Consider the following 115,343-nt stretch of genomic DNA (forward strand, 5'->3'; position numbering starts at 1 on the left):
TCGGTCCCAACCAGCATGCGCCAATCAATCAGTGATTTCTTCAGAACGAAAGTCGTCGTCGCCAGCAGCGCCGCCGCCCTCGTCAGTGAGCGGGGTTATAAATCCATGCCCACAAACAAGTCAACAGCGATGATTCAGAAAAATCGAAAAATCGAACAATTCATTGATACAATTACGTAATTTACAAAAATCTCGGGCTTTTCCGCGTTAACCATTGTTAACCAGTCGACCTGAGCCCTTCCACCCGGGTTTCCACATACCCCCGCCGCCCACAAGCACATTCTTGTGCTGCCGCAGCAAACCATGCGATAGCAGGGCCATTCCCCCAAACTCTGCAGAAAGCTATCCAGGTGCGCGTTCTTCCCGAAGCCTTCATTCCCGAACTGCCGAACTACTATCGCGGCAAGGTGCGCGAAAACTACGATCTGAGCGACGGTCGCCGCATCATCATCGCGACCGACCGGCTGAGCGCCTTCGACCGCATCCTGACCAGCATACCCGACAAGGGCCATGTGCTTACCCAGACCGCGCGCTACTGGTTCGAAGCGACCGGGGACATATGCCCCAATCACGTGCTGACCTATCCGGATCCGAATGTCGTGATCAGCAGGCGGCTTGATATATTGCCGGTCGAGATCGTCGTGCGGGGATATCTCGCAGGCACGACGGGGACCTCCCTCCTGACCCTTTATAAGAAGGGTGAGCGGAACGTATACGGGTTGAACCTTCCAGAGGGGCTGCGGGACAATGAAATCCTGCCGCAGCCGGTGATCACGCCAACCAGCAAGGCGTTCGACGGAGGCCACGACGAGCCGCTGACGCCGGCGGATATAGTCGGGAACGGGCTTCTGACGGCGGAACAGTGGGAAACCGTGTCCGGCTACGCGCTTGCTCTTTTTGCGCGCGGCCAGCAGCTGGCTCAAGCGCGTGGCCTGATCCTGGTCGATACCAAGTATGAGTTCGGCGCCGATCAGGACGGTAAGATCATACTGGCGGACGAAATCCATACGCCCGACAGCAGCCGCTACTGGATCACGGACACCTATGAGGATGCATTGCGCAACGGCACGAGGCCGCAGAGCTTCGACAAGGATTTCATCCGCGCCTGGGTGGTCGAACGCTGCGACCCGTATAAGGACGAAATCCCGTCCATTCCCCTGGAACTGGTCGAGGAAACGGCAAAGGTATACCGTGGTGCCTACGAGAGGATCACAGGCAAGACCTTCGTCGCCGATACGTCCGGCGCAAGCGTGCTGGACCGCATCCGCGAGAATCTGAAGCCCTATTTCACCCTGTAGAGAGAGAGCGTCCGGATTTGGCAAGGCTTGAAGAGGTGAGAGTGCGCAAACCGAGGCGCAGGGCTGAGGAAACCCGAGAGGATATTCTTAACATGGCCGAGACGCTCTTTCGGGAGCGCGGCATTGCCAAGTCTTCGATCGCCGACATCGCCCAGGCCCTGCACATGTCGCCCGCCAACATCTTCAAGCATTTCCAGTCCAAGGCGACCTTGGTCGACGCGATCTGCGATCGTCACATCACCCGGATGATCGGCAGGTTCAAGACGCTCGACCGGCCTGCGCCCGCCCCGGAAAGACTGGCTACCGTCGTCTGCAACCTTATGGAAGCGCATCTTGAGGATATCAGGAAGAACCCGTTCTTCCTTGAGATCATAGTTTTGATGTCGGAAACGGACCTGCCGAGCGGCCGGCACTACAAGGAACTCATCGACGCGCTGTTTTGCGATCTGGTTCGTCAAGGGGTGGAGGATGGCGTGTATTATTGTGCCGATTATCAAACGACCGGCCGGCATGTCGCGGCGGCATTCCTGAGCGTACTACACCCCGTTTTTCTGGCGGGTGAAGATGAGGCCGAACTTCAGGATCGTTGTGCAGGCCTCGTCAAACTTGTGAATGCTGCATTGCAAAATCCCCTTGCTAAGTGACGATTCTTCAATTACGTCACTTGGCAATTCGCAAGCCGCGGTATCACTCGGCCGTCGGCCTCTGTTCCGATTCGTAAAGACGAGTTACATTTTCGAGCCCTGCGCCCCCGGTCGTTTCTGCCGTGGGTCATCTCTGATGTTTGCCCTGGATGGACGCCATGACCGGACGTAAATTGATCCTTCCTCTGTTTCTCGCCATCACCCTGGCGGCCTGCAGCGATTCGAGTGAGCAGACGGCGAACGGGGCGGCAGGCGGAGCGCCTCAGCGTCCGCCTCAACCGGTGAGCATCGTCGCTCTGAAGAAATCGCAGCAGCCTATCACAACCGTCCTGCCGGGGCGGGCTGTTGCCTATCAGACGGCGGATATCCGCCCCCGCGTCACCGGGGCGATCAAGGAGATCGCGTTCAAGGAGGGCAACGAGGTCAAGGCCGGCGACGTCCTCTATCAGATCGAAGACAACACCTATTCGGCAACCGTTGCGCAGGCGCGTGCGACGCTCTCCAAGGCCGAGGTCAGCATTCCGGCCGCGCAGGCAAATCTCACCCGCTACGAACGGCTGGTCAACAGCGGCGCCACCCAGATCGAATTCGAGAATGCACGGGTCACGCTGCTGCAGGCACAGGCGGATGTCGAACAGGCCAAGGCGGCACTTCAGGCCGCCGAGATCGACCTCGACCTCACCAAGATCCGCGCGCCCTTCGATGGCGTCACGTCGATCTCCAACGTCAGCGTCGGCAACATCGTCACCGCCAACCAGACAACGGCGCTGACGACGCTGCGCCGTCTTAATCCCATCTATATCGATCTTATCGACTCGAGCACCAATCTTTTGGAATTGCGCGCCGCCATGGCGTCCGGCCGGCTGAGCGGCGATCCGCGCAAGGCGGACATACGCCTGAGGCTGGAGGACGGAACGGATTATGCTCGGACCGGCAAACTCGACATGTCTGACATGGCCGTGAGCGAAACGACGGGCACCTATCAGATCCGCGCCGTTTTCGAAAATCCCGACAATATCATCCTGCCTGGCATGTATGTCCGCGCAACCGTCACCATGGGCGAGGAAACCGGCTACCTGATCCCGCAACGCGCCGCCACCCGCAATGCCCGCGGCGAGCTGTCGGCCAAATTCGTCACCGCCGATAACAAGGTCGAGACCCGCATGTTCCCCATCAGCGTCGTTTCCGGCAGCAATTGGCTGGTTACGGAAGGGATTGCCGATGGAGACCGGCTGATCGTGGACGGCTTTCAATGGATTGCCGACGATGCGCCGGTTCAGCCGGTCGAGGCGCAGCTGGACGATCGCGGTCTCGTCATCGAGACCCCTAAAACCGAGGCTGCCAAGCCTTGACGGAACCAGCAGAGACAGCGCTTAACGCCGCAAGGATAATCTGAATGGCAAAGTTCTTCATCCGGCGACCGGTTTTCGCCTGGGTCATCGCGATCGTCATCATGCTTGGGGGCGCGCTTGCAATTGCAACGCTGTCGATCTCGCAATATCCGGAGATCGCTCCGACCACTGTTCAAATCACGGCGAGCTATAACGGCGCGAGTGCCGAAACGGTCGAGAAGTCGGTGACGACGATTATTGAAGACGGCATGACCGGCCTCGACGACCTTACATATATGAGTTCGGCCTCGAGCACGGGCAGAGCGACGATCACCCTCACCTTCGGCAACAGCGTCCTTCCCGACATCGCGCAGGTTCAGGTGCAGAACAAGCTGCAGCTTGTTCAATCGCAATTGCCCGATGTCGTGCAACAGGCCGGTATCGAGGTTGCGCGCTCTACATCCAGCATCCTCATGGTCGGCGCGCTCGTCTCCACGGATGGGAAACGTAATTCCGTCGACCTTGGCGACGTCTTCTCCACCCAGATCGAAGACTCCGTCAAGCGTCTGGAAGGCGTCGGCAGTATCAATATCTTCGGCTCCGGCTACGCCATGCGGATCTGGCTGGATCCGTTCAAGCTGCAGAAATACCAGTTGACGGCGGCCGATGTCACGGCGGCGATCCAGGCGCAGAATACCCAGGTTTCGGTCGGCGCACTTGGCGGCCTGCCTGCCGAGAAAGGCCAGCAGCTTACCGTCACCATGACGGCTCAAAGCCAGTTGACTACCGTCGACGAGTTCGAACGGATCATCCTCAAGGTCGAACAGGACGGCGCCACAGTTCGGTTGAGCGATGTCGCCCGCGCCGAAATCGGCCAGGAAAGCTATGGTGGCGAATCGCGCCAGAACGGTCTTCCCTCCACCGGTTTTGCCGTCAATCTTGCCACGGGAGCCAATGCGCTGGACACCGCCGATCGCGTGAAAGCTGAGCTGGCCAAGCTGGCGCCAACCCTTCCAGAAGGTGTCGAGATCACCTATCCCTACGACACTACGCCTTTTGTTGAGCTTTCAATCGAAAAGGTCGTCCATACTCTGATCGAGGCGATCATCCTCGTTTTCGTGGTGCTTCTGATATTCCTTCAGAACCTCAGGGCGACGTTCATTCCTATGATTGCAGTACCAGTGGTTCTGCTCGGTACCTTTGGGATTCTGGCGGTTGCCGGCTATTCGATCAATACGCTGACCATGTTCGCGATGGTACTGGCGATCGGTCTTCTGGTGGATGACGCGATCGTCGTGGTGGAAAACGTCGAGCGCATCATGGACGAAGAGGGGTTGGGGCCGCTGGAGGCAACGGAAAAATCCATGGGGGAGATCACTGGCGCCATCATCGGCATTGCGCTCGTGCTCACCGCCGTTTTCATTCCGATGGCCTTTTTCGGCGGATCAACGGGCATCATCTATCGCCAGTTCTCGGTTACCATCGTATCGGCCATGCTGCTTTCAGCGCTGGTGGCCATCGTGCTGACGCCGGCACTATGCGCCACGATGCTGAAGCCGATCGACCATCACAAGAAGCGTCGCGGCATCGGCGCCTGGTTCAACCGCGGTTTCGAGCGCACGACCTCCGGCTACGTCGGCACGATCGGCTATCTGCTGAAGAGACCGCTCAGGGTGCTTGTGGTTTTTGTTCTGGTCATTGGGGGCTGCACCTGGCTTTTCACCCGGTTGCCGAGCTCGTTTCTTCCGCAGGAAGATCAGGGCGTATTGCTGACGATTATCCAGACTCCGAACGGCGCGACGACCACGCGCACGGACGAGGTCGTGAAGAAGGTGGAGGCCTATTTCCAGGAAAAGGAAAAGGACAATGTGGACGCCGTATTTGGTGTCCTCGGCTTCAGCTTCAGCGGCAGCGGACAGAACAATGCCATCGTCTTTACCAAGCTGAAGGATTTTGCAGAACGCGCGAAGCCGGAACAATCCGCCGCGGCGATCGTGCAGCGCGCCAGCGGTTACTTCTTCACCCTGCGCGACGCCCAGGTGTTTGCACTGCTGCCGCCGGCGATCCAGGGGCTTGGAACGTCGAGCGGATTCTCCATGTATCTCGTGGACAGCGGCAACAACGGCAACGACGCCTTGACGCAAGCTTCGCAGCAACTCATCCAGACCGGCACCGGCAACCCCAATATCAGCTCGTTGCGCAGCAATAGCCAGCGTTCGGAAACCCAGATGAAGATCCTGCTCGACCAGGAAAAATTGGGAGCCATGGGCGTCGATCTCGCTTCGGTGAACTCGATGCTGGCGACGATCTTCGCCGGCCGCGACGTCAACGACTTCACCCTGAACAACGAGTTGAAGCCGGTCTATGTGCAGGGCGACTCGCCCTACCGCATGCAGCCGGACGACCTGAAGCACTGGTACGCACGCAACAATGCAGGCGAGATGGTTCCCTTCTCGTCGTTCAGCACCGTCGAATGGGTCACCGGTTCGCCGCAGCTTGCCCGCTTCAACGGCACGAGCGCCATTTCGCTCGATGGTGCGGCTGGCCCGGGTGTCAGCACCGGCCAGGCGATGGACGAGATGGAACGGCTGACGGCGGAACTGCCGGGCGGCTACACGGTGGCCTGGCAGGGCATCTCCTATCAGGAAAGGCTTTCGGGTTCGCAAGCGCCGATGCTTTACGCGCTCTCCGTATTGATCGTTTTCCTCTGCCTTGCAGCCCTTTATGAGAGCTGGTCGGTGCCGTTCTCGGTCATTCTGGCGGTTCCGGTCGGCGTCCTCGGGGCTCTGACGGCCGCCTATGTCTTTGGCCAATCCAACGACGTCTATTTCAAGGTCGGTCTCCTGACCACCATCGGCCTGGCGGCAAAGAACGCCATCCTGATCGTGGAATTTGCCAAGGAACGGCAAGGAGGCGGCATGAGCCTCCTGGATGCCACGCTCGAAGCGGCAAGGCTGCGCCTGAGGCCGATCGTCATGACCTCACTCGCTTTTATCCTTGGCGTCGTGCCGCTTGCAATCGCCACCGGAGCGGGTTCTGCAGCCCAGAATGCGATCGGTATCGGGGTGCTGGGTGGTATGCTTTCTGCAACACTTCTCGGAATTTTCTTCGTTCCGTCCTTCTTTGTTGCCGTTAGACGGTTATCAAACCGTGAAAAAAGGTAGGATAGAGATTACGTTCGTTAACATATTCGACGTGTAATGCCGCCAGGAATGATGAGATTCGTTTCTGGCGGATAAATCGGAAGCGGCTTAAAAAGCCGACTTTCGCCGTTGTAGGGCACTGGGACAGAAAAATGTTATCCATTCGTATTGTTGCTCCTCTCACTCTGCTGTTGCTCTCGGGCTGCGTTGTCGGTCCCGACCACACCGCGCCGGAGATTGCCCTGCCGGGTAAGTTCGCCGAAGCCAAGGCAGCCAGTAACGGGGATGTCTCTCAAGTCGCTTGGTGGAAGGCCTTCAACGACAGCCGTCTGAACGGTTATGTCCAGCAGGGTCTCAACCAGAACCTCGACATTCTGCAGGCGCTTGAACGCATCAACGCCGCACAGGCGAATGTCACCATTGCCGGCGCAGGCAGCCTTCCCTCGTTGGATCTCTCAGCCTCCAGCACCACGACCGGCGTGCACACCAAGGCCGGAACAACCTCGTTCGACAGAACCACGGTCAGCGGCGGCAGCGCCGATGCCTCCTGGTTCCTCGACCTGTTCGGCCTTTATCGCCGATCCAAGGAAAGTGCCCTCGCCAGCCTTGACGCGTCCTACGCTGCAGCCGACGTGGCCCGCCTCACCTATCTGTCGCAGGTCGCGGCAGCCTATATCGACGTTCGGTATTACCAGGAGCGGATCGCGATCGCCCGCCAGAACCTGGGCTCGCGGCGCGAAACGCTGGACCTTACGAAGCTTCAGCTGGAAGCGGGCGCCGCTTCCCGTCTGGATGTCGTTCAGTCGGAAGGCCTTGTGAACTCCACCCTGGCTGAAATTCCGGGCCTCGAGACCCAGTTCCGTACCGCAGCCCATCGCATTGCGACGCTTCTCGGCCAGCCGGCTTCGTCGCTGGTGCCGGAGCTGCAGAGAGGCGCACGCCAGCCGGTTCCCCGGTTCAACACCAAGGCCGGCATTCCGGCTGACCTGATCCGCAATCGTCCGGATATCCGTGCGGCGGAGCGTCAATTGGCATCCGCAGTGGCGGAAATCGGCGTTGCCGAAGCCCAGCTTTATCCGGCGATCACGCTCGGCGGTTCCATTTCGCCGCGTTACAATGCCATTGCCGGCGCCTTGGACACCCGCTCGCTGACGTGGTCCTTCGGGCCGCAGCTCAGCCTGCCGATCTTTGACGGCGGACGCCTCAAGGGCAACGTGAAGCTCGCGGAATCGACCGCCCGCGAAGCCTATCTCAACTGGAAGCAGAGCGTTCTCGACGCCGTCGAGGAAGTGGAAAATGCGCTTGCCGCCGTTGCCCGTGATCGCCGCACCGTGGATGCCCTGCAGGCGACGGTGAAGTCCTATCAGGAGGCGCTGCAGCTTGCGACCGCAAGCTACCGGGACGGCGCTTCGTCGCTGCTCGACGTTCTCGACGCACAGCGTCAGGTTTCCACCGCCCAGGCAAACCTTGCCCAGGCCGTGCAGCAAGTGGCGCAGGACTACGTCGCGCTCAACGTCGCGATCGGCGGCGGTTACGCCTTCGGCGCGGCCGACACCAAGGTGGCCTCTGTCGTCGTAACCAAATAAGCTCACTCGACAACCTGACAAAGAAAAACCTCCGAAGCCGGGCTTCTGAGGTTTTTTATTGTGACCCGGTAGGCCGGGGACGATCAGTTCTTGGCACGCTCGACGTAGGAATTGTCTTCCGTGGCAATAACGACGCGTGTGCCGGCATCGATATGCGGCGGGACCATCGTCCGAACCCCGTTCGAGAGAATTGCCGGCTTGTAGGACGAGGAGGCCGTCTGGCCCTTCACGACCGGTTCCGTTTCGACGATCTCAAGCGTGACGTGACGCGGCAGCTGCAGAGCCAGTGCAACGCCCTCATGCATGGAAAGAATGCAGGTCATGCCTTCCTGGAGATAGGCTTTCTGGTCGCCCATCGTCTCGACGTCGACCACCACCTGGTCGTAAGTTTCCGGGTTCATGAAGTGGAAACCTTCGCCGTCTTCGTAGAGATACTGGAAATTCACGTCCTCGACGAAGGCGCGCTCCACCTGCTCGGTGGTCCGCCAGCGCTCCGATACCTTAACGCCATCGACGATACGGCGCATATTGACCTGGGTGACCGGCGTGCCTTTGCCGGGGTGGAAGTTCTCGGCGGTGAGAACGACATAGAGTTTGCCGTCGACTTCGAGGACGTTGCCCTTGCGGACCGAAGAAGCGATGATCTTGACCATGATAATCCTTATATAGCCTGGCGGCTTGTCACTGCCGAAAATGCGTCGTAGAGGACCGGGCGATAACCGGCCTGAAGGACGGATCGTCTGTTTTCCGCGCGGGAACTACCCTAAAACCACGCGAAGTGGAAGCCTCGCCGCGGAGAACCGGCAAAGAAAGCCATAAATGAACGTGCTCCGACCCGCCACATCCCGGACGCCCTGGTGGACTCCGGAAAGCCACATCGACCGCCGGCCCTTCCTGATAGGGCGCAATGCGGTGCAGACTGCCCTGCGCGGCTTTTTCGGCAAGCACGACTTCATCGAGGTGGATACGGCCGCCTTGCAGGTCTCTCCCGGCAATGAGACCCATTTGCATGCCTTCGCAACGGAGGCCATTGCAATTGATGGCAAGAGGGCACCCCTCTACCTGCACACCTCCCCCGAATTTGCGGCAAAGAAGCTGTTGGCGGCCGGCGAGGAACGCATCTTCACCTTTGCGCATGTCTACCGAAACCGGGAACGCGGGCCGCTGCATCATCCCGAATTCACCATGCTCGAGTGGTATCGCGCCGGCGAAAGCTACGAACAGCTCATGGACGATTGCACGCATATGCTGGCGTTGGCAGCCGAAACGGCAAAGACCAAGCGTTTTGTTTTCCGTCAGATGGAAATTGATCCCTTTGCGGAGCCGGAACGCCTGACGCTCGCCGAAGCCTTCCACCGCTTTGCCAGCATCGATTTGCTTGCATCCGTTGCGACGAGCGGCGACACGAACCGCGATCTTCTTGCAACGGGTCTGAAACAAGCCGGCATACGGTTCTCGGAGGACGATACCTGGGCCGATCTTTTCAGCAAGGTGCTCGTGGAGAAGATCGAGCCCAATCTCGGGCAAGGCCGGGCAACCATCCTCTGCGAATATCCGGTTTCCGAGGCAGCGCTGGCACGGCCTTCCGCTCATGATCCTCGTGTGGCCGAGCGCTTTGAGCTTTATGCCTGCGGCGTCGAATTGGCGAACGCTTTCGGAGAATTGACGGATGCCGGCGAGCAGAGGCGCCGCTTCGAGCATGAGATGGCGGAAAAGGCGCGCATCTACGGCGAACGTTATCCGCTGGACGAGGATTTCCTCGCTGCGCTTTCTGTCATGCCGGCGGCAAGCGGCGCGGCGCTCGGCTTCGATCGGCTCGCCATGCTGGCGACGGGTGCGAGCCGCATCGAACAGGTGATGTGGGCGCCGGTTGCGGAGGTTTTTGAATGACCGCGGCACGTTCGTTAAAAACCGCCGATGAGCTGGCATCCGCCGGACTGATCGAACCGGGCAAACTCCCAGCCATTCGCGCCGTCGCGGACCGTTATGCCATAGCCCTGACCCCGGCCGTGATTTCGCTGATCGACCCCGCCGACCCGCAAGATCCTGTCGCCCGGCAGTTCGTGCCAGATCCGGCCGAGTTGCTGGCGACGCCGGAAGAACGCGCCGACCCCATCGGCGATCAGGCGCACAGTCCGGTAAAGGGCATCGTCCATCGTTATCCGGACCGCGTGCTGTTGAAGGCCGTGCATATCTGCCCGGTCTATTGCCGCTTCTGTTTTCGCCGCGAAATGGTCGGTCCGCAGGGCGACGGGACATTGGCACCTGAAGAGTTGGCCGCGGCGCTCGCCTATATCCGGGAGCACAGCGAAATCTGGGAAGTGATCCTGACTGGCGGCGATCCGCTGGTCCTGTCGCCGCGGCGGCTTTCAGCAATCATGCGGGGACTTGAAAAGATCCCGCATGTGAAGATCGTCCGCTTCCATACGCGGGTTCCGGTGGTCGAGCCGGACCGCGTGGACGAGGCGATGATCGCCGCCCTGAAGGAAAGCGGCAAGGTGATCTATGTGGCGCTTCACGCCAACCATCCCCGCGAACTGAGCGATACCGCCCGCGCCGCGTGCGCGCGGTTGATCGATGCAGGCATTCCCATGGTCAGCCAGACGGTGCTGCTCAAGGGCATCAACGATGATCCGGTCGTGCTCGGCGACCTGATGAAGGCTTTTGTCGAAACCCGGGTCAAACCCTATTATCTGCATCATCCGGATCTTGCGCCCGGCACCAGCCATTTCCGGCTGGATATCGCCGATGGGCAGAAGATCGTTGCGGCGCTGCGCGGAAATGTTTCCGGGCTGTGCCAGCCGACCTATGTCCTGGATATTCCGGGCGGTCATGGCAAGGCGATGATCGGCAAAAGTGCGGTACGCACGGAAGGCGGCTGCTATTCGGTCAGCGATTTCCGCGGCGAGGAGCACAGATATCCTCCGAAGTGACGCGCGTTCGCCTTCACGCGACAGCTCCTGCCCGTGTTTTGGAGAGCCCACACGAATGCGGAACCTCATTTGATTTTGTATGTGTGGCTCCGCATTCGCGTGGCCTTCGGCGTTCTTTCGGGGTGTCCTGCCCCTACAGGTGATCATCTCGCCTCGCTGCGTGGCTTCATTTGCGGTCTCCTTTCGGGAAACCTTGCCACTTGCACGGCTATACCGAACCGGACATGGCTGCCCGGGGGAGGCTTGATAGGAAGCGATCGGGTTGATGGCCCGCTCTCCTCCATGGCTTTCACCTCTTCCACCTTTCCCGCACGTTACGGGTCCAATGGAAGCGCCGGCTCCCGCCTGCCCGCGAACGTCTCGCGAAACACTCCGGCGACGGAAGCGGGAGGATTGTAGGCATGGATGCGGAGTGTGGGGATGATGACGCGGTCAAGTCATTGGAGATGCTGGCCGGAGGCAATGAATTGTCCCCGGGCAGAAAAGGAACGGCCTCGGAAGGCATACCCCCGCCATACCTCCCTCTTTCCTGCCGGACATCTCCCCCTCAAGGGGGGAGATCGGCCAGAAGCGAGGTCTCACCCGACCAAGAACCTTGAGATTGCCGAGAGATTGCCGAACTCTGCTCCCTGCCGGCTTCCTGCCTATCAATTACAGAGGGACGCTGAGCGAGCCTCCTTCGATCTCCCCCCTCGAGGGGGAGATGTCCGGCGGGACAGAGAGGGTGAACTGGCCTCGACCTAAGCTGCTCTCAACCTAAACTGGCCTCGATGTCGAAGGGCACGGGATCAGCCTACTCCTTCCCCACTGGCATATAAAGATCGCCGCCATCGCGATATTTCGCGGCCATGGCCTCCAGCCCCTCCTTCTGCGCCTCAGTCCGGATGTCGTGCGAAATCCGCATCGAGCAGAACTTCGGGCCGCACATGGAGCAGAAATGCGCCACCTTGTGCGCTTCCTTCGGCAAGGTCTCGTCATGGAAGGAGCGCGCCGTTTCCGGATCGAGCGACAGGTTGAACTGATCCTCCCAGCGGAACTCGAACCGGGCTCGGGAGAGCGCATCGTCACGCACCTGCGCGGCAGGATGACCCTTTGCGAGGTCGGCCGCATGCGCCGCGATCTTGTAGGTGATGACGCCGACCTTGACGTCGTTGCGGTCCGGCAGGCCGAGATGTTCCTTCGGCGTCACGTAGCAGAGCATCGCCGTGCCGAACCAGCCGATCATCGCCGCCCCGATCCCTGAGGTGATGTGGTCGTAGCCGGGAGCGATATCGGTCGTCAGCGGCCCGAGCGTGTAGAACGGCGCCTCGCCGCAAACTTTGAGCTGCTTGTCCATGTTCTCCTTGATCTTGTGCATCGGCACGTGGCCGGGGCCTTCGATCATCACCTGGCAGTCTTTCGCCCAGGCGATCTTGGTGAGTTCGCCAAGCGTTTCGAGTTCCGCAAACTGCGCCGCGTCGTTGGCATCCGCGATCGAACCGGGGCGCAGGCCGTCGCCGAGCGAAAAGGACACGTCATAGGCACGGCAGATATCGCAGATTTCCTCGAAATGCTCGTAGAGGAAGCTCTCCTTGTGGTGATGCAGACACCACTTTGCCATGATCGAGCCGCCGCGCGAGACGATGCCGGTGACGCGATTGACGGTGAGCGGGATATAGGCAAGCCGCACGCCCGCGTGGATGGTGAAATAATCGACGCCCTGTTCAGCCTGCTCGATCAACGTATCGCGGTAGACCTCCCAGGTCAGGTCTTCGGCAATGCCGTTGACCTTTTCGAGCGCCTGGTAGAGCGGAACGGTGCCGATCGGCACCGGAGAATTGCGGATGATCCATTCACGGATATTGTGGATGTTGCGCCCGGTCGAAAGATCCATGACCGTATCGGCGCCCCAGCGGATCGCCCAGACCATCTTCTCGACCTCTTCCGCCATGGACGAGGTGACCGCCGAATTGCCGATATTGGCGTTGATCTTCACCAGGAAATTCCGGCCGATGATCATCGGTTCGGATTCCGGATGGTTGATATTGGCGGGGATGATCGCCCGGCCTTCTGCGACTTCCCGACGAACAAATTCCGGCGTCACGAAGTCTGGCACGTGCGCGCCAAAACTTTCGCCATCGCGGATGAGCGCTTCCTTCGCCGCCTGTCGGCCAAGGTTCTCCCGGATGGCGATGAACTCCATTTCCGCTGTGACGATGCCGGCGCGCGCATAGGCAAGCTGGGTAACCGCCTTGCCGTCTTTCGCCTTCAGCGGCGTGTTGCGGACCGGGAATTCCGGCGTCAGGCGATCGCCGGTGACAAACCCGTTGTCCTCCGGTTTCACGACGCGGCCTTCATAGGATTCGACATCGCCGCGCGCCCTGATCCAGCTTTCGCGCAGCCGCGGCAGGCCGGCTTCGATCGAGACCGCATGGGCCGGATCGGTGTAGGGGCCGGAGGAATCGTAGACGGTGACCGGCGGCTCGCCGGAGGTCGGATGCAGCGCGATCTCACGCATCGGCACCCGGATATCTGCGTGGACGACACCGGATTTGAAAACTTTGGTGGAGGCGGGAAGCGGACCGGTCGTGACGACAGGCGTAAGCTTTGGTGTGGCGATATTCATAGGTGAGGCTCCAAGGTTTGCCGTTTGGAGACCCAGTTCCAGTGTTGGAATGATGGAAAAACGCCTGAGCCGATGGACGGGAATCCCGCCTGAAAGCCGTGAGCGCTCGCACCGTCCCTACGCCAGTATGAACTGGATCAGGTTCAACGGGTCACTGCGCCTCGGCGGCAAAGCCGTCCGACCAGCAGTATCTCAGCCCCTTGCCGGGACCCCCCTGGTGAATGCGAGCATCAAAAACCCGGCGGGCGCCCGTGTCAAGCCAAAGCTGGCCATGCGGATATCTCGGATTTTAGCGAATCCCGCAGCCCTAACTTCACGACGTTTCTTACCGGAATTTTATGCTTTCCGACGTAGACAGTGTTCCCGGCGATGAACGCAAATTCCAGTCATTGGAGATGTCGAGATGAACGAGACTATTCGCGAACTGCTGGCACGGGTCGGCGGGCTTCCGGTCGCAGTGACCGAACTTGAAGATGCGGCCGATCTTTATGCGGCCGGGCTTTCCTCCTTTGCCTCCGTGCAGCTGATGCTGGCCATCGAAGAGGCTTTCGACATCGAGTTTCCCGACAGCCTCCTGAATCGCAAGTCCTTTGCCAGCATCTCGGCGATCGAGCAGACGGTCGCCCAGATCGTGAAAGCCCGTGAGGCTGCGTGATGAGCCTCCCAGCCTTTGCCGCCGACATGACGCTCGGCGCACGCGCCCGCCGAGTGGCGGAGGTCGCGGCCGAAAATGCCGATAGCGTTGATCAGGAAGCCCGCTTTCCGCAGGAAGCGGTCGATGCCATGAGGGCCGAACGCCTGCTCGGCATTCAGGTCCCCATATCGCTTGGCGGCGAGGGGGCTTCGACACAGGAGATCGCGGAGGTCTGCTCCATACTGGGACAGGCATGCGCGGCAAGCGCCATGGTCTTCGCCATGCACCAGATCAAGGTGTCAAGCCTGGTCGAGCATGGCGGCGACAGCGAGTGGCATAGGGATTTCATGCGCGAGCTTTGCGCCCGCCAGCTTCTTGTCGCCTCCGCGACAACGGAAGGCGGCATCGGTGGCAATCTGCGCAATTCCATCTGCGCCATCGAGATCGACGGAGACATCTGCCGCCTGACGAAGGACGCGACCGTCATTTCTTACGGCGCTCATGCGGACGTCATCATGGTGACCTCCCGCGCCCACGCCGACGCGGCTCCGGGTGACCAGGTCATGACCGTTTTCAGGAAGAACCAGTATACGCTGGAAAAGACGGTGGACTGGGATACGCTCGGCATGCGGGGCACCTGCTCTGACGGCTTTATCTTCAAGGGCGAAGCCCCTGCGGCGCAGATCTTCCCGAAACCGTTCGCCGAGATAGCGGCGCAGAGCATGCTTGCCTCGTCGCACCTCCTCTGGAGCGCGGTATGGTATGGCATCGCAGCCGATGCGGTATTGCGTGCGCAGGCCTTCGTGCGCGCCGCCGCTCGCAAGGCGAATGGCACCACGCCGCCCGGCGCGTTGAGACTCGCGGAAACATCCAACCTGCTGCAGCTCCTGAAGTCGAACATTCTTTCGGGCCTGAAGGCCTACGAGGACGCCAAGGCTGAGCCGGACCAGCTTTCCTCGATGGCGTTTTCGATCGCCATGAACAACGTTAAGCTCGCCTCGTCGGAGACGATCCTGACCATCATCAACCAGGCGATGATCATCTGCGGCATCATGGGTTACAAGAACGGCACGCCCTACAGCCTCGGCCGGCATCTGCGCGATGCCCATTCGGCCCAGCTGATGATTTCCAACGACCGCATTCTGGGCAACACGTCGACCATGCTGCTCGTACAGAAACCGGACACCAGCCTTCTCGGCTGACGCCCACCCGTCAATGATTGCCCGTCAAATGAATTGAATGAGGTGAAGCCATGGATATGCAAGTTTCCTTTCTCGACCGCCTGTTCGACGCAGGCCTTCTGATCGACACCGGCGTCGACGGGCTTTATGGCCGCAGCGGCCAGTTCGAAGATGTGATTACGGCCTTCGAGCGGCTGATCGACAGGATCGGTGGTGCCGACGGCGCGGAAGCCATGCGCTTTCCGCCCGGCATGAACCGCGCCTTCTTCGAGCAGAGCGGCTACATGAAGAGCTTCCCGCAGCTCGCCGGCACGGTGCATTCCTTCTGCGGCAACGAGCTCGACCACATGAGCCTGTTGAAATGCATGGAAGTGGGCGAGGAAGACTGGACGAAGGGTCAGGAAGCGACCGATATCGTGCTGACGCCGGCCGCCTGCTATCCGCTCTACCCGACCGTTGCCCGCCGCGGCAATCTGCCGAAGTCCGGCGCTCTCTATGATCTGCAGAGCTACTGCTTCCGCCACGAGCCCTCCAAGGACCCGGCCCGCCAGCAGCTGTTCCGCATGCGTGAATATGTCTGCATGGGCACGGAACAACACGTCACCGATTTCCGCCAGCGCTGGATGGATCGCGGCGTCGAGATGATGAAGTCGGTCGGCCTCGAGGTGACGATCGACATCGCCAACGACCCCTTCTTCGGCCGCGCCGGCAAGATGCTGGTCAACAACCAGCGCGACCAGAACCTCAAGTTCGAGCTCCTGATTCCGATCACCTCGGTTGCCAAGCCGACCGCCTGCATGAGCTTCAACTATCATCAGGATAGTTTCGGTCTGAAATGGGGCCTGAACCTGGAAGACGGCAGCGTCGCACACACGGCCTGCGTCGGTTTCGGGCTGGAGCGGATCGCACTCGCTCTCTTCCACACCCACGGTCTCGACGTGAAAGAGTGGCCGGAATCCGTCCGCGCCACCCTGTGGGGCTAAGGCCATGGCTGGAGTTCTAGCCGGTCTTGATCCGGCCAGCTACAGGCCGCATGCGCTGCATTCGGCGGAGCGCATCTGGCCGGAGACCAATTGTTATGTGGATCTCTGGATCGAGGTACTTTCGGCGCAGGGCCTGCCGCCGGAAGCCATGCTCGGCTTCACACTGACCCAGGACTTCGAGGGCGACCAGTTCACCTTCTTCAAGGTGCCGCTGGAGGATCTCGAAGCGCTTTACGGCATCCGCGTCACGGAACTGGCGATCTTCGACAGGCCGGAGCGGCATGTGCTCGAGCAAATCGGCCGCGGCCGGTTGACGCTGCTGGAGCTCGACAGCTACTTCCTGCCGGATACGCGCGGAGTGACCTATCGCCAGGAGCATGGCAAGACGACGGTGGCGGTAAACCGGCTCGATCTGGAGAAGCGCGAGCTGGACTATTTTCACAACGGCGGCTTCTTCCATTTGTCCAGTGAAGATTTCGACGGCCTGTTCCAGACGAATGCGGCCCCGGAGGCGCTGCCCTTCCTGCCCTATACCGAATTCGCAAAGTTTCCGGCGGCCTATCCGGCTGCCAGAGACATGCGCGAGACGGCGTGGAAACTCTTGCGGCACCATTTCGCCAGACGGCCGGAGCAAAACCCGATCAGGGCTTTCGCCGAGGTCTTCCCGACCCAGGTCGAGCGCCTGGCCGAACGCGATTTCGGCTTCTTCCACAAATATGCCTTCAACACGCTGAGGCAGGTGGGGGCCAATTTCGAACTTCTGGCTAGCCATCTCGACTGGCTGAATAGCAAGGGTTTTGCGCAGGCGGAAAAACATGCGCTGAGAATTGCTGAAGTCGCGAAGTCTACGCAATTCCAGCTTGCCCGCGCCGTCACCCGCAAGAAATTTGACCCGCTGGCAACGGCGCTCGATCCGGCCGTCGAAGCCTGGGATCTGCTGGCGGAAGAACTGGCCATGACATTGGCCCAGACCCGCGAGGCCGCGTGAGCGCACTTTCGCTGATCGGCACTGAGACCAGTCTTCTTTCGGAGGGCTGGTCATTGCTTTTGAGCGAGCGCGACGCCTATTCACTGCCAAGTCATCTGCCGCCTGCCCTCGACGATATTCCGGCGACCGTGCCGGGCACGGCGGCGGCCGCTCTGGAAGCCGCCGGTCGCTTCGACCGCGATAAACCGGAGCCTCTGATCGAGAAAGATGCCTGGTATCGCCGCTCGCTTGCCGGCGAGGCACCCGGTACCGCAATCCTTCGCTTTGACGGCCTCGCCACGGTGGGGGAGGTTTATCTCGGTGATCGGCTGGTCCTCTCGTTTGACAGCATGTTCGAAAGTTACAACGTGCCGGTAGAGCTGACCGGCGGCGAGACCCTGTCGATCTGTTTTCGCGCGCTGAAACCGCATCTGGACAAAACCGGACCGCGTGCCCGCTGGCGCCCAAGGCTCATGAACAATCAGGGCCTCCGGCTGGTTCGCACCACCTCGCTGGGCTTCATGCCCGGCTGGTGCCCCGAAATCCATGCCGTCGGTCCATGGCGACCGGTGTCGCTGGTGAGGCCGGGCGAAGACTGCCTTACCGACCTTTCGATCGCCACGGACTTCGTCAGCCACGAGGGCGGCATCCTCAGGGTCGCCTTTTCCTATGAGGGCCCGGCACGCGATCTCCGTCTGATCTGCAACGGCCGAGAGGCCGAGTTTTCGCTCGCCGACGAAAGATATTCAGCCGAACTTCGTCTGCCTGACGCAAAACCCTGGTGGCCGCATACCCATGGTGAGCCTGCGCTTTACGACGTCACCCTGCAGATCGACGGAAAGGCGACGTTGCTTGCCAGAACCGGCTTTCGAAACATGACAGTCGATCGCGGCACCGATGGCAATGACTTCGCGGTCCTCATCAACGGCGAGAAGATTTTCTGCCGCGGAGCCGTCTGGACGACAGCCGACATCGTGAAACTGCCGGGCGAGCGCGCCGCCTATGAGCCATGGCTGAGGCTCGCGAGGGATGCGGGCATGAACATGATCCGTATTCCTGGCGTCGCGGCCTACGAGAGCGGTGACTTCTTCGCGCTTTGCGACGAGCTCGGGCTTTTGGTCTGGCAGGATTTCATGTTCGCCAATTTCGATTATCCCGCGACCGATCCGGATTTCGTGATTCACGTGAAAAAGGAAATCTCCCAGTTCCTGAACGCGACACAAGCGTCTCCATCGCTTGCTATCCTTTGCGGCGGCAGTGAAATCTATCAGCAGGGGGCCATGCTCGGTCTGCCGGAGCGCATCTGGAAAGGAGCGTTCTGCGAAGAGATTCTGGCAGAGCTCGCCGCTCAATACCGGCCGGACCTGCCCTATGTGGCTAATTCCCCTTCCAGCGGAGCTTTGCCCTTCCATCCCAATGCCGGTGTCGCGCATTACTACGGCGTCGGCGCCTATAAGCGCCCGCTCGAAGATGCGCGGCGGGCGAATGTGCGCTTTGCCGCCGAATGCCTGGCCTTTTCCAACCTTTCCGGAACCGAGACATTGGCCGGCGGCAAGGCCGGCATTCCTCGCGACGGAGGTGCCGACTGGGATTTCGAGGACGTGCGCGACCACTATCTCGGCGATCTCTACGCCGTCGACCCGCAGGAGCTTCGGCAGAATGACTTTGAGCGCTATCTCACGCTCTCCCGCGTCGTTACCGGGGAGGTGATGGAAGCTACTTTTGCCGAATGGCGACGGCCGGGCTCCACCTGCAACGGTGCCGTGGTATTTACCTTTCAGGACGTGATGCCAGGCCTCGGATGGGGCGTGATCGGCGTTGACGGTCTGCCGAAACCGGCCTGGTACGCGTTGAAAAGGTCGTTTCGGCCGCTTCAAGTCCTCTTCACCGACGAGGGCACGAATGGGCTCGATGTTCACCTCCTGAACGAGATGCCAGGCAGCTTACCCGTAAGTCTGGAGATTGCCTGCTTGCGGGACGGCAAGCTTCCCGTGGTTTCCGGCCGCCGCGAGCTGATGCTGCCTGCTCGCGGTAGCGAAAGCCTGGCCTGTACCGACCTCTTCGGCGCCTTCTTCGACACCGGCTATGCCTACCGCTTCGGACCACCCTCCCACGACGTGACCGTGGCCCGATTGAGGCATGGCGAGACAGGTGCAATTCTCGCAGAGGCCTTTCATTTTCCGCTCGGACGCCCCTCTGCACTTCATGATGCCGAGATAAGCGCGGCGCTGGTCGAGGATCCCTCAGGGTGCTGGCTGGAACTTGCAACCGACCTTTTCGCACAGTCGGTCAATCTGGATGTTCCAGGCTACCGCGCTGCCGACAACTGGTTCCATCTGGCGCCGGGCGATAAGAAACGCGTGCGGCTTGTCGCAGAGGTTACTGCGGTTGATCGGCCGCAGGGTGTCGTCCGCTCACTCGGCAGCCGCCGCCCCATATATTTCTGATTTTTCCGTGCCGGCCGACGGCGCAAGGCGAAAAGCCAATTGCTGCACGGCTTGTAGATAGACGTCACGGGCGTGATCCGGCGTCAGATTGTGGTCCGCATCCGGAATGATAGTCGCCGATACATTGGGAAACCGGGCAAGGCCCGCACCGTCGCGGCCAAAATAGAAATTGTAGTGGTCGAGGCCGAGATCATTTTCGCTATAGATCAGCGAGACCTGGACGCCGCGGCGTTTGAGCCGGTCGAAAGCGCGATAGATCTCCCGCCCCTCTGAGGTAAAATCCCGAAAAACGTGGGTCATCCGGTGGGAAAGCCGCTTGGTAAGAGCCTTGGCAATATTACGGATCGCCGCACGAAGATCGACGTCACCTTGAAGAACCCGCTTGAAGGTCTCGGCGCGCAGCACCCGTTTTCCGTAATCATCGAGGCTGCGGGTACCGTTGACGATGGCATCCTCGACCGAGCGCCCCGGGCGCCATCGAAAGACGGCCGGATTGACCAACACACCGCCCGCGATGCGGGCGTCGGTCAGGGCTGACTGAAATCCGAGATAGGCGCCGCTGCAACGTCCCGCGACAATCACAGGCGCCAATGCACGAGTTTCAAGAAAATCAATCGCCTCCGATACATCGCCGTTCTGCGTGGAATGATAAAGGACCTGTTCCGGACGGCCGGGCACGGGGGGGCTGTCGCCGGCATTGGCGGGATCGAAGCGGAGGGAGGGGATACCGGATCGGGCAAGCATCCGCGCCATCGCCGCCGTCGTGCGTCCCCAGCCGGCATGGCGGTCATAGGCCGAAGTGAGGAACAGCACCGTCGCAGCGCCGCGCTCGTGCAGCGGCTCGCAGACGATACCGGAGAGCCGGTTGTTCGACCCGAAACGGACCGGGGTTTCAGCGAAACCGTCACCGGCGAGCGGCGAAACGATGACCGGTTGAGGCCACGTCGCCAAGTGCTCCGGAATGGGGATAGCCGCGATCCAGTCCACAAGCCTGTCTGCCACCGTCAGCGGCAGTTTCGAAATTGCCGGGTTGGAAACAAGTTTGTCGTAACCGTCAAAAGCCTGTTCGGTAACGGTGACGCCAAGTGTCGCGAGGCGCGAGGCGAATTCCCGGTCCGCCGGCCGGTCGGCGCGGCCGATCACCAGAGCCTGCATCGCAGGTGCCCGCTCCAGCGCCATCAGATTGACTTTGCGGATGTTGTCGGCAATTTCAGCCGGCATTGTCAGCGACGCAATCGAGACGCCCGACTTGTCACGCTGCGCTTCGGAAAGACCAAGGTTCTCGTCCACCACCTTTGACCAGACGGCAAGCTCCCGGAGATGGAGACGGCCGGATATGACCGGTGCAAGATAGGCGATCGCTTCCAGGCCCTCGATCTGCCCCGCGGCAGCGGTGGCGACAACTGCGCCGAGGCCTTGCGACACAACGACGATCCGCTCACAGCCGGAAAGCACCTTGAGCCGCCCGGCTGCGGCAATCAGGCTATCGGACCAGACGGAAAGGCCTTCTGTAAAATCCTTTCCATCCAGCGCGTCGCCTGTTCCAGGATAATCGAAGCGAAGGCTCGCAATGCCGCGATCCGCGAGTTTTTCAGAAATGATGCGCCAGAACTTCCGGGTGCACATCTCCTCAAGACCCCAGGGACTGGCGAAGAGGACGGCGAGGCCGGAAACCGCTGTATCCGGTGACGGGGGCGCAAACAGGCCGACCGTGCTGCCGAAGGTGAAAGACTCGGCGGCCTGCCGCGGCTGCAACGGCGATGCCTGCACTTCCAGCCGGGCTGTCTTCTCTGCGTCCATCATGGTCGTCTTGGCAATCTCCAGATCATCCTTTCGACGCATAACCCAAGCTCGCTTATGTAGGCTTAAGCAATTATCTGAACTTTTAGCGATTGCAGCCGGTTTGTTCCGAAAAGAAGCTCGAGAGAACCTGCATCTGCGGCCGGTCACCCTCCTTTGTCGGCTGAATGTTGAGCGCCTCGTCCTCCGGCCACCAATCGCCGCCAGCCCAATAGGACCAGCCGAGCCAGACATCGGCATTCTGCTCGACTGTCCTCACCATATCGGCGAGCCCCGTCAGGCATTCCGGACTGGCGGGTGCGGCGAACTCGCCGAGAAAACCTCTCCGGCCATGATCCCTCAGCCAGCCGGCGACATCTTTCACCGCCTTGACGGCGTCCGCGACCCGCGAGCACTCGGACTTCTTTCCGGAAAAGTCCGCATCCAGATATTGATGGAGTTCATAGGCATAGTGGTCCTGCGGATCCTCGACCCCGAGCATGACCGAGGCATTGGGCGTGCCGTAGTCGCCCATCGTCCAACTGTGGGCGCCCGTCCAGGCCGTACCCGGAACCAGCAGCAGGTTGCCGGCGCCTGTCTGGCGGATCGCGGCGATCGCACCGTTCACCGAAAACAGCCAATCTTCCGCCGAAATCCCGTAAGGCTCGTTCATCAACCCGAAGGCAACGCCTTCCACCCCGACAAAGGCGGCGGCCAGACGACGCCAGAAATCGGCAAAAGCGCTCTGCGGGACGGCTTCAGATCCGATTAAATTCCCTCGGAAGCGGGCATAATTATGCGGATCCAAAATGACGGCCATGCCGCTTGCCCGAATGAGCATCACGGTATCGTACAGCCGCTTGAACTCGGCCGCATCGAAAGGTTCGTGGAGCTCCGGCTGGAGCCTTTCCCACAGAAACGGCAACCGGACGGTGTTGAATCCTTTGCCAGCAAAATAATCGATCGTTTCCTTGGAAGGATAGACGTATCCGGCGCCGTACTCGGCGCCGAGCTCCCCGAATTCCGCCCCGGCGAGATTCACCCCTCGCAAGCACAGCGGTTCAGCCTTGGCCGACCCGGCGGCAATCGTGAAGCAGACGAGAACACCAAGCACGTGCAAGCCGGAGGGCCGGTTTTGTCGAAGCGGCTGTTCCACGCCTTCCTCCATCTTAGTTCGGGCAACATGGCATCAGAACCTTTAGCAAATGCCAATGGTTGCCTGGAAACAGCAAGACGGCGGCGATACGCGCCCGGACGACGCAAAGGGAACGGAATTTTAGGCAGCCGGCCTTAAGTTCAAGGCAACCGAAAAATATCCGCCGCTTGGCTCAAAACGGCTTCTATGTACACATGACCATATCAGCCCTGCCATGATTTCAACCAAATTTCCTTTCGAACTTGGGGCGAAATATTGTCTAGGGAATGTTTTGTGTATACACGAATAGCCTGCAGCGACGGAGGAGGGAGATCTAGATGAAGACTTATGTTCTGAGGGTATCGTGCGAGTCGACGCGCGGCATCGTGGCGGCGATATCCGGGTTCCTGGCCGAGATGGGCTGCAACATCATCGACAGTTCGCAATTCGACGACCTCGACACCGGCAAATTCTTCATGCGCGTCAGCTTTCTGTCCGAAGAAGGCGCCGAGCGCCCGGCACTCGTCGAGGGCTTCAAACCGATCGCCGACAGGTTCGAGATGGACTGGGAGATATTCGATGCGGAGGACCGCATCAAGGTTCTCCTGATGGTCTCGCGCTTCGGTCATTGCCTGAACGACCTGCTCTACCGCTGGCGGATCGGCGCCTTGCCGATCGACATCGTGGGCGTTGTCTCCAACCATTTCGATTACCAGAAACTGGTGGTCAACAACGACATCCCCTTCCACCACATCAAGGTGACGAAGGATAACAAGCCCAAGGCGGAAGCCCAGCTGATGGATGTCGTCGAGTCGACCGGCACCGAACTGATCGTGCTGGCCCGCTACATGCAGGTTCTGTCCGACCAGCTCTGCGCCAAGATGTCTGGGAGGATCATCAATATCCACCATTCCTTCCTGCCGAGCTTCAAGGGCGCCAACCCTTACAAACAGGCCTATCAGCGTGGAGTGAAGCTGATCGGCGCGACCGCTCACTATGTCACAGCCGATCTCGACGAAGGACCGATCATCGAACAGGACACGGTGCGCATTACCCACGCGCAAAGCCCGGACGATTATGTTTCGCTCGGCCGTGACGTGGAAAGCCAGGTTCTCGCCCGCGCCATCCACGCCCATATCCACCACCGCACCTTTATCAACGGCAACCGCACCGTCGTCTTCCCGCCGAGCCCGGGCTCCTATGCTTCCGAGAGAATGGGCTGAGGCAGCGCGCTAACTAGCCGAGAGCCTATGGACGCGCGGTTCCGCCGCTCTATCCTCTTCGGGAGCGCCCCTTCCGGAGAGGCTTATGTCCGACGGCATGCCCGAACTCACCGACGCGTCGTCAACCGATCTTGCGATCGAGACGGTAGAGGGAGTTTTGCGGGAACACTACGGGCTGTCCGGGCAGGTATTTCCGATCGAGGGGCGGCAGAACCCCTATTTCCTGATCGACAACGGCCATATGCGCTATCTCCTGAAGACGGCGCCTGCCGATGCCCCCCTTCCGGAGATCGAGGCCGAACACGCGCTGATGCGGCATATTCTGCGCGGCACCGACGGCCCGCTGGTTCCCGAGCCGGTGCTTACCAAAGACGGCGCAGACACGGTTGTGCTACCGCTTGAAGGAGAAGACAGGCGCCTGCGTCTCCTGACCTTTCTGGAGGGTGCTCCGCTGCCTGCGGACGACACGTTGTCGGATAAAGCGATCGCCGCCTTCGGATCGATCTCGGCGGCACTCACCAGAAGCCTCGAAGGCTTTGACAATCCGCTGTTGGAACGTGAGCCGGAGAGCGATCTGCGAAAGGCAGGCCCGCAGACGGTAACGCTCCTGGCTGAAGTAACCGATCAGGAAACACGCGACGTTATTGCCAAGGCCATGGTGACGGCGCTGAGGCGCATCCAGCCGCTGGGCCCAAGCCTGCGGATCGCGGCCGTCCACCAGAACCTGGATGCCGGAACCGTCGTGGGCAACACGACGGAGGCCGGCTGGCTGCCGACCGGCGTAACGGATTTTACCGGAATCGCCAAGAGCTGGCTTGTTGCGGGATTGGCAAATACCTGCGCATTCCTGTTGGCAAATCGGGACGGTGATGCCCTGGCACTCTTACCGGCCATTCGCGCCTATCACGACCTCTATCCGCTCACTCTCACGGAGATCGAAGCACTCTGGCCGCTGGTCGTCGCCCGCACGGGAATTCTGACGGCCGAAGCCGAGAGCAAACTGGCACAGCGGCCCGCTGATCCGCAGGCAAAGGAGGAAACGGAAAAACGGCAAGCCGTGCTGCGCGCTGCAACAGCAATCTCTCCGGCGCTGGTGTTTGCAGCATTTCTCGAGGCGACCGGCATGACAAATCCGCTGCCGGAAATGATCCCCATGCTGCCGGACATCGATCCGGAAACGATCCGGACCGTCGATCTCAGCGTCACCAGTCCTCTGCTTTACGGCGGCAACTGGATCGACCCGGAAAACGATTGGAAAATGCTCGCCCGCATCGCCAGGGAAACCGGGCGCTGCAGCACGCGCTACGGCGAATATCGTCTTTCGAAGAGCCTTGCGGACCCGCGGCAGGAACCGGAAAACTTCGCGCTCCACGTGGACGTTTGCGTGCCAGCAGGAACGCCGGCGCTGGCGCCCTTTGCCGGAACGTTGAAAAGCGTCGGATCGCGGATCGTTCTTTCGGGAGCAAGCCTTGCACTGCATCTGGAAGGTTTGGACTGCGCGCTTCCGGACGGCAACGAGCTCAGTATGGGCGACCCGATCGGTGCCGTTGCCGGCGCCGAAAATTCCGTTGGCGGGCTGCGTCTACGTTTTTGCCGGGACCCCGAACTCCTGCCGCCGCTCTTCTGTACGGCGGAGAAGGTGGGCACCTGGTCCAGGCTATGCCCCTCGCCGGCAGCACTCCTGAGAGTCGTCACCGATGCACCGGTACCCGTCCACCTGAGCAAACCGGTCCGCGGCTGGAAAGAGCATCTTTTCGACGCTGCGGGCCGCTGCCTGCTCGATCTGCGGGAAGACGCATCGCTGATCGGCCACAGCCACCCGCGCGTCGCAGCGGCGAGTTATCGCCAGCATCTGCTGCTGAATGGGCCCTCTTCCGAGCCATCCGAAGCGGCAGAGCTTTTGGCCCAGCGCCTGAAGGCGCTCGCGCCAACGGGGCTTGATGACTTATATGTCCTGTGCGGGCGGCGTGATGCATTTCATTACGCCTTGGCGCTCACGCGCAACCATACCGGCCGACACGAGATCGTCAGTCTCACTGGAGTTTCGGGATTAACCCACGATCCCGCGATAAACAGTGCCGGCGGCGTGCAAGGCATGATAGATTCTTTGGATGCGGGGGACAAAGCCGGTCTGCTGCTTGCTGGCTACACGCAGCCTTTCGACGGCCTTCCGGAGATCTTGGAGGCGCTTCGACGCAATGGCGGCTTGCTTGTCATCGACGAAACGCGCTCCGGCTGGGGCAGATCCGGCCGCCATCTCTGGGGATACGAGGCACTGGGACTGTCGCCCGACATACTGGTGGCAGGACTTCCCGGAGAAGATATTGCCGTATGCTTCGCTCGCGAAAATCTCGCGCCCGCCCCAGACGACAGCATGGAAAAGCCGAGCCCTGTTGCCTGTTCGGTCGCCGCAGCCATGCTGGAAATCTGGTCGGAAGAGGACTTGCGGGACAATGCCCGGCTTGTCGGGGACCACCTGAAATCAGCCCTTGAGCAGCTGGCGCGCCGTCATCATGCAATCCAGGATGTAACCGGCAGTGGCCTATGCCTTGCCCTGAACTTCAAGAATGAGGAACTCGCCGAGAAGATAACGGCGCTACTGCGAAGGGAGCGCGTCTTGGCGAATACCGAAGCGCCGGCTTCGCTCCTGATCGTCCCGCCGCTTTGCTTTGCCCGCGACAGCGCCGACCGACTGCTCGAGCGGCTCGAGACCGCTCTCGCGCAAAATTGACAGCTTACCGAAATGGAAATTTCCGCTGCTCCGCCTTGCGCAGGCCGGGACGCCACCTATTTAATTGCAGACGGACGCAGGTCGCGAATATGCGAATGAAATTTCACAATTCCGCCTTCTTCCTGTCATCGATCGGAAAAAAATTCTAGTTATACCGATTTTCGTTGATCGCGCTGTCAGGTTTTGCTACAGACGGTTTTCGTTCGATCGGTGAGTCCGATCGGTTTTGCACGCAACATCGTGAGGGAGAGTGACATGTATAAATTCGTCCGCGTCGCCGCCTTCGGTGAGGATGCGTCCAACATGATTGGCACGGATCGCCGCTCCCTTCCGTGCTGTCGAATGTAACGCTTTCAGTTCCATCATTCCTGAAAATTTTCATTCGCCAGAGCTGCCTATCAAGCAGTCAATGCGGGAGTCTGCCATGCAGAAGCAAGTTATCGAATTCGGCGGCGAGCCCGTCGGTATTGTCATTCCGGACGCAGATCGGCTGAAGTTCATCGCCGTGAAATTCCACGTCATCGATCTCGACGAACAGCGCTTTGGCTCTGCCGACGAGGTGCGCCTTGCCATTCGCGACCTTGTTCGTTCGCGCAACGCGGCGCCGACGGCGCATGTCTGAAATTTGATTTAAGCACCTTCAAAAGCCGCCTCCGGGCGGCTTTTTCATGCGTACTAGAAGGCAGTGAAAGTGATTGTCGTCAAGGAACGTTCGATGCCGGGTATCGACGCGATTTTCTCGTTGACGAACCGCCCGATTTCGTCGCTGTCCTTGATGTAGATCTTCAGCAGAAGGTCCCAGTCGCCGCTCGTCGAATAGAGCTCGGAGACGAGTTCCGTCTTGTAGATGGCGTCGGCGACTTCATAGGTCTGGCCGGGCTTGCAGCGAAGCTGCACGAAGATGGGCTTCATGGACGTCTTCCCGTCGGTTGATCGTCTTTGCGATCGTGATGGCACATATCCGACTATTGGCCGATGCGGTTGCCGTTCGCAAGCCGGTCCGCCTGGATCTCCTGCAGTATCCAGTCGCGGAACGCGGCGAGCGGAGGATAGGTGGCGCGGTCGGGCGGATAGGCAAGATAATATTGCCCGGTTTCCATAGCCCGGCCTTTGGCGGCCGGCACCAGCAGCCCTTGCTCCAGTTCCCGGTCGATCAGGAAGCGTGGCAGGAGCGCCGCGCCGAGGCCGGCCGACGCAGCCTCGACCATCGGCATGAATTGATCGAACAGCATTCCGTGCAAGGTTTCGAACGGGATTTCGTTCTGGGAAAACCACAGCTCCCAGGCGTCCGGGCGCGTATTGAGATGCAGCAGCGGCACCTTCAACACATCCCCGGGCGCCTGGATTTCATGTCGGGCCTTGAATTCCGGACTGCAGACCGGCAGCACCGCTTCGTCCATCAGAAAGGTGAGCGCAGCGCCCGGCCAGCGTGCCCCGCCGAAGTGGACCGCGGCATCCAGCGTATCGAAACGGAAATCGAAGGGTTCGAGCCGGGTGATGAGATTCACGACCAGGCCCGGATGGGCCTCGAGAAAATGCGCAATCCGCGGAGTGAGCCAACGGGTACCAAAGAACGGCAGGATGGCAAGGTTGAGCGTACCGCCGGATGGATTGGCTTTGAGATTCAGGGAGGCATTCGAAATCCGCCGCAGCGCTTCGCGAACCTCTCGGGCATACCCGTCACCGGCAAGCGTCAACCGGATTGTCTGGCGCTCGCGAAGAAAAAGTGCCACGCCGAGTTGCTTTTCCAACGCCGAGATCTGGCGGCTGACGGCGCTCTGGGTGAGGCCGAGTTCGTTGGCTGCCGCCGTGACGCTGCCGGTGCGGGCCGCCGCTTCGAACGCTGCGAGCAAAGAAAACGAGGGAAGGAAGCGCCGGGGCGGCAGCATGTCATTCCTCCAGCGAATGACCTGTTGAGAACATGTCGATATTCATGGATAAAGAGCCTCTGTAAAGAGTCTGAAGCGCCACTTCCGGACATTTCCATCATGTTGAACGATCCCCGCTCTCACGGCCTCTGGGAAAAGACCGCTCCCGCTCCTCCCCTGACGCCGCGGCTGGAAGAATTCGTTAGCGCGGACGTGGCGATTGTCGGGGGAGGTTATACCGGTCTGTCGGCCGCACTGCATCTCGCCCAGAAGGGCGTCGATGTGAGGCTGTTGGAGGCTGCAGGGATCGGCTTCGGCGGCGCGGGTCGCAATGTCGGCCTGATCAATGCCGGCATGTGGGTCATGCCTGACGATTTTACGAAGGAACTCGGCCCGCTCTACGGCGAACGGGCCCTCGATCTTCTTGGACACGGCCCCTATCTCGTCCGCGACTTGATCGAGACCCACGGCATTGCATGCGAGCTGGAGAAGAACGGTACGCTGCATTGCGCGGTTGGCGCCGATGGCATGAAGGAACTCGAGGAGCGCGCCCGCCAATGGCAGAAACGCGGCGCCCCGGTCACTTTGCTGGACGCCATGGAAACCGAACGGCGCACGGGCAGCAAGGCCTATTCAGGTTCGCTGCTCGATATGCGCGCCGGTACGCTGCAGCCGCTTGCCTATGCCCGCGGATTGGCCCATGCCGCCGTCAGGGCAGGCGCGAAACTTCATACAGGCAGCGCAGCGATCGAAACCGGCGAAGTGAATGGCAAGAAGTTCATCAGGACTGCTCACGGACAAGTTACGGCTGACTGGATTATCGTCGCCACGGATGCCTACAGTACCGGCCCTTGGGAACAGGTTCGCCGCGAACAGGTCCATCTGCCCTATTTCAACCTCGCCACCAAACCCCTCGGCGACAACCTCCGCCACTCGATCGTCCCCGGTCGCGAAGGCTGCTGGGACACCAAGGAAATACTCTCTTCCTTCCGCATGGATCAAGCGGGGCGCCTGATCTTTGGTTCGGTCGGGGCTTTGCGCGGCACCGGTACCGCCATCCACAAGGCCTGGGCGCGACGTTCGTTGAAACGTATCTTCCCACAACTCGGCGAGGTGGAATTCGAAGCCGAATGGTACGGCCTTATCGGCATGACCGACAATGCGCTGCCGCGCTTCCACAAGTTCGGCCGCAACACCGTCGGCTTTTCCGGCTATAACGGCCGCGGCATTTCCCCCGGAACGACATTCGGAAAAGTGCTCGCCGCGCATGTGCTAGGCGAGATTTCAGAAACCGAACTGCCGCTGCCGCTGACCGATACGACTGAGCCAGGCTTCCGCTCTCTCAAGGAAGCCTATTATGAAGCAGGCGCACAGATTGCCCACTTCGCCGGCGAACGGTTCTGATTGTCAAACCATCGCCGATTTGTAGATTGACCGACATTGAATTCCGGAGACCGATATGACCCTTGCCACTCTTGATCTCGCCGCCGAGGTGAAAAGCATTCTGAGCGATCTTGGCGTAAAAGCCGAAAGCTATACCGGCGGCACGCTTGTCGTGCGCTCGCCGATCACTGGCGCCGAGATCGGCAAGCTGCCGGAGATATCGGCTGAGGAGGCCGGAAAGGCGATCGAAGCCGCCCATGCCGCCTTCCTGGAATGGCGGGCCGTGCCTGCTCCAAAGCGAGGCGAGCTGATCCGGCTGCTCGGCGAGGAGCTGCGTGCGGCCAAATCGGCGCTCGGCCGACTGGTGTCGGTGGAAGTCGGCAAGATCACCTCGGAAGGCCTTGGCGAAGTGCAGGAAATGATCGACATCTGCGACTTCGCGGTCGGGCTCTCCCGCCAGCTCTACGGTCTCACGATTGCCACCGAACGCGCCGATCACCGCATGATGGAAACCTGGCATCCACTCGGGGCTATCGGCATCATCTCAGCGTTCAATTTCCCGGTCGCCGTCTGGTCCTGGAATGCGGCCCTCGCCATCGTCTGCGGCAATTCGACCGTCTGGAAACCTTCGGAAAAGACTCCGCTGACTGCGCTTGCAACCCAGGCGATCTTCGAAAAGGCGCTGGCCCGCTATGTTGCAGAAGGCAATACGGCACCGAAGAACCTCTCCACGCTGCTGATCGGCGGGCGCGAGATCGGCGAGATCCTGGTCGATCACGAGCAGGTGCCGCTGGTTTCGGCGACCGGATCGACGGCCATGGGCCGCGCCGTCGGGCCGCGCCTGGCGCAGCGCTTCGCCCGTTCCATTCTGGAACTCGGCGGCAACAACGCGGCCATCGTGACGCCGACCGCGGATCTCGACCTGACGCTGCGGGGCGTTGCTTTCGCTGCCATGGGAACGGCCGGACAACGCTGCACCACGCTTCGCCGCCTGTTCGTCCATGACAGCGTCTACGACACGCTGGTACCACGGCTGGTCAAAGCCTATCAGTCGGTCACCATCGGAAATCCGCTGGAAAACGGCAACCTCGTCGGCCCCCTGATCGACCGGGCTGCTTTCGACAAGATGCAGAAGGCGCTCGAGGCCGCTAAGGCCGCTGGCGGGAAAGTGGTCGGAGGCGAACGCGTCCATGCCGAAAGCTCGGCCGATGCCTACTATGTGCGCCCGGCAATCGTGGAAATGCCTGCTCAGGCAGGTCCGGTGAAGGAAGAGACTTTTGCTCCGATCCTTTACGTGATGAAGTATTCGAGCCTCGATGAGGCGCTCTCGCTGCACAATGACGTGCCGCAGGGCCTTTCCTCCTCGATCTTCACCAACGACATGCGCGAGGCCGAAACTTTCGTATCCGTGCACGGCTCCGATTGCGGCATCGCCAATGTCAATATCGGTCCCTCGGGTGCCGAGATCGGCGGGGCATTCGGCGGAGAGAAGGAAACCGGCGGCGGTCGCGAATCCGGTTCGGATGCCTGGAAGGCCTATATGCGCCGCGCCACCAATACGCTGAACTACGGCCGCACATTGCCATTGGCGCAGGGCGTCAAGTTCGACGTCATCTGATCGGATGTCTCAGCCGCTGAACCTGCTCACCGACATCGAGGGCGTGGCTGTGGGCCACGCTACGGATCATGTGCTGGGTTCGGGCGTGACGGTAATCGTTTTCGACGAACCGGCAGTCGCTTCCGGCTCGGTGCTCGGCGGCGCGCCGGGCGGGCGGGATACTGCGCTGCTCGATCCATCCATGACGGTGCAGGCGATCGATGCCTTTGTGCTCTCCGGCGGTTCGGCCTTCGGGCTCGATGCCGCAGGGGGCGTCCAGGCGGGCCTCCGCAAGATCGGTCGTGGTTTTGAGGTCGGCCCAGCCCGGGTGCCGATCGTGCCGCAGGCGATTCTGATGGACCTCCTGAACGGCGGCAACAAGGACTGGGGCCTGCACTCGCCTTATCGCGGCATGGGTTACGAGGCTTTCGAGGCTGCGGCAAAGGGTGCCTTCGCCCTTGGCACCGTCGGCGCAGGAACGGGCGCCACCACCGCTACCTTCAAGGGCGGAATCGGATCAGCGAGTGCCAGAACTTCAGCCGGCCATACCGTTGCGGCACTGATGGCGGTCAACGCGATGGGTTCCGCGACGGTAGGCGGTGGTCCGCATTTCTGGGCCGCTCCATTCGAGGAGAATGGCGAATACGGCGGGCTGGGCTTGCCGCAGAACTTCGACAATCGGCTGCGCATGAAGGGTCGTAACAGGATTGCGACGACAATCGGTGTTGTGGTGACCGACGCGGCGCTGAGCAAGGCGGAGGCTCACCGCCTCTCGATCATGGCGCATGACGGGCTTGCCCGGGCCGTCCTGCCGGCTCATCTGCCGGGTGATGGCGATACGATCTTTTCTGCAGCGACCGGCGCCAAGTCGCTGAATGACCCAGGAGATTTTCTGGAGATCTGCCATCTGGCGACGCTGGTAACGGCGCGCGCAGTGGCGCGCGGAGTCTACGAAGCAACCGCGTTACCGGTGCCGGATGCGCAGCCCGCCTGGCGCGACAGCTTCGGCTCCCTGGTTAGATAGTTCGCAGCGCTTGCTCCACGCGTGGCCAATCTTCCGCAGCGGGCAGGCCGATTCTGAGGTCCTCCGGGCGCTCCGCAAACCGTCGGGTGATGATCGCGCGCTCGCCGAGACGATGAAAAATCGCCTGCGCCCGCGTGCCGCGGATGAAACGGAAAAGCGACGTGCCGCCCGCGACGGAAATGCCCGCTTCTGCGAGCACGGCATCGAGCCGCGCCGCATCCGCCTTCAATCTTTCCCGCATCGCCTTCTGCCAGTCGGCATCGGCAAGCGCTTCCCCGGCAATGTGCAGCGCCGGACCGGAGACCGCCCAGGGGCCGAGGCGGTTCTCGACTTTCACGACGGTCTCGGGATGCGAGATGGCAAAGCCTAACCGAAGCCCCGCCATGCCATAGAATTTGCCGAAGGAACGCAGGACGACCAAGCCTCCTGCATCGACTGCGCCCGCGACGCTCTCCGCTTCAGAGACATCCATAAAGGCCTCGTCGACGACAAGAAGGCCGCGCTTGGCACGCATCACGGCCGCAAGAGTCAAAAGATCGCCGCGCTGGACAATCCGGCCGGTGGGATTGTTCGGATTGACGATGATCGCCAGACGGCCATCCGCCAGCCGTTCCATATCCTCCGTCTCGGTCACCTCAAGGCCTGCAAGCCGCGCGGCGCGAGCATGTTCCGCATAGGTAGGAGAGAGGACCACCGCCTTGCCTCCGCCCCAGCCCGCAGCAAGGCCGGCTATGACAGGCAGAAGGATCTGGGTTCCCGGCCCAGCGGCAACATGCATCGCAGAAGGTGCTCCGTATGCCCGCGCTGCCAGTATCTTCAGCCGTTCAGCCAAATACGGCTCCGGCAGTCGCGCCAAGGCATTGCCCGGAATGGGAGAATGCGGATAGGAATGCGGATTGATACCGGTGGAAAGATCGATCCACGGTTCGGGCGCATCGGGAAACGACGCTCGCGCCTGAGCAAGATCGCCGCCGTGCTGTATCGGATCGCCAACCTCAGGCCTTATCACCGGCATGTTCCTTCTCGCATTTTTTGCCCTGATCATCGAGCGGATCTTCGGTTACCCGGACTGGCTGTTTCGTCGCATCGGCCATCCGGTCACCTGGATCGGCTGGCTGATATCGCGCCTCGATACGAACTGGAACCGGGAAGAGGATGATTTCGCCAGTCGCAGGCGTAGGGGTATTCTTGCCCTGATGGCGCTGCTCGCGGCGACGACCGCCGCCGCATTCGCGCTTGAAAACTTTCTTCTCTTTCTGCCCTTCGGGCCGATCCTGCTTGCGCTTGTTGCCGCAAGCCTGCCCGCCCAGAAAAGTCTCGAACAGCATGTCGCGGCCGTCGCCACTGCGCTCAGGTCCGGCGGACTGGAAGCAGGGCGAAAGACCGTTTCCATGATCGTGGGGCGAGATCCGGAAAAACTCGACGAAGCCGCCGTCTGCCGCGCGGCAATCGAGAGCCTGGCGGAGAATTTTTCCGACGGCGTCGTGGCGCCGGCATTCTGGATGGGCATCGGCGGTTTGGCCGGCGGCGCGGCCTACAAGGCCGCCAATACCGCCGACAGCATGATCGGCCACCGCTCTCCACGGCACGAGGCATTCGGTTGGGCCGCGGCGCGCTTCGACGACGTGATCAACCTGCCCGCTTCGCGCCTGAGTGCGCTGCTTTTCGTCGTTGCCGCATTCTTCATCCCCAATGCTTCGCCGAAAGACGCGATGAAGGCTATCTTCCGGGACGCCCGCCATCACCGGTCCCCGAATGCCGGCTGGCCTGAGGCGGCGATGGCCGGAGCGCTTGGGATAGCGCTCGCAGGGCCGCGGAGTTATGGCGGCCAGATGATCGAGGCGCGTTTCATGGGCACCGGCGGACGTACGGAACTTACCCATGAGGACATCGTTCGCGCGCTGAAACTGGCCCGGGTCGCGGACGGTTTGCTGATCAGCCTTTTCGGCGTCCTGGCGTGGATCATCTGGCAAGTCTGAGCAATCCGTCAAGATCGAGATGCTTTTCCATATGGGCAGCAAGGCGGTCGAGCACTTCGTCCACACCTGCTTCGTAGTTCAGTCCGGACGCCCCGCCACCCAGCCGCTCAAGCCAGGCAGAGCGCTGCCGGTCATCGGCAAACAGGCCATGCAGATAGGTGCCGCAGATTCGTCCGTCGCGAGACAGCGCCCCGTCGGCCTTGCCGCCGACAACCGAAAACGGCTGCGCACAATCCGGCCCGGTCGTCCGGCCCACGTGCATTTCATAGCCGACTAATGATATTCCGTCGAAACTGCTGCCGGAAACTGCTTCCAGCCGCTTGTCGCCGGTCAGCACTGTTTCGATATCGAGCAAACCAAGTCCATCAACCGCCCCCGGCGGACCTTCTATACCCTCGGGATCAGAAATCCGACTGCCCAACATCTGATAACCACCGCAGAGGCCCAGCACACGTCCGCCGCGTCTCACATGCGCGGCGATATCGATATCGAAACCAGCCGCCTTTAGCGCCTCCAGATCGGATATCGTTGCCTTGGAGCCGACCAGCAGCACGAGATCGCAATCCACCGGAATGACCTCGCCGGGCCGGACGCGGACGATTTCCACATCCGGTTCGGCGTCCAGCGGATCGAGATCGTCGAAGTTCGATATGTGAGGCAGGATCGGCACGGCGATGCGGATCTTCGCCCCCGCCTTCCGGGTATAGGAGCCGGCGAGACCGAGCGCGTCCTCCGCCGGCAGGCGGACTGCATCGGCAAAGTGCGGGAGAAGGCCAATCGACCTCCAGTTTGTCAGTTCCGCAATCATCCGCATGCCGTCGGCAAACAGCGTTGGATCGCCGCGAAAGCGGTTGACGATAAAGCCGTGGATCATCGCCGCGTCTTCAGGTTCGAGCACAAGCTTCGTACCGGCCAAGCTGGCGATCACGCCGCCGCGGTCGATATCGCCGATCAGCACCACCGGCACGTCGGCTGCCCGGGCAAAGCCCATATTGGCAATATCGTTCTGGCGCAGATTGATTTCCGAGGCGCTGCCGGCGCCCTCGACCAGCACGAGATCCGCCTGATTTCGGAGACGCTCGAAACTTTCCAGCACGCGCGGCATCAGCTTCGGCTTCAGATCCTGGTATTCGGCCGCCTTGGCATTGCCCTCGACCCTGCCTTGCACCACCACTTGCGCGCCAACTTCGCTCTGCGGCTTCAGCAAGACAGGATTCATGTGGACGCTGAGCGGCGCCTTGGCGGCACGGGCCTGCAATGCCTGCGCCCGGCCGATTTCACCACCGTCGGCTGTTACCGCCGCATTGTTCGACATGTTCTGCGGTTTGAACGGCAGAACCTTCAGACCTCGGAGCGTGAAGGCGCGGGCAAGGCCCGCCACGACCAACGACTTGCCGACGTCCGAACCCGTTCCCTGAAACATCAGTGATCGAGCAACCATGCGCCTAGAACTCGATGCCGGCCTGAGCCTTTACGCCCGCCTTGAAATGATGCTTCACCAGCGTCATCTCGGTCACCATGTCGGCTGCCTCGATCAATGCTGGTTTGGCATTTCGGCCGGTGACGACCACATGCAGGTCCGGCGGTCGCGACTGCAGCGCCGCAATGACCTTGTCGAGATCGAGGTAATCGTAGCGCAGCGCGATATTGAGTTCGTCCAGGATAATCAGGCCCATCGTCTCGTCAGCCATGAGCTCGAGCGCCTTTTCCCAAGCCTTTTCGGCGGCGGCGATATCGCGTTTCAGGTCCTGGGTCTCCCAAGTAAAGCCTTCGCCCATCGTGTGCCAGACAACGCGATCACCGAAGACCGCCAGCGCCGGCTGCTCGCCCGTCGACCAAGCGCCCTTGATGAACTGCACCACGCCAACTCGGCGGTTGTTGCCAAGCATGCGCAGCGCCAGCCCGAAAGCGGCGGTGGACTTGCCTTTACCCGGGCCGGTGTGAACGATGAGAAGGCCCTTTTCCAGGGTCTTCTCCGCGACTTCCTTGTCCTGAACCGCCTTGCGGTTCGCCATCTTGGCGCGATGGCGCTCGGCTATGCTTTCGTCGACCTGTTTCACCGTGAAGCGAGCTTTGCCGCAGATGCGGCAGAAGCCTCCTCGCCTGCGCCAAAACGCTCGCGAAGCATGCCGCAAGCTGCCCCAAGCAGGGCCCAGAACACCAGATTCGTGGCAAAAACCGCGTTGACGAAGCGAGCGTGCAATTCGACCGGCACGACCGTCTCGTGAGACGGCGGCAGCGGCGCGCCGATCAGGTGGGGAGCAATCAGCAGGGCGATCGCCAGGGCAGCAAAAATCGCCGAGCGCGTGTAAGCCAGAAGACCAAGCGCAGCCGCAGTGCAGACGGCGGTGGATATCCACCAGATTTGTCGAGGCCCAAGTTCCGCAGCGGGCATGCCCGGCAATTCCGGCGGCAGGCCGAGACCGGGCGCGAGACTGACGGCGAGGAAGCCGGCAATGCCGAACATCAGGCCGCCGCGCCAACCCCTGAAGCCGCCCAGAGCCTCTGAAGCCGCGACCAGAACGAGCCCGAAACCAATTGCCGACAATGCATTGGCAGCGGCAGTATAAATGAAGCGTTCGAGGCCATCGGCTGGAGCCCAGACCTCTTCGTCAGGGTGGTGGTCGGCAGGACTAGTTGCTCCCGCTGCCGGAACATCGTGGCTATGGCCTGCCCCACCGCCGGCATTTTCGAATACCTCGGCCTGAAGGATCAGCGGCACGGTGGAAAGGCTCTGCATGATCGTGAGCAGCAATCCGGAAAATAGCCCGGCGATCACCGCCGTGAAGACGATGTTACGAAACAATGACATGGAAAGATTTCCCTCAGTGACAGGGGAAAGCGAAGGAATGGCGCGAATCGTGGGCGGCATTGTGAACGACTTCCATGTGGGAGAAGCCGACGAAGCCGACGATGAACAAGCCAAGCAGGGCCGTCATGCTAAGCGGAATAATCTTCGAAGCAGAAACGCTCGTTGCCATCGAAGCGGAATTCGTAACCATCGTATCGTCCTTTCGCCCTCCACCCGAGGGCCGTTCCAGTTCGTCTTCAGCCTCGGCAGGTCTCCTGGCTCGCGGATCGAACGCCTGACGCCCGCCTTCCCGGATTTTCCAGTGGCTTCATGGACGAAGACTTTCCGCTTACAGTTGCGGGGGCAGCCGCGGGTTTGACGAAAATCCGTCACACCGCATTCCCTCAAACCCTTTCGGGCACCATAGGCTTGGCCACTATAGACGAATTCGCAAGCGTCGCAATCGCCTTTGCGACGCATTGACATGGCCTCGCGACCGGGCGTAGTTGAAAGGAACGGTCCTTTTCTGGCAACGGGAGGGGCTAAGAGAGAATGCGGTGCGAGCTTTATGCTCAATGCCGCGGCTGCCCCCGCAACTGTAGGCGGCGAGCCATTGCCACCGAGCCACTGGATAATCCGGGAAGGCAGGCAAATGGCGGCGACCCGCGAGCCAGGAGACCTGCCGTTGGATTTGTAAGCTTCGCCGGGCGGGGTGCTCCGGAGGAAGCCGTGTCATTCATGGCAGACGAGCTTTGCTTTTCTGCTCCGCACCCCGATTGTTTGAACCCGGCGGTAACGCGGCTGAATGATGAGCGACGAGCGAAAAGACCTTCCCGACGACATCGGCGTGACAATCTTCGTCTGCACGAACTGCCGTGACGAAGCAGATCCGGATATCCGGCCGGGCCTGAAAATGATCGCTGCGCTGAAGGAAGCTAGCGCCGGCAAGCCGCTGGCAGTCAAGCCGGTGACCTGCCTTGCCAATTGCGAAAAAAGCCCGAGTGCCGCCTTCAACCATCGGTCCGGCTGGTCCTATGTCTTCGGTCACCTGACGTTGGAGAACGTCGACGATATCGTCGCCGGCGCAATGATGCTGGCAGAAGACGAGCGTGGCTTCCTTCCCCTTCGTGGCCGTCCCGCCTGCCTGCGCGGCAAGGGCATGACGGCCCGCATCCCACCCTTTCATCATCACGAGGACATGCCTTCATGAGCGTCAATTTCGACCGCATTCCCTGCACCGTCGTTACCGGATTCCTCGGCGCCGGCAAGACCACGCTGATCCGCAACCTGATCGAAAAGCTGGATGGCAAGCGGTTGGCGATCATCGTCAACGAATTCGGCGATGTCGGCATCGACGGAGAGGTGCTGAAGGGCTGCGGTATTGAGACCTGCCCTGAAGACAACATCATCGAGCTTGCCAACGGCTGCATCTGCTGCACGGTGGCAGACGACTTCGTGCCGGCGATCGACCAGATTCTTTCCCGCGAGCCGCGCGTCGATCATATCCTCATCGAAACCTCCGGCCTCGCTCTGCCGAAGCCCCTCGTCCAGGCCTTCCAGTGGCCGGACGTCAAAGCTCGGGTGACCGTGGATGGCGTGATTGCAGTGGTGGACGGCCTCGCACTCGCCGAAGGCCGGGTGGCCGACGATCACGAAGCGCTCGAGGCTCAGCGCCAGGCGGATGGCTCGATCGACCACGACGATCCGGTCGAGGAGGTCTTCGAAGACCAGGTGGCCTGCGCCGACATGATCGTGCTGACCAAGACGGACCTTTTGGACTCGGTCGGGCTTGCCGCCGCAAGGGACCGCGTCTCCGCGCATCTGCCGCGGGCCGTAAAGATCGTAAACGCGGCTAATGGCGCGATCGACCCGGTCGTGCTGATCGGCCTCGGCCTTGCCGTGGAGGACGACATCGAAAACCGCAAGACCCATCACGACGACGAGCTTGATCACGACCACGATGATTTCGACAGTTTCGTGGTCGATCTGCCGGCCATTTCCGATGCCGACGGACTTGCGGCGCGCATCTCCGCGACGGCGGAAGCGGAAAACGTTCTGCGCATAAAAGGCTTCGTGGAAGTCGCGGATAAGCCGATGCGCCTACAGGTCCAGGCGGTAGGATCGCGCGTGAACCACTATTTCGATCGCGCTTGGGCACCCGGCGAAACGCGACAGAGCCGCCTCGTGGTGATCGGTGAAAAGGGAATCGACCGCGAAGCGATCGAAAGAATGCTGGCCGCATAGAGGCTGAAGAAAAGGATGCATATCCTCGCCACCACATCGTCGTCGCTCGACGACCTGATCGAACCGGTCGACCTTAACCAGTCGCCGGCCGATGTGGTGGTGCTGTCCTTTTCCGGGAGCGACCTGAATGGCATCGCTGCCGCCTGGCGCGAAGGTCGGCCAAGCTTGCGGCTGGCCAATCTTTCCGATCTTCGGCACCCGATGTCCGTCGATCTATGGATAGAGAGGACGGCAACGCATGCCCGCCTCATTCTCGTGCGCATCCTCGGCGGCTATGACCGTTGGGCCTATGGGGTGGAAGAGCTTTCCCGGCTTGCGCGACGCAATAAGATCGCGCTGGCGTTGCTGCCGGGCGAATGCAGCATCCGCGACGACCGGTTGGCCGCGGCCTCGACGGTTTCAGAAGAGACGCTTGCCGGCATCCTCGCCTGTTTTCGCGAGGGCGGACCGGAGAACATGCGGCTTCTGGCGCGACGGCTGGCTGCGCTTGCAACCGGCGATACCGAGGCGCTGACGCAAGCGGCACCCGTGCCGAAGGCTGGGTTTTACAAACCGGGGCAAGGTATCGTCGAGGCGAGCGAATTGCTCGCTGATGTCGCGACAGGCTCGCCGCGCCTGCCGATCCTTTTCTACCGCTCCATGCTGCTTGCCGATGATGCGGCACCGATCGACGCGCTGTTCGCGGCGTTGGCTGCGCGTGGTTTTGCGCCGATGCCGATCTTCGTCAGCAGCTTGAAGGACGCAGATGCGGTGGCTTTCGTGGAACGGGCAATAGCGGAACAACAGCCGGCCGCGATCATCGCAACCACAGCCTTCGCCAGCAGCGCCGACGAGCAGGGCGAGACGCTGTTTGACCGTGCCGGCGTTCCAGTCTTCCAGGTGGTGATCGCCACGACCCGGCGCGAGGGCTGGGCAGAAGGCCGGCGCGGCCTGAACCCGGCGGACCTCGCGATGCATGTCGTCTTGCCTGAACTGGACGGCCGCATCCTCGCCGGGGCAATCTCCTTCAAGGCCGGCGACAATTCCGCAAATCTTGTGAACCAGCCGGAACCGGATCGGGTCGAACAGGTGGCCGATCGCATTTCCGCCTTTCTGCGCCTGAAAATGACGGCCCGGACGGGACGCAAGATCGTCATCCTGCTGCCGGACTACCCGAGCGCGCCGGGGCGAACGGGGTATGCCGTCGGCCTAGACGTGCCGCAAAGCGTGCTGTCGATGCTGCACCGGCTCTCCCTAGCCGGCTACTATGTCTCTGGCATTCCGGAGACGGCGCGGGACCTGCTGAACCGGCTGGTCGGGAAATCCGGCGCCTATCCGCTTACCGCCTACCGCTCGCCAACCGCCTCCGAAGCCGCCTGGGGTTTGCCTGAAACGGATGAGGATGTGGAAGACGGGGCCTACCGCTTCCGCGCCGCGCATTTCGGCAACATTACCGTGGCACTCGCGCCGGACCGCGGGCGCAATAAAGATCGCCGCGCGGATTATCACGACCCCGAGCTTCCGCCCCGCCATGCGCTGATTGCCTTCGGCCATTGGATGCGGGACGAGATCGGCGCCCACGCCGTCGTCCATGTCGGCGCGCATGGCACCCTGGAATGGCTGCCGGGCAAAACCGTGGCGCTGTCGAAAGATTGTTTTCCCGAACTTGTAACCGGCAGCCTGCCGATCATCTATCCTTTCATCGTTTCCAATCCCGGCGAGGCGGCAGTGGCCAAACGGCGGATTTCCGCGGTCACCGTCGGTCATCTGCCCCCGGTGCTGACCGGCGCCGGGCTTTCCGACGAGCAGAAGAAGCTCGAACTGCTCGTCGACGAATATGCGCAGGCGGACGGTTTGGACCGGCGGCGTCGCGACCGGCTGGCAAAGCTGATCGTCGAGACCGCCCGCGAGACGGGATTAGCTTCGGAGGCTGGCGTTTCCCGCGACGACGATCCCGACACGGCCCTTACCCGGATCGATGCTTTTCTTTGCGATCTCAAGGATTTTGCGATCAAGGATGGACAGCACGTGTTCGGGCAGGTCGCACGTGGCGATGACGATCTGTTGCGGATACGGAGCGCCGCGGCCGAACGCCAGGCCTTGCTCGATGCGCTGGACGGAACACACATCCGCCCCGGCCCATCCGGCGCCCCGGCGCGCGGCCGCCTTGATGTGATGCCGACCGGGCGCAACCTTTTCGCCAGCGATCCCCGCACGCTACCCACACCGACCGCCTTCGAGCTTGGCAAACGCGCCGCCGAAGAAATCCTGAGACGCTATCTTCAGGATCATGGCGATTGGCCGAAAAGCCTCGTCTTCGATCTCTGGGGCAGCGCATCGCTCAGAAGCGGCGGCGAGGAAGTGGCACAGGTGCTCGCCCTGATGGGCGCAAAGCCGGTGCAGGACACAGCGACCGGCCGCGTAACCGGCATCGAAGTTTTGCCGCCGGCGATACTCGGTCGCCCGCGCATCGACGTGACGCTCAGGATTTCCGGGCTCTTTCGTGACATGTTCCCGGCGCTGATCGCTTTGCTCGACGCCGCCATGCGGGCAATCGCCGCACGTGAAGAAGCGCCCGGCGACAATCCGCTCGCCGAAGAGGCCCGGAAACTTGGCCGGGTGCCGCCGCGCATATTCGGTTCGGCGCCCGGCACTTATGGTTCCGGCATCGAGGAAAAGCTTGCCGACGGCGCCTGGACTGAACGCGAGGAGCTCGGACGCATCTATCTCGATGCCACCAGCCACGCTTTCGGCGGCGCAGAGGGTGATGCATTTCAGATGCCTGGAAAGTTTGCCGAACAAGTGGGATCGGCGGACCTCCTGGTTCACACCGGCGACGATCCTGGCCGCGACCTGCTTGACGGTTCCGCCGATGTCGCCTTCATCGGCGGCTTCTCCGCGGCGGTCGCCGCGCTCGGCGGCAAGGCGGACATTATAGCCCTCGACACGACGGACCCGCAGAAGCCGAAAGCCCGTTCGATTTCCGAAGCCGTGACCCGCGTGGTCCGTGCCCGCGCCGTCAACCCGCGGTTCATCGCCGGCCAGATGCGGCACGGCCCCCGGGGCGCGGCCGAATTGGTGGAGACTGTGGACCGGCTGATTGGTTTTGCGGAAACGACCCATGCCATCCCGCAGTCGCTGATAGAAGCAACTTATGACGCCTATATCGGGGATGAAAAGGTTCGTGATTTCCTGATCAGCCAAAACCCGGAGGGCTTGCGCCACATGGGCGAGCGGTTTCGCTCTGCGCTTCGCCGGGGCCTTTGGCATCCGCGCCGCAACGCCGTGGACGCGGAGCTCGAAATGCTCGCAAGGGAGGTGGCATGACAGCTCCCTCGCTCCACCCCACGACTTTGCACATGCGGCGCGGTGCCTGCCCTGCGCTTTCCGCGCCGATGATGACCGGCGACGGTTTGCTGGCCCGTGTAGCGCTGACCGATGCGATATCGCCTCTGCAACTGGTCGATCTCTGCCGGCTTGCCCGCATTCATGGCAACGGCATTCTGGATATTTCCGCCCGCGGTAACTTGCAAATCCGGGGGCTGAGTGAGACATCCGCACCTTTGCTCGACGCAGACGTGCGGGCCTTGAACCTGCCGCTGCGCGAGGGACTGGCGGTGGAAACGCCACCCCTTGCCGGCTTGGATGATAGCGAGATCACCGATCCGCGCCCGATTGCGGACGCTATTCGGCGAGGCGCACGCGATATCGCGGGCCTCGCCCCCAAAATGTCGGTCGTTGTGGATGGGCACGGCCGGCTACGGCTTTCCCATCTTCTGGCCGATATTCGCCTGGTGGCGGTGAAGATGGGCGATGATATCGGCTGGAAGCTCCTCCTCGGCGGTTCGGAAGCATCCGCTGGCGTCTTGGCCACGCTCGACGAAGCCGAGGCTGTTTCAGCGACGCTCGATCTGCTTGGAAAACTTACTTCCATGGGGAACGCAGCCCGAGGACGAGATTTGGCGGCGAACCTCCTGCGGGACAACGGCGAGCTCCCGACCACCTCTCCATTCGACCTGTTTGTGCTGGCCGACAGCCTCCATGCTGTGGGGATCGGACCTGCCTTTGCCCAATCGAAAGCCGAGGATGTAATTGCGCTTTGTGTAGAAGCCGAGCGGCTCGGGGTCCGATTCCTGAAGCCGGCTCTGGATCATTCCCTGCTGTTTTTCGGCCCGCGCCCGGCATGCGAAGCCCTCGCAGTATTCGCTGCCGAAAACGGCTTCATCACGTCGGCCGCCGATCCGCGCGCTCACATAGCCGCCTGCCCCGGCAGTCCCGCCTGCCGGTCGGCTAGTATCGCCACTCGCGATGTGGCTGAAGAAACGGCACGTGGCTGCTCCGACCTGCTGGATGGATCATTCAAGCTGCACATCTCGGGTTGCCCGAAAGGCTGCGCCCACCCGGAACCGGCGGCACTTGCCCTTTGCGGCACCTTTGCAGGCCTTTCATTGATCGCCCAGGGCAAAGCAACCGATTTACCCTTTGCCGGCATTGCAATTGCCGATACCAAAGCCACGCTTCGCCGCCTTGCCGATCTCGTCAGATCGGAAAAGCGTGCCGGGGAAAATTCCGCCGCTTGCCTAGCCCGGCTCGGGGCCGATCGGCTCGCCGCAGCTGCCATATCAGGACGACCATGAACAGTTACGATTACATCCGCGAAGGCGACGCCATCTATGAAAAGTCCTTTGCGATCATCCGCGAAGAGGCCGACCTTTCGTCGTTTTCCCCCGATCAGGCAGAGATTGCGGTGCGCATGATCCACGCCTGCGGGCTTGTGGAGGCGACCGGTCATTTCCGCTTTTCAAAGGACTTCGTCACCCGGGCGCGTGGGGCGCTGCACGCGGGCAAGCCGATTTACTGTGATGCGGAAATGGTGGCGCACGGCATCACCCGAGCCCGTCTGCCCGCGCATAATGAGGTGATCTGCACGCTCCGCGACAGCCGGACGATCGAGCTGGCTAAAACGATCGGCAATACCCGTTCTGCCGCGGCCCTCGATTTATGGGACGAGATGGATGGCGCATTGGTGGCGATCGGCAACGCGCCGACCGCGCTTTTCCGCCTGCTCGAAATGCTGGATGCCGGGGCGCCGCGTCCCGCTGCGATTATCGGCATGCCCGTCGGTTTCGTGGGCGCTGCAGAATCCAAGGAAGCGTTGATGGAATCGACGCTCGGCATTCCTTTTGCTGTGGTGCGGGGCCGCATGGGCGGCTCGGCAATGACGGCGGCCTGCGTCAACGCTCTCGCGAGGGCAGGACTTTGAACGCGGCGATCCTCAAGGGCAGACTGACCGGCGTCGGCACCGGGCCAGGCGATCCGGAACTCCTGACGCTGAAAGCGGTCCGCGCCATCAACGAAGCAGATGTAATTGCCTTCTTTTGCAAAAAGGGCAGCACAGGCAACGGTCGTGCCATCGTTGAGGCCCATATCCGCTCCGGTACATTGGAGCTGCCGCTGGTTTACCCGGTCACAGTCGAAACGAACAAGGACGAGGCGGACTACCGCGGCCCCATCGCAGATTTCTTCGATCGCTCGGCGGAAGAGATCGCCGCGCATCTCGACGCTGGCAAGAACGTTGCCGTGCTGAGCGAAGGGGATCCGCTATTTTACGGTTCCTACATGCACCTGCATGTACGGCTCAGCGGCCGATATCAGGCGGAGGTGATCGCCGGCGTCACGGCCATGTCCGGCTGCTGGTCGATGACTGGCCTGCCGCTTGTCCAGGGCGATGATATTTTGAGTGTGCTGCCCGGCACCTTGCCGGAAGACAAACTGGTTGAGAGACTGAAGGACACGGACGGCGCGGTGATCATGAAGGTCGGGCGCAACCTTCCGAAGATCCGCCGGGCACTGGCATCGGTCGGCAAGCTGTCAGGCGCGCTTTACGTCGAGCGCGGCACCATGTCGAACGGCGCGGCTCAGAAACTTGAAGATCGCGACCAGAGCCCTGCCCCCTATTTTTCCATCGTCCTCGTACCCGGCTGGAAGACGCGACCGGGAGCGGACCGATGAGCGGAAGATTAATCGTCGTGGGCCTCGGCCCGGGAAATCCAGATCAGGTGACCCCGGAGGCGCTTGCGGCCGTTGCCGATGCAGAGGATTTTTTCGGATATTTTCCCTATATCGATCGCCTCGACCTTCGGGCCGACCAACGACGGCACGCGTCCGACAACCGGGCAGAACTTGCCCGTGCACGCGCCGCCCTCGAAATGGCGGCGAAAGGCGGGAAGGTCTGCGTCGTTTCCGGCGGCGACCCGGGTGTTTTTGCCATGGCGGCCGCAGTCTGCGAGGCGATCGACGAAGGACCGGCCGAATGGCGCGACATCGAATTTTCGGTGGTGCCCGGCATAACCGCCATGCTGGCGGTCGCCGCCAAGGCCGGGGCACCGCTCGGTCACGATTTCTGCGCCATCTCGCTTTCCAATAACCTGAAGCCCTGGGATGTGATCGAGAAACGCCTGATCGCAGCAGCGGAAGCGGGCTTCGTCATGGCCTTCTATAACCCCGTCAGCAAGGCACGGCCGCACCAACTCGGAGACGCATTTGTGCTTCTTCGCCGCCATTTGCCCGGCGAAGTGCCGGTTATTTTCGGACGCGCCGCCGGTCGCCCGGACGAAGCAATCCGGATCGTGCCACTGTCACAGGCCGAAAGCGGAATGGCCGACATGGCCACCTGCGTGATCGTCGGGACCGCAGAAACGAAGTTGATTGAACGGGACGGGCTGCGCCCGCTCGTCTACTCGCCCCGTTTTTTCAAAGGTGCCGGGGCATGATCGAGCCAGGCAAGCATATCCTCGATCGTCTCGACGGACGGCACGTCCGGCAGGACCGGGCGGCGGACCATGATCACCTCGATACCGAGTTTTCCGGCGGCTGCGATCTTGCCGTAGCTCGACGGTCCGCCGCTGTTCTTTGCGACAATCACCTCGATCCCGTGCTCTGCAAGCAGCAGCGCCTCGTCGGCCTCCGCAAAAGGACCGCGCGACGTGAGGTAAATCGCATCGGGCACATCGAGCGGCGGCTCCACCGGATCGACGCTGCGGATCAGATAGTGGTGCTGCGGCGCGGTTTCGAATGGCAACAATTCCTGCCGGCCGAGAGTAAGGAACACCTTGCGGGGCGTCTCACCCAGCGCCCCGACGGCGCCTGCGATGCTGTCGACCTCGATCCAGCGGTCACCGGCATCTCGCGTCCAGGCAGGCCGCCGCAGCGCGATGAGCGGTATATTCGTAAGCCGGGCGGCCTCGGCCGCATTTCGCGAAATTTGCGCGGCGTAGGGATGGGTGGCGTCGATGAGGATGGTGACGCCGTTTTCCCGGATGTAGGCGGCCAGGCCCTCGGCCCCGCCGAAACCGCCCACTCGAACGGGAACGGGCTGCTCGGCCGGTGCGCGCGTGCGGCCGGCAAGCGACAACGTCGTGATGAAGCGCGTATCGCCGGCAAGCCTCTCGGCCAGTTTTCTGGCCTCCGCCGTGCCGCCGAGAATGAGGATGAAGTGTAACAAGATGCCTCCTGAATCAGCAGAAAGAGCTTTAAACCAAAGCCGCTGGCTGTCCATCGTCGGCATCGGCGAAGAAGGCTTGAAAGGTCTCGGCGAAGACGCCCGCGCCGCGGTTTCTTCCGCGTCCGTCGTTTTCGGCGGAAGGCGGCATCTGGAATTGGCAGCCGCCGCGATATCAGGCGAGGCACGCCCGTGGCCTACCCCTTTTGATGCCGCCATGCTCGACGTTGTGACGCTTCGGGGCCAAAAAGTCTGTGTTCTTGCCTCTGGCGATCCCTTCCTCTTCGGCGTCGGCGCCACCCTGTCGCGTCATGTTCCGGTAGAGGAGTTTGTGACTTACCCGGCGCCTTCGGCGTTTTCTCTCGCAGCCTCTCGACTTGGCTGGCCGCTGCAGGAGATCGAAACAGTATCCCTGCACGGACGCCCGCTCGATCTTATCCGGCCGCTTCTGCACCCCGGTCGTCGAATCATTGCGCTGACATCGGACGAGAAGGGACCGGCAGAGCTGGCCGCACTGCTGACGAAGGCCGGTTTCGGTCGCTCCCGGATGACTGTCCTTGAAGCGCTCGGTGGGGAGACGGAGCGTGTTCGATCGGCCCGCGCAAATGAATTTGCATGGCAGGATATCAACGTTCTCAATGTCACAGCAGTGGAGGTAGCGGCGGAAGCGGGCGCTCGCATCCTGCCGCGCGCCTTTGGCCTGGACGATGCTCTGTTTGAGCATGACGGCCAGATCACCAAGCGCGAGATCAGGGCTCTGACGCTCTCAGCCCTGGCGCCACGACGCGGCGAACTTCTCTGGGACATCGGCGCCGGCTCAGGCTCGATCGGCATTGAATGGTTGCTGGCCGATCCTTCGATGAGGGCAATCGCGATCGAGGCGGATGAAGAGCGAGCGGCACGGATCGGAAGAAACGCATCCGCCTTTGGCGTACCCGGCTTGCACGTTGTTGAAGGGAAAGCGCCGGATGCCCTGAACGGCCTGCCTGCGCCCGATGCAGTCTTTGTCGGCGGTGGCGGCAGTGAATCCGGCGTGCTCGACGCAGCTATCGGGTCCCTGAAGCCGGGAGGGCGGCTCGTCGCCAATGCCGTAACGCTTGAAATGGAAGCCGTTCTTCTCGGCATCCATGCGCGCCTCGGCGGCAATCTTATACGGATGGAAGTTTCGCGGGTGGCGCAGATCGGGGCAATGCACGGGTGGAAACCGGCGATGCCGGTGACGCAATGGATATGGATAAAGCAGGGGTAAGAGCGATGATCGTAGCGGGATTGGGTTGCCGTAAAGGCAGCACCGCCGAGGACATTCTGTCGGCATTGGACGCTGCGTGCGCAGCGGCGAGGATTTCACGTGAATCCATCGCCGCATTGGCAACCGGCGAGATCAAGCGCGAGGAGCCCGGCATCCTCGAGCTTGCGGAGACATTGCGCTTGCCGTTGCATATCGTGAACGACGACGCACTGCTGCAGGCCGAACCACGCACCGGAACGGTATCCCGCCATAGCTTAGCAAAGACGCTTGCCTCCAGCCTCTCCGAAGCGGCCGCCCTGGCCGTCGCCGGCGATCGATCGGAGATCCTCGTCCCGCGGCTGATCGCCAATGGCGCTACCTGTGCGCTGGCGGCAACGAAGGAAAAGGCATGACGGTACATTTCATCGGCGCCGGACCAGGTGCCGCGGACCTCATCACCGTACGCGGCCGCGATATCCTGGCGCGATCACCCGTGTGTCTGTATGCCGGTTCCATAATGCCGAAGGAACTGCTGGACTATTGCCCGAAGGAGGCGCGGGTAGTCGATACGGGTTCGCTTTCGCTGGATGAGATAGAAGCGGAATATGTCGCCGCCCATAAGGCGGGCAAGGACGTGGCACGGCTGCATTCCGGTGATCTTTCCGTCTGGAGCGCAGTTGCCGAACAGATCCGCCGTCTGGAAAAACACGGCATAGACTACACGCTAACCCCGGGTGTGCCATCCTTCGCGGCAGCAGCAGCAGCGCTCAAGCGCGAGTTGACGATCCCGGAGGTCGCGCAGAGCCTTGTGCTGACCCGGGTCTCTGGCCGTGCCTCGAAAATGCCCGCAGGCGAGACATTGGCAGCGTTTGGCGCCACCGGTGCAACGCTGGCTATCCATCTCGCCGTCCATGCCCTCGACAGGGTCGTCGCGGAGCTGACGCCTCTCTACGGACCCGACTGCCCGGTGGCGATCGTAGTGCGGGCCTCCTGGCCGGAAGAGCGGATCATCCGCGGGACGCTTGCCGACATCGAAGCCAAGCTCGCCGCCGAACCTGCAGAACGCACGGCCTTGATCTTTATCGGCAAGGCATTGGGAGCGACCGAATTCGCCGAAAGCCGACTTTACAAGGCAGACTATGTTCGTCGCTTTCGGCCTGGCTGGCTCGAGTCGGGCAATGATCAGACGGGCAAGGGTTCCGAATGATCGGACGGTGTAAACTGGGTCTGGCCGACCAGCTGGCCCTCCCGATCGAAGACCAGGATTTCCAGCGCGATTTCGGGATTGCGGAGGACGTTAGCCGCGGTATTCCAGGCAAGCGCAGCAATGCGGTTCCCCAAAGGAAGACCGCTTTCGGTGGCAAGCGAAAAAGCATGTGCCACGGTATTGGCCGACGCAAGCTCAGCGACGATCCTGGCATCGGCCCCGGCATCGGCAGCGACTTTCGCCAGGGCTTCGAGATCGGCGAGGCCGCGTTTCGAATGCACGTCGAGCATGCCTTGGGCGAGCTTTGTCATCTTGGCGACGCCGCCGGCAATGGTGACCTTCGGCACCGGGTGGTCACGCAGATATTTGAGCATTCCGCCGACGAAATCGCCCATGTCAATCAAAGCAATCTCCGGCAGGCCGTGATGGGCCTGAACGGCCTTTTCGGACGTATTGCCGGTCGCGCCGGCCACATGATCGAGACCGGCCGCTCGCGCCACGTCGATCCCGCGCCAGATGGAATGGATCCAGGACGAACAGGAAAAGGGAATGACGATCCCGGTTGTACCGAGGATCGAGATGCCGCCCATGATGCCGAGCCGGCCGTTCAGCGTCTTCTCCGCAATCTTCTCGCCATCGGCACAGGAGATCTCGACCTCGAAATCCACTTCGCCACCCGCCACCTCGGAAATCGCCTGCGTGATCATCTTGCGCGGCACGGGATTGATGGACGGCTCGCCCGGCGGCAGCGGCAGGCCGGGACGCGTCACCGTTCCCACACCTCGGCCGGCCTTGAAAATGATACCGCTGCCGGGAGCGCCATGGCGGACGGTGCTTATGATCAGGGCACCGTGGGTGACGTCCGGATCGTCGCCCGCGTCTTTGATGATGCCGGCTTTGGCGAGCCCCTCTCCCCGCTCTTCCATTGCCAGGGCGAAGCTCGGGCGCTGCCCCCCAGGCAGCGTCACCTCCACCATGTCGGGAAATCTGCCGGAAAGAAGGGCAAGGCAGGCAGCCTTGCTCGCCGCCGCCGCACAGGTTCCCGTGGTCCAGCCACGGCGCAGGTTCTTGCCATCCTCTTCCATGCCGTTTCTATATATCGACCGGCGTCATGCGTCACCGGCCAAAGGTCCGCCTATGAATGAAAGTATCGAGAAGATTGTCGCAGCTCCGGACTTCGAACCAGGCCATGTCTGGCTGGCTGGCGCGGGCCCGGGCCACCCCCGCTATTTGACGCTGGAAGTGGCGGACGCGCTCTCCAAGGCAGATTGCATCGTCTACGATGCGCTCGTTTCGCAAGATGTGCTTGCGCTTGGCAGGCAGGCGGAATTGCTTTTCGCCGGCAAACGCGGCGGCAAACCTTCCGCAACACAGGAGAACATAACCTCCTCCCTGATCGAACTGGCGCAGGCAGGCAAGCGCGTTCTGAGGCTGAAGGGCGGAGACCCGTTTATTTTCGGCCGCGGCGGTGAGGAAGCCGAAGCGCTCGTCAAGGCAGGCATTCCCTTCCGAGTGCTTCCCGGCATGACATCCGCACTGGCGGCCCTCGCATCGGCGCGGATCCCCGCCACCATGCGGGGGATCAGCCGATCTATCACCCTTGCGACGGGGCACGCGGCAGGCACGGAAGATGATCTGGATTGGGTCGCGCTCGCCCGATTGGGCGAACCGATTGTCATCTATATGGGATTGAAGATGATCGGTGATATCACGCGTCTGCTGATGGAGGGTGGTCTTTCGCCCGATACGCCGGCGGCGGTGGTGATGTCGGCCACCACGACCGAAGAGAAAACGCTGGTCGCGACGCTCGGCACCGTGGAAGAAGAGGTTCTGCGACAGAATTTTTCGGCCCCCGCGCTGATTGTCATCGGCGGCATCGTGTCCATGCGGGAAATCCTGACGCCGGGGAACACGCGATGACGGCCCGTGCACTTATCATCGGTGCGCCGCGCTCCGGTTCCGGCAAAACAAGCATCACGATCGGCCTGTTGCGGGCTTTTGCCCGGCGGGGCGTAAAGGTGCGCGGCATCAAGACGGGACCCGACTACATCGATCCCGGTTTTCATGAGGCCGCGACCCATCTGCCCGGCCTTAACCTCGACAGCTGGGCGATGGCGCCGGACCTCTTGCGGCATCTGGCGCGAAAACAAGCCGAGGACGCGGAACTCATTCTGATCGAAAGCGCGATGGGCCTGTTCGACGGCATCGTTGGTGAGCCGAACCGCTCGGGTGCGGCTTCCGATCTGGCCCGGCTCTTCGGACTGCCGACCCTGCTGGTCCTCGATGTGTCTGGCCAATCGCAGACCGCTGCCGTCATCGCCTATGGCTTCGCCCACTACGATCCCGCAGTCCGGATCGCGGCCTGCATCCTGAACCGCGCCGGCAGCGAGCGCCACAAGAAACTGAGCGGCGAGGCGATCGAGGCGATCGGGCTGCCGGTCGTTGGAACCATCCTGCGCGACCCGACGCTGATCCTGCCCGAGCGGCATCTTGGGCTGGTTCAGGCGAACGAACATCCGGAAATGGATGCGCATATCGAACGCCTGGCCGATGCCATGGAAGCGTCTCTCGATCTCGACGCCATCTTCGCTGCGGCCAAGCCTTTCGACATACCGCCTGGAGCGCCGGAAAAGGCTCTACCTCCCCCCGGCCATCGGATAGCACTGGCCCACGACGCGGCCTTCACCTTCCTTTATCCGCACCTCATACGCGGTTGGCGCGAAGCCGGTGCGGAACTCGTTCCCTTCTCCCCGCTTGCCGACGAGGTGCCTTCCTCCGACTGCGATATATGCTGGTTGCCGGGAGGCTATCCGGAACTGCATGCCGGAAAACTGGCCGCCGCCGGCCATTTCAAGGCCGGGCTCACACGGTTTGCCGAGACGAAGCCCGTTCACGGCGAGTGCGGCGGCTATATGGTGCTCGGCGAAACGCTGGAGGATGCCGACGGCGTGACCCATGCCATGACCGGACTTCTATCGCATCGCACCAGCTTTGCGAGACGCAAGATGAACCTCGGCTACCGGCAAGCAAAACTCTGTGCCGACAGTCCTATCGGTCGGGCCGGCGAAACCGCCCGCGGCCATGAGTTCCATTACGCCAGCGTTGTCTCTCCGGGGACGGACGAGCCGCTAGCCACGATTGCCGATGGAACCGGCAAGGAAATCGGCCCGTCGGGCGGTCGCCGCGGCCTTGTCAGCGGCACGTTCTTTCACGCCATCGCGCGCAGCTGACCCTCCCGACTTGGGCACGTGCAAACGAAGACGCGGCATTTCTGGACCTGCGGCGCAAACCGTCGCATCGGTGGCACTTTATGTCGCATGGAATGCAGCGCATCATGACGATCCGAACCTTAATCGCTGAAAGACTTCGCCAGCGGCACCAGACGGCATCCGACGCGATTGAAACGGCAGACATCGACCGGTACCGCGCTTAATCATTAGGATGGAAAGACCGGCGGCAACCGGAGCATTTCCCAGAATCGATGACGGGCAGATCCGAGCGGAAGAGGAAACCGCAGGATGAGCCTGAAGAAGGCATTTTCAACTCAACGATAAGGAACAGGGGAATGAACGACTTTACGAAATACCTCGCCGGTCGCGTAACGGCGGGCGGCATGAACCGCCGTGAGTTCATGGGCCGGGCCATGGCAGCCGGGCTGACGCTCACGGCGGCAAGCCAGCTCTTTGCCGCAAGTGCCGAAGCTCAGACGCCGAAGAAGGGCGGGCATCTCAAACTCGGTCTGGAAGGTGCTGCCGCAACCGATTCGAAGGATCCCGCCAAGGCGCTTTCGCAATTCATGTTTGTTGTCGGCCGCTGCTGGGGCGACATGCTGGTGGAGTCCGAACCCCTGACCGGCAAACCTGTTGCTGCGTTGGCCGAAAGCTGGGAGCCTTCCCCCGATGCCGTTACCTGGACCTTCAAGATCCGCTCCGGTGTGAAATTCCACAACGGCAAGACCCTGACAGTCGACGACGTCATTGCCACCCTCAAGCGGCATACGGACGAGAAGGCGGAATCCGGCGCGCTAGGCGTGATGAAATCGATCAAGGATATCAAGGCCGACGGCGGCAATCTCGTCCTCACGCTGACGGAAGGCAATGCCGACCTCCCGCTGCTGCTGACCGATTACCATCTGATCATCCAGCCGAACGGCGGCACCGACGATCCGAACGCCATGATCGGCACCGGGCCTTACAAGGTAGCGAGTTTTGAGCCGGGGGTTCGGGCCACCTTCGAAAAGAACACGGACGACTGGCGCTCCGATCGCGGCTTTGTCGATTCCGTCGAGATCATTGCGATGAACGACGCGACGGCCCGTATCGCCGCGCTCTCCTCCGGACAGGTTCATTACATCAACCGCGTCGATCCGAAGACCGTCGCGCTCCTGAAGCGCGCTCCTACGGTGGAGGTTCTTTCCACCTCCGGCCGCGGCCATTACGTCTTCATCATGCATTGCGACAAGGCGCCTTTCGACAACAACGACCTGCGGCTGGCGCTGAAATATGCCATGGACCGCGAAGGCATGGTGAAAACCGTCCTCGGCGGCTACGGCAAGGTCGGCAATGATTTCCCGATCAACAGCACCTATGCGCTTTTCCCGGAGGGGATCGAGCAACGCGCCTATGACCCCGACAAGGCGGCGTTTCACTACAAGAAGTCCGGGCACAGCGGCTCTGTTCTGCTGCGTACGTCGGAGGTCGCCTTCCCGGGAGCCGTCGATGCCGCCGTGCTTTATCAGCAGAGCGCAAAGAAGGCGGGCATCAATGTCGAAGTGAAGCGCGAACCCGGCGACGGTTACTGGACGAATGTCTGGAACGTCCAGCCCTTCTCCACCTCCTATTGGGGCGGACGTCCGACCCAGGACCAGATGTATTCCACGGCCTATCTTTCCACCGCCGACTGGAATGACACGAAATTCAAGCGTCCGGAATTCGACAAGCTCCTTCTCGAGGCCCGCTCCGAGTTGGACGAAACGAAGCGCAAGGACATGTACCGCACCATGGCAATGACGGTACGTGACGAGGGCGGCCTCATCCTGCCGATGTTCAACGACTTCGTGAACGCCGCCAGCAAGAAGGTGAAGGGCTACGTTCACGACATCGGCAACGACATGTCGAACGGCTATGTCGCGACCCGCGTCTGGCTGGACGCCTAGTTCTTCAAGACGGAATGCCGATTGACGGATCGCGGGCGCCCCGCGATCCTCCTTCCGTTTCAGAACGAGGCCTTCTGCCGATGTCCAATCCTACCGAAACAGAGAGCCTGCCCAGACAGCGTTTTCAAGAACGGTTTCCCCTTCTTGCTCTTGTCATCGAGCGCATACTGCTCTCTCTCCTGCTTCTCGTCGCCGTTTCGATGCTGATCTTCGGCGGCGTCGAAGCTTTGCCTGGCGATTTCGCCACGACCTATCTTGGGCAGTCGGCTACGCCGCAGGCGGTTGCAAACATCCGCGCCGAACTCGGTCTCGACCGCCCCGTCGTCACCCGCTATTTCGAATGGCTGGCCGGAGCGGTTCAAGGTGATTTCGGTACCTCTTGGGCGAGCAAAAATTCCGTCTCCGAACAAGTCGGCAATCGCCTCGGCAATTCATTATTCCTTGCGGGCTTTGCAGCGGTAATCTCCGTGCCGCTCGCCGTCGGGCTCGGCATGTTGTCCGTGCACTTCCGCAACCGTATGCCGGATAAGATCATCAACGTCATATCCCTTGCGGCAATCTCGCTGCCGGAATTCTTCATCGGTTACCTGCTGATCCTCTATTTCGCCGTCAATTTCGGCATCGCGACCTTTCCTGCCACCGTCTACGAGGGCATGGGCTTCATCGAACGGCTCAAGGCGATCGCCCTACCGACTGCAACGCTGGTGCTGGTCGTTCTTGCCCACATGATGCGGATGACCCGCGCCGCAATTCTGTCAGTCATGTCCTCCGCCTATATGGAGACTGCGGAACTCAAAGGTCTTTCCGCTTTTCGGGCGATCGTCAAACATGCCGCCCCCAATGCTCTCGCACCGATTATCAACGTCGTGGCGCTCAACCTCGCCTACCTCGTCGTCGGCGTCGTCGTAGTGGAAGTGGTCTTCGTCTATCCAGGGATGGGTCAGTATATGGTCGACGCGGTGACGGTGCGCGACATGCCGGTCGTCCAGGCTTGCGGGTTGATTTTCGCCGCCGTCTACATCTTCCTGAACATGCTGGCCGATATTCTTGCAATCATCGCCAATCCCCGTCTGAGGCATCCGCGATGAGATTGAGAGAAATCCCTATCACCGCCTGGGTCGGTATCCTCGGCATTGCCCTTGCCTGCTTCTGCGCCGCCTTTGCACCGTTGATCGCTCCCTATGGGGAGACCGAGGTGGTCGGTGGCGTCTGGCAGGAGGCGGACGCCCAATTCTTCTTCGGCCTCGACAACCTCGGACGCGACATTCTTTCGCGACTGATCTACGGCGCCCGCACCACTCTCTCGGTCGCGCTGGCCGCGACGGTCATTTCTTTCTCGCTCGGAATTCTGCTGAGCTTTATCGCCGCCGTCTCGGGCGGTCTGATCGACACAGTCTTTTCCCGCTTCAACGACCTGATGATGTCGATCCCGACATTGATCTTCGCGTTGGTCGTGCTCGCCGTCCTGCCGCAGCATCTGATCGTGTTGATCCTCGTGATGGCGGTGCTCGATTCGACCCGCGTCTATCGACTCGGCCGTGCCGTGGCGCTCGACGTAGCAGTGATGGAGTTCGTGGAAGCAGCAAGACTGCGTGGCGAGGGCACCACCTGGATCATTTTCCGGGAAATCCTGCCCAATACGCTTTCTCCGCTGCTCGCTGAATTCGGTCTGCGCTTCGCCTTCTCCATTCTCTTCCTCTCCACGCTCTCCTTCCTCGGGCTCGGCATCCAGCCTCCCGCGGCGGACTGGGGCGGCATGGTAAAGGACAATAAGGACGGCATCATCTTCGGCATTTCGGCGGCTCTGGTGCCCGGGACGGCAATCGCCGCGCTCGCCATCTGCGTCAATCTCGTGGTCGACTGGCTGCTCAAACGAACTTCCAGCCTCAAGGGAGGCCGCGGCGATGCCTGAACTTCTGTCCGTCCGCAATCTCAAGATCGAGGCGACCAGCTATCCGCCCGGCGAGCCGCCCAAGCGCATCACCATCGTCGACGGGGTGTCCTTCGACCTCCAGAAAGGCAAGGTACTCGGCCTGATCGGCGAATCCGGGGCCGGCAAATCGACCATCGGCCTTTCCGCCCTCGCCTATGGCCGCGGCGGCGCCGAGATCACCGGCGGCGAAGTTTCGCTGAACGGAACGAACATCCTGGCATTAGGCAAGGCCGGCATTCGCAAGGTACGCGGCGCTCAGGTCTGTTATGTGGCCCAATCGGCCGCGGCAGCCTTCAACCCGGCACATCGCCTTGGCGATCAGGTGATCGAGGCGTCGGTCAAGCACGGACTGATGAGCAAGGACGAGGCCCGCAAGCGAGCCCTCTATCTCTTCCGCGTCCTCGGCCTGCCGCACCCGGAGACCTTTGGAGACCGTTTTCCGCATCAGGTTTCAGGCGGGCAGCTTCAGCGCGCCATGACGGCTATGGCGCTCTGCCCGAACCCGGAATTGATCGTGTTCGACGAGCCGACGACCGCGCTCGACGTGACAACCCAGATCGACGTCCTGGCTGCGATCAAGCACGCAATCGAAGAGACCGACACCGCAGCACTTTACATCACTCATGATCTCGCCGTCGTGGCCCAGATTTCCGACGACATCATGGTACTTCGATATGGGAAGACGGTCGAATACGGTTCGGTGCAGCAGATCATCGAAGCACCGACACAGGATTATACCCGTGCGCTGGTGAACGTTCGCCAGACGGCGCGGCAAGAGGCGCCTGACCAGAGCCAGGCGCTGCTGAGGGTTGATAACGTTAGCGCCCAATATTCGAACGGCTTCAAGGTGCTGCACGGGGTGTCGCTTCATCTCTGCAAGGGCCAGACGCTGGCGATCGTCGGCGAATCCGGCTCCGGAAAGTCGACGCTGGCGCGCGTCATCACCGGGCTTCTACCACCAAGCGACGGAAGGATCACTTTCGAAGACAAGCCGCTGACGCCCGCACTCAAAAGCCGGTCACGCGATGAACTTCGCCGCATCCAGCTCATCTATCAGATGGCCGACACGGCGATGAACCCGCGCCAGACAGTGCGCGATATCATCGGTCGGCCGCTGACCTTTTATTATGGTCTGCGCGGTGCGGCAAAGACGGCGCGCGTCAAGGAACTACTGGAGCAGATCGAGATGAGCAATGGCTTCATTGACCGCTACCCGGCGGAATTGTCCGGCGGGCAGAAGCAGCGTGTGGCGATCGCTCGGGCGCTCGCCGCAAAGCCGGAACTCATTCTCTGTGACGAGCCGACTTCCGCGCTCGATCCGTTGGTTGCAGAGGGTATCCTGAAACTGCTGATGAAGCTGCAGACGGAATCTCAGCTTTCCTATATCTTCATCACCCACGACATTGCGATCGTGAGGGCCATCGCCGATTCAGTTGCCGTCATGCATCGCGGCCGGCTGGTGCGCTTCGGGCCCAAATCTCGAGCGCTTTCGCCGCCATTCGACGATTATACCGACCTGCTGCTGAAATCCGTCCCGGAGATGGAGATCGGTTGGCTTGAGCGGGTTCTGAGCACAAGACGCATGGCGAGCGCCGGAAACTGACTGTCTTTTTTGAAAGTGCATGCGACATGACCGAGCGCTCTTTCACCGTCATCGAAAACCATTGGATCACGCTGGGGGACGGGACGCGGCTTGCTGCCCGCATCTGGATCCCCGACGGCGCCGAAGCAGACCCGGTGCCTGCGGTCTTTGAATTCCTGCCCTATCGCAAGCACGACGGAACGAGTGCCCGAGACGAATCCACCTATCCGGCCTTCGCTGCGGCGGGCATTGCCGGAGTGCGCGTCGACATCCGCGGCTCAGGCGAGTCGGACGGTGTCATCGACGGCGAATATACCGAGCTTGAGTTGGCGAATGCCTGCGAACTGATCGCCTGGATCGCCGAACAGCCCTGGTCGAACGGCAATGTCGGGATGATGGGTATTTCCTGGGGTGGCTTCAACAGCCTGCAGGTGGCAGCGCTCCGCCCGCCGGCCTTGAAGGCAGTAATCTCGATCGCATCCACGACAGATCGATACAATGACGACATCCACTACAAGAATGGCTGCCATCTATCGGCGCAGCTCTCTTGGGCCGCAACCATGCTTGCCTATCAATCGCGTCCGCCGGACCCGGAACTCGTCGGCGAGCGCTGGCGCGAGATGTGGATGGAGCGACTGGAGAACGAGCCATTCTTCATGGAGGAATGGCTGACGCACCAGCGTCGAGACGATTTCTGGCGGCACGGCTCGATCTCCGAGGACTATTCAGCAATCCAGATCCCGGCGCTGGTGATCGCTGGCTGGGCAGACGGTTACCGCAACACGCCGCTCCTTGCCGTTGAGGGTCTCGGCAAGAAGGCCAAGGCATTGATCGGGCCTTGGGTGCACAAATATCCACATTTTGCCTGGCCGAAACCGCGCGCCGATTTCCTTGGCGAAGCGATCGCCTTCTGGAACCATTGGCTCCGCGGCGAGGAAAATGGCGTCGAGACCATTCCCCAGGTGCGCGCCTATCTTCTCGACGGGCCGAAGCCTGCGCTGCGCCGCGATTCGGATCCAGGGATCTGGATTTCCAAGGAGGTCTGGTCGAAGCCGGATATGCGTTGCTTTTATGTCGATCAATTCGGTACGCTGTTGGAGGGCATGCCGATCCCAAGCGCGGCGCATGAAATATATCTCAAGTCGCCTCTCGATACGGGTACGGCCTCCGGTGAATGGTTCACCCTCAAGCCCGATGCGGAGCTTGCAGGGGACCAGCGCGTCGACGATGCCGGCTCTCTCGTCTTGGAGACGATGCCGCTTTCCGAACCGCAGGCCTATCTGGGCCAACCGGTTCTGACCGTTGCGCTTCGTGCCGATGCGGAGCTTGCCAACCTCTGCGCTCGCGTGGTCGACATACATCCGGACGGCTCGGCGACACGGGTCTCCTTCGGTGTCATCAACCTCGCCCATCGTGATGGCAATGCCGAACCGAAACCGCTGACGCCGGGCGAGCCGGTATCGATCCGTCTGGCGCTTGACGCTTGCGGTTACCGCTTTGGAAAAGGGCACCGCATCCGGCTGTCGCTCTCGACGGCCTACTGGCCTACGATCCTCCCGCCTCCGGTAAACTCCGGACTGACCATCGACATCGCCTCACTCGGCCTCGCGCTGCCTATGCTTGGTGAACACGAGTCGTTCGAAATGAAGCAGCCCGGCAATCCCGATCCCCTGCCGAAATATATCGCCCATACGCCACCCGTTACGAGGCGCAGCATAACCCGCGACCTCTCCGCCAACCGCACCGACTACCTCGTTCATGAGGATACCGGGCTTACCGAACGTCCCGGCACCGGGCTTTCGACGCGCCAGCTTCGCGAGGAACTGTGGTCGATCTCACCGGATGACCCGCTTTCCATGAAAGGCACCGCTATCTGGACATGCGACATGCAGCGGCCAGGCTGGTCGGTGCGGACAATTTCGATTTCGCGGATTTCCTGCACCGACAGGGACTGGCTGATCGGCGCATCCGTGACCGCCTATGAGGCCGAAAAACAGGTGTTCGAAAAGATATTCGAGAAGTCGATCCCGCGCGATCTCATGTAGCCAATCGCTTAATCGCTTCGCATACCGCATGGAAACCTTCGCGAGCGCCCTGGCTCATATGCCGGGCCCGCAGCCAGGCATGCACCATCTGCGGCTCTTCGCGTAAGCTGACCTCCACACCCACCCGCTTCAGTCGTTGTGCGTAAAGATATCCGTCGTCGCGAAGCGGATCGAAATGCGCGACGGTGATGTAAGCGGGCGGCAGACCAGCCAGATCATGTGCCAGCAGCGGATGAGCCACCGGCTCGTCCGACGGAGCTTTCAGGATCGCCCGGTAGTAGGCGACGTCCGCAGTCGTCAGCCCGGGCGCCTGCGCCATCTCCAGGTAAGAGCCGGAAACCAGGTCTCCGCCGAGGCTGGGGTAGATCAGCACCTGGCCGACAACGCCGGGAAGCCCTTCGTCGCGCGCCCGCAAAGCCAGGCCCGCCGCGAGGTTACCGCCGGCGCTGTCGCCGATCAGGACAATCCTGTTTCCCTGTCCAAGAAGCTGTTTCAACACGCCGAAGCAGTCGTCCGTCTGGGCCGGCCAGAGATGTTCCGGTGCCAACCGGTAGTCCACTGCAACAAGTTCGGCGCCGGCATGTTCGGCTATCTCGGCGCAGATTGCATGATGGCTATCGAGCGAACCGACCACAAAGCCGCCACCGTGCAGATAGAGCAATACGGTCTCGGTGCCTATCTTGGCCGGGCGATAGTGGCGGACTGGCACGAACAGCATCTCGTCCCGAAAGGTGAGGCCCTGCGGCAGGGGCTGGTCGAAACGGGCGCAAAGTGCGTCGTACCAGTCGCGCTGCTGCTGGATCGGAGCATTGACCGCATCCGCTGGATAGAAATCGTCGCAAATCCTCAGGAATTCCAGAATACCCGACTCTTCCGGGCGGGGTCCCGGCTTGGAAGCAGTGTTCATCATCATCAACAAACCTTCCGGTGCAGGATGGTGGAAGGTTAATGCGGCCGTTGGCGCTGAACAAGTTCGGAATGCGCCCGAAATCCGCCAACCCCGGCGCGAATCCATCTTGCATGACCGGCACCAGCTTCTAGTCTGACCTTCATCGTCGCCGTTGTCTCTAACTGCAAGGTGCTTCTCGTGACGGATTTTTCGAAAACCCGCTCGTTCTTCTATCTGCCGGAGGGGACGACCTACCTGGACGGCAACTCCCTCGGCCCGCTGCCGCTGTCGGCCAGGGAGCGCGTCGACAGGCTGATGAGGGAGGAATGGGGCCAGCTTCTCATCAAGGGCTGGAACCAGGCAGGTTGGATGACGATGCCGCGCCGCATCGGCGACCGAGTCGGTAAGCTGATCGGTGCCGCGCCAGGCACGGTCGTCATGGGCGACACATTGTCAATCAAGGTCTATCAGGCGCTTGCCTCGGCCCTCGAACTGGTGCCGGAACGCAAGGTGATCCTCTCCGACAGCGGGAACTTTCCCTCCGATCTTTACATGGCCCACGGGCTTTTAGGTTCACTTGGCAAAGGACACACGCTGAAGATCGTCGAACCCGAAGAGGTGGAAACTGCGATCGACGAGACAGTCGCCGTATTGATGCTGACCGAGGTGGATTATCGCACCGGGCGGCTGCACGATATGAAGGCGCTGACGAGGAAGGCCCATTCTCTCGGCGTCGTGACCCTCTGGGATCTCGCCCATTCCGCCGGCGCTCTGCCGGTGGATCTGGCTGAAGCCGAAGCCGATTTCGCTGTAGGCTGTACTTACAAATACCTGAACGGAGGTCCGGGTGCTCCGGCTTTCATTTATGTGACGCCGCGTTATGCGGACAAGGTAAGGCCAGCGCTTTCCGGTTGGCTCGGGCATGAACAGCCCTTCGCTTTCGATCTCAGCTACCGGCCCGGCGGCGGCATCGATCGGATGCGCGTCGGCACGCCGCCGATCCTCGGTCTTGCCGCTCTCGATGCGGCGCTCGATGCCTGGGAGGATGTCGATATGCAGGATGTGCGCAGGCAATCGATCCGATTGTGCGACCTGTTTGTGACGGAGGTTGAGCGGCGGTGCCCCATGCTGGAACTCGGCTCGCCGCGCGACGGCCGGAAGCGCGGCAGCCAGATCTCCTTCCTTCATCCGGAAGGCTACGCCATCATGCAGGCCTTGATTTCCCGCGGCGTGATCGGCGATTTTCGAGCTCCGAATGCAATCCGCTTCGGCTTCACGCCCCTTTACATCGGGGAGGCGGACGTTTTGAGGGCGACCGATGTTCTGGAGGACATCATGACCAACCGTCTTTGGGATAGCGCGGAATACAAGCAGCGGGCCTTGGTAACCTGATCGCTCGGTTTCCGGTGAAAGCCAATCAAACCAGGAGTCCTGACATGGAGATTGTTTACAAAGAAACAATCTCCATGTAAACAAACAGGCGGGCGGGAGGAGATCGCCCACTTTGTCCTGGGAGGATTTTATGAAACACCGGTTTTTTGCGGGGATAGCGGCGATTGCCGTCATGTCCCTTCCCGTATTCGTCACCCCCGCGCTGGCAGACATCACCATCGGCGTCACGATCCCCACCACCGGCCCGGGCGCAGCGCTCGGCATTCCGTTGAAAAACTCGGTGGAACTCTGGCCCAAGGAGATCGCCGGCGAAAAGCTCAAGGTGATCTTGCTTGACGATGCCGGCGACCCTTCGATCGCTACGACCAATGCCCGTCGGTTTGCTAACGACGACAAGGTCGACGTCATCATGGGTTCGGCCCTGACGCCGGCTGCGATCGGTGCGGCCGGCGTTGCCGCCGAAGTGGGCGTGCCGCATTTCGCCATTTCTCCGGTGCCGCCGCCGGTCGCCAAGGGGAAATGGACCTTCGTTCTGCCGCAGTATTCGAGCGTGCTCGCCAAGCGCATGTTCACACGCATGAAACAGGACGGCGTCAAGCGCGTATCCTTCATCGGCTTTGCGGATTCCTACGGCCAGCAATGGGTCGAAGAACTCAAGAACACCGGCAAGGAATACGGTCTGGAAGTCGTGGCCGACGAACGTTATGCCCGTGCCGATACTTCGGTTTCCGGTCAGGTTCTGAAAGCGATTGCCGCCAAGCCCGACGCCGTCTTCATCGGCGCTTCCGGCACCGGCGCGGCACTGCCGCAGATCGGCGTGCGCGAGCGCGGATTCACGGGTCCGGTCTACGTTGTCTCGGGCGCCGTAACCTTCGAGTTCCTGCGCATTGCCGGCAAGGCGGTAGAGAACACGATCTTCTCTTCCGGCCCCGTCATGGTGGCGGAGGACCAGCCCGACGATTCGCCGACCAAGGCGGAAGGCCTGGCCTACCTCAAGGCCTATGAAGGCAAGTTCGGCCCCAATAGCCGCACACAGTTCGGCTCGCATGTCTGGGATGCCATGGTCATCCTCAAGAAGGCCGTGCCAGTCGCGCTGCAGAAGGCCAAGCCGGGCACCTCGGAATTTCGTGCAGCACTGCGCGATGCCATAGAATCGAGCGGTCCCTATAATGCGACCCATGGCGTGTTCCAGTTTACGCCGGAGGATCATTATGGCCTCGACCAGCGCGGCGCCGTGCTGCTGACCGCAAAGGACGGCAAGTTCCAGCTGCTTCCGGAAAAGAAGTAAGCCGTTTCACCGAACGGCCCAGTGTCGGTTTTCCCTCTCCAACGAGGGAAAGCCACAGCTTCTCTCCGTCATTCGGCCTTGATGCGGTATCCGGCTTACGAAAGCCTTGTGTGCCAGAGACCCTGGTAAGAAGCCGTTCCCGGCGGACCCGCCGTGGCAGGATACTGGATCAGTCGGTCGTGACGGATGGGACGCTGTCGGAAACGGCCTGCATTTTGCTGAACATGCTATCCGCCGCAGGCGGATCCTATCGAAACACCATTCCATCGCACAAGCGTGGGGGATGCATTTGGACGCGACCATTGCGACATTCCTGATCCAGGACGGCCTGACCAACGGCGCGGTCTACGCGCTTCTGGGATTAGCCATCGTCCTGGTGTTTTCGGTCACCCGCGTGATCTTCATTCCCCAAGGCGAGTTTGTTGCCTATGGCGCACTGACACTTGCGACACTCGATGCGGGAAATGTCCCGGGAACGCCGAAGCTCCTCCTCTGTTTCGGCGTGGCTGCCTTTCTGCTCGACCTCTGGTCATGGCGGCGCGATCTCAAGGTCGACGCGCTCGCCCGAAATTTTGCGCTCAATCTCGGCTTGCCTCTGTTGATCTATGGCGCGGTGCTTTATCTGGCGCCGCTGCAGTTACCCTCCGTCATCCGCGCGCTGATGACCGTGTTGATCATCGCGCCCATGGGTCTCTACGTCTACCGTATAGCTTACCGGCCGCTTGCGGATGCATCGGTACTGGTGCTGCTGATCACGTCGGTAGGCGTTCACCTCGCCATGCTGGGTCTCGGGCTGATCTTCTTCGGCCCTGAAGGCTTGCGCGCTACGCCGCTGCATGACGGCAGCTTCACCATGGGACCTCTGTTGGTGACGGCGCAGAGCGTGCTGATCTATCTCACGACCATCCTGATCATGGTCGCCCTCTATTTCTTCTTCGAAAAGACGCTGCTCGGCAAAGCGCTGCGGGCGACGGCAGTCAACAGGCTCGGTGCCCGGCTCGTCGGCGTGCGCACGCAGTTGACGGGCGTCACCGCTTTTGTGCTGGCGGCGACAATCGCCGCCGTGTCGGGCGTGTTGATGGGACCGATCACCACCATCTACTACGACACCGGCTTCCTGATCGGTCTCAAGGGCTTCGTGGCCGCCATTCTTGGAGGTATGGGCAGCTTTCCGGTCACGGCCATTGCCGCAATCGGCGTCGGCATGGTCGAATCCTTTGCTTCGTTTTTTGCCAGCAACTACAAGGAGATCATCGTGTTCGGCCTGATCGTTCCGGTGCTGATCTGGCTCTCCATCGATGCCGTCCACCATGAGGAGGAGTAAGCCATGATTGCCAACAAGCACCTCATGCCTGGCATCGCGGCTATCGTCGTCCTCGCGGTTCTTCCCCTGCTGCCGGTTCCGCCATTCTGGATAACGCTCGCCAACAATGTCGGGCTAGCTTCACTAGTCGCCATAGGCCTTGTGCTGCTGACCGGCGTCGGCGGACTGACCTCCTTCGGCCAGGCGGCGTTCTGTGGGTTCGGCGCCTATACCACCGCCGTGCTGACCACCGCCCATGGTTTCTCGCCATGGATGACCCTACCGGTGTCGCTATTGATAGGCGCCGCCGTTGCCGTTCCGCTGGGACTGATGACGGTGCGGCTTTCGGGACATTACCTGCCGCTCGGCACCATCGCCTGGGGTCTCGCCATCTATTATCTCTTTGGGCGCATCGAAATGCTCGGTCGTTACGATGGCATCACCGGCATACCGCCGCTAAATATAGCTGGCTATCCGCTTCTCAGCGGCCAGTCGATTTTCTACGTCATCTGGATCTTTGTGATCCTTACCGCCATCGGCGCGCAGAACCTCCTCAATTCGCGAATCGGTCGTGGAATTCGTGCCTTGCGTGGCGGTGGTCAGGCCGCCGAGGCGTTCGGCGTCAACATCGAGCGCGCAAAGCTCATTGTCTTCATTTTCGCCGCTATTGTCGCAGCCCTTTCCGGTTGGCTTTACGCCCACATGCAGCGTTCGGTGAATTCGACGCCTTTCGGCCTCAATATGGGCATCGAATATATGCTGATGGCCGTGGTCGGCGGCTCCGGCTACATCTGGGGAGCGATCTTCGGTTCGGCCTTCGTGCTGATCGTCAAGGAGATCCTGCAGCGCGTCATGCCGGAGCTCGTCGGCAGCGGCATCAATGTGGAAATGGTCGTTTTCGGCATCCTTCTTGTCGCCATCCTGCAGCTTGCCCGCAATGGCCTCTGGCCCATGGTAGCGCGCCTGATGCCCGCAAAAAGCCAGCGGTCAATTCCCACCTCGGTACGAAAACTTGCAAAGCGCACGCTTGCGCCGCCGGGTTCGCCGCTCATCAAGGTGGACAGGGCCCGCAAGGCCTTTGGCGGGCTGGTGGCGGTCAGCGACGTAAGTTTCGAGGTAAAGGCCGGACAGATTGTCGGATTGATCGGCCCCAATGGCGCGGGTAAAAGCACGACCTTCAACTTGATCACCGGCATCGCCTCCCTCACCAGCGGTTCCGTCTCCTACCAGGGCCAGCCTTTGACCGGAAACAGTCCGCGCGAGATCGCCAAACATGGCATCGCGCGAACCTTCCAGCACGCCAAGATCCTGCCGGATATGTCGGTTCTGGAAAACGTTGCCCTCGGAGCGCATCTGCGTGGCTCCGCCGGGGTGTTCAGGAGTTTCCTTCGGCTCGACCGGGAGGAGGAGGCGACTTTGCTCGCCGAAGCAGCCTACCAGCTCGATCGCGTCGGCCTTAGCCAATACCGCGACCGGCCAGCCGGCGATCTGGCCCTCGGCCAGATCCGTATTCTCGAAATCGCTCGTGCACTTGCGGCCGATCCGACGATACTGCTGCTCGACGAGCCCGCGGCTGGCCTGCGGCACGGAGAAAAGCAGGAGCTTGCCACGCTTCTGAACAAATTGCGCCAGGAGGGCGTCAGCGTGCTCCTGGTCGAACACGATATGGGCTTCGTCATGGGCCTTGTCGATCATCTCGTCGTCCTTGATTTCGGCACACTGATTGCCGAGGGCCGGCCGGCGGACGTCCGCAGGCACCCAGCCGTGGTTGCCGCCTATCTCGGAGGCGTGGCATGAGCCGGAACCTGCTCGAATTGACCGATATCCATGTCTCGTATGGACATGCCGAGGTTCTGCATGGCATTTCGCTTGCCATGCGGCCCGGCAGCATCGTCACCGTGATCGGCGCGAATGGTGCCGGCAAGACGACGCTGCTGAATGCGGTCATGGGCGTTATCCCCTCAACCGGTGCGATCCTCTATGATGGAGTCCCGGTGCCGCGCTCTGTCGAGGCCCGCGTCGCTGCAGGCCTATGCCTTGTGCCGGAAAAGCGGGAGCTTTTTTCATCCATGACCGTCGAGGACAATATTGAACTCGGCGGCTTCCTGCGCAGCGCCTCTGAACGGGGAGAAACCCGTGAAGAGCTTTATGCACGCTTCCCTCGACTTGCCGAGCGACGCAAACAGCTGGCTGGTACGCTATCGGGTGGCGAGCGTCAGATGCTGGCGCTGGCGCGCGCGCTGATGAGCCGCCCGCGCCTGTTGCTGCTCGATGAGCCTAGCCTGGGTCTCGCGCCCAGAATCGTCGCCGACATCCTGAACATTGTTTCGGAACTACGAAAAACCGGAGTGGCCATCCTGCTGGTAGAGCAGAACGCGCGCGCAGCCCTGGAAATTGCCGATGAAGGCTATCTGGTGGAGCTCGGTGAAGTACGGCGTTCCGGTCCCGCAGCCGAATTGGCAGTCGATCCCGCGTTGATGGAAAGTTATCTTGGCGCGCATTCCTGAAACCTTGCCCGATCAATCGAAACTTTCGACGAATTTCTGGCGAAATTCGTCCATTCGATAAACCGGTGTATCCTTCGTGGGAAGCATGCCCGGTTGCCACTTCCAAGGGTCGATGCGTTTTAAGATCTCCGGGTTGCCGGTCACGAGATGAACAGGCACGTCGCGGGACGCACCCTCTCCGGTGATGATCGAGGCGGGCTGATGATCTCCGAGCAGGATAAAAAGCGTGTTCTCTCCATATCGAGCCATATAGGAGCCGAGGGTCTCAAGCGCATAGTCGATCGAGGCTGCATATTGCGAACGCACCCGCTCGGGATCTGCCCACACGACCGAGGCCGGATCGCCACTCTCCGCCTGGTCGTTGAAGATGGTCCCGTCACCTACTTTGTCCCAGTCGACCAGTGAAGGAATTGGCGTCCAGGGCGCATGACTGGAGATCAGCGCAATCTCCGCCATGAGAGGTCGATGTCCGGGTGATCGCTCCAGCTTCTCGAAGGCCGCCAGCGTATATTGATCCGGCATCGTCACCCAATTGAAGGGTTTTCCCTTGTAGCCGAGGCCCGCGGCAGCATGAACGCGGTCATAGCCGAAATAGGCCGATTCCGGCCAGTCGAGCGTAATCGCCGGCATGACTGCGGCAGTTCGCCAACCCGATGCGCGAAAAAGACTGTTGAGGCTTCGCCGTTCGCTCGTGATCATCCGGTCATAACGAGACTGGTTATCAACCCACAGCCCCGAAAGAAGGGTGCCATGCGCGAGCCAGCTTAAACCTCCGACCGTAGGCGAGGTGAGCCAGCCGCTGCGCGCCTGTAATCCCGACGCTTGGACCTCGTGCTCGACCGCAGCGAGGCGATCATGGATCCGGAGGGCATATGACGGATCTTCGATGACGCTACGGCCGTAGGATTCGATAAAGACCAGCACGACGTCCATGCCGGACAACGCCGCAAAATGCGGGCCGGAGGAAACCGCATCACGACCCAGTTCGGCCTCGAAACGATCAAGGTCGGCATTGGACTCCCTTATCATGTCGATCCGGTTGACGATGTAGGGGAAGGTCGGCGCGTCGACGCCGAGATTGCGGCGGTTATCATCCTGCACAGCAAACAGCGTCAGGCCGACGAGCAAAAGGACGCCGCTTCCGATTGCTAATCGCCGCCGCGTTTGGCTTGAAAGATTACGGAAGCCGCCGAGCGACCAGTAGAGCAGGGCAACAACCAGAAGCCAAGCAAGCAGACCGGCGCAGATGATTCCGACGGCCTCCCTGGCCCCCACCGCACCGCTCAGAAGGTTCCATCCGTCGGTTAGGATCTTGACGTCCAGATACGGGTTGAACGGCCGCTGGAAGGCAATGCCGGTGCCAAGGTCCGCCAATTTGAGAAGCAGCATTGCGCCAGCGAGCAAAGTGGCTGACCAGCGCAGGAGGGCCAAAAACCGGCCACTCATCGTTGACGCCAGGAATGCAAGCCCCGCGACTTCGAGTGGAAATCTTACGTCAGAAAGGTCCACGAGGGACTGCGGATTGGATGGAAGCGCCAGGATCAGAGCGACCAACAACAACGAAATCGTGATCCGAAGAGTGGAAAACCGGTTTACAGCGGGACGCGTATGATACTGTGGAAGAACGTTGCGACCTCGCGCGCGAAAAGGCCGGTATTCATTCATGCGTCCCTCTCTCCGTCATTGTTGCACGCTATGCGTCTATTGAAGTTTATCGGCATTATAGCGGCTATGGCACTTCTCGTTGCCGTGATCTGGCGTTCCGATCCACGACGAATAGCAGCAGATCTGTCATCGGCCAGCCTTGTTCATGTTATAGCAGGGCTCATTCTGGTCCAGGTTCAGATCGTGCTTTCCGCTTTGCGTTGGCGCTTTACGGCGGCGAGGCTTGGGCAAGGCCTGGATCGAGGCCGGGCAATCGGCGAATATTACCTGGGAACGCTGCTCAACCAGCTTCTTCCGGGCGGCGTGGCAGGCGATACCTTGCGAGCCTTCCGTAACCGCGCCGGAATAAAAGAGGGTTGGAAGGTTCCGGCCCAGGCGGTAATCCTGGAGCGGGTAGCCGGTCAGGGCATATTCTTTCTCATTGCGGCATTCGGAATTTTGATCTGGCCCCTTCTCGACGGCGGAATGATCCCAGAAAATCTGCGCACTCCATTTCAAGGTTTCGCATTGTTCGTCGCCGCTGGGGCGGTGGCTGTCCTCATTGTTTTTCGCTATCCGCCACGAAAGATCGCGCCATACACGAAAGAGCTCCATACAGCCTTTGCCCAGGTCTTCCTGCAGGAGCGAGCGTGGTTGTTGCAGACGGCGTTGAGCATTGCGATCGTCGGAAGCTACATTGCCATGTTTATGGTCGCGTCAGCAGCTGTCGGCGCACCGCTGCCGGCGCTTGCAGCCGTGACCGCCATTCCACTGGGCCTGCTGACGATGTTGATACCGGCCACGATCGCCGGATGGGGAGCCCGTGAAACGGCCGCAGCGTCGCTTTGGCCCCTCTTCGGTTACACGGCCTCGGACGGAGTTGCCGCCAGCATCCTCTACGGCCTCCTGGCACTGGCGGGAGCCACGCCCGGTCTCATTGTCTTGATTTCAGCGGCGCTCGGCAAAAAGCGGGCCTGAATCATCCCCTTCAAGCCGTGCATAGATATCGCCGGACGAATTATCTTTGGTCAGCCGGGATAGCTCGATCAACATGTCGTCGGCAGACATCCATTCGCAACGCACGAAATGATGTCGCTCTCCTTCGACGCGATTGAAAAGATATGGCCCAAGTCTCCGCAGATGGCCGATCGCCTCTTCGGCGATCTCCATGGTGGCGGGAATATATTCGAAGGCGACAAGCGGCACCGGATGATGCAAGCCGGCTATGATATCGGCTTCTGCACCCTCCACGTCGATTTTGCAGAAACGCGGAGGGCCAAACTCTGCGATCAATGCGTCCAGTGTGGTCATTTCGACGCGCTCGATCCGATCCCAGGTGACATTACGGAAGCCTGGGGTCTTGCCAACCTTCGAAATCCAGGCGGACGAAATGCTGGTTACGGTCGGATGCCTGCGTGAAATATGCAGATCGACGCTTCCCGCCTCCTTCCCTACGGCTTTGCGCAGCAGGATAAGATCTTCGCCGGCAAAGGCGCGCTGGATGAAATCGGCAAACATCGGCTGCGGCTCGAGCGCGACCACTCTGGCGCGGAGCGAAAGCAGCGTTCGACTGCGGCTGCCGGCATGCGCGCCGATATCGAAAACCAAGTCATCAGGCTTGATGAAGTTTGCATAAAAGCGCCGGAGCGCCGAACGGCGCCAGGGCTGGCCGTAGTAGATGAGCAATGAGCGGACAAGCCCGAGGGAGGCCGCAAAGTCAGCCCGCATGACCGCGCCCGTTCCTCTTCAGCAGAAACGCCACGTCGACACCGAAGGAGTAGGTGAGCGCGCCAAGTGCCCCTGCAGCAAGCAGGCCGGACACTGGCGGCGCCACCACCGGAAAGAGGAGCAGGCAGAGCGTTATTCCTTGCACGACGCAGATTGCTTGACGTCGGGTGGAAGGCGGCAAATCCCCACGAAGCCCGGGAAGGAGCACCTGGGCGCCAACATAGCCGTAACGCATCAGGCCGATCAGCAGCACCCAGGCCCCGGCCTTGTGCAACAGGAACGCGGCCAGAGACAGGAAAAGGATGAGCAGAGCATCGATCTCCATGTCGAAACGCGCACCGAAAGGCGAAGCCGTGCGGCCTCTGCGCGCGAAATAGCCGTCTATCCCATCCAGGCCAAGGATGACGGAAACTCCCAATCCGGTAAGGTACAACGTCTCGGAATGATGGCCGAACCCGCTTGAGGCCAGCAACAACCCACCCAGAACGGCCGTAACCGCGCCGCGGATCGTCGTAATGACGTTGGCGAAGCCGAACCGGCTGTGCCCATGCGCCCCGAGGTTGCCAAGGGAAACCGCCGAAATTACCGCATAAATGGCAAAGGCGGTGCTGATCGCCGGAGTGTCTAGCCCCAGACGGTTGCCGAAAAAATACATGCTTGCCAAAAGAACCGCCCCAACGGCCAGAGTGGCTGCAGCGGCATCGATAAACAGCGAGCGGCGGGCATTGCGGGCCAACATTTCGTCCGGACGGTGGGCACCGGTCCACTCAACCATCGCAACGCCCCTTCAAGGAGGTTTTCCGACCCGAAATTCTGAGGAGGTGCGTGACGCCGTCCGCTTTCCCCGAAAGGCTATATGAAGAATCCATGACAAGCTCCTGGCGGGCAAGATGGGGAGATTTACGACGAACCGCCAAGGCTGGATTTTGAAAGCCCTGTCAAATAAACGTGATACGGCGCTTACCCTCTCGCGGAAACGCTCCCTTGCCGCGATTGTTTAACTCCCTAGGTGTGACTTGATAGGAGCGAAAGGGCTGGTTTTGACAAGGCGTGAGACAGCTCAGGAAGCAGCCGTGACGAATGAAAGCCGTGCGCTGTGGTTCGAAGGACCAGGGCGCTGCATGCTGCGTTCCGAAGCCCTTCCTGCGGAAGCGGGAGGCGAAGCCACGGTTCGTGCGCTTTTCAGCGGCATCAGCCGCGGTACCGAATCCCTCGTCTTCGAAGGACGCGTGCCGGAAAGCGAATATGAGCGCATGCGGGCGCCTCATCAGGCTGGCCGGTTCCCTTTTCCCGTCAAATACGGATACGCCGCCGTGGGTGTCGTGGAGGCGGGGCCTGCCTCTTTGGTGGGAAGGCCTGTCTTCTGTCTTCATCCACATCAGGATCGGTTTCGCGTACCAACCGGTTCCGTCCACACCCTGCCGGAGGATCTTCCGCCCGAACGGGCTGTCCTTGCCGCCAATATGGAAACCGCTCTCAATATCATTTGGGACGCGAGGATCCAGCCGGGTGATCGGGTTGCCGTCTTCGGCGCCGGCGTTGTCGGGCTGATGGTTGCCTATCTGGCATCGCGGATCATCGGCACCGAAACGATGGTTTGCGACATAATCGAGGACCGTTTGGAAGCCGCGAGAACTTTGGGCGTCCGCTTCACCCTGCCGGATGCGATCCCGCACGATTGCGATGTATTGATCAACGCTTCCGCCTCCGACGTGGCGCTTGCCGCCGCCCTCGACCATGCCGGATGCGAAGCCCGTATCGTCGAGGCCAGCTGGTATGGAGAGCGGCTTGCGCAAATCCCCCTGGGCGGCGCTTTCCACGCCCGGCGGCTTTCCATCGTCAGCTCCCAGGTCGGTACGTTGCCGCCGGACCACCGCCCTCGCTGGAATGCCAGGCGGCGAATGGCGAAGGCCCTTCAGCTCCTTGCCGACAGCAAGCTCGATTGCCTGATTTCGGGAGAAACCGCCTTCCAGACATTGGCCGACGATTATGCACGCATAATCGGCTCGCCCGCCACGCTCTGCCACCGTATTCGCTTTTGAGGAAATCCCATGTTCGCCGTCGAAGTCCGTGATCACGTCATGATCGCGCATAGCCTTCCCCGCCCGGTTTTCGGGCCCGCACAGGGCCTGCACGGGGCAACTTTCGTGGTCGACACCGCCTTTTTCACCGAAGACCTAGATGACAACGGATTGGCCGTCGATATCGGATTGGCCATCGACGTTCTGAAAGAAGTCCTTGCGCCGCTGAACTATCAGAATCTAGATACGCTCGAGATATTCGCCGGCCGGGTAACGACGACGGAATTTCTCGCGAAGTACATTTTCGACCGTATCGCCGAGGCGATCGGCAAAGGCCGGCTGGGCGGCGATGGTGGGCGCATCCGAAAACTGCGCGTTATGCTGCACGAATCCCATATGGCCCGAGGCTGGTATGAGGCCGCGTTGTGAACCGGAACCTCATCTTTGCCTACCCCGGAGACCTGGAAACCCGGACGGGCGGATACGGCTACGACCGGCGCGTCATCGCATCGCTTGCCGAACGTGGTTGGAATATCGAGCTGGTTTCGCTCGGTGAGGGTTTTCCAACTCCTAGCAACGCCCAGCTGGACGACGCAGGGCGACATCTTTCCGGCAAGTGCAGGGCCGGAAGTCTCGTGATGATCGACGGGCTTGCCTTCGGGGTCATGAACCAATGGGCTGCGCGAGAGGCCAAAAGGCTTAAGATACTGGCGCTCGTGCATCATCCTCTGGCTCTGGAAACGGGGCTGAGTGAGGTGAGGCAACAGGAGTTCAAAGCACGGGAGAAGGCGGCGCTGGAACACAGCCGGGGCGTAATCGTCACATCGCACGCCACCGCAGCAGAACTTGCGGCGAACTACCAGGTGCCGTTTGAAAAGATCGCGGTGGCCACCCCGGGGGTCGATCCAGCGCCCCTCGCGGTCGGTGGGGGCGACCCGCCGCTGATCCTTAGCATCGGCACCCTGACCCGCCGCAAGGGCCACGACGTGCTGATCTGCGCGCTCGAAAAGGTCCAGGGCCTGCCTTGGATCTGCCGCATCGTCGGAAGCAAGACCCTCGATCCAGGCGTCACGGCGGCGCTCGAACGACAGGTCGCCCAGTCGGGCCTGGGCGATCGGATCGACTTTGCCGGCCAGTTGGACGACGTACGCGGCGAGCTCGCCAAAGCCGACATTTTTGCGCTCGCCAGCCGGTATGAGGGCTATGGCATGGTCTTTGCCGAAGCGCTCGCACAAGGCCTGCCCATTGTCGCCTGCGCAGCCGGTGCGGTTCCGGATGTGGTGCCGGAAAGCGCCGGCTTCCTTGTACCTCCGGATGATCCGGAGACTTTTGCTGCCGCATTGCGCCGACTGTTGCAGGAACCCGAGACGCGCATTGCCATGGCGGACGCCGCTGCGATCGCGGGCGCAAGTTTGCCGTCCTGGAAAGACACGGCCACAGTCATATCCGACTATCTGGAGGCGGTGCAGTGACCGGCTTCGGCAAGACATGGCTTGCCTTGCGGGAGCCGGTAGACGTCCGCTCCCGCGATCAGGCCTTGCTGGCCGGAGCGATCGAAGCCGTCAGGAACACAAACAGGGACGGCATTCTCGACATCGGATGCGGCACCGGTTCGACTTTGCGCACCCTTTCGCCCAAGATAGGCGGAAACCGCCGCTGGAGGTTGTTCGATCACGATCCGCAACTGCTGAATGAGGCCCGACGCCGCCACCTGGGCGAAGCGGAGTTCCTCTGCGGAGATCTGAACGATCTGGAAGCACTGCCGCTTGCCGATGTTGGTCTGGTGACGGCGTCGGCGCTTTTTGATCTCTGTTCCGAACGATACATCCTGGCATTTGTCGAAAAGATGTCTGAAGTCGGCGCCTGCCTCTATGCCGCATTAAATTATGACGGCGAGATGCACTGGTCGACAACACATGCCCTCGATGAGGCGATCATGGCGAGTTTCAATGCCCATCAGTTGAGTAACAAGGGATTCGGCCTATCGCTCGGACCGACGGCGTGGCAAACACTGTCGGAATGCCTGCGAAAAAGAGGCTATTCGGTCAAGACTGCCGCTTCGCCTTGGATCATGACAGCGGCCGACGCGGAGCTGCAACGGCTCTTTCTCGATGGAATAATCCGCGCAGTTCAGGAATATGGCCTGCTCGATGCAGCTGAGGTCGATGACTGGGCAGAATTCCGGACCGCGATGATCGATCGGCCGGAATGTTCATGCCGTGTCGGCCATCAGGATATCCTCGCAATCCGGTAATGCCGCCGCCCGCTGGGCTTCGACACGTAGATTGCAGTCGAAAACGATATCGGTGCCGATGTTGTACACTTGAACTTCAGGACGGCGCGCCTGAGAAAGCCGATCGATTGGCGTGAGCCGGATACCTGCCGGCCCCGAGCCGATAATGATAGGTGAGACGGAAACATGCAGCCGATCGACCAATTGCGCGTCGATGAAGCGCGAGATCGTGTTTGCCCCTCCTTCGACCAGCACGGAGGTAAGGTCTCGCTCGGTGAGGGCCGCAAGAATATCGCGGGGCGACAGGCTGCCATCCGCTTGTCGTGGCAATGAGATCAGCTCATGCCCGCCATTGCGGCGTGCCACGTCGTCCGCCTGTATGACGATAACTGGCATCCCGCCGTCGTTCAGCATCTTGGCGCGGTGGGGCATGCGTCCGTTGCAATCCACCACGACACGCACGGGGCTCCTTCCGGGTGCGGCGCGAACGGAAAGGCTCGGATCATCCGCCACCACCGTTCCGACGCCGACGACGACGGCATCGACCAGGGCACGGCAACGGTGCAGATGGGCGATCCCGTCGGATCCTGAAACATCCTGGGCGTCCCCCATCGGAGTTGCGATTCGGCCATCGAGCGATTGGCCGACTTGTGCCAGGACGAATTGCCCACTCCGCCGGGCGATCGGGGCGTAAAGGGGCAGACAGGAGACGTCGGCATCCGGGGAAAGCACGCGAGGCCCGATCAGGCCCTCGCGAAGCGAGAGCAGATGCTGCCACATCTCGTCGGTTACTCTGACTGATTGCATCCATCGCCTCGTTAGCCGGCCGGAAACTGGAAATGCCGCGACGAAAAAGAAGTTCCGTTGCCTATGCTATATAGGTTTAGCGCATCCCAAGAAACTCACCTTGTGGATACTCCCAAGACCCGTCAACCCGGAGGATGCGGGTCCGGGGCGGCCGGATCTGAGTCCGATTACCCCTTCGCCATAAGGCTTAGCCTCATCTCATTGCCTTACTCGCCTCACGGGGCTTACCCAGTTATCAGATGATCAATGCGCGAAAGCGACACTGATCCTCTGAACCTGGGGCATCATCTGATGATTGCGATGGGACGCTTCGCCAAGATTTCCAACCCCTTGATATCGATCGCGATTCTGGCGCTCGCTTTTGCGATGCTTTACGCGGTTGGGATACAGGGCGTGATGAAGGCCGGGCCGATCGGCGACGACTTCATGGTTTTCTATCGGGCCGGAGGCTTGTTCCTACGAGGTGGCGACCCTTGGCTCGCGCTCATGAATAGCCCGCAGCCTTATTCCTACCCGCCACACTCACTCTCGATTATTGTCGCGTTTGGCCTTCTTCCGCAATCTATCGCCCTTGCCCTTCATATTGCGATCTGCTTGGGCGCCATTGCGGCCATGTGCTACTGCGCCAACCAATGGTTTCTGAACATAAAGAGCTTCAGAAGCATGACCATTGCACAAGCCTTGGCGCTGGCTCTGATCATCGGCAACCCCTACACTGCAACCAGCTTGTACCAGGGACAGATGACATTGCCGGTCATGGCTGCACTGTTGTTATCCTGGCATTTCCGGCAAAAGGACCGATGGGTGACGGCGGGCGTTTTTCTTGCTTTTGCCACCCTGAAACCACAGCTTTCCGTTCTCTACGTCATCTGGCTGCTCATGTCGGCGAATATCGGAATGGTTCTGGTAGGCGGCTCGCTCGCCGGCCTCATGACCCTCCCCGGCGCACTGCTCCTTGGCCCGTTGAAACCATTCGAAAGCTGGCTGACCTCACTTGGCGGCTATTCGCAAGTTTCCATCAATGCACCGGGCTCGCCCTTCGTCGTCGGCATGGAAAGCCTTCTCGTCGCGCACGGGCTCGAGCCGGACCGCCTGTGGCTGATCCTGCTGTGCCTCGCGGGGACGGCGCTTCTATTCAGGTACCGGCGCCATCTCGACCAGACGGTCATCTTGCACGCACTGCTCGTGCTTTCATTCACGTTTCTCTATGCGCACGACTACGACTATGTCGCGGTCATCCTGCTCTGGAGCTACGGGATGATGATGGTCCTCCATAGCGCCAGCTTTGCAAAATTGAGCCTTTACGCCATTTTGGCGCTCGGCTTCTTCATACCGCAGAGATTGCTTCGCGATGTCGACATTCCGCTCATCGTCCATTCACGCACATTGATCCTCGCAGCGCTTTGCCTGGCGGTAATCGTCTGGAGCAACGAGATCAGTCGCACTGCAGCTCCCAACAAGCGTTATTCCTCCGTCGCAGCCTGATCTGTCGCAGTCGTTGGCAACGATCTCGAATCAATTCTCCAAGAGCCGTTGTACGGCCTCCCATTTCGGATGGCTCGCACCCTCGATCTCCAGCAGCCCCCAGCTTCCCCATTTGCTTGGCTCGCCCATGGAGGCAAAAACCGCGTACAGATCGCCGCCGGCCGCCCACCAGTTCTGGATATGCCGAATGTAGAGCTCCCCCATACGGGGATCCCTGTTGGCGGCGATAAACAGATCCGTCAGCTTTTCGTTGTTTTCGGCGCCGCCGAAACCGACGAGGTGCTGGCCCCCTTCATAGGCATAAAGTTTCACGCCATGCTCTCGCGCGATTTCCGCCTGAGTTTCGATGGATCTCTTGTTTTCCGTCTCGATTTCCTTTGCCAACTCGAAGAAGATCCGGCTGAGCGGCCAGGTGGAGACTTCGTCCGCCCGCTCCGGCGCTCCAAGTCCGCCGCCGAAATAGGGGGCGATGGCCAGCACATCCGCGTGTCTCTCCACCCCTTTCCAGGACATGATGGTCGTGCTCGTCCAATCGTTCGCCGCCTGGGCGCAATAAACGCCGATGATCCGATGCCTGTCGGCACCGAACACATCTTCCCATCTCGAGATGATCTGCGTCGCGCGATGGGCATAATATCGAAGCTGTGCTTGGTAGCCGTCGTTCGAAAAGCCGAGCGCCCGCCCTTGTTTTCCCGCATAGTCCGCCTGATCGAACATCGTATTCCAGACCTCATTGGAATATTCGACATGCACGTTCAAACTAGGATCGAGATCCTTGCGGACCTGCTCGGCGAAGCGCTGAACATAATCGTCATCGGCAAGATGCGGCATGTTGAACCAGGGATCGATTTTCACCTCATTACAGAGTTCGATCATGTATTCGAGCGGAACCCCGAGATCAGAGCGACCGAATTGTCCGGGTCGCGGCCTGTCGTTCCAGCTCCGCACCTTGGAATTGTTGGTGCCCATCCAGTCCATGAAGCGCAGGGCGGACATGCCCTTGAGCCTCTGCAGAAACGGCTCTCTGAACCTGCTTTTCGGTATCGGGCCGCGCTCGTAGACCCTAATGTTGCGAATCGGATCCGCAGGGTCGGTTTCCAATATACGGCCGGTAAAGGCGTCCGGCTTCCTCAGATTCCTGACATCGTCGCGTCCGGGAAACCGGGCCTCGAGTTCGCCGCCGCCGATATAGGTCATTCGGCCCTTCCCGTCATAGTGAACCGAAAGCTCGACAGGCAGGTTGTTGCGATGCTCGGTGAATATCAGAAAACTGTCCATCACCGATCCGTTGGGAACCCGGGTAGGGTATCCGTCTTCCGTCATCGGAGGCAGCGGCGTGTCCCAGGTGAAGGGCGCGTCCTTGATCTGGACCCGCCAGCGCGCCGCATTGTGGGCAAGATTGGAAAAGGGCTGTTCCGCGGCCCAATAGGACATGCCGCTTATATTCAGGGCCAAGCGGCCGGATGATGGAGCGGCCGCAAGTGCCGGACCGCTGCTCGAACTGCCGAGAAAGGGCGTGATGGCGGCACTCGACAACAATTGCAGCAGCGTGCGACGGTTCACCTGGCTCTCCTTGAAAGCGGACCTGCTGCTGTCTCGGCTTGAAACTTGCGGCCATCGCATCGAAAGCCATACGCGCATCGCCGGCAAGCAGCCCAAAAGGCGGCGCCGGACCCTTCAATCGGATACGCGTCTATATCTTTTGCATAGGCCGAGGCGAGTGGTATCGAGAGTTCGACCCGACCATCGAACGACTGCAAGCTGCAGCTTATTCATTGGCGGGCGAAGTAGAAAATGGCGGAGAGGGTGGGACTCTCCGCCAATTAAGCCCGCGATACCTGAGAAACAAGGGTTTCTCGTAAGCCTCTGCTCCCGTTCGGCAAATTACGATACCAGCAGGTGTACCACACGCGATACCCGGATCTCAAGGACCTCCTTTTTCGACGTCGTGATGAGGCCCTAAACTTCCCAATCGGGTGATTTAGGAGCCCGTTGCTGTCTGCTTCCCGATCGGTAAGGATCACGTTGATCTGGGAGAAATCTTCCTGTACGGTAAGCCAGTTCAGGAGACGCTCGATGTTCAGGTCTGCACGCGATTTCGGCACCGCTGTCAGAGAAAGACGCAAGGCGCTTGGCTGGACGCAGACCGAGCTGGCCGCCCGGTCCGGCACGGGTGAGCGTTTCATCGTCGAGCTCGAATCTGGCAAGCCAAGCTGCCAGCTTGAAAAGTCCCTGATCGTGGCGCGGACAGTCGGCATTGAGATCGGCGATCTGAGGACGGTCCGAACCGCGCCGCCCTCGCCTGATGACGACCTAGGCTTCCTGCCGACCTTCGGTGACGGTCGATAACGACGATCTTCTATGAAACCTTCCCCGTCGCACACCTGACCTTCGACAGCGAGTGGCGAATGGGTTATGACCGGAGCTGGGAAGCGTGCCGCTCAGCCTTCCCGGTATCGCTCACCATGCCGCTCCGTTCAGGCCCAGTCGCTGCCGACAGGCTGCTGCCCTGGCTCGCCAACCTGCTCCCGGAAACGCACCTCGCCGAAATCGGCCAGCGGCTGAAGGTCTCGCCTCAGGACATCGTTGGCCTGCTCGGCCACATCGGGCGTGATACCGCCGGCGCGTTGTCGATTGGCGAGCCGCGGAGGACGGGGGTACATCTGCAGCCCGTGCCGGATGCGGTAGCGCTTGAACGCATCCTGGACGAGCTTCCCGCAAAACCCTTCCTCGTTGGAGAACGCGGCGTCTCCATGTCGCTTGCTGGCGTTCAGGAGAAACTGCCGGTTTTCGTCGATGAGGACGGCGCGATTTCCATTCCAGTTGATGGAACACCTTCCACACACATTCTGAAGCCGGATACGAAACGGCTTGCGGGCATTGTCGAGAACGAAGCCTTCTGTCTTGCCCTCGCGCGCGCATGTGACTGGAGGCCGCCGAAGCGACGATTGGTGTCGCCGGCAAACGGGGCTATCTGCTGGTGAAGCGATACGACCGCTTCACGGATCCGCATGGCGGTATCCGCCGGCTGCATCAGGAAGATCTTTGCCAGCTAACAGGACACTTCCCATCACAGAAATATGAGCGCTCTTCCACAGGACGCGACGCTGAAAATGATGTTCGACGTCCTCAGCGATTTGGTCTCGCCCGCCGAGCGCTTGACGCTTCTTGATGCGGTGATCTTCAACGTGCTGATCTGCAATTCGGATTCGCATGCCAAAAACTATTCGGTCCTGATTGGTGCCGCCGGATCCGCAAAGATGGCACCGCTCTATGACTTGATGTGTGCGGCTGCGTACCGCCAGGTCGATCAGAGTCTTCCGCAAGGGATAGCCGGCAGGTTCAACGCTCCAGATTCACGGCGAGCGGAATGGCAAGCGCTAGCCGACGAACTCAGATTGAGCAGCGCATCGACGGCGAGGCGCGCTTTGGAAATGGCGGAGCGTGTTAGCGCCGCGTGCGATGAGGTGGCGCCCCAAGTCGAGGCTCTAGCTGGCGATCCGACAAGAGTCCTGGAAAAGATTATCCACTCCATCCGAAAGCGGTGTCGGCGTATTCAGATGCAATCTTTCGTGGGTGAAGAGCCGAACTAGGAGGGAAATTATTTCCGCTTTGCGCCCTCAATTCCACGGTTCACCGATTGTGCGGTCGCTCCCAAAACCTGCCGTTTTTTCATCTCCCGATGCTGCGTGGCTTCGACCCACTTTGGCACAAACCCGTCATTTCAGCCCGGATCTCTTCATGTAGGCTTTCCAACAGAGAGCAGAGATTCATCGCTCACCCCATTGGCATCCCAGCACGACAGAATGGCCGAAAGCAGACAGGCAGTATTGGAGAAGGCCGGTGCAAGAAGCGGGCACGCTGCCGCTATCCTAGACGGGCGCAAACTCGATCATGACGCTGCCGGGCTTGCACAAAGTCAGGCGCGCGTCCGCGACCTGGCTCGGCGTCCGCACACACCGTTTCGCAATTCCCGACTGATCAGACGAGCTGATGGCCGGGGACGGCCTGTGTTGATGAGGCCGCGCCCCTCGACGCCCTGAAATCGCAAGGGACGTGAACGCGGGGGCGATATGAGATTATTGTCTTCGTGACGGCGACCAGAATTTAGCTAGGGATCGATCCAGCCGTTTAGCTGCGGGTCTGGCTGCTTCATCGCTTGTTCAATAGCCTCGCGCTCGGCAAATATTGCTGCGCGCCGCTCGCGTAGCAGGGTGACGAGCTCGGCCGTATCGACCGTTGCGCGCTCGAGCCACCTGAGCAGGCGATCACAGGTGCCGAACAGCAGCGGCGGGCGCTCATGAACCAAGAATGCCAGCACGTTGACCGCGTTGTCCTGCATCTCGCGGGCGTCGACATCGTCGGGCGGATCGAAGGCGATCTTGGCCATCTCCAAGGGCAAAAAATCATTCTGAAGTCGGTCCAGCATGCCTCGGAGATCGCCGTCCTCGCTCAGCCAATCTCTCAGATCGGAAATGTCGTCGAGGATCGCAGGCGACGCATCGGCCATCCGGTCGAGCCACCGGCCATATTCGTCCGAGTCGGCGGCGAGGCGGAGCAGCGTTGCCCAGGCCTCCGGCATGAAATTGCCAGTGCATCCTACCTTGAGCCTTAGCAGAATGCCCAGCGCGCGTTCAGCGTTCGTCGCGCCAAGGTCGCCGACGATGCGCGCCACACGCTTGCCGTCGCCGTTATAAGTGATGTGATCCCACGCGAGCTCGAATAGCGGGTGATCAGGCCGGCGCGCGATGATCTCGACAACCGGTTCCCAGACGGCCTCGCCGCTGTGATGCGTGCCGAGCCACCACAAGGGCTGAGGCTGACCGCAGTAGACATGAATTGCAGCATCAACCAGCGAGGGTGGCGCCATGTCGATCAATCGCGTGGGCGGCTGTGAAAGATCGATTCCCTCCGGGAGCAGCGTCACGACGACCGCGTCGGGAATTTCCGAGCGCGTCAGGGTAACGGCCTGGAGCCAGCTATCATCCGAGCGGCCGCTTTTCAGACGATCAAAGACCGCAGCGCGTTCGTCGTCACGCAGCAGCGACCAATGGTCGATGAGGTCGGCTATGAAGGTTATCTTTGCGCCGGTTCCCGTGAAGTCGAGCAAGCGCGTGACCCGGTTTTCACGGCGTTCCGGCTCCGCCGCTGTCGCCCGCAGCAGGATCTCCGCGACACCGAGCGAGAATTCGCTCGGCAAGCGCCCGGCACGCTCGTTGCGCTCCAGCCAGTCGATCCAACCGTCGCAGAGAGCGACGAGCGATGACGGCGACAGCGCGCCGAGGGCGCTGCGTGCGACGGCAAATAGTCTGGCGTCGATGAACGCAGCGTTGTGCGGCAGGGCCGCCATTACGATGGGCATGAGCCGCTCGAAGATCGGCCAGGGCGGGTGCTCACTGGTATGTTCTTCGCGATCGAAGACGACGAGAAAGTCGAGCATCGCGGCCGCGGCTGCGACGTTGTGTGCGAGATCCGCGAGACCGTCGAGGTACCGCGCCCGCCGATCGGCTGAGCTAGCTTCCCAGCCCAGTACGGTGCCCTTCAGCGCGGCAAGCGCCCCGCTTGGATGATCGTCGGCGAAGATTCTGTCGAGTATCTCGTCGTCACCTGTTCGTGGTCGGCTCAACCAGAGTTTTGTCGCCTCGGCCCGCAACGCCGCCTCATCGTAGCTAAGCAGGCGCCCCGCCATTGTGAGGGTCATGGCCTCGGGAGAGGTGGCCAGGAAGCGCAGGGCGGCGGCGGCGCGCTCCGGGCCGACCAAGCCCTCGGGCGCGTCGAGTAGGGCCAGCTCGACCGCGACCTCGCGGCGGCGGACGATCCGGAAGGCGCGTTCGAAATAGTCGGTCCCGAGCTGCTCGCCATAGGGTAGATGCGCCTCGCCCTCGCTCCATTCGAGGTCGTCGAGCGTCACCGACGTGACCGAACTAATCCATCTCGGTAGCTCTCGCTGGGTTTCGGCGGGTAGATCGGACAGACGGTTGACAAGGAAGCCGAAGCAGAGATCGCGCGTTGCTGGGAAGAACGAGCGCAGCCCCTCGATGGCCTGCTCAACGAGGGACGCGCGCGCGGTCGGACGCGCTTGGAGCCGGTCGAAGATCCAGTCGAGATTGCGCGCCGTGGCGCGCGAAGTCTGTGGCGACAGGCAGAACAGCCCGCGTTGTAACGCGTGACCGATGGCTTGCGCGGCGTGATGGGTCGGCGCCTTAAGCAGCGTCTCGGCCGCGGCGCGGTAGAAGGGATGCGCGAAGCCGACAGTCGGCTGAGCGTCGATCGTGACAAGCCGTCGTCGTTCGAGGGCGTCGAGTCCCGTCTGTTCGGCGAGGGTAAGCTCGGGAGGCTCGTCATAAGCAGGAGGGGTCGCCGGCGGGATCGACGGGCCGCCGATCGTAATCATCGTGCCCAGTGCCGCGCGCTTGCCTGGCAGGCCCGCGCCGCCGCTGCCGCGCACATAGGCCAGGTCGACAAGCCTGATTGGCTCGCGTGGCGCGGTCGCCACCGCGAGGCTCACCGCGAGATCTTCCAGCCCGTCGGCAGCGAGTGTCCTGCCGAGCTGGGCGGCGTCTTCGCGAGCTAGCCGGGCGACATCGGCGATCGACGCAGACGCGAGGAGACGATCGGCGTTGGCGGCAAGGTGCTCGAGACAGCCGGGCTCCAGCACCAATTCGCCGGTGACGAGCGCGCCGGTCACACGCGCGGCAAGCGCGTCGTCAATCGCGAAGGTCGCCACCAGCGCCTTCCAAAGACTAGCCAGAAACGCCGCTTCGAGGTCGCCGATGTCGCGCCAGCGCCGTTGCGCCGTGATGGTCTGGGCGAGCGATGCTGTTCGGCTGGTCGCGAGCAGCGGTTCAAGCCCTTGCGCGACGAGGAGCTTGCGCTGCGGGCGGGTGCGGTCAATCAGCTTGGAGAGGCGCGCCAGCGATCGGGTCGCCTGCGCCTCGACTTGCGAACCCCCGAGGGGGTCATCAAGAAGCGCAAGCCGCGGCGCTGCTCCCGGTTGGAGCAGGAAGCGCTCCGCCGATTCCACGTCGACGAATTCCTGCACGTCGTAGCCGTGCGGGATGAATTCCGCCGCGACATAGCGGGCCGTGTAGCTCTTGCCGACCCTGGGCGTCCCGGACAACAAGAGGACGTTGTCCCGCGAGAGAGCGTCGACGAGAGCGGCTTCGTCGCCCCTAGGAAGATAATCGGTCGGGCGGATTGACGGTGGTGAGGCCCGCGCGAGGATGCTCCGCAGCAGGGGGAAGGCGTCCGTCTTGTTCGTCTTGGCCTCGCCGATTGCGGCGCGTAGCTCGAGCAGGACCGCCGCTGTGCGGTCACTGGGGATCCCGTGGTCGCGCCTGAGGCGCTCCGCGCAACGCGTCTCTAGCCCGTCCTCGTCCGTCTGGTCGAAGATAAGGGTTCGGCGGAGGGCCTCACGGATGGCTGCGAGGTCTGCCGATGCGGCGAACGCCGCGTTGTGCGCTTGTCGTTTGGCGTAAAGCGCGCCGCCGTCGCTGCCCGCCACTTCTGCGATGGCGAAGGCGGCGAGCAGCTCTGCGGCGTCTGTGGCTTTGATGCGCGACACGGTGTGCTGCTCGCCATGCCAGGTGCTTGAACCGCGATAGACAGCGCTCGCATCATCGGCGCGGCCGGTCATCACCAGGAGGGCGAGACGATCAGAATTGCTGAACACACGCTCGAGGAGCGTCGGCGCAGTGCGCCGCGGCGGTGCATGGGCGAGGCATGCGGCGACGTCGGCGAGCGCAACCGTGCCCGCTGCGCCTTTCACCTGGATCTCGCAGTGGACCGGCCGGCCATAAGCGGTGAACCTTAGTTCGGCATCCTCGCCGCCGTCAGGCTCGACCAGCAGTGTGGCATCGTCGTGCCCGCAGAACCGCAGCATGATCTCGATGCAGACCAGGTCTTGAAACGCGAATTTCTGCGGCGCGGTGATCGCTATCGACATAGAGTCGTTATCCGGCCGACTTCGTGACGCGCTCGAACTGACCGTATGCGGGAATCGGCAGTTCAATGCACCCAACGAGATCGGCTAGAACTCTCCAATCAAACGGGGTTGCAGGGATAGGCGTTTCTGATCTCAGCATTGAAAAATTGTCCGATAGAAGAGGCTTCCACCAGCCGCTCGTAAATGAACTGAGGGACGTTGTAATATTCGTACACCTTGCCGGTAGCGACGAACTCCACCTCAAGTGTCTCCGAACCTGGGTCATAGCCCACCGAAGCCAAACTCGACGAGCTCACTGGCTGTCGTTCCATTCATTCCTCCGTCCATCGTGGGTTCTGTGATCGCCACGCAGCCGTGACGTTCACGTAATTCTCGTTGCCGCGTTCCTTACTCCAGTTGTGTGCAACGCGCGGATCCTCGCTAGTAGGCCGCTTGCCTTCCTCGGGGAGCGTAATCCTGCATCGCACAGGCAGCTTTGCAGCCTCGCCGGTGATTACAGCTTCGCCCGTACGAAGCACAGGCAAGCTGTCCACAATGCCGCTCAGGCTGTCAGGCAGGGCGGCCTGAACCTTGCTGCGGTCCGACGAGTTGGAGAGGCGCAGCGAGAAGAACGTACCGCACTGGGAGAGAATGGTCTCGTCGATCTCGGACGGGCGTTGGCTCACGATCATCGCGCCGAGGCCGAACTTGCGGCCCTCCTTAACAATGCGCTGGACGGCATCCCGCGCAAGGTTGGCGTCGTCCCGGCCCAGGTAGCGATGTGCCTCCTCCATAACCACGAGTAGGGGGCGTGCCCGCCCGCCCTCAGGCATCTCGCGGCTCCAGAAGAGGGCCTCGTAAATGATGTTCAGGATGCCTCCAATCAGTCGCATAAGGGTCGAGCTTGGCACGCCCGACAAATCCAGCACCGTGATCGGTCTGTCGTGCCCGAGCCAGCTCTCGAGCAGTTGGGGCAGGTCGTTCTGCGGAGCCCCGTCGAGGCTCGGTTCCCAAGGCCCAGGGTGGAGCATGAAGTCGTACTGTCGATCCAGTAGCCGTGACCGGAGCTGTTCGAGTTGTCGCCGGATTGACAGCACGTTTGTCTTGTTTGCGAACGGCGGCGTATTGCCTTGACCAGGCAGTGGATAGGTAGGCGCCGTAAGTGTTTCGGCATCGCCCGGAGCGGTCTGAGCCGAGTTCTGCTGAGTGTTCTCCATCCACGTCTTAATTTCTGGGTCGATCAGGTGGAACCAAAGCGATTTCAGGCTAAATGGCAGAGGGCTGTCGGCGGTCAGCGAGTTAGCATCGACACCAGGGTAGTCCATTTGGGCCGAGACTGCTGTTTTTGCTCTAAGAATGCGGTCTTGAATCGCCGTTAGTGCCTTCTCCTCGGTCTTGCCGAGCAGGAAGGTCAGCAGGTCATCGAGATTGAGTGCCCAATAGGGAACGTAGAGGCGCTCCTCATTCTCTAGCGGGTTAACGCGGAAGACTTTGGCGACCTCGCCAAGCGCGCGGCCGTACTCGCCGTGGATGTCCATCAGCAGCACCCGCGCGTTCGAAAAGCCCGAGTGGTCACCCTGGCCGACCGAAAGTGAGCGTAGCAGGCTTGTGACCGTTGTCGACTTGCCAGCGCCTGTCGACCCCAACACCGCGGAGTGGCGGGTCACGAGCTTGTCCAGATCGACACGGACGGGGATGCTCTCAGCTCCCGACAATCTGCCGATGGTCACCTGACCCGTGTCGGCGGTGCCGTAGATGCGGGCGAGATCCTCCTCGACTACGAGGTGCACCTGGTCGTTGATTGCGGGATACTGGCTGATCCCGCGCTCGAATGTCGCCTCCAAGACCTCGCCAACGAGTTGCACCTTAATCCAGCGGTCCCCTCTGGCTCCGCTGTCGACCAGTGTCTCAGGCGTGGCCGTAGCACCGACATCAGAGATGATACCGTACAGGTCGTGATAGCCCTGCGGGATACGGACGAAACTGCCGACCTGGCCGATGCGGTAACTGCGGCCGCCAATTATAGCGATACCTGAGGCGGTTCCCTCGAACTGTCGCACGTTGATTGTCGCGCCTGCAACGGCTCCTACGTGGCCGAGAAGAGTTGGTGCACTCATCACGCCACCGTGGAGGCGGGCGCGGCCGCCGCAGGGGGGGCGGCCGGTGTAACGAAGACCTGTGTGGAACGTGACGCGGAGAAGAATCTCGCGAACGGCTCGATCGCTCCGAGCGTGAACTCATGCGGGCCGCCCCCTAGCGGTTCCGACCAGTACGAGGACCGGATTGGTCCCCAGTCCTTTGAGGGTAGCTCCGAAGGAACACGCCACGGGCCCTCTGAACCATTCACCAACGCCGCGTCACGCGCATAGACGCTGAAGTTGGGCAGTCGGCGACCGAGCTCTCGAGCGCAGGTCTCGTTGGCAAGCTTCTGGAACTGGAACGCGAACATGCTTGCGGATGGGTTTGCCGCGAGCCCCTCATCGATACGCGCCGAGATATGAGCGTCGGCGAACGAGAATCCGATCGAGATCAGCAGCGTGTCCGGCGTGGCGAGGAAGGCGCGCAGCCTGTCGAGGAGTGCTGCGTAAGGTGCCTTTTGGGTCTGCTCATACTTGAGGTGCTCGGGGAAAACGAGATGCCGCGCGTTGTCCTTCCCGGAGCGGATCACCTCGTCCTTGCTGTTAGAGCACCACCCCAGCGACCCGTGCAGCTTCCAGAGACGCGTCCATCTTGCAGGAAGGTCGTTGTTGGAGACCGTGACCGGGTCGAAGAAGGGTTCACGACCGCCCGTGAAGCCGTCGAAGTACGGCGCGCGCACGCGCTCGAACGCTTCCTCGAGCAGCAGATCGTAGTTCGTCGTGAAGATCTCAATAGGATGATCACGACCGGCGCCGGTGATCCATGTCACGATGTCGCTGTAGGCGGAGCCGCTCGCCGGCAATGTTACTGTGACGACCTTGCCGATCTCCTCGCACACGCGCTCGCCAAACTGTGCATATCCCGGTCCGTCCAACTCATGGATCTTGGCCGGCCCTATCACCTTCGCAAGCGACCTAATCCTGGACAGGAGAGACTCGATGTCGTTTTTGGGCGCGAGCTCCTTCATCAGCTCTGCGATCTGCTTCCCAAAATCTTTCTCGAGTTCATCAAGGACAAGTTTGGTCAAACCGGCGACTGCCGGGATCAGAGGATAGGTTCCATCCGCTTTCTTCATTCCTGCCGAAGCGCCGGCGCCCAGCAGCAGTCCGATCCTCTTCCGGCCTCCGGCGATAATCGTGCGGAGTGCCGTCATGTATTGATCTGGATTGTGTACGATCTCGCTTGGCATAGTACCTCATAACGACTACGGCACCTTCTTACTCTCAACGATAAATTGATTCTTTAAAAAATCACACCACACCACGCTGAACGAGCACAATTTACTCAGATTGTGGCTCGACCAGCAATTTCTGAATGCCTGAAGGCAGAGAGACAGCCCGCTTGAAGGCCAGCGCTAGGAGTGATTATCGCGTTCGCTAGAGCAATAAGAGCGCTAAAAGCAGCCGGTCAACTTGCGGCCCAAAGCTGTCGGCAGTCAGAGCAAGGCTGAGTAACTCGATCATGCTCCCAGCGTTACTGCAGAATAGGCCAACGACCCAACAACTTCCGGCCACACCGACCCTCGGATATCGGGCTTGGCGGACTTTGTCGGAATCATCGCCGCGACCGGTTTTGACGCTACGCAATCGGGAAGCTTCGTGTTTCCGCCGGTTGCTCCACCACGCCATGGGTTCATCAAAAAACGGTCGAAGTTCCCATCTCAGCCGGATGAGACTTCAGGGGCACACCATCAGCCAACGGGACAGCAGTGGCGGTAATAATTTCCGCATTAGCACCTCATCAGTGCGAGGATCCAGCGATAGACGCCGGGCGGCTCAGCAGACATGGTCGATCCGGGGAAAGGCGTGGCGGCCGTGGAGTTTGCCGGCATGGACCAGATAAACGTAAATTCGCTACTCCGCGGGTTTGATCACGTTGCAATCATTCATGGAATCGTTATCGCTATGATACGCATAAGGTTTCGTTCTAGTTTGGCGGGAATTTGGGGGGGCAAATGTTCGAGACGTTGCTTCAAGCCGGTATTGCAACGCGCGATCTGGTCCTCGAACTAGCATCCCTGCTAAAGGAACCACCCGCGCCGGGATTGTTCAGCCTTTGTCTTGTGTTGCTTCTGCTTCTGCTGATTCTGGCGTTTGTCTCGACTGTGCGGAGCCGCGCGAAGGTGCTCAGGTCGGCCATCAATCTCGTCCAAAAGACAAATGGCGCCAGCGGCTTGCAAGAGAGTTTCGAAGATATTCAGAACCGACTAGCAAAGCAGGGCGGACGAGCCGCACGTCATCTAACAGACACCTGGAAGGAGTTTCGCGAGACAACGATTGAACCGCGGCCGGGGGCGGCGCTTGGTGTGCGCAATTCGATCAGGCCGTCGGTGTTTTTCAATCTTGAGGATATGGGTTTCAGCGTTTCCGGCTGGCGGTTCGTGCCGGGGTTTCTCGTGTCGATCGGGCTTGCCGCGACGTTTCTCGGTCTGATCGCCGCGCTCCAGCAGACGGGCGAGAGCCTCAAGGGCGGTGGTGATCAGGCTCAGGTCCGCGAGGCGCTCACGCAGTTGCTCTCGGTTGCCTCCGCAAAGTTCATCATGTCGCTGACGGGGCTGTTGTGTTCGATCGTTTTCACGGCCTTCCTGCGCGTGGGCAGCCAACGGCTGGAAAGCGCCATGCGAAAGCTCACGCATGAGATCGAAATTCGCATGAATTTCATCAGTCTCGAAGATCTTGCGGAGCGTCAGTTGGAGGCGATCGTCGAGCAGCGCGATCACATGCAGAAACTCAACCACGATCTTATCGCCGCCATCTCCAAGCCGCTCGAGAACGCGCTGGCCGCCAGCAATACCCATGTAGGGACGATGATCGACGATATCTCGCGCTCGCTTTCCACCGGGCTTGCTGCGGCGATGGACAAGGCGAGCGAGCGTTTGGAAAATGCGTCCGAAACGCTCAATGGCCTAGCAACAAAGATCAGTGGAGCTGCAGAGCAGTTTACCGCGGCCGCCGAGCGGACGGCAGTCGGTCTTGACGGTGCCGCACGCAGACTTGAACTCGTGACCGATAATCTTTCTCGGGCCGGAAGCGGCCTTGCGGATGCGACCGAGCCGATGGTCGAAGCTATCAACGGAACAGCCGCGACGACCAGGCAAATTGCCGATGCCAGCGTCGAAATGGTGCAGTCGGCTCGGAGAGCTCTGGATTCCGAGCGCGGTGTGGTCGTGGTCGCGGCAGAATCCATTCGTGAGCAGATCAAGAGTTTCGAAGCCCGCGCGGCATCCTATGACGGGCAACTGGAAAAGGCTTTCAAGACCTTTTCAACCGAAATCGGCAGGTCGGTTTCGGAAGTCGAAAACCACGCGAATGCGGTTCATCAGCAGTATGCCGACGCTCTGGGCACTCTGCAGGCCGTTATCGAAAACGCGAAAGCCTTCAGGCCCGAAAGCGAGAGGCCGGCGGAATGAGAGGGGCGGGCGGCACGCGCCCTCAGGAGGAAGAGGAGGAGTCCGTCTTCATCTCGATGGCCGATATGACGATCAGCTTTCTCTTCGTCATCATGATCCTGCTTGCGTTTTTTGCGAGCCAGTTCACGGACCCTGATACGGTGCCGCGTTCGCAGTACGACGAACTTCTCAAGCAAGAGAATGTCATGGAAAAGGAGTTGCGCCAGGTCCAGACGATCGTTGAGTCATCCGATCTTAAGGTCTCCGACGACGTGCAGGCCATGAAGGACGAGCTCGAGGACCTGCGGCGGCGGCTCGCTGTACCAGACGCCCCCAACCAGATGGAAGTGTACAACAACAGGGTTTCCGAGACCCGCAGAGCTCTTTTGACCAGCCTCAAGAAACAGATCGACGACGAGATCAGAGGCGTCAATGTCAGCATCAGCGCGAACTTCGAGTCGCTGCAGTTTTCGGGCGACGGTCTGTTCGAAACGAATGTCGATGTGCCAACCGTGGCCGGATCGCTGCGTGTCAGTAAGATCGCGGAAATTCTTGATCGGAATCTCGGATGTTACTCGCTCGGCCCGCGCAAGAGATTCAGCCCGGACTGCAATCCCGGATATGCTGTAATCGACTCCCTGCAGGTGGAAGGCCATACCGATGACCGCGGCGCCGATATTCTGAACATGAGGCTCAGCGCAAACCGCGCCTCGTCGGTATATTCGCTGATGACCTCGCAGCGGCCCGATCTCGTCAAATTCACCAATAGAACCGCGCAGCCTGTTCTTTCGGTGGCGGGTTTCGGCAAGGGGCGGCCCATTCAATCCAACACGACCGATACCGGCAAGGATGCCAATCGCCGGATTGATCTCCGTTTCATCATGGCCGTGCCTGCGAAAGAGGCAGATATATCGGCGATCAAGAACGCCCTGACCGAGGTGCCCCGATGAGCCTCATCGAAACAATTCGGGCATCCCGTATCGCTCGGCGCCAGGAGCTTGCTGCTCCCATAGAGCTGACGCAGGCAGCGGCAAACGTGAAGAGGACGTTTCCCGCTGTCGTCAATGCGACGCCTGTGTCCGTCGGCGAGGCCATTCAGCGGCTCGATATCGCCCTGCGGAAATGGGACTGGGAGGGCGTGACCGTCGGCAACATCTCGCTTGCCGCCCGAGCCTTTCTGGAGAGGGACAAGATACCGCATGCCGTCAGCGATTTCTTAAAGAGGGAGCTTGAGGCGACAACCAGCTCCATTCTTCTCGATGCGGTCGGCGAAGCGTATTTCTCTGGCTGGACCAGACACAGTGAGAGGACCCGCTGGCTGGCGTCGATTCTGCAGGCACGGGCGTCCCATCTGTCCTTCCGCTGGAAGCAGTTGTTCGTTGCCGTTCCGGAACTGCTGGATATCGACGAAGCGCCTCTACGGCTCGCCGAGAAGATGCTCGTTCAGGCCGATCCATTCCAGTGGCTACTCGATGCAGGCCTTGCCTCTCCGCATGCTGGGCAGCTTTCCACGGAAGCTTACCTGGCTTGGCTCAAACTGCTGCCTCCCGTCGTAACGAAGCAGCATGTCGAGCGTATATTCGGCTGGATAAGGCCGCGGGGACACCAGCCTGTTTCCACCACCCTCGCTGCGAGGGCTGTGGAGAAACTTCTGGAGCCCTGGCGTGCCGATATGCCCGCTCCAGAATTTCGCACATTTCTGACTGACCGGATTATAGAGGCCTTCGGTGATCCGCGTTACGAAAGTAAAGCTGAATCAAAAGCGTTTTGGCCTCTTGTCGCTCTGGATCGCCGTACCGTTCTGCTCAGATGGCTTGCGGGGCAGAGTATAGATGCCTTGCTCGACATAATCATGAAGGCCACCGGCAACCATATGTGGCCTCCGCGACACCATTTCTGGAAGGGCTTGTATGATCGAGGGCTGGTCACCGAGGCTTGGATAGCCCTGTCTACGCCCGCGATGGATATTGCGGGAAATATATTCAGCGAGGGCGGAGGTAAGGTCGGTCAGGCGGCCGCGCTACAAACCGCCACCGGCAACAAGAAGGAAACCTGCCTGCTGATCATGAAAGTGGGTCGCTACACCGTCGTGGAGGGATCTCACGACTACCGGGTTCACCTCTTTTTAAACACCGATCGCCGCGCGCCCGCTCTGTATCAGAACGAATATAATGCAGAAAAGATCATGCTGCCTCAGAACGATAGGATGGCCCGTATTCATGATATCCACGGCGGCTGGCAGAGCTGGGTCGAGGAGCGGGTTCTTCGATGAAGTTCGATTTTCGATTTGATCCAGACGCAGCGATTCTCACGATCCAACCAGAGAAAAAGGGCTGGCTCTCCGGCTTCAGGAAAAAGGTTCTGCCCGATCTTTCGAAGCTTCCGCGGGAGGAAATGGACACGGCGCTGGCACTGTCGCGCCTGAGGCAGCTCGACCCGCAAAACGCCCTGCACTCGGTCGAGCCCGATATGGTCGTCATTCGCCACCCGCTTGTCGCGAAGCTTGATGTACGGGCGGCCGCATCTATGGGCCTACCTCCTCTGCTCCACGATGTCACCTTTCGGGCGCGGCTCGTCGGGACCGTGGGCAGTTCCGATTTCCGGATCGAATGGTGGTGGGAGCGCGCGGGAAGGCGCGTTGTTTTGCCGTTGACAGGCGCCTTTCTGGGGCCGCCTTCCAATGTCATGCGGATCCCCGAGCCGGTCTATCTTGCGATCGCCGAAGCGGCAAAGCTCGGCAAGAGCGGGACACTAACCGACCACTGGCTCGCGCTTGGCCGGTTCCGGCGGCTTTTCGACAGCGACGGCGAGGAAGACCAGGCATCGCTCGAAGGTTTTCTGCGCGATGTCTCTGTCGTCACTTGTGGGTCTGTCGGCATTGGGTTCGACCCGGAGGATGACACAAAATTTTTCCCGCTTCCGTTTGCCGACCATCGGAGGTCAGCGGATGGAGCGGTTGCGACCACATCCGCCCTACTCCACGGTCGCGAACTGGATGAATTCAAGACGGCAGCCTTGCGGCGCGGCGCACAGCCTGCCTTTCGTGTGGCGAACGGAAAATTTCTGATCGTCGATCGTTCCGCCGTGCCGGTGATCGGTACGATCGCAGCATATGCCGGCAAAAACGAAGAAGGCCGGCGCGCCTTTATTGCGGATGCGGGCCGGATTGTCGCCGAAGCGATCGAAATGGATCTCAGGCAGGAAGGGCGGCTCACGGCCCTGATGAGCCCGCAGGCGCGCACCGAAAGGATCGAGGAAGAGATCGCCCGCGCCTGGATCGAAACGGAAGAGTGGGTTTCGCGCGTCGTCGGGGTTGGAAAATGGCAGGTCACCACAATCGACACCATTCAGGGGTCGGGCACCCGGTGGCTGCAGGAGGGGATCGATACCGAGCTTGGTGAAAGACTCGCTCTTATTCCGGACGAAGAACTGGCGGATGTGATCGAGCGGTTACGCAACGCTCTTCGGAGCGGTCTTTCATCGATCGACCATGACGTGGGCGAAATTCCTGCGACCGTCGAAGTCATCGAGGCGCTGAGCAGGCGTCTGGCCGATATTCTCAGGCGCCAGCAACCGGAAGAGGCCGGGACATCGCTCGATGCCTATCTGCCAATCACCCATGACAATTTCTGGGAAGTCGATTTCAAAGCTGCTGTCCGGGGCAGGACGGGCGACTTCGATGATAACACGCCGGTTTTGGTCAGATCCGCCTTGCAAAACCACCAGTTGGCATCGCTGAATTGGCAAGTGCGTGCCTGGCAGGCGGGTATTCCGGGCATTCTCAACGCTGATGAACAGGGGCTCGGCAAAACGCTGCAGACGCTTTCCTTCATTACCTGGCTCAGGGAGGGAATGACAGACGGCAGCATTCCGAAAAAGCCCTTTCTGATCGTCGCTCCGACATCCCTGCTGCTGAACTGGGAGGCCGAGATCGAGCGGCATCTCGAACCGGGATGCCTGGGCAAACCTGTCCGCCTGTATGGAGAATATCTCGGCGCCTACAAAAAGCCAGGCGGCGGGCAGGATCTGCGTGACGGCGAGGCGAGGCTCGATATCGAGGCGATTGCCAATGCCGAAGGCGGATGCGCGGTCGTCATCACGACATATCAGACGCTTGCCAATTACGCGATCAGCCTGATGGACCTGGATTGCTCTCTTGCCGTGTTCGACGAGATACAATTCCTGAAGAACCCCGTGACGATGAGAGCCAAGGCTGCAAAGGCGGTCCGCGCTGATTTCCGGATCGGATTGACGGGAACGCCGATCGAGAATGCCACCAAGGATCTCTGGGCTCTTGTCGACCAGCTAGTTCCGGGCGCGCTCGGAGCACTCGCGCAGTTCCGTAGGGTGTTCGATACACCGACGGAAGCGAGCATGGGCGCACTCCATTCCGCACTGTTCAGAAGCCAGAACGACCACCCTCCGCTGGCATTGCGCCGGCTGAAAACGGATGCTGCACCGCATCTCCCGACAAAAGTTCGTATCCTGCACCCGCGCGAAATGCCCAGGGCGCAAATGCTGCGTTACGACGAGGTGCGAGCCAAGGGGGGCGGCATATTGGCACTGCTGCAGCACATGCGCCGGGTGTCGTTGCATCCGGGTTTGATTGAAGCTGAGACGACGGAAGATTTCAACCTGTCGTCGGCTAGGGTTAGTGCCGCCATCGATATCCTCAGACATATCAAATCGAAGAATGAACGCGCTCTGGTTTTCGTCGAAAATCGCGATGTCCAGACCTGGTTCGCTGAGGTCGTGCGGATAGAATTCGACCTCGAGCGCGTTATGATCATTAATGGCGACACGACCGTCGATGCCCGCAAAGACATTACCGACCGGTTTCAGAGGCACCTTGGGGATGATCGCGGCTTCGACGTCCTGATCCTTGGTCCGCGCGCGGCGGGAACAGGCTTGACGCTGACGGCCGCAAACCATGTGATCCATCTCAGCAGGTGGTGGAATCCTGCGGTTGAAGAGCAATGCAACGACCGCACACACCGCATCGGCCAAGAAAAGCCAGTCACGATTCATGTACCGCTTGCCGTTCATCCGGGCCTTGGCCGAGGTTCGTTTGACTGCCTGTTGCAGAGCTTGATGAAAAGAAAACGCTCTCTTGCCGATCGTATTCTCTGGCCGGGAGATGTGACGGACGGCGAAACGAAGATGCTCTACGACGCGGTTTTGGCGGCGGAGACGACATCCGACTTGAAGGCCATGAACGTTGATGAAATACTTGAGGGTCGCAGCGATCTCCAGTTTGAGAAACTGGCCGAAAACTCCATTCGTGTGAAGCCGACCAGAGGCGGTGCCTCCATCATCGTTTCGTCAGATGCCGCTGTACCAATGCCGATGTCGGGCGAAAATGAAGACGCGGCCGTCATTACGCTCAGCGAGCAATCACGAGTTCCGGCTGGCGTTATCGTGCCGCAGTCAAAATTGAAAACAGCGACCCTTTGGCCAGAATACATCTTGCCGGAATAGGAAATAATTTCCGCGCCCCAAGCCTACGATCTCCTAACGATCGTCTGCGTCTCGCGGTCATATCGGTACAGATGTAGCTGTCCGTCCTTGATGAGTCTGGCTGCCTGGGCAACATGGTCTGGCAGCACGTAGAACCACTCTCTCGGTCGTATCCTCTTGCCGAACCTGTCGACGATGAATAGCTCTCCGGGCCGCGCGGCGTCAAAGAACCGATGGAGCAAGTTCTCGACCTTGGAACGCGATAGATTCTGCAGTTCGTAGGTCGCAACAATCTCGACAGGTGCCAAAAGGAAGGTTGGATCGTTCCGCGCATCGGCCACGCGACGCCTGACGTCTTGTGAGGTTACGCCGATCTTGTAGAGGATGTCGCGCTGCGGTTTAATCGCCGGATCTTCGGAAAGGCTGCGCGCCACATAGATCGTGCCGGATAGCGAAACCTTGTCGGTCTCCCAGTCGGGATCGAGCGGACCGAGGCCTAGGCGCTGAATGACGCGAGCCGTCCTGTCGTCATTGAGGGACTTGCGGAACGATGACATCAGCGGGTCGCTCTCGGTACCATTCGAGAAAATCACCCGAAGGCGGTGGTCGCGCGCTCCACCCCGCTGCGTGCTTTCACTCTTTTCCGCGATGTATGCCAGGAGGCCGTTGCGGATGAAGAAGTCGCCTTCAACAGGTTCGATAACGGCCCATTTTTCAATGAGCGTGGCTTCGCGTGCACCGCTATCGAGAGCTTGCTGCATGGTCTCGAACAGGCCTGCAAATTGATCGAAATCCTTGCAGGGTATGAAGTCGGCGCGGTGATCGGGCAAATGACGTTCCGCAGCAGGCGTCACGTGTTTGAGCTGAACAAGGTCCGGCTGAACCTCCAGACCATCCTCGGCAAAGATGTCATCGAGCGAGTCCGGGATGTCGTCGTCTTCAACCTCATCCCGCCAGGAAACCTCGGCAACTTCCTCTTTCCGTGCCAGCAGTCCAAGCCTGTCCGCTTGCCGAAGCTCATCGCTGGGAGATTTGGCAAGGTTTTCCCATATGGTGCCAAGCCGCATCTCTTCGTGGTTGGATGCATTGGCATCCGGCACACGTCCGTGCTGCTCGAAAAAGCGCGTTACATCATTCAGAATCGAAACGCTATTGTTGCCTGAAGATGACGCTCTCGGTTTCAGCTTCACAGCAAGAAGGCCGAACTCGTCTGGCTCTGCAAAGATCTCTTCTAGTGTCGGGCGGGGCATCAGCTTGCCGCCTCCCGCATCGTCTGCGCCTTGCGGTTTTTGAGCCAGGCCAGCGCTTCTGCCATGCGCTTTTCGAGCGCATCGTCCGCATGCACATTCGGCTCGCGCCCCTCCTGCGCCCGGAACCGCTTGATCCGGGGCCACAGCGTCCGCGCTTCCTCTTCCGTCATCTGCACACGCATGGCCACCATGGCCGATTGTACCTGAGACAGAAGTGGCGCATCGAAACTGCGTGAGGCAACCTCGAAGCATTCCTGAAAGGCGTTGACGCTGTCGATCAGGTCAATATCCAGCTCACGCACATTGATGAAGCGGCGCACCATGGCGAGCAGCGTGTTGGGTGCCGCCCGCATATCGTCGTCTGCGTCGTTGCCATCCGCCTGCCCGGCGTCGCCGTCCGTTCGGCGCACTTCACCGCCTGCCTGATCGGCACCGATGAACGGTGCGCCCGCTTCCTGAAATCCACGTTCGGCTTCCTGGCGTGCCAGCGTCAGCAGGTTCATGCGCGCGGCAAGGTTCTGGCGAATGGCTTCGGTTTCGTCATCGTTGAGGTTCTCGTAGCGATGCTCGATAATGTCCGTCAGCAGCATCTGCGTTGCCACTTCCGGTGCCGTGTCGGGGGAAACGATGCGGACATCGACAGCCTGGCAGGCAGTTGCCATCAGGTCGGCCATATCGTTCTCGCAAATGTCCCGTGCTCGTTCGGTCGGCGGCTCCATCAGACCCTTGATGCCGATGGTGATCGTACCCTGGCCGTCATCGGTGATCGGTTCGCGGATGTCGCCATCTTCCCGGCGATAAAATTTGAAATTGGGCGCCAGCACCTGTTCCATCAACAAGGAGCCGGAAATGGCCTTCAGCATGTCGTTGACGGCATCCTTCACCGCTGCCGTTTCCACACCCGGTTCCGCGACCAGATTGGTGAAGATGGCTTTCGGCTTGCCCGGCGCATCGCGCGTGGCGCGGCCAATGATCTGCACAATTTCGGTCAGCGATGCCCGGTAGCCAATGGTCAGCGCGTGTTCGCACCACACCCAGTCAAAACCTTCCTTGGCCATGCCAAGCGCGATGATAATGTCCACCTTGGCGCGGTCAGCCTCGTCGTCGCGCTTGCCATTCAGTCCTTTGATCTCGCGGGAAAGAGCAGCCTTCACCCCCTCACGCTCCGGGCCATCATCCACCAGATCGGCCACCTTCAGCACCCGGCCATCTGCCGTGCGGATCAGATCGAAGCCGGTCACCTCTTCCACGCCGATATGCTCGCCGATGAGATCGAGAATGCGGCCTACCTCATCGTTCTTCTCGCCAAAGGCTTCCGCCGAGCCGCGATGGGGAATATGGATGATGGTCTTGAGCGTTGTGTCCAGCACATCGGGCAGGCCATTGATATACTGGCCGCGATAGAAGCTGTAATTGACGCCGAGCGCCTTCAGATACTCATAGCCTTCAAGCTGCTCATAATAGGAATACGTGATTGTCTTGAAGCGCGCCTCGTCTTCCGGGCGCAGCACGGGCACGGTATCGCCGCGAAAGTAGGAGCCGGTCATGGCCATCACATGGCATTGGCCGCGCGCCACAATCTGCCGCAGGATTTCGCCGAGACGGTTATTATCCGCCGCCGAAACATGGTGAAACTCGTCAATGGCGAGAAACACGTTGTCGAAAGCGGCGATCCCATGCGCCCGCTCCACCGCCTCGAAACCGAAGCGGAAGGTGGCATGGGTGCAGACCAGCACGCGGGCATCAGACTGCATGAACTCCGAAAACGCCTTCACCTTCTGCGCGGTCGAGCCATCTTCGGTGCCGGAAAGGCAGAGGTTCCAGCGGTCCTCCACCTGCCAATCGGCATCAAAGCCATAGCTTTTCAGATCGGTTGAGCGGAAGGAGCCGCCAATCGAGGTTTCCGGCACGCAGACAAGGGTTTTGGCAAGCCCCTGATGGTTCAGCTTGTCCAGCGCCACAAACATCAGCGCGCGGCTCTTGCCCGCAGCAGGCGGGGCTTTCAGTAGAATGAACTGGGCGCTGCGAGCGGCATAGGCACGGGCCTGCATGGGCCGCTGGCCCAGCGCATTGGTGGCCTTGGATTGTCCGGTGCCATTGTAGCGCACATTGACCATCTCAACCATTTTACTTCGCCCCCTGCTTCACCCGCGCCGCATACAGCTTGAACAGCTTTTCCAGCCGTTCCGTGTCGTTGCGAAAGGCGCGGCCAATATACATGCTCTCCAGCAACTCATCATTTTCCCGGTGCACGGCCCGCAGATCGTCCGGCATCTTGTCGGGGTCGTAGAGATCGGCAATGCTTTTGGGGTAATGCTGATAGCGCGTTTTCAGAATGCGCCGCGCAGACGCCGAAAGCTGCTCCAATTGGTCAGCGGTGAATTTCGGCACCGGAAAGGTGTTCCAGCCCAGCGTGTTGGAATAGCGGAAGTCGGATTTAAGCTTGCCGCAGACGGTGGCGATCCAGACGAGGTGCAGACGCGACGCGACCAGCGCGATGCACCAGTCGGGGGCGTCGTAGAGAACCTGATTTGCATTTGATGAGACTACTCCGGCGCTGACGCGTTCGACCGGCAGATATGGTCGGCGCTCCGACGTAACGCTGGGGATCAAAATTGATGACTGGATAGGATCGATCCGTATCTGGTCGAACTCGTATGGTCGATTGGCCATTTTCTGAGTTGGCTTCTTAGGGCTCGCCAACCGAAATTGTCTCACCATTTGAAAGCGCTCAGCGAATTGCGGGATTGCACTTGCTTCTGCAAATTCGTCTTCTTTGACCCAAATGCAGTAGCGCGTGTAATTATTCACCACCTCCTGCGACCCCATGTATGGACGGATATATTTTTCCGCAACAGAGTGCGTAGAGATGATGTCATCCCGTTCATCCGCAGAAATAATCAGGAAACCTCCATCGGACGGCTTGTTGCCATAGTCCATAAATGGCAGTCCAAAAATGCTTCTACGCTCGGTTTCAACAAATATATCGGGACAATTCACAAGATAAGCGTTTATGTTTTCAACGTTCTGAATCAATTCTTCAAAAAATATCAGCTTTTTGGCGGATATTTTGTTTCTGACTCCTATAATAGAACAAATGACCGCAGCATTTGCTGAAGCGTTGTTTCGCCATTTGAAATCTTTATTGGTAAAGAATATCTCAAGATTCTGCTGTAAGACGTGTGGCCACAGTGCTGCTACCGAATAGCCTTGGCAAACTGAATTCGTTGATACCAATGCGGAACGCGCTGAGCGTCCCTCGACATATCTAGCTGCCTTAAAAAACCAAGCAGAAACAAAATCGAAAGCTGCGTAGTTAAGCGTTACGCGCTCGAAGACGTGAGCTAAGTCAGCCTTTTGTTCTTTAGATTGATAAGTCGAGCCTAAAAACGGCGGGTTTCCTGCAATGAAAACCTCTTCATCCCCGACGGGAGGCGGGCAAACCTCATCCCAATTTACCCGCAGAGCATTGTCGCACCTGATTTGACCACCATCCCGCAACGGCAGCAGCGGCGGCATCCGCCCGAACACATCGGCAAAGTGGGCATTGGCCTGATACTCGGCAATGAATAGAGCGAGCTTAGCCGTTTCCGCCGCAAAGTCCGTCAACTCGATGCCGTAGAACTGGTTGAGGCTGACCGAGGAGAACATGGCAAAATGCTCGTTGCCCTCCAGTTCTCCCAACCGTTTCAGAATGCGGATTTCGCGCTCGCGCATCTGCCGATAGGCGACGACAAGAAAGTTGCCCGAGCCGCAGGCGGGATCGAACACCCGGATTTTCGACAGGCGGTGAAGCTGTGCCTTTAGGGCCGCTGGCTTGTCCCAGGCCTTGTCCAGGGCTTCATCCAGATCATCCAGAAACAGCGGCCCCAGCACCTTCATGATATTGGGCACAGAGGTGTAATGCATGCCCAGCTCGGCGCGGGCCTTGGGATCGGCAATCGACTGGATCATCGAGCCGAAAATATCCGGGTTGATCAGCTTCCAGTCCAGCTCTGCGGCATCGCGCAGATAGCGGAAGGAGATGGGGTCAAACGCCGGGGCCTCGATAGAATCGGCAAACAGCCCACCATTGACGTATTCGAATTTTTCGGTCCAGGCAGGCAGCCCCTCCCGCTGGCCTTTGGGCAGGTTCATGGCCGCGAAGGCCTGCACCAGCACATCGCGCGCATGTTCGCCCTTGTTGCCGCCATAGGAGAAGACGGCAAAGGAGAACTGATCTTCCTTGAAAACGCCCACATCCTCGGAAAATAGGCAGAAGATCAGTCGCGTCATGAACAGGTTCATGGCATGGCGGCGCTCCGGCACAGCCCAATCCGGGTTTGCCTTTAAAAGCGCATCATAAAGCTTTGCGAGCTTGCCGGTGGCCTTGATGTCAACCGGGTTTTCCTCTGCCGCCCGGTACCGCTCCTTGCCAGCAGCAGGCAAGAAGAAGGAAAAATGCGTACCAAGCTCGGCGAACGGGCAGTGCAGCGTTTCCCCGGACTTCGGGTGCTCGGCGGCAATCATCTCGCCATCCGTGGCAATCAAAATTGCAGGCTTGGCTTTCACATTGCGCTTGGAGGCGCGGAGCGCATCGAGCATTTCAGCCGCCATGCCCGGCAGGGCCGGGGCATAATGAAACTTGCCGTTCAGCAGAACGCCGCCCGCAATGTCCGATTTATTGGTGCTGCCCACCCGAAGTTTGGCAATAGTTGCCTGCGCATTATCCGTCGCCTGCGCAAAGACATAGCCGAATTCGGTCGGGTCAAACTTCGCCTTGGCAATCGCATCAAGGGCGTCGGCAATTTCGGTGGGGTTCATCATGAAAGGTCAGGCTTCTTTTTATCGTTGCAGGCAGTTCCGTCAGGCCCAGGCCGGAATGAAAATGCGCTTCAGGGGAATGAGCTGCTGGGTTTCGAGATCGAGCTTATCGTACTGCTCACGCAGGCTTTTCACCAAGTCATCAAGATCCATAAGGGCAGTCGGGATACGGGCGCGTTCAGCCTCATATCGGGGCCTCGCGGGTAAAGCCGCTGGTGCTGACGTAAAGGCCCTTGTCGAGATCATGCCGTCCGGCGATGAAGTTGCGCAGATCTGGCGCACCCATGGAGCCTTTGCGATGTTTGACCTCCACAACAATGCGGGGTGCCTCAAAGCCGAAGCCATCGGGCGAGGCGACAATATCCTTACTCTGATCGGGTCCCGCATCAGAAATTCGTGTCTTGTAGCCAAGGGAGCGAAGCAGACCCGCAACGAGATCCTGCATTTCCGACCAGCTCAGAGCGTTCACCTTGTCCTTGATGAACTCATGGGCGCGGCTGGCCATGGATTCGAAAAGGTCTTCTTCGACAGCCTCGCCCACAGCCACCGAATTTTCAGGCGGTGCTATGATATTGCCGGATAAAGCTTTCTTCAGTTCTGCCGCGACATCGCTGGATAGCCGAAACAGGGTCGATATGGCGCCGAGGCTATTGCGGCTTTCAACGGAGAGAAGATCGCGGCTGACCCCACCATCCCATCGCACCGAACGGACCTGTGTGTCTTCCGGGTTTATCGAGGTGTCGTGGCGATAGGCGCTGGCGATCTCCCCTACAAGGTAGACTCGGCGCGACGGATCGTAGGTGACGATCATATCGCCGATGTTCATCTCATTGACGAAGCGGTGGAGTTGGCCGGCTGCCATCGCCTGACTCTGCGGCTTGGCACCAGCATAGGATTTCGCAAGCGCCTCGCTGATGGTTTTGCGCGTTTTTGCTTGCGAAAGATCACCCAGCGCGGGCCAGCCGATGGCAACGAAAGATTTTTCCTTGAACGCATCAAACAAGCGACCGTTGCGCTCGGCGCGAACCATCCACGATTTACTCATATACATCCCCCTGTCGCAGGGATACATTCATCACTCATCGCAAAATTGCAAGATTGGTCAAGCTGCTACGCTATAGCTGTAGGCTCTGATCCACCGGCCCGGAAATTATTTCCGCTTTGACCGCTCCTTGACGATGTCGGTGATCCCGGCTGTTGCGAACTGTGCCTGCTTGCCATCCGACCGCTTTTGACATCGTGGCGCCTCTATGAGCTGTCCCGGTGTTACCAGGTCGGCAGGTTTTCGAAAACGTGCACCGGCGCGCAAGGTGGTGCGCCCTATGGTTGTGTTTTGTTGCTTTGGCCAGGTAGAAGTAAGAAAAATTTTAATGTGCCCAAAAGTAAGTAGTTTAAGTATTAATGCATGAAATATCCTCAAAGTCCTAAGTAAAAACTGGATGGACAACTTTTGATACGTCTTGAGTTACTTTTAATCTCAAGTGATAATTTATATATCAATTGCACAGGTGCAGTTGATGCTTTTGCAACACGCAAGGATCTTTGACATGACGAAGAAAACGAACGAAGCGGTATCCGGCCGCTTTGACTACGACGCGCTCAACATCGGTGCACAGAGCAAGAAAGAGTTGGAAGCGACAGCCTTCAACATCCAGGCTTTGGGACGCCGCTCCACGGAGCAGGCGTTCGAGCTGGGCGACCTGCTGGAGCAGGCGTCCGAACTCGTTGAGCCGGGTACTTTCGAGAAATGGGTATCGCAGCGATGCGACATTTCCTCGAAGACCGCGCGCAACTATCGGTCTGTTGCTCGAAATCTCGCTCCGTACCGTACTCGTGCGGTCGAGCTGGCCGTCAGCCCCACGGTTCTTTTTCATCTGGCGTCCGCGCCGGACGGAAAGGTTGAGGCTGCCCTGGCTTTTGCGGAGGAGAACGACGGCATTCGCGTCAGTGAAGTGAAAGCCTTGCTGGCGGACGGTTCCGAAGCAGCCTCCGGAGAGGTCACCGCAACGGAGCTTCCCGACGTCGGCGGTCTGTCTGGACTGCGGGCGCTGATCGACATGAAGACGAAGAGCGGTGTTGCCGCTTTCGTTGAGAGTGCGGCAGCTCTCGCCAAGACTGTGGAGGACATTCTTCAAAGCAAACCTCAGGGCAAGCGCCTTCAAAAGAAGGTACTCGTCCCCGTGCTTGAGCCGTTGGGACGAATTGCCAAGCGCAGCCTGGGCAACGTCCTGCTTCTCGACGCACCAGGCGACATCGACGTCCGAAAGCTCTCCGCGACTGAGCTTGCCCCTGGAAGCCGATGGCACAAAGTGTTCGAGACGCTCGACGACGTGGGCGATCGAGAGGCTTGGCCTGAGGCGAAGGAGCTCGAACTGTGGCTGAGCCAGGAGCTGCTGCCGCTCCTCGATTGGGCAACCTCGAGAGCGAAGCAGCCTGAATGGCCGATCGAGGCCGCCGTTGCCTCGAAATCACCCGACCAGGTGATGCGCACTGGGCCGGAGGCGCTGGGTGGCGTCGTGCGGGTTGACGCGCCGAGGCTCGATGCGTCCGAGGACGAGGATGAAACGCTCGAGGACTACGTACCGCCGGCGATGTTCACCCGGAGGGGTGGAGCATCTGAGACTGCCGGTTCCAACGTCCTTTCTTTCGGCTCGACCGAAGGGCTGCCTGGACTAAGGAAGCCAAAGGCGCTCACGCGCAAACCCGCCGAGGCGTCGGCGGACTGAATCAAGAAAGGGGCTTTCGGGCCCCTTTCTTGATTCCGGCTGTGCGTTTGGCGCCGCGCTCAGCGCAACCTCATCGCGCTTCACCGATCGTTTACCATCGCGCGCGGACAGAATTCGAACGTGAGCCCGCCGTTAACCTCGTTCAGGATCTGTTCTCATTCTTCGCTTCCAGGGTGCTTGAGATCCGGTCCGGGTCCTGTCAGGACTGGGTGGCTCCACGAGATGGAGCAAGCGGCCCAAGCCGGTGGTGGAACACCGACAAGGGCCTGACCCTCAAGCCTTGTTGAAGAAGGAATCGGGCTGTGACTATTCATACTGCCAAGACCCCAGCCGGGGAAGTTCTGCGCTCCGCGTCAGCGGCATCCTCCACCATGTCTTTTGTCGCCGGCTCGGCGTCGCGTCGCCAGTTCGGTGAGCACTTCGCTGTTCAGGCTGAACCATCGGCGCTGCGCCGCCACCCGCATCTGGTGCGTTATCCGGACGTCGAGGCCGACTTCGACGTGCTGATCGACAGAGCCATCGCCGTGATCGCTGACGGTGAGCCGGTCGAGGATGAGATCCTCGGGCACTACGTCAATGTTGCGTCGCTCGTGCGCGCCGTCAGCTTCCGCGAAGGCAAGCTTCTCGAGCAGGCCGTCGAACGGTTGGCCAAGGTCAATCCGGATCTGATCGTACTGATGCAGTCGATCAAACTGCCGTTGGTGAAGGCCGCGATCGAGGCGGTGGCCGGCAATGACTGGCGCCAGCTCGAGGGTGTGCGGCTTGATTGCGAGGCACCGGCCAAGGGGAGCTACACGCCGGACCTGATCATCGTGAACCGCGCCAAGCGTGCCGCCTTCGTGTTGGACCTGAAGCGCTCGCTCGCGTCCTACGGCGACACCAGCCGGCTCGAAGAGCTGAAGCTCCGGATGTTGGCGTCGGCGATGATCTTGCCGGACTGGCTCTACAAGACCCAGAAGCGGCTGATGGTCGAGACCGTCGGTGTTGCGATCGTCGATGGCGCCAGTCGTCCCAGCGATCATGCGGCGGGCGTCTGGGCTCTCTCGGAAATTGATGACCTTCTCGAGATCGATGGGGCGGCCGCCTGCATGGCGGAACTTCGTGCTCGTTTTGGGCGCCGCGTGCAGCAGCTTCTCGAGGCTGAGGCCCGCCGGGCGATCGATCACGCAGGGATGCTTGCTCCGACGCCAGCCATTACCGCGTCCACGATCTCACTCCACACGCGGCGCTTTGGGACGCTGCGGGCGATCCCACGCGTGATGATCTGTGAGGACGTCACCGGCGACACTGAGGATCACGGACCCGGATGCCTTTGCGGCGACTGCGAAGGATCGAGCTTCGATGATGACGACGATGGTCGCGATGATCCGGAGGCGCTGGCGGATGACATGGTCTGCTGGCCACCCGAGCATATCCGCATTGGCTTTGCCCGGCGTCTGCTCGACGCCTGATGCTACAAAGCCTTCGCTCGGATGAGGCTATGGCTGCGGCGCGTGACGCCGCGGCAGCCTCTTCCCGTTCCCATTATTCTCTGAAGACGCCGTCCATCAAAGCTGGACCGGCGAGGAGATCCCCCATGTCCGCAGACATCATGTCCACCCAAGCATCACCGACGTCACCCCGCCTCAAGCGGAGCAGCTCGAGAGCTTCCAAACCCAATCAACCTCTTGTGGCTCCGGGTCCACAGGACGACCCAGCTTTGATCATCGGCCTCGCTCTTGCGTTTGCCCGGCAGGGTTCATCGGAGACGCGCGCCATTCCGTCGGTGCTGCTCGACCGGCTCCGCCACCATGCACAGTCCGGTGATCCCGCCTGCCGGCTGGTTCTCGACTGCCTCAACAGAAGGGCAGGCGCCAATCGTTGGACATCCGTTCGCGAGGGCGTGCCGTCGGAAATTGTTTCCGCACATCCGGCAATCGAGGAGGAATGCTGATGGATCGTCTGGCTTCCTTCCTCCTGCGACGTCTCGCCCATGTTGAGCGCCGTGCCGTCCGTCGTCTCGCGGTCCGCAACGGCCTGTTGACGATGAGCACCGCCCTCATCGACGGTCATGTCATCGGCCGCTTCAGGCCTGCCTTCGATCCCTCCCATCTCTGCGGCGACGCCGATCGGGACCGCCAGTGGATCCGCGATCACCTTGCGGCATTCCTGATTGAGGGGCCACAGGACGGTCACGGCCAACCTCTTCTAGTTCCCGCCCTGCCAACGTGGCCAGATCACCTCAGACGGCATCCGGCAGACACTGAAGCTGCTGACACGGCGGCAGATACCTACGCGGTCCGTGTTGTTGCCGAGGCTGGCTACAAGCCAACCGTCAAACATATGGCCACCTTGCTGCTGCTTGCCGCGGCACTGGAGCAATCGGGCGTCACACTGCGCGATCTGGTCGCGATCCTGCGGCAGCCCGCACCCGTCTTCTCCGTATCTGTCCTCGCCGATGGCTTTGAGCGGGCCGTGTCGCAGCTCATCGAAGACACCGGCATCGTGCCGTACGGTCCCTACAACGGTGTGGCGGCGGACTTTGCATTCACCGACGATCTTTGGAAGTGGGTAGACAGCGAGACCCGACGCATCTTCCTGCAGGTCCCGGCTGGCGAGACCAACCGCCCGAGCCGGGCCGCACTGCGGGGACAATTGCTGCGGGCGTTGGCGGATGGCACGCCGGTGCTTGCCGTGTCGGAGACACACAATGGCGTTCCGGCTCAGGTGGATCTGACCTGCGATATCAGGATGACGGGCGCCGGGATCGATCGCATGCTCATCGCTGATCTTTTGGAAGCTGTCTATGGCAGCGAACCAGTCATGCAGCATGACAGCAGCATCGCGAAACTCGATGCCGGTGCGCTCACGCTCGACGATCTCGCCATTGCCATTCGGATGGGCCGGCCAATCCTATCCAGCCTCGATGCGCTTGCCGGACTGGCGGCGCTGAACCGCGAAGACAAAAAGGATGGAAGCGCCGAAGACAAGGCGGCCTCCTCGCGACGTCTCATCACGCAGAACCCAAGCGAGCGCAGAGGTCAGACGTCGCAGGATGGTGGCAATAGCGGCGATCGCACTTCATCGGCGTCTACATCGTCCAAGGGCAAGCGCAAGGACAGGTCACGACAGAAGCCAACCGGCGCCGAGGTGATCCAGCCGGAGCCTATCGGGCAGGCATCGACGCCGGCTGCGACACAAGTGCTGCAAGTCGAAACGCTGACCGGCTATGGAGCTGCGAGAGACTGGGCGCTCGGTTTGAAGGTGGATCTTGCCGAATATCTGACGGGAGACCTCGCCTGGTCGCAGATGAGCACGAAGCTGCTTCTGTCCGGACCGCCGGGGACAGGCAAGACGAACTTCGCACGGGCGCTTTGCAACACGCTGCAGGTGCCACTGGTCGTCACCTCTGTCTCGACATGGCTGCAGGGCGAGTATCTGCATGATGTGCTGGACGGTATGGCAGACACGTTCGCGGAAGCCCGACGTCAGGCGCCGTCCATCCTGTTCATCGACGAGATCGACGGCATCGGTCAGCGTGCCTCGGCGTCGCGACCCTACGCCGACTATTGGAACGCCTGCGTCAACAAGCTGTTGGAGCTTCTCGACGGCGCCCTGAAAACTGACGGCGTCATCGTGGTCGGCGCTACCAACCGGCCGGACGAGATCGATGAGGCGATCCGTCGCTCGGGGCGGCTGGAAACGCACATCGAGATCCCGCGTCCCGACATTCCGACGCTCGCAGGCATTCTCGCCCATCATCTGGGCAGCGACCTCGATGCCGTCGCCATGTCGGACACCCAGATCGGAGGTCAGCCATGACGGGAAACACCAAAATTGGCGGCTCGATGGACGAGATCGAGGTCATCCTAGAGGATGACGGCGAGCGCGGCATCGACACGCCAGAGACGGCCGAGCATGATAACCCAGTGCTTCAGGCGTTGCGACGTCTGGCAACACGAGCAATGGGCCTGACTGGCGCCGACATTGAACGGATCGTCCGCGAAGCGCGATTGAAAGCTCGCCGCGAAAAGCGTCGCCTTACTTATGCCGATGTCGAAGCCGGCATCCGCGGTCACCGCCCGCCGGTCCCGTATGATGTCCGATGGCGCTTTGCGATCCATGAGTCCGGCCATGCGGTCGTTCATCACGCTCTGCGGCTCGGGTCGATCATGGGATTGACGATCGACGCCAAGGACGGCGGCCACAATGCCGTGACCTTTGCGACCAACGCACCTGATACCGAAGCTTGGTACGAGCGGCTGCTGGCCATGCTGATGGCTGGCCGCGCGGCTGAACTCATCGTGCTCAAGACCGTATCGGCTGGTTCCGGCGGCGCCGAACAGAGCGACCTCGCACGCGCAACTCGCATTGCGCTCGATATGGAACAGGCGCTGGGCTTTGGTGGCCGCCATCCGCTGCTTTATCTCCAACACAAGGATCCAACGGCGATCCTCAGCCGCGATGCCGATGTGGCAGAGCGTGTGCATCGGCGGCTGGAGTTCGCCCAGGCACGGGCGACGGAGGTGATCCTGGAGAACCGGCATGCCTTCGACCGGCTTGTCCGCGAACTTTTCGACGCCCACGCGCTCGATGGTCAGGCTGTCGGTGCAATCCTTAACGCGTCAGCGTAGCATTCGCACGGTCTGCCGCCGCGCCGATCACGGCGGCAGACCGTCCGGAGGTCGTTGTCCTCGGCGTGAAGTGCCCGCACATCAACTCGATGTGCCTCGCGTCACCCGCAACGCGAAACAAATTGCGATCATTGGATTCAGAACAACCGAGCAGCGATTCAAAGCTGTAGGCAAACGATTCTTTTCCCGAGACTTTTGTTTCCAATCTCCGGGCGACCGATTCCAAGTTCCGAAAATCCGAATCAGGCAATCACGCCGAACGGTGCAGCAGTGACCAGCGCCATCGTCAGACTGCCCGGCCTGGCGAGCAGTTGGTTACCGACAACGGCATTCAATGTGCTCGCAACCCCAAACAAATTGCGCTCATTTGATTCGAAATTCCAGAATTCCGATTCAAAACACAATGATTCCGTTTCGGCGACAAACGCCTTGCGCCGTGCCGCCGGTCCTCTGACCATGAGAGTGCCATCAATGAAAACAGGGGGAAGATAACATGGCGCGACAGACATTGGAAGAGCGGAACGCCAAACAGCGAGAACGGCAGCAGCGGCTGCGGGACCGGCATCGGGCCGAGCGGCGCCCGGATCGCGACGACGTCGCGCGGGCCATGCTGTTCTGGACGATCACCAGCTATCTCGAGCAGGAGCGGCCGGACTGGATAGAAGAGCTGGCCGACGCCGTGGTTGGGGTTCTCGTCGACCAAGGCTTCGACGAGCGGGCAGCCGACGAAGTCTTCGATGATCTCGTCGATCGATACGCTAGCGATGACCAACCTTTCCGCCGCAAGGTTCACCTGCGGGGCTGACGATTTCTGGCCATCTGCTCTGCTGGATCACCAAGTTTTTGCAAACGGCGTTCACATTCGGGGACTTCGTCCCCCCGTTACTTCGTGAAACGCCGTTTGCAACTGAATCGATTTTATGGAGCCTTTTGGGCACGCAGCAGTCCAGTTCACCGAGGTGGGTGCACTACGTCGCGCTCGCCACCTCTGCGCAACTCGGGAAATCATTTCCGCTTCGGCGGACCGGCAACCCGCTTGCGCTTGGCGATCGCATCGAAATCCAGACCACGAAAGATCGAGTAGTCGATCTCGGGATCGAGCGGCAGGACTTTCAGCTTGCGCGCTTCTTTTTCCGTCGCGACGTCGAAGCCGTAGAGGTCGTGCTCGTCGCTTCCGGCGCTGTGGCCCGCCTGCACCCGGCGCTCGCGCGGATCGACGCCCGAGTCGCGCATGTCCTGGATGTTGCCGCCACGAAGGGAGTGGAAGACCTCGCGTCGACCCACGCTTTCCTCGCCGGCCTTGGGCTTGATCCCTGCTTTCTTGAACAGCCGCTGCATATAGGAGGAGCCGCTCTTGCTCGGGTCCACAAGCTTCATGATGTTGGGAAACAGAAAGTTCGAACCCTGGCGGCTCGCCCAGTCGATAAACCCGATTTCCTTCAGGAAGTCGTGCAAAACGAAGTAGCGTTCGCTGTCCTGTGTCTTGACCGGGACGGTGGTCCAGATGCCATTGATTTGCGAGAGGCGCGTCACTTGCCCCACCCATACCTCCGGGAACTGTTCGCGGATGTCGTTTCCGCGCAGATGGATCAGCAGTCCCAGGCGTCGAGAGGTGAGATGACCGAGGAGCGGCAGCATGATGTCCTCCATCAGCCCGGACTCAATACCCGTCCTGAACAGGGTATTCATCTTTGACGTGCCAATGGGTGTTGCCTTACGTGGGCTCGCCGCCGTCTTCGGAATTCTGATCTTTGCGCCAGCGAAGGGGTCGGTGAAACCGCCAGAAGTGATCTCGGAGCGGATAGCTGCCTTGATGACGGCCAGATATCCTTCCTGAAGTGTCTTCTCTGCCAGCGGTTTCAGGTGAAGGTCCTTGTTATTTTCGATGACCTGCCAGGGCGTCATTTCCGGATCGCGCTGGTTGTTGTCTCCTGGCCAGTACTGCATGTAATTGACGAAGGCCTGAAGATCCGCAGGAACATAGGTATTTACGGGGTGATCACCGATCAATTCGATGAAGAGAGCAAGCCGACTTTCTGCTGTCGAAAGGTCGCGGGCGATATTGGCTCCCCCGGAGTTTCTCCGGCCAGACAGATATGTCGGAATGACGTCGCTCAGCCGCTTCTTATCTGACTTTGGCCGCCACACCGTCCGGCGGTCCAACTCGAAGGCGGGGATCAGTCTCCCATTGGCGTCGCGAGGATCTTCCGGTGGTCTTTCTACATTGCTTTCAGTAGGGATACCTGGCTCGACGCGGTCCGCAGTCTGATGTGACATCGACATGGAGCTCACGCTCCGTGCCGGTTGCTGTGCGGTGTTCGTGAGCGCAGACGATGCAGACAGTTTTGCGATTGCCGACAGATTCAAAATGTCCGCGTTTCCAACGATGAGTTCGTTGAACGGCTCGCCGCGGGTCTGCTTCTCCAGTTCCCGGTTGAGGTCGACGAGGTCGCGGATGCCAGCAGCCTTCTGCATCTCCTCGACGGGGATTGGTGCGTCCGAGCGGTCGATCATCCGGAGATAGGCCTTTAGCTCGCCCTTCATCTCGATGACGGTTTCAAGTGCCCGCATCTCGCTGTCGTCATCGTCCTGCATGCCTCTGCCGTGCCTCATCTCATCGAACATCAATCTGGCCTTCGCGGCCAGAAGATCGGCCAGAAGTCTCGCGCGCCTGTGAGAGCAGGCGCCGAGACTGAGCCGCAAGGGAGGGATGGCACGCGTGCCGCCGCTCGTCTTCGGCATCTTAATCTGGAAGATGTAAACGGACCCTGATTTGGCGAGGTAGGGACCAGGCCCCCTGCCTTTAGGCTTTGCTGACGGCGTCTGATTCGACGGCTCGGGCGATACCCCGACGTGTACCGGAAGGTGTACCAGGCGCGATACCTGCATGACTTTCACTCCTCAAGGGCCGCTGGCGAACAGAGGTTTTGCGAGGAAATCCAAGGTCTTGCAGGTAAGTGGCGGAGAGTGAATACAACCTGGCGGAGAGGGTGGGATTCGAACCCACGATACGGTTGCCCGTATGCCGCATTTCGAGTGCGGTGCTTTCGACCACTCAGCCACCTCTCCGCTTCGCTGGTCGGCGCATTTGAGCGCGGGCGTTCTCATAGCGGCGAAAGATGGGACTGGCAAGGGGCGAAATCCAAGAGTTTATAGCCTTTTGCCTTGACAGTTTTTTGTCTCTCGCGTATGCCCGCACCCGATCAGGCGTGGAAAAGTCTCCATGCCTCTTTGTTTGTGTGAAGGTCCTTGGGCTTTCGTGCAGATTTAACCGGCAGACCAGTTCAAAAGACACTTCTTTCGAATCCCTGCTAGAGCCCGACTGATAAAAAGACGGCCGCCTTTTTTAGGCAGAGCCGGACCGAACATGAAAGGATAAAAAATGTTCGCAGTCATCAAGACCGGCGGTAAGCAGTACCGCGTAGCAGCCAATGACGTGCTTACCATCGAAAAGCTGGAAGCCGAAGCTGGCGCAGTTGTAGAATTCAACGAAGTCCTGATCATCGGCGAAGGCGCCGATGCCAAGATCGGCGCCCCGTTCGTCAAGGGTGCGACGGTCAAGGCCGAAGTGGTCGAGCAGAACCGTGGCAAGAAGGTCCTTTCCTTCAAGAAGCGTCGCCGCCAGAATTCCAAGCGGATTCGCGGCCATCGCCAGCATCACACGGTCGTCCGCATCACGGACATCCTCGGTTAATCAGGTTTCGAAGGGTAAAGGAGAACTCCAATGGCACATAAAAAAGCTGGCGGTTCGTCGCGCAACGGTCGCGATTCTCAGTCCAAGCGCCTTGGCGTGAAGAAGTTCGGCGGCGAAGCCGTCATTCCGGGCAACATTATCGTGCGCCAGCGCGGCACGCAGTGGCATCCGGGTCAGAACGTCGGCCTCGGCAAGGACCACACCATTTTTGCACTTACGGCAGGCAACGTGAATTACCGTACGAAGGCCAATGGCCGAGTGTACGTGTCCGTAATGCCGAAAGCCGAAGCAGCAGAATAAAGCCGGTAAGCGTTTCAAGCAGCCGGTGTCACATCGACCCGGCTGAACGTCCAAGGTTCAGTAAGAAAAAGGGAAGATGGGACACCACCATCTTCCCTTTTCTTTTACCCCCAGCAGGAGGACTGAACATGCAAGGCGAACTATTGAGGGCGAGCCAATCCCGGCCGCCAGAGGAACGGTTAAGACCTGATCGGTCGAGAAGCGATTGCCCCGTCTTACTGTCGCAGAGACTGGTTCTGCGCGCACCCCACGAAGAAGACATCGACGCACTTGCCCATCTCGCCAACAATGCGAATATCGCGACCATGGTGTCGCGTATGCCGCATCCCTATACGGCAAAAGACGCTGCCGATTTCGTGCGACGCACGAAAGCCGGCGAGATCGGCAAATGCGTCTACGCCATTACGCGAGGTGATAACGGCGCCTTCCTCGGTTGCTGCGCATTGGAACCCCACCAGGACGAACGGACGCTGGAGATCGGCTATTGGCTGGGTGAGCCTCATTGGAACAGAGGTTATGCCACGGAAGCCGCACATATCCTGATCGACATGGCCTTTCGCACCCGCAACCACATCGACTACATCGATGCCCGTTGCCGGGTCACCAACATTGCCTCCAAGCGGGTGATCCAGAAATGCGGATTCCAGTTTCAGGGGACCGGCATGATCGATTGCATGGCACTTGGCGGCATGGTCGCCGTCGAATGGTTCCGGCTCGACCGCAAGACCTGGATGTCGTTGAGAAGCTGGGGAGAACTGCGATGAACGCCACCGTTCTTCAAAAGCCCGCTCCGCTGGCGACATTGCCGGGACCTTGCCCGGTTATCACGACGGAGCGGCTGCTGTTGCGGCCGCACCGGATAGCGGACGCAACGGCCATCGCGGAATCGCTTTCCGACTTCAAGGTGAGCCGCATGTTGTCACGCGTACCCCAGCCATATGATCGGCAGGATGCGCTGGACTGGCTCGTGCCGCAGACATCGGGCATTCTGCCTGACTGGACGCTGGCCGTCACGACGGGCGACGATGTCCATATCGGCGTCGTGGCCATCGAACTGCGAACCGGCGGATGGCATCTCGGATACTGGCTGAACCGCTCTTACTGGGACCGCGGCTACATGACCGAAGCTGCCGCGGCCGTGCTGGAGCGGTTTTTCCGGCGGATGCCTGACGCAACGCTCCATTCCGGAGCGTTTGCGGACAACCTCGCATCGCTGCATGTCCAGAAGAAGCTGGGCTTCCGGATCGCCGATGCAGACGAAATCTTCTGCCTGTCGCGCAACCGCATGGTGCCTCACATCGAGACCATCCTGGTGGCGGAGGATTTCCGCCGCCCTGGCCGACCGTGAAGCCCGAAACCAGGAGATCCGGCGGAAAACCGCCGGATCTCAATCGACCTCAATCCAGAGCGGAAAGTGGTCTGATCCGAGCGCGTTGTGATCCACCCAGGCATTTTTCAGCCGCGGCGCCAGTCCAGAATTCACGAAGCAATGATCCAAATGCATCTTGACCGGCCCATCGCCAGGCGGCTTTGCCCAGGTGAAACTTTGCGGCGACAGGAGCCCGAGGCGATCCAGTACGTCGACAGGCTCATTGGCGCGCAGGCTTCGGCTGTAA

At 60.6% G+C, this 115,343-nt stretch carries 94 protein-coding genes, 1 tRNA gene, 1 pseudogene and 3 riboswitches (1 of these 99 running past the window's edge); of the genes and pseudogenes, 65 read left to right on the top strand and 31 right to left on the bottom strand.

The annotated features are described in order from the left end of the window. The 6 genes from C5L12_RS28575 to C5L12_RS10930 all read left to right on the top strand — a co-directional run. A partial coding sequence (locus C5L12_RS28575) for a hypothetical protein (protein WP_205839331.1) occupies positions 1–180 on the top strand: 180 nt, incomplete at its 5' end. A gap of 170 nt (positions 181–350) precedes the next feature. After that, positions 351–1,298, top strand: a complete 948-nt coding sequence (locus C5L12_RS10910; RefSeq protein WP_105372077.1) for a phosphoribosylaminoimidazolesuccinocarboxamide synthase — start codon at positions 351–353, stop codon at positions 1,296–1,298. 92 nt (positions 1,299–1,390) lie between these two features. Beyond that, positions 1,391–1,942, top strand: coding sequence for a TetR/AcrR family transcriptional regulator (locus C5L12_RS10915; RefSeq protein ID WP_105372078.1), 552 nt, complete (start codon positions 1,391–1,393; stop codon positions 1,940–1,942). Between the two features lie 158 nt (positions 1,943–2,100). Beyond that, a complete protein-coding gene (locus C5L12_RS10920; protein ID WP_105372079.1) occupies positions 2,101–3,294 on the top strand; it encodes an efflux RND transporter periplasmic adaptor subunit in 1,194 nt (397 codons plus the stop codon). Between the two features lie 44 nt (positions 3,295–3,338). Further along, entirely contained in the window at positions 3,339–6,437 is a 3,099-nt protein-coding gene (locus C5L12_RS10925; RefSeq protein ID WP_105372080.1) for an efflux RND transporter permease subunit, read from the top strand. A 131-nt stretch (positions 6,438–6,568) separates the two neighbouring features. Continuing rightward, the gene (locus tag C5L12_RS10930) at positions 6,569–8,002 is read left to right on the top strand and encodes an efflux transporter outer membrane subunit (protein ID WP_105372081.1); all 1,434 of its coding nucleotides are present in this window, start codon (positions 6,569–6,571) and stop codon (positions 8,000–8,002) included. 83 nt (positions 8,003–8,085) lie between these two features. Here C5L12_RS10930 and efp read toward each other — a convergent pair whose 3' ends face one another. Beyond that, positions 8,086–8,655: an elongation factor P gene (gene efp, locus C5L12_RS10935; protein ID WP_105372082.1), complete on the bottom strand. Its 570-nt coding sequence runs from the start codon at positions 8,653–8,655 to the stop codon at positions 8,086–8,088. Between the two features lie 166 nt (positions 8,656–8,821). On the opposite strand from efp, the gene epmA reads away from it, so the two are divergent. Both epmA and C5L12_RS10945 read left to right on the top strand, forming a co-directional pair. Beyond that, the gene (gene epmA / locus C5L12_RS10940; protein ID WP_105372083.1) at positions 8,822–9,892 is read left to right on the top strand and encodes an EF-P lysine aminoacylase EpmA; all 1,071 of its coding nucleotides are present in this window, start codon (positions 8,822–8,824) and stop codon (positions 9,890–9,892) included. Next, positions 9,889–10,935: a lysine-2,3-aminomutase-like protein gene (locus C5L12_RS10945; RefSeq protein ID WP_105372084.1), complete on the top strand. Its 1,047-nt coding sequence runs from the start codon at positions 9,889–9,891 to the stop codon at positions 10,933–10,935. Before epmA ends, C5L12_RS10945 begins: the two co-directional genes overlap by 4 nt. Positions 10,936–11,728: 793 nt before the next feature. Here C5L12_RS10945 and thiC read toward each other — a convergent pair. Further along, positions 11,729–13,540: a phosphomethylpyrimidine synthase ThiC gene (gene thiC, locus C5L12_RS10955; protein WP_105372085.1), complete on the bottom strand. Its 1,812-nt coding sequence runs from the start codon at positions 13,538–13,540 to the stop codon at positions 11,729–11,731. 96 nt (positions 13,541–13,636) lie between these two features. Beyond that, positions 13,637–13,766: riboswitch (TPP riboswitch) on the bottom strand. A gap of 177 nt (positions 13,767–13,943) precedes the next feature. Between thiC and C5L12_RS10960 the strand changes: the two genes are divergently transcribed. From C5L12_RS10960 to C5L12_RS10980, 5 genes are read left to right on the top strand one after another with little or no spacing between them, the layout of a single operon-like run. After that, on the top strand, positions 13,944–14,195 hold the full coding sequence (locus tag C5L12_RS10960) for an acyl carrier protein (protein WP_105372086.1): 252 nt from the start codon (positions 13,944–13,946) through the stop codon (positions 14,193–14,195). After that, positions 14,195–15,376 carry an acyl-CoA dehydrogenase family protein gene (locus C5L12_RS10965; RefSeq protein ID WP_105372087.1) on the top strand — a complete coding sequence of 394 codons (1,182 nt, stop codon included), beginning with the start codon at positions 14,195–14,197 and terminating at the stop codon, positions 15,374–15,376. The genes C5L12_RS10960 and C5L12_RS10965 overlap by 1 nt, the downstream gene beginning before the upstream one ends. A gap of 50 nt (positions 15,377–15,426) precedes the next feature. Continuing rightward, positions 15,427–16,338: an amino acid--[acyl-carrier-protein] ligase gene (locus tag C5L12_RS10970; protein ID WP_105372088.1), complete on the top strand. Its 912-nt coding sequence runs from the start codon at positions 15,427–15,429 to the stop codon at positions 16,336–16,338. Between the two features lie 4 nt (positions 16,339–16,342). Further along, on the top strand, positions 16,343–17,326 hold the full coding sequence (locus tag C5L12_RS10975) for a DUF1839 family protein (protein ID WP_105372089.1): 984 nt from the start codon (positions 16,343–16,345) through the stop codon (positions 17,324–17,326). Beyond that, entirely contained in the window at positions 17,323–19,752 is a 2,430-nt protein-coding gene (locus tag C5L12_RS10980) for a glycosyl hydrolase 2 galactose-binding domain-containing protein (RefSeq protein WP_105372090.1), read from the top strand. The genes C5L12_RS10975 and C5L12_RS10980 overlap by 4 nt, the downstream gene beginning before the upstream one ends. Here C5L12_RS10980 and C5L12_RS10985 read toward each other — a convergent pair. Both C5L12_RS10985 and C5L12_RS10990 read right to left on the bottom strand, forming a co-directional pair. Continuing rightward, a complete protein-coding gene (locus C5L12_RS10985; protein WP_245422839.1) occupies positions 19,720–21,594 on the bottom strand; it encodes an alpha/beta fold hydrolase in 1,875 nt (624 codons plus the stop codon). The two genes, C5L12_RS10980 and C5L12_RS10985, sit on opposite strands and share 33 nt — an antisense overlap. 43 nt (positions 21,595–21,637) lie before the next feature. After that, a complete protein-coding gene (locus tag C5L12_RS10990) occupies positions 21,638–22,687 on the bottom strand; it encodes a glycoside hydrolase family 5 protein (RefSeq protein ID WP_245422840.1) in 1,050 nt (349 codons plus the stop codon). A 317-nt stretch (positions 22,688–23,004) separates the two neighbouring features. Here C5L12_RS10990 and purU point away from each other — a divergent pair, with 317 nt between their 5' ends. The 3 genes from purU (at position 23,005) to C5L12_RS11005 (ending at position 27,242) form a co-directional block, all read left to right on the top strand. Then, positions 23,005–23,889, top strand: coding sequence for a formyltetrahydrofolate deformylase (gene purU, locus C5L12_RS10995; RefSeq protein WP_105372092.1), 885 nt, complete (start codon positions 23,005–23,007; stop codon positions 23,887–23,889). A gap of 85 nt (positions 23,890–23,974) precedes the next feature. Beyond that, entirely contained in the window at positions 23,975–26,620 is a 2,646-nt protein-coding gene (locus C5L12_RS11000) for an aminotransferase class III-fold pyridoxal phosphate-dependent enzyme (RefSeq protein ID WP_105372093.1), read from the top strand. 424 nt (positions 26,621–27,044) lie between these two features. Further along, complete coding sequence (locus C5L12_RS11005) at positions 27,045–27,242, top strand: hypothetical protein (protein ID WP_105372258.1); 198 nt, start codon at positions 27,045–27,047, stop codon at positions 27,240–27,242. Between the two features lie 53 nt (positions 27,243–27,295). Here C5L12_RS11005 and C5L12_RS11010 read toward each other — a convergent pair whose 3' ends face one another. Together C5L12_RS11010 and C5L12_RS11015 are read right to left on the bottom strand one after the other, a co-directional pair. Then, positions 27,296–27,532, bottom strand: a complete 237-nt coding sequence (locus C5L12_RS11010) for an Lrp/AsnC ligand binding domain-containing protein (protein WP_105372094.1) — start codon at positions 27,530–27,532, stop codon at positions 27,296–27,298. A 53-nt stretch (positions 27,533–27,585) separates the two neighbouring features. Beyond that, on the bottom strand, positions 27,586–28,509 hold the full coding sequence (locus C5L12_RS11015; RefSeq protein ID WP_105372095.1) for a LysR family transcriptional regulator: 924 nt from the start codon (positions 28,507–28,509) through the stop codon (positions 27,586–27,588). Between the two features lie 99 nt (positions 28,510–28,608). Between C5L12_RS11015 and C5L12_RS11020 the strand changes: the two genes are divergently transcribed. From C5L12_RS11020 to C5L12_RS11030, 3 genes are read left to right on the top strand one after another with little or no spacing between them, the layout of a single operon-like run. After that, positions 28,609–29,892, top strand: a complete 1,284-nt coding sequence (locus C5L12_RS11020) for an NAD(P)/FAD-dependent oxidoreductase (protein ID WP_105372096.1) — start codon at positions 28,609–28,611, stop codon at positions 29,890–29,892. A 55-nt stretch (positions 29,893–29,947) separates the two neighbouring features. Then, on the top strand, positions 29,948–31,489 hold the full coding sequence (gene amaB, locus C5L12_RS11025; RefSeq protein WP_105372097.1) for an L-piperidine-6-carboxylate dehydrogenase: 1,542 nt from the start codon (positions 29,948–29,950) through the stop codon (positions 31,487–31,489). Positions 31,490–31,493: 4 nt separating this feature from the next. Next, complete coding sequence (locus C5L12_RS11030; RefSeq protein ID WP_105372098.1) at positions 31,494–32,492, top strand: P1 family peptidase; 999 nt, start codon at positions 31,494–31,496, stop codon at positions 32,490–32,492. Here C5L12_RS11030 and cobD read toward each other — a convergent pair. Next, positions 32,485–33,507: a threonine-phosphate decarboxylase CobD gene (cobD, locus tag C5L12_RS11035; protein WP_105372099.1), complete on the bottom strand. Its 1,023-nt coding sequence runs from the start codon at positions 33,505–33,507 to the stop codon at positions 32,485–32,487. The genes C5L12_RS11030 and cobD overlap by 8 nt on opposite strands. Here cobD and cbiB point away from each other — a divergent pair. Beyond that, entirely contained in the window at positions 33,506–34,471 is a 966-nt protein-coding gene (cbiB, locus tag C5L12_RS11040) for an adenosylcobinamide-phosphate synthase CbiB (protein ID WP_105372100.1), read from the top strand. The two genes, cobD and cbiB, sit on opposite strands and share 2 nt — an antisense overlap. Here the strand turns inward: cbiB and C5L12_RS11045 are convergent. From C5L12_RS11045 to C5L12_RS11060, 4 genes are read right to left on the bottom strand one after another with little or no spacing between them, the layout of a single operon-like run. Then, the gene (locus C5L12_RS11045; RefSeq protein ID WP_105372101.1) at positions 34,455–35,912 is read right to left on the bottom strand and encodes a cobyric acid synthase; all 1,458 of its coding nucleotides are present in this window, start codon (positions 35,910–35,912) and stop codon (positions 34,455–34,457) included. The two genes, cbiB and C5L12_RS11045, sit on opposite strands and share 17 nt — an antisense overlap. A 4-nt stretch (positions 35,913–35,916) precedes the next feature. Beyond that, positions 35,917–36,531, bottom strand: a complete 615-nt coding sequence (gene cobO / locus C5L12_RS11050; protein ID WP_105372102.1) for a cob(I)yrinic acid a,c-diamide adenosyltransferase — start codon at positions 36,529–36,531, stop codon at positions 35,917–35,919. Beyond that, positions 36,528–37,283, bottom strand: coding sequence for a CbtA family protein (locus tag C5L12_RS11055; protein ID WP_105372103.1), 756 nt, complete (start codon positions 37,281–37,283; stop codon positions 36,528–36,530). The genes cobO and C5L12_RS11055 overlap by 4 nt, the downstream gene beginning before the upstream one ends. Before the next feature lie 13 nt (positions 37,284–37,296). Next, on the bottom strand, positions 37,297–37,473 hold the full coding sequence (locus C5L12_RS11060; RefSeq protein ID WP_105372259.1) for a CbtB domain-containing protein: 177 nt from the start codon (positions 37,471–37,473) through the stop codon (positions 37,297–37,299). A 37-nt stretch (positions 37,474–37,510) separates the two neighbouring features. Beyond that, positions 37,511–37,703: riboswitch (cobalamin riboswitch) on the bottom strand. Between the two features lie 58 nt (positions 37,704–37,761). Further along, positions 37,762–37,963, top strand: a riboswitch (cobalamin riboswitch). 107 nt (positions 37,964–38,070) lie between these two features. On the opposite strand from C5L12_RS11060, the gene C5L12_RS11065 reads away from it, so the two are divergent. The 7 genes from C5L12_RS11065 to C5L12_RS11095 are packed head-to-tail and all read left to right on the top strand — an operon-like array spanning position 38,071 to position 46,258. Then, positions 38,071–38,472 (top strand): DUF1636 family protein, encoded by a 402-nt coding sequence (locus C5L12_RS11065; RefSeq protein WP_157949032.1) that lies wholly within the window; start codon positions 38,071–38,073, stop codon positions 38,470–38,472. Further along, positions 38,469–39,506, top strand: a complete 1,038-nt coding sequence (gene cobW, locus C5L12_RS11070) for a cobalamin biosynthesis protein CobW (RefSeq protein ID WP_105372105.1) — start codon at positions 38,469–38,471, stop codon at positions 39,504–39,506. Before C5L12_RS11065 ends, cobW begins: the two co-directional genes overlap by 4 nt. A 15-nt stretch (positions 39,507–39,521) precedes the next feature. Beyond that, positions 39,522–42,812, top strand: coding sequence for a cobaltochelatase subunit CobN (cobN, locus tag C5L12_RS11075; protein ID WP_105372106.1), 3,291 nt, complete (start codon positions 39,522–39,524; stop codon positions 42,810–42,812). After that, positions 42,809–44,122 (top strand): precorrin-3B synthase, encoded by a 1,314-nt coding sequence (gene cobG / locus C5L12_RS11080; protein WP_105372107.1) that lies wholly within the window; start codon positions 42,809–42,811, stop codon positions 44,120–44,122. Before cobN ends, cobG begins: the two co-directional genes overlap by 4 nt. Next, positions 44,119–44,748: a precorrin-8X methylmutase gene (locus C5L12_RS11085; protein WP_105372108.1), complete on the top strand. Its 630-nt coding sequence runs from the start codon at positions 44,119–44,121 to the stop codon at positions 44,746–44,748. Before cobG ends, C5L12_RS11085 begins: the two co-directional genes overlap by 4 nt. Then, entirely contained in the window at positions 44,745–45,497 is a 753-nt protein-coding gene (locus C5L12_RS11090; protein WP_105372109.1) for a precorrin-2 C(20)-methyltransferase, read from the top strand. The genes C5L12_RS11085 and C5L12_RS11090 overlap by 4 nt, the downstream gene beginning before the upstream one ends. Then, the gene (locus C5L12_RS11095) at positions 45,494–46,258 is read left to right on the top strand and encodes a precorrin-3B C(17)-methyltransferase (protein WP_105372110.1); all 765 of its coding nucleotides are present in this window, start codon (positions 45,494–45,496) and stop codon (positions 46,256–46,258) included. Before C5L12_RS11090 ends, C5L12_RS11095 begins: the two co-directional genes overlap by 4 nt. Here C5L12_RS11095 and C5L12_RS11100 read toward each other — a convergent pair. After that, positions 46,222–46,989 carry a cobalt-precorrin-6A reductase gene (locus tag C5L12_RS11100; protein WP_105372111.1) on the bottom strand — a complete coding sequence of 256 codons (768 nt, stop codon included), beginning with the start codon at positions 46,987–46,989 and terminating at the stop codon, positions 46,222–46,224. The two genes, C5L12_RS11095 and C5L12_RS11100, sit on opposite strands and share 37 nt — an antisense overlap. A gap of 1 nt (position 46,990) precedes the next feature. On the opposite strand from C5L12_RS11100, the gene cbiE reads away from it, so the two are divergent. From cbiE to cobM, 3 genes are read left to right on the top strand one after another with little or no spacing between them, the layout of a single operon-like run. Next, on the top strand, positions 46,991–48,235 hold the full coding sequence (gene cbiE, locus C5L12_RS11105) for a precorrin-6y C5,15-methyltransferase (decarboxylating) subunit CbiE (RefSeq protein WP_105372112.1): 1,245 nt from the start codon (positions 46,991–46,993) through the stop codon (positions 48,233–48,235). Beyond that, positions 48,211–48,627, top strand: a complete 417-nt coding sequence (locus C5L12_RS11110; RefSeq protein WP_105372113.1) for a cobalamin biosynthesis protein — start codon at positions 48,211–48,213, stop codon at positions 48,625–48,627. The genes cbiE and C5L12_RS11110 overlap by 25 nt, the downstream gene beginning before the upstream one ends. Further along, complete coding sequence (gene cobM, locus C5L12_RS11115; protein ID WP_105372114.1) at positions 48,624–49,421, top strand: precorrin-4 C(11)-methyltransferase; 798 nt, start codon at positions 48,624–48,626, stop codon at positions 49,419–49,421. Before C5L12_RS11110 ends, cobM begins: the two co-directional genes overlap by 4 nt. Here cobM and C5L12_RS11120 read toward each other — a convergent pair. Next, a complete protein-coding gene (locus tag C5L12_RS11120) occupies positions 49,397–50,506 on the bottom strand; it encodes a cobalt-precorrin-5B (C(1))-methyltransferase (RefSeq protein ID WP_105372115.1) in 1,110 nt (369 codons plus the stop codon). The two genes, cobM and C5L12_RS11120, sit on opposite strands and share 25 nt — an antisense overlap. A 52-nt stretch (positions 50,507–50,558) precedes the next feature. Here C5L12_RS11120 and cobA point away from each other — a divergent pair, with 52 nt between their 5' ends. From cobA to C5L12_RS11155, 7 genes are all read left to right on the top strand, one after another. After that, the gene (gene cobA, locus C5L12_RS11125) at positions 50,559–51,341 is read left to right on the top strand and encodes a uroporphyrinogen-III C-methyltransferase (RefSeq protein ID WP_105372260.1); all 783 of its coding nucleotides are present in this window, start codon (positions 50,559–50,561) and stop codon (positions 51,339–51,341) included. Continuing rightward, positions 51,338–52,651: a cobyrinic acid a,c-diamide synthase CobB gene (locus C5L12_RS11130; protein WP_105372116.1), complete on the top strand. Its 1,314-nt coding sequence runs from the start codon at positions 51,338–51,340 to the stop codon at positions 52,649–52,651. Before cobA ends, C5L12_RS11130 begins: the two co-directional genes overlap by 4 nt. A 335-nt stretch (positions 52,652–52,986) precedes the next feature. Next, entirely contained in the window at positions 52,987–54,576 is a 1,590-nt protein-coding gene (locus C5L12_RS11135) for an ABC transporter substrate-binding protein (RefSeq protein ID WP_105372117.1), read from the top strand. Positions 54,577–54,656: 80 nt separating this feature from the next. Beyond that, a complete protein-coding gene (locus tag C5L12_RS11140) occupies positions 54,657–55,664 on the top strand; it encodes an ABC transporter permease (RefSeq protein ID WP_105372261.1) in 1,008 nt (335 codons plus the stop codon). Next, positions 55,661–56,488 carry an ABC transporter permease gene (locus C5L12_RS11145; RefSeq protein WP_105372118.1) on the top strand — a complete coding sequence of 276 codons (828 nt, stop codon included), beginning with the start codon at positions 55,661–55,663 and terminating at the stop codon, positions 56,486–56,488. Before C5L12_RS11140 ends, C5L12_RS11145 begins: the two co-directional genes overlap by 4 nt. Beyond that, a complete protein-coding gene (locus tag C5L12_RS11150) occupies positions 56,481–58,112 on the top strand; it encodes an ABC transporter ATP-binding protein (RefSeq protein ID WP_105372119.1) in 1,632 nt (543 codons plus the stop codon). Before C5L12_RS11145 ends, C5L12_RS11150 begins: the two co-directional genes overlap by 8 nt. 26 nt (positions 58,113–58,138) lie before the next feature. Beyond that, complete coding sequence (locus C5L12_RS11155) at positions 58,139–60,136, top strand: CocE/NonD family hydrolase (protein ID WP_105372120.1); 1,998 nt, start codon at positions 58,139–58,141, stop codon at positions 60,134–60,136. Here the strand turns inward: C5L12_RS11155 and C5L12_RS11160 are convergent. Then, a complete protein-coding gene (locus C5L12_RS11160; RefSeq protein ID WP_425350778.1) occupies positions 60,129–61,049 on the bottom strand; it encodes an alpha/beta hydrolase in 921 nt (306 codons plus the stop codon). The genes C5L12_RS11155 and C5L12_RS11160 overlap by 8 nt on opposite strands. Before the next feature lie 174 nt (positions 61,050–61,223). Between C5L12_RS11160 and kynU the strand changes: the two genes are divergently transcribed. The 5 genes from kynU (at position 61,224) to C5L12_RS11185 (ending at position 67,515) form a co-directional block, all read left to right on the top strand. After that, positions 61,224–62,417 (top strand): kynureninase, encoded by a 1,194-nt coding sequence (gene kynU, locus C5L12_RS11165; protein ID WP_105372121.1) that lies wholly within the window; start codon positions 61,224–61,226, stop codon positions 62,415–62,417. A 130-nt stretch (positions 62,418–62,547) separates the two neighbouring features. Beyond that, entirely contained in the window at positions 62,548–63,705 is a 1,158-nt protein-coding gene (locus C5L12_RS11170) for an ABC transporter substrate-binding protein (RefSeq protein ID WP_165924175.1), read from the top strand. Between the two features lie 289 nt (positions 63,706–63,994). Further along, positions 63,995–65,029, top strand: a complete 1,035-nt coding sequence (locus C5L12_RS11175) for a branched-chain amino acid ABC transporter permease (RefSeq protein ID WP_105372264.1) — start codon at positions 63,995–63,997, stop codon at positions 65,027–65,029. Positions 65,030–65,032: 3 nt separating this feature from the next. Then, positions 65,033–66,805, top strand: coding sequence for a branched-chain amino acid ABC transporter ATP-binding protein/permease (locus C5L12_RS11180; protein WP_105372122.1), 1,773 nt, complete (start codon positions 65,033–65,035; stop codon positions 66,803–66,805). After that, positions 66,802–67,515: an ABC transporter ATP-binding protein gene (locus C5L12_RS11185; protein WP_105372123.1), complete on the top strand. Its 714-nt coding sequence runs from the start codon at positions 66,802–66,804 to the stop codon at positions 67,513–67,515. The genes C5L12_RS11180 and C5L12_RS11185 overlap by 4 nt, the downstream gene beginning before the upstream one ends. A gap of 12 nt (positions 67,516–67,527) precedes the next feature. On the opposite strand, the gene C5L12_RS11190 is transcribed toward C5L12_RS11185, so the two are convergent. Further along, positions 67,528–68,961: a sulfatase-like hydrolase/transferase gene (locus C5L12_RS11190; protein ID WP_205839332.1), complete on the bottom strand. Its 1,434-nt coding sequence runs from the start codon at positions 68,959–68,961 to the stop codon at positions 67,528–67,530. A 285-nt stretch (positions 68,962–69,246) separates the two neighbouring features. On the opposite strand from C5L12_RS11190, the gene C5L12_RS11195 reads away from it, so the two are divergent. Then, on the top strand, positions 69,247–70,137 hold the full coding sequence (locus C5L12_RS11195) for a lysylphosphatidylglycerol synthase transmembrane domain-containing protein (RefSeq protein ID WP_105372124.1): 891 nt from the start codon (positions 69,247–69,249) through the stop codon (positions 70,135–70,137). Here C5L12_RS11195 and C5L12_RS11200 read toward each other — a convergent pair. Both C5L12_RS11200 and C5L12_RS11205 read right to left on the bottom strand, forming a co-directional pair. Continuing rightward, positions 70,108–70,887, bottom strand: a complete 780-nt coding sequence (locus C5L12_RS11200) for an FkbM family methyltransferase (RefSeq protein ID WP_105372125.1) — start codon at positions 70,885–70,887, stop codon at positions 70,108–70,110. The genes C5L12_RS11195 and C5L12_RS11200 overlap by 30 nt on opposite strands. After that, positions 70,877–71,662 (bottom strand): CDP-alcohol phosphatidyltransferase family protein, encoded by a 786-nt coding sequence (locus C5L12_RS11205; RefSeq protein ID WP_105372126.1) that lies wholly within the window; start codon positions 71,660–71,662, stop codon positions 70,877–70,879. The genes C5L12_RS11200 and C5L12_RS11205 overlap by 11 nt, the downstream gene beginning before the upstream one ends. A 298-nt stretch (positions 71,663–71,960) precedes the next feature. Between C5L12_RS11205 and C5L12_RS11210 the strand changes: the two genes are divergently transcribed. From C5L12_RS11210 to C5L12_RS11225, 4 genes are read left to right on the top strand one after another with little or no spacing between them, the layout of a single operon-like run. Beyond that, complete coding sequence (locus tag C5L12_RS11210; RefSeq protein ID WP_245422841.1) at positions 71,961–72,929, top strand: zinc-dependent alcohol dehydrogenase; 969 nt, start codon at positions 71,961–71,963, stop codon at positions 72,927–72,929. 9 nt (positions 72,930–72,938) lie between these two features. After that, complete coding sequence (locus tag C5L12_RS11215; RefSeq protein ID WP_105372128.1) at positions 72,939–73,337, top strand: 6-pyruvoyl trahydropterin synthase family protein; 399 nt, start codon at positions 72,939–72,941, stop codon at positions 73,335–73,337. Further along, positions 73,334–74,380: a glycosyltransferase family 4 protein gene (locus C5L12_RS11220; protein WP_105372129.1), complete on the top strand. Its 1,047-nt coding sequence runs from the start codon at positions 73,334–73,336 to the stop codon at positions 74,378–74,380. The genes C5L12_RS11215 and C5L12_RS11220 overlap by 4 nt, the downstream gene beginning before the upstream one ends. After that, complete coding sequence (locus C5L12_RS11225) at positions 74,377–75,162, top strand: class I SAM-dependent methyltransferase (protein WP_157949034.1); 786 nt, start codon at positions 74,377–74,379, stop codon at positions 75,160–75,162. The genes C5L12_RS11220 and C5L12_RS11225 overlap by 4 nt, the downstream gene beginning before the upstream one ends. Here the strand turns inward: C5L12_RS11225 and C5L12_RS11230 are convergent. Then, on the bottom strand, positions 75,121–75,948 hold the full coding sequence (locus tag C5L12_RS11230; RefSeq protein WP_105372131.1) for a RibD family protein: 828 nt from the start codon (positions 75,946–75,948) through the stop codon (positions 75,121–75,123). The genes C5L12_RS11225 and C5L12_RS11230 overlap by 42 nt on opposite strands. A gap of 246 nt (positions 75,949–76,194) precedes the next feature. Between C5L12_RS11230 and C5L12_RS11235 the strand changes: the two genes are divergently transcribed. Then, positions 76,195–77,433, top strand: coding sequence for a glycosyltransferase family 87 protein (locus C5L12_RS11235; RefSeq protein ID WP_105372132.1), 1,239 nt, complete (start codon positions 76,195–76,197; stop codon positions 77,431–77,433). A 30-nt stretch (positions 77,434–77,463) separates the two neighbouring features. Here C5L12_RS11235 and C5L12_RS11240 read toward each other — a convergent pair whose 3' ends face one another. Next, a complete protein-coding gene (locus C5L12_RS11240) occupies positions 77,464–78,996 on the bottom strand; it encodes a hypothetical protein (RefSeq protein WP_245422842.1) in 1,533 nt (510 codons plus the stop codon). A 513-nt stretch (positions 78,997–79,509) separates the two neighbouring features. Here C5L12_RS11240 and C5L12_RS11245 point away from each other — a divergent pair. From C5L12_RS11245 to C5L12_RS29060, 3 genes and pseudogenes are all read left to right on the top strand, one after another. Further along, positions 79,510–79,782, top strand: a complete 273-nt coding sequence (locus tag C5L12_RS11245; RefSeq protein ID WP_105372133.1) for a helix-turn-helix transcriptional regulator — start codon at positions 79,510–79,512, stop codon at positions 79,780–79,782. A gap of 5 nt (positions 79,783–79,787) precedes the next feature. Further along, positions 79,788–80,605 (top strand): annotated as a pseudogene (locus tag C5L12_RS29055) (HipA domain-containing protein). Further along, positions 80,547–81,026, top strand: coding sequence for a HipA domain-containing protein (locus tag C5L12_RS29060; RefSeq protein ID WP_280952522.1), 480 nt, complete (start codon positions 80,547–80,549; stop codon positions 81,024–81,026). The pseudogene C5L12_RS29055 and the gene C5L12_RS29060 overlap by 59 nt, the downstream one beginning before the upstream one ends. A 518-nt stretch (positions 81,027–81,544) precedes the next feature. On the opposite strand, the gene C5L12_RS11255 is transcribed toward C5L12_RS29060, so the two are convergent. The 4 genes from C5L12_RS11255 to C5L12_RS11270 form a co-directional block, all read right to left on the bottom strand. Then, complete coding sequence (locus tag C5L12_RS11255) at positions 81,545–85,378, bottom strand: nSTAND3 domain-containing NTPase (protein WP_105372134.1); 3,834 nt, start codon at positions 85,376–85,378, stop codon at positions 81,545–81,547. Positions 85,379–85,476: 98 nt separating this feature from the next. After that, a complete protein-coding gene (locus tag C5L12_RS11260; protein WP_105372135.1) occupies positions 85,477–85,689 on the bottom strand; it encodes a KTSC domain-containing protein in 213 nt (70 codons plus the stop codon). Next, on the bottom strand, positions 85,690–87,474 hold the full coding sequence (locus C5L12_RS11265) for an ATP-binding protein (protein ID WP_105372136.1): 1,785 nt from the start codon (positions 87,472–87,474) through the stop codon (positions 85,690–85,692). After that, positions 87,474–88,685 carry an SIR2 family NAD-dependent protein deacylase gene (locus C5L12_RS11270; protein WP_105372137.1) on the bottom strand — a complete coding sequence of 404 codons (1,212 nt, stop codon included), beginning with the start codon at positions 88,683–88,685 and terminating at the stop codon, positions 87,474–87,476. The genes C5L12_RS11265 and C5L12_RS11270 overlap by 1 nt, the downstream gene beginning before the upstream one ends. Positions 88,686–89,450: 765 nt before the next feature. On the opposite strand from C5L12_RS11270, the gene C5L12_RS11275 reads away from it, so the two are divergent. Genes C5L12_RS11275 through C5L12_RS11290 form a run of 4 tightly spaced genes read left to right on the top strand, consistent with a single transcriptional unit; the run spans position 89,451 to position 96,362 of the window. Then, positions 89,451–90,905 carry a hypothetical protein gene (locus tag C5L12_RS11275; RefSeq protein ID WP_105372138.1) on the top strand — a complete coding sequence of 485 codons (1,455 nt, stop codon included), beginning with the start codon at positions 89,451–89,453 and terminating at the stop codon, positions 90,903–90,905. Continuing rightward, complete coding sequence (locus tag C5L12_RS11280; protein WP_105372139.1) at positions 90,902–91,834, top strand: OmpA family protein; 933 nt, start codon at positions 90,902–90,904, stop codon at positions 91,832–91,834. Before C5L12_RS11275 ends, C5L12_RS11280 begins: the two co-directional genes overlap by 4 nt. Beyond that, positions 91,831–93,156, top strand: coding sequence for an EH signature domain-containing protein (locus C5L12_RS11285; RefSeq protein WP_105372140.1), 1,326 nt, complete (start codon positions 91,831–91,833; stop codon positions 93,154–93,156). Before C5L12_RS11280 ends, C5L12_RS11285 begins: the two co-directional genes overlap by 4 nt. Further along, positions 93,153–96,362, top strand: coding sequence for a DEAD/DEAH box helicase (locus C5L12_RS11290; RefSeq protein WP_105372141.1), 3,210 nt, complete (start codon positions 93,153–93,155; stop codon positions 96,360–96,362). Before C5L12_RS11285 ends, C5L12_RS11290 begins: the two co-directional genes overlap by 4 nt. A 23-nt stretch (positions 96,363–96,385) precedes the next feature. Here the strand turns inward: C5L12_RS11290 and C5L12_RS11295 are convergent, their stop codons facing one another. From C5L12_RS11295 to C5L12_RS11310, 4 genes are all read right to left on the bottom strand, one after another. Continuing rightward, on the bottom strand, positions 96,386–97,591 hold the full coding sequence (locus tag C5L12_RS11295; RefSeq protein WP_105372142.1) for a GIY-YIG nuclease family protein: 1,206 nt from the start codon (positions 97,589–97,591) through the stop codon (positions 96,386–96,388). Then, positions 97,591–99,717, bottom strand: coding sequence for a DEAD/DEAH box helicase (locus C5L12_RS11300; protein WP_105372143.1), 2,127 nt, complete (start codon positions 99,715–99,717; stop codon positions 97,591–97,593). Before C5L12_RS11300 ends, C5L12_RS11295 begins: the two co-directional genes overlap by 1 nt. A gap of 1 nt (position 99,718) precedes the next feature. Beyond that, complete coding sequence (locus C5L12_RS11305; protein ID WP_105372144.1) at positions 99,719–102,397, bottom strand: class I SAM-dependent DNA methyltransferase; 2,679 nt, start codon at positions 102,395–102,397, stop codon at positions 99,719–99,721. A gap of 181 nt (positions 102,398–102,578) precedes the next feature. Next, a complete protein-coding gene (locus tag C5L12_RS11310) occupies positions 102,579–103,439 on the bottom strand; it encodes a restriction endonuclease (RefSeq protein ID WP_245422844.1) in 861 nt (286 codons plus the stop codon). Between the two features lie 502 nt (positions 103,440–103,941). Between C5L12_RS11310 and C5L12_RS11315 the strand changes: the two genes are divergently transcribed. The 5 genes from C5L12_RS11315 to C5L12_RS11335 all read left to right on the top strand — a co-directional run bounded on the left by C5L12_RS11315 (position 103,942) and on the right by C5L12_RS11335 (position 109,733). Further along, positions 103,942–105,120, top strand: coding sequence for a hypothetical protein (locus tag C5L12_RS11315; protein WP_157949035.1), 1,179 nt, complete (start codon positions 103,942–103,944; stop codon positions 105,118–105,120). 302 nt (positions 105,121–105,422) lie between these two features. Continuing rightward, a complete protein-coding gene (locus tag C5L12_RS11320) occupies positions 105,423–106,571 on the top strand; it encodes a hypothetical protein (RefSeq protein ID WP_245422847.1) in 1,149 nt (382 codons plus the stop codon). Between the two features lie 248 nt (positions 106,572–106,819). Further along, positions 106,820–107,053, top strand: coding sequence for a hypothetical protein (locus C5L12_RS11325; protein ID WP_105372146.1), 234 nt, complete (start codon positions 106,820–106,822; stop codon positions 107,051–107,053). Continuing rightward, the gene (locus tag C5L12_RS11330) at positions 107,053–108,921 is read left to right on the top strand and encodes an ATP-binding protein (RefSeq protein ID WP_105372147.1); all 1,869 of its coding nucleotides are present in this window, start codon (positions 107,053–107,055) and stop codon (positions 108,919–108,921) included. The genes C5L12_RS11325 and C5L12_RS11330 overlap by 1 nt, the downstream gene beginning before the upstream one ends. Then, positions 108,918–109,733: an ATP-dependent metallopeptidase FtsH/Yme1/Tma family protein gene (locus tag C5L12_RS11335; RefSeq protein WP_105372148.1), complete on the top strand. Its 816-nt coding sequence runs from the start codon at positions 108,918–108,920 to the stop codon at positions 109,731–109,733. The genes C5L12_RS11330 and C5L12_RS11335 overlap by 4 nt, the downstream gene beginning before the upstream one ends. A gap of 242 nt (positions 109,734–109,975) precedes the next feature. Here the strand turns inward: C5L12_RS11335 and C5L12_RS11340 are convergent, their stop codons facing one another. Then, complete coding sequence (locus tag C5L12_RS11340; protein ID WP_105372149.1) at positions 109,976–110,191, bottom strand: hypothetical protein; 216 nt, start codon at positions 110,189–110,191, stop codon at positions 109,976–109,978. A gap of 35 nt (positions 110,192–110,226) precedes the next feature. On the opposite strand from C5L12_RS11340, the gene C5L12_RS11345 reads away from it, so the two are divergent. Then, complete coding sequence (locus C5L12_RS11345; RefSeq protein WP_105372150.1) at positions 110,227–110,538, top strand: hypothetical protein; 312 nt, start codon at positions 110,227–110,229, stop codon at positions 110,536–110,538. Between the two features lie 200 nt (positions 110,539–110,738). On the opposite strand, the gene C5L12_RS11350 is transcribed toward C5L12_RS11345, so the two are convergent. Together C5L12_RS11350 and C5L12_RS11355 are read right to left on the bottom strand one after the other, a co-directional pair. After that, entirely contained in the window at positions 110,739–112,622 is a 1,884-nt protein-coding gene (locus tag C5L12_RS11350; protein ID WP_157949036.1) for a site-specific integrase, read from the bottom strand. A 90-nt stretch (positions 112,623–112,712) separates the two neighbouring features. Beyond that, a tRNA-Ser gene (locus C5L12_RS11355) sits at positions 112,713–112,802 on the bottom strand. Between the two features lie 313 nt (positions 112,803–113,115). Between C5L12_RS11355 and rplU the strand changes: the two genes are divergently transcribed. From rplU to C5L12_RS11375, 4 genes are all read left to right on the top strand, one after another. Then, positions 113,116–113,427 carry a 50S ribosomal protein L21 gene (gene rplU / locus C5L12_RS11360; RefSeq protein WP_105372152.1) on the top strand — a complete coding sequence of 104 codons (312 nt, stop codon included), beginning with the start codon at positions 113,116–113,118 and terminating at the stop codon, positions 113,425–113,427. Between the two features lie 30 nt (positions 113,428–113,457). Further along, a complete protein-coding gene (gene rpmA / locus C5L12_RS11365) occupies positions 113,458–113,727 on the top strand; it encodes a 50S ribosomal protein L27 (protein WP_105372153.1) in 270 nt (89 codons plus the stop codon). A gap of 128 nt (positions 113,728–113,855) precedes the next feature. Beyond that, positions 113,856–114,491 carry a GNAT family N-acetyltransferase gene (locus C5L12_RS11370; protein ID WP_105372154.1) on the top strand — a complete coding sequence of 212 codons (636 nt, stop codon included), beginning with the start codon at positions 113,856–113,858 and terminating at the stop codon, positions 114,489–114,491. Continuing rightward, a complete protein-coding gene (locus C5L12_RS11375) occupies positions 114,488–115,075 on the top strand; it encodes a GNAT family N-acetyltransferase (protein WP_105372155.1) in 588 nt (195 codons plus the stop codon). Before C5L12_RS11370 ends, C5L12_RS11375 begins: the two co-directional genes overlap by 4 nt. Before the next feature lie 39 nt (positions 115,076–115,114). Here C5L12_RS11375 and C5L12_RS11380 read toward each other — a convergent pair whose 3' ends face one another. After that, positions 115,115–115,343: the end of an endonuclease/exonuclease/phosphatase family protein gene (locus C5L12_RS11380; RefSeq protein WP_105372156.1), read on the bottom strand. The gene runs 635 nt beyond the window's last position; the window shows 229 of its 864 coding nt (coding positions 636–864); its start codon lies beyond the right edge, outside the window — the gene reads right to left on this strand; its stop codon occupies positions 115,115–115,117.

Origin of the sequence: Neorhizobium huautlense (assembly GCF_002968575.1) — a bacterium.
GTDB lineage: Bacteria > Pseudomonadota > Alphaproteobacteria > Rhizobiales > Rhizobiaceae > Neorhizobium > Neorhizobium huautlense.

Excerpts from the sequence above, each read along its gene's own strand:
- C5L12_RS10915 (WP_105372078.1), top strand. The coding sequence starts at position 1,391 with ATGGCCGAGACGCTCTTTCGGGAGCGCGGCATTGCCAAGTCTTCGATC.
- C5L12_RS10920 (WP_105372079.1), top strand. The coding sequence starts at position 2,101 with ATGACCGGACGTAAATTGATCCTTCCTCTGTTTCTCGCCATCACCCTG.
- C5L12_RS10925 (WP_105372080.1), top strand. The coding sequence starts at position 3,339 with ATGGCAAAGTTCTTCATCCGGCGACCGGTTTTCGCCTGGGTCATCGCG.
- C5L12_RS10930 (WP_105372081.1), top strand. The coding sequence starts at position 6,569 with ATGTTATCCATTCGTATTGTTGCTCCTCTCACTCTGCTGTTGCTCTCG.
- efp (WP_105372082.1), bottom strand. The coding sequence starts at position 8,655 with ATGGTCAAGATCATCGCTTCTTCGGTCCGCAAGGGCAACGTCCTCGAA.
- epmA (WP_105372083.1), top strand. The coding sequence starts at position 8,822 with ATGAACGTGCTCCGACCCGCCACATCCCGGACGCCCTGGTGGACTCCG.
- C5L12_RS10945 (WP_105372084.1), top strand. The coding sequence starts at position 9,889 with ATGACCGCGGCACGTTCGTTAAAAACCGCCGATGAGCTGGCATCCGCC.
- thiC (WP_105372085.1), bottom strand. The coding sequence starts at position 13,540 with ATGAATATCGCCACACCAAAGCTTACGCCTGTCGTCACGACCGGTCCG.
- C5L12_RS10960 (WP_105372086.1), top strand. The coding sequence starts at position 13,944 with ATGAACGAGACTATTCGCGAACTGCTGGCACGGGTCGGCGGGCTTCCG.
- C5L12_RS10965 (WP_105372087.1), top strand. The coding sequence starts at position 14,195 with ATGAGCCTCCCAGCCTTTGCCGCCGACATGACGCTCGGCGCACGCGCC.
- C5L12_RS10970 (WP_105372088.1), top strand. The coding sequence starts at position 15,427 with ATGGATATGCAAGTTTCCTTTCTCGACCGCCTGTTCGACGCAGGCCTT.
- C5L12_RS10975 (WP_105372089.1), top strand. The coding sequence starts at position 16,343 with ATGGCTGGAGTTCTAGCCGGTCTTGATCCGGCCAGCTACAGGCCGCAT.
- C5L12_RS10985 (WP_245422839.1), bottom strand. The coding sequence starts at position 21,594 with ATGCGTCGAAAGGATGATCTGGAGATTGCCAAGACGACCATGATGGAC.
- purU (WP_105372092.1), top strand. The coding sequence starts at position 23,005 with ATGAAGACTTATGTTCTGAGGGTATCGTGCGAGTCGACGCGCGGCATC.
- C5L12_RS11000 (WP_105372093.1), top strand. The coding sequence starts at position 23,975 with ATGTCCGACGGCATGCCCGAACTCACCGACGCGTCGTCAACCGATCTT.
- C5L12_RS11005 (WP_105372258.1), top strand. The coding sequence starts at position 27,045 with ATGCAGAAGCAAGTTATCGAATTCGGCGGCGAGCCCGTCGGTATTGTC.
- C5L12_RS11010 (WP_105372094.1), bottom strand. The coding sequence starts at position 27,532 with ATGAAGCCCATCTTCGTGCAGCTTCGCTGCAAGCCCGGCCAGACCTAT.
- C5L12_RS11015 (WP_105372095.1), bottom strand. The coding sequence starts at position 28,509 with ATGCTGCCGCCCCGGCGCTTCCTTCCCTCGTTTTCTTTGCTCGCAGCG.
- C5L12_RS11020 (WP_105372096.1), top strand. The coding sequence starts at position 28,609 with ATGTTGAACGATCCCCGCTCTCACGGCCTCTGGGAAAAGACCGCTCCC.
- amaB (WP_105372097.1), top strand. The coding sequence starts at position 29,948 with ATGACCCTTGCCACTCTTGATCTCGCCGCCGAGGTGAAAAGCATTCTG.
- C5L12_RS11030 (WP_105372098.1), top strand. The coding sequence starts at position 31,494 with ATGTCTCAGCCGCTGAACCTGCTCACCGACATCGAGGGCGTGGCTGTG.
- cbiB (WP_105372100.1), top strand. The coding sequence starts at position 33,506 with ATGTTCCTTCTCGCATTTTTTGCCCTGATCATCGAGCGGATCTTCGGT.
- cobD (WP_105372099.1), bottom strand. The coding sequence starts at position 33,507 with ATGCCGGTGATAAGGCCTGAGGTTGGCGATCCGATACAGCACGGCGGC.
- C5L12_RS11045 (WP_105372101.1), bottom strand. The coding sequence starts at position 35,912 with ATGGTTGCTCGATCACTGATGTTTCAGGGAACGGGTTCGGACGTCGGC.
- C5L12_RS11055 (WP_105372103.1), bottom strand. The coding sequence starts at position 37,283 with ATGTCATTGTTTCGTAACATCGTCTTCACGGCGGTGATCGCCGGGCTA.
- C5L12_RS11060 (WP_105372259.1), bottom strand. The coding sequence starts at position 37,473 with ATGGTTACGAATTCCGCTTCGATGGCAACGAGCGTTTCTGCTTCGAAG.
- C5L12_RS11065 (WP_157949032.1), top strand. The coding sequence starts at position 38,071 with ATGAGCGACGAGCGAAAAGACCTTCCCGACGACATCGGCGTGACAATC.
- cobW (WP_105372105.1), top strand. The coding sequence starts at position 38,469 with ATGAGCGTCAATTTCGACCGCATTCCCTGCACCGTCGTTACCGGATTC.
- cobN (WP_105372106.1), top strand. The coding sequence starts at position 39,522 with ATGCATATCCTCGCCACCACATCGTCGTCGCTCGACGACCTGATCGAA.
- cobG (WP_105372107.1), top strand. The coding sequence starts at position 42,809 with ATGACAGCTCCCTCGCTCCACCCCACGACTTTGCACATGCGGCGCGGT.
- C5L12_RS11085 (WP_105372108.1), top strand. The coding sequence starts at position 44,119 with ATGAACAGTTACGATTACATCCGCGAAGGCGACGCCATCTATGAAAAG.
- C5L12_RS11095 (WP_105372110.1), top strand. The coding sequence starts at position 45,494 with ATGAGCGGAAGATTAATCGTCGTGGGCCTCGGCCCGGGAAATCCAGAT.
- cbiE (WP_105372112.1), top strand. The coding sequence starts at position 46,991 with ATGCCTCCTGAATCAGCAGAAAGAGCTTTAAACCAAAGCCGCTGGCTG.
- C5L12_RS11110 (WP_105372113.1), top strand. The coding sequence starts at position 48,211 with ATGGATATGGATAAAGCAGGGGTAAGAGCGATGATCGTAGCGGGATTG.
- cobM (WP_105372114.1), top strand. The coding sequence starts at position 48,624 with ATGACGGTACATTTCATCGGCGCCGGACCAGGTGCCGCGGACCTCATC.
- C5L12_RS11120 (WP_105372115.1), bottom strand. The coding sequence starts at position 50,506 with ATGGAAGAGGATGGCAAGAACCTGCGCCGTGGCTGGACCACGGGAACC.
- cobA (WP_105372260.1), top strand. The coding sequence starts at position 50,559 with ATGAATGAAAGTATCGAGAAGATTGTCGCAGCTCCGGACTTCGAACCA.
- C5L12_RS11130 (WP_105372116.1), top strand. The coding sequence starts at position 51,338 with ATGACGGCCCGTGCACTTATCATCGGTGCGCCGCGCTCCGGTTCCGGC.
- C5L12_RS11135 (WP_105372117.1), top strand. The coding sequence starts at position 52,987 with ATGAACGACTTTACGAAATACCTCGCCGGTCGCGTAACGGCGGGCGGC.
- C5L12_RS11140 (WP_105372261.1), top strand. The coding sequence starts at position 54,657 with ATGTCCAATCCTACCGAAACAGAGAGCCTGCCCAGACAGCGTTTTCAA.
- C5L12_RS11145 (WP_105372118.1), top strand. The coding sequence starts at position 55,661 with ATGAGATTGAGAGAAATCCCTATCACCGCCTGGGTCGGTATCCTCGGC.
- C5L12_RS11150 (WP_105372119.1), top strand. The coding sequence starts at position 56,481 with ATGCCTGAACTTCTGTCCGTCCGCAATCTCAAGATCGAGGCGACCAGC.
- C5L12_RS11155 (WP_105372120.1), top strand. The coding sequence starts at position 58,139 with ATGACCGAGCGCTCTTTCACCGTCATCGAAAACCATTGGATCACGCTG.
- C5L12_RS11160 (WP_425350778.1), bottom strand. The coding sequence starts at position 61,049 with ATGATGATGAACACTGCTTCCAAGCCGGGACCCCGCCCGGAAGAGTCG.
- C5L12_RS11170 (WP_165924175.1), top strand. The coding sequence starts at position 62,548 with ATGAAACACCGGTTTTTTGCGGGGATAGCGGCGATTGCCGTCATGTCC.
- C5L12_RS11180 (WP_105372122.1), top strand. The coding sequence starts at position 65,033 with ATGATTGCCAACAAGCACCTCATGCCTGGCATCGCGGCTATCGTCGTC.
- C5L12_RS11185 (WP_105372123.1), top strand. The coding sequence starts at position 66,802 with ATGAGCCGGAACCTGCTCGAATTGACCGATATCCATGTCTCGTATGGA.
- C5L12_RS11190 (WP_205839332.1), bottom strand. The coding sequence starts at position 68,961 with ATGAGTGGCCGGTTTTTGGCCCTCCTGCGCTGGTCAGCCACTTTGCTC.
- C5L12_RS11195 (WP_105372124.1), top strand. The coding sequence starts at position 69,247 with ATGGCACTTCTCGTTGCCGTGATCTGGCGTTCCGATCCACGACGAATA.
- C5L12_RS11200 (WP_105372125.1), bottom strand. The coding sequence starts at position 70,887 with ATGCGGGCTGACTTTGCGGCCTCCCTCGGGCTTGTCCGCTCATTGCTC.
- C5L12_RS11205 (WP_105372126.1), bottom strand. The coding sequence starts at position 71,662 with ATGGTTGAGTGGACCGGTGCCCACCGTCCGGACGAAATGTTGGCCCGC.
- C5L12_RS11215 (WP_105372128.1), top strand. The coding sequence starts at position 72,939 with ATGTTCGCCGTCGAAGTCCGTGATCACGTCATGATCGCGCATAGCCTT.
- C5L12_RS11230 (WP_105372131.1), bottom strand. The coding sequence starts at position 75,948 with ATGCAATCAGTCAGAGTAACCGACGAGATGTGGCAGCATCTGCTCTCG.
- C5L12_RS11235 (WP_105372132.1), top strand. The coding sequence starts at position 76,195 with ATGCGCGAAAGCGACACTGATCCTCTGAACCTGGGGCATCATCTGATG.
- C5L12_RS11245 (WP_105372133.1), top strand. The coding sequence starts at position 79,510 with ATGTTCAGGTCTGCACGCGATTTCGGCACCGCTGTCAGAGAAAGACGC.
- C5L12_RS29060 (WP_280952522.1), top strand. The coding sequence starts at position 80,547 with ATGATGTTCGACGTCCTCAGCGATTTGGTCTCGCCCGCCGAGCGCTTG.
- C5L12_RS11255 (WP_105372134.1), bottom strand. The coding sequence starts at position 85,378 with ATGTCGATAGCGATCACCGCGCCGCAGAAATTCGCGTTTCAAGACCTG.
- C5L12_RS11260 (WP_105372135.1), bottom strand. The coding sequence starts at position 85,689 with ATGGAACGACAGCCAGTGAGCTCGTCGAGTTTGGCTTCGGTGGGCTAT.
- C5L12_RS11265 (WP_105372136.1), bottom strand. The coding sequence starts at position 87,474 with ATGAGTGCACCAACTCTTCTCGGCCACGTAGGAGCCGTTGCAGGCGCG.
- C5L12_RS11270 (WP_105372137.1), bottom strand. The coding sequence starts at position 88,685 with ATGCCAAGCGAGATCGTACACAATCCAGATCAATACATGACGGCACTC.
- C5L12_RS11275 (WP_105372138.1), top strand. The coding sequence starts at position 89,451 with ATGTTCGAGACGTTGCTTCAAGCCGGTATTGCAACGCGCGATCTGGTC.
- C5L12_RS11280 (WP_105372139.1), top strand. The coding sequence starts at position 90,902 with ATGAGAGGGGCGGGCGGCACGCGCCCTCAGGAGGAAGAGGAGGAGTCC.
- C5L12_RS11285 (WP_105372140.1), top strand. The coding sequence starts at position 91,831 with ATGAGCCTCATCGAAACAATTCGGGCATCCCGTATCGCTCGGCGCCAG.
- C5L12_RS11290 (WP_105372141.1), top strand. The coding sequence starts at position 93,153 with ATGAAGTTCGATTTTCGATTTGATCCAGACGCAGCGATTCTCACGATC.
- C5L12_RS11295 (WP_105372142.1), bottom strand. The coding sequence starts at position 97,591 with ATGCCCCGCCCGACACTAGAAGAGATCTTTGCAGAGCCAGACGAGTTC.
- C5L12_RS11300 (WP_105372143.1), bottom strand. The coding sequence starts at position 99,717 with ATGGTTGAGATGGTCAATGTGCGCTACAATGGCACCGGACAATCCAAG.
- C5L12_RS11305 (WP_105372144.1), bottom strand. The coding sequence starts at position 102,397 with ATGATGAACCCCACCGAAATTGCCGACGCCCTTGATGCGATTGCCAAG.
- C5L12_RS11310 (WP_245422844.1), bottom strand. The coding sequence starts at position 103,439 with ATGAGTAAATCGTGGATGGTTCGCGCCGAGCGCAACGGTCGCTTGTTT.
- C5L12_RS11315 (WP_157949035.1), top strand. The coding sequence starts at position 103,942 with ATGACGAAGAAAACGAACGAAGCGGTATCCGGCCGCTTTGACTACGAC.
- C5L12_RS11330 (WP_105372147.1), top strand. The coding sequence starts at position 107,053 with ATGGATCGTCTGGCTTCCTTCCTCCTGCGACGTCTCGCCCATGTTGAG.
- C5L12_RS11335 (WP_105372148.1), top strand. The coding sequence starts at position 108,918 with ATGACGGGAAACACCAAAATTGGCGGCTCGATGGACGAGATCGAGGTC.
- C5L12_RS11340 (WP_105372149.1), bottom strand. The coding sequence starts at position 110,191 with ATGGTCAGAGGACCGGCGGCACGGCGCAAGGCGTTTGTCGCCGAAACG.
- C5L12_RS11345 (WP_105372150.1), top strand. The coding sequence starts at position 110,227 with ATGGCGCGACAGACATTGGAAGAGCGGAACGCCAAACAGCGAGAACGG.
- C5L12_RS11350 (WP_157949036.1), bottom strand. The coding sequence starts at position 112,622 with ATGCAGGTATCGCGCCTGGTACACCTTCCGGTACACGTCGGGGTATCG.
- rplU (WP_105372152.1), top strand. The coding sequence starts at position 113,116 with ATGTTCGCAGTCATCAAGACCGGCGGTAAGCAGTACCGCGTAGCAGCC.
- rpmA (WP_105372153.1), top strand. The coding sequence starts at position 113,458 with ATGGCACATAAAAAAGCTGGCGGTTCGTCGCGCAACGGTCGCGATTCT.
- C5L12_RS11370 (WP_105372154.1), top strand. The coding sequence starts at position 113,856 with ATGCAAGGCGAACTATTGAGGGCGAGCCAATCCCGGCCGCCAGAGGAA.
- C5L12_RS11375 (WP_105372155.1), top strand. The coding sequence starts at position 114,488 with ATGAACGCCACCGTTCTTCAAAAGCCCGCTCCGCTGGCGACATTGCCG.